Source organism: Streptomyces sp. R41, assembly GCF_041053055.1.
GTDB lineage: Bacteria > Actinomycetota > Actinomycetes > Streptomycetales > Streptomycetaceae > Streptomyces.
Map to the genome: position 1 here is coordinate 3,862,838 of NZ_CP163443.1, position 115,343 is coordinate 3,978,180.

At 70.2% G+C, this 115,343-nt stretch carries 95 protein-coding genes, 1 tRNA gene, 2 pseudogenes and 1 riboswitch (2 of these 99 running past the window's edge); of the genes and pseudogenes, 54 read left to right on the forward strand and 44 right to left on the reverse strand.

Features of this window, described 5'->3' with window-relative positions; genetic code table 11:
- The 17 genes from AB5J53_RS17840 to AB5J53_RS17920 form a co-directional block, all read left to right on the forward strand.
- Positions 1–389 carry the end of a hypothetical protein gene (locus tag AB5J53_RS17840; protein ID WP_369246644.1) on the forward strand. It extends 445 nt beyond the left edge of the window, so the window shows 389 of its 834 coding nt (coding positions 446–834); the start codon falls outside the window, past its left edge; it ends in the stop codon at positions 387–389.
- Between the two features lie 200 nt (positions 390–589).
- Positions 590–1,801 carry an ROK family transcriptional regulator gene (locus AB5J53_RS17845; RefSeq protein ID WP_369246645.1) on the forward strand — a complete coding sequence of 404 codons (1,212 nt, stop codon included), beginning with the start codon at positions 590–592 and terminating at the stop codon, positions 1,799–1,801.
- 60 nt (positions 1,802–1,861) lie between these two features.
- Positions 1,862–3,199: an ABC transporter substrate-binding protein gene (locus AB5J53_RS17850; RefSeq protein WP_369246646.1), complete on the forward strand. Its 1,338-nt coding sequence runs from the start codon at positions 1,862–1,864 to the stop codon at positions 3,197–3,199.
- Between the two features lie 6 nt (positions 3,200–3,205).
- The gene (locus AB5J53_RS17855) at positions 3,206–4,150 is read left to right on the forward strand and encodes a carbohydrate ABC transporter permease (RefSeq protein ID WP_369246647.1); all 945 of its coding nucleotides are present in this window, start codon (positions 3,206–3,208) and stop codon (positions 4,148–4,150) included.
- A gap of 5 nt (positions 4,151–4,155) precedes the next feature.
- The gene (locus AB5J53_RS17860) at positions 4,156–5,049 is read left to right on the forward strand and encodes a carbohydrate ABC transporter permease (RefSeq protein WP_369246648.1); all 894 of its coding nucleotides are present in this window, start codon (positions 4,156–4,158) and stop codon (positions 5,047–5,049) included.
- Between the two features lie 6 nt (positions 5,050–5,055).
- On the forward strand, positions 5,056–6,321 hold the full coding sequence (locus tag AB5J53_RS17865) for a 6-phospho-beta-glucosidase (protein WP_369246649.1): 1,266 nt from the start codon (positions 5,056–5,058) through the stop codon (positions 6,319–6,321).
- Entirely contained in the window at positions 6,318–7,331 is a 1,014-nt protein-coding gene (locus tag AB5J53_RS17870; protein WP_369246650.1) for an N-acetylglucosamine kinase, read from the forward strand. Before AB5J53_RS17865 ends, AB5J53_RS17870 begins: the two co-directional genes overlap by 4 nt.
- 106 nt (positions 7,332–7,437) lie before the next feature.
- On the forward strand, positions 7,438–7,911 hold the full coding sequence (locus tag AB5J53_RS17875) for a DUF3995 domain-containing protein (RefSeq protein WP_369246651.1): 474 nt from the start codon (positions 7,438–7,440) through the stop codon (positions 7,909–7,911).
- Positions 7,892–8,401, forward strand: a complete 510-nt coding sequence (locus tag AB5J53_RS17880; RefSeq protein WP_369246652.1) for an RNA polymerase sigma factor — start codon at positions 7,892–7,894, stop codon at positions 8,399–8,401. The genes AB5J53_RS17875 and AB5J53_RS17880 overlap by 20 nt, the downstream gene beginning before the upstream one ends.
- A complete protein-coding gene (locus tag AB5J53_RS17885) occupies positions 8,398–8,865 on the forward strand; it encodes a hypothetical protein (RefSeq protein ID WP_369246653.1) in 468 nt (155 codons plus the stop codon). Before AB5J53_RS17880 ends, AB5J53_RS17885 begins: the two co-directional genes overlap by 4 nt.
- A 246-nt stretch (positions 8,866–9,111) precedes the next feature.
- Positions 9,112–10,569, forward strand: a complete 1,458-nt coding sequence (locus AB5J53_RS17890) for a hypothetical protein (protein ID WP_369246654.1) — start codon at positions 9,112–9,114, stop codon at positions 10,567–10,569.
- 14 nt (positions 10,570–10,583) lie between these two features.
- Positions 10,584–11,600, forward strand: a complete 1,017-nt coding sequence (locus AB5J53_RS17895; protein ID WP_369246655.1) for a glutamate ABC transporter substrate-binding protein — start codon at positions 10,584–10,586, stop codon at positions 11,598–11,600.
- A gap of 78 nt (positions 11,601–11,678) precedes the next feature.
- Positions 11,679–13,010, forward strand: a complete 1,332-nt coding sequence (locus tag AB5J53_RS17900) for a hypothetical protein (RefSeq protein ID WP_369246656.1) — start codon at positions 11,679–11,681, stop codon at positions 13,008–13,010.
- Positions 13,007–15,649 (forward strand): tetratricopeptide repeat protein, encoded by a 2,643-nt coding sequence (locus AB5J53_RS17905; RefSeq protein ID WP_369246657.1) that lies wholly within the window; start codon positions 13,007–13,009, stop codon positions 15,647–15,649. The genes AB5J53_RS17900 and AB5J53_RS17905 overlap by 4 nt, the downstream gene beginning before the upstream one ends.
- 3 nt (positions 15,650–15,652) lie before the next feature.
- On the forward strand, positions 15,653–17,155 hold the full coding sequence (locus tag AB5J53_RS17910) for a PP2C family serine/threonine-protein phosphatase (RefSeq protein ID WP_369246658.1): 1,503 nt from the start codon (positions 15,653–15,655) through the stop codon (positions 17,153–17,155).
- 102 nt (positions 17,156–17,257) lie between these two features.
- Positions 17,258–18,604, forward strand: a complete 1,347-nt coding sequence (locus AB5J53_RS17915; protein ID WP_369246659.1) for a VWA domain-containing protein — start codon at positions 17,258–17,260, stop codon at positions 18,602–18,604.
- A gap of 72 nt (positions 18,605–18,676) precedes the next feature.
- The gene (locus AB5J53_RS17920; protein ID WP_369246660.1) at positions 18,677–20,008 is read left to right on the forward strand and encodes an FHA domain-containing protein; all 1,332 of its coding nucleotides are present in this window, start codon (positions 18,677–18,679) and stop codon (positions 20,006–20,008) included.
- A gap of 29 nt (positions 20,009–20,037) precedes the next feature.
- Here the strand turns inward: AB5J53_RS17920 and AB5J53_RS17925 are convergent, their stop codons facing one another.
- Complete coding sequence (locus AB5J53_RS17925; protein WP_369246661.1) at positions 20,038–21,021, reverse strand: methyltransferase domain-containing protein; 984 nt, start codon at positions 21,019–21,021, stop codon at positions 20,038–20,040.
- Positions 21,022–21,168: 147 nt separating this feature from the next.
- Here AB5J53_RS17925 and AB5J53_RS17930 point away from each other — a divergent pair, with 147 nt between their 5' ends.
- The 6 genes from AB5J53_RS17930 (at position 21,169) to AB5J53_RS17955 (ending at position 30,703) form a co-directional block, all read left to right on the forward strand.
- On the forward strand, positions 21,169–21,582 hold the full coding sequence (locus AB5J53_RS17930; protein ID WP_369246662.1) for a globin: 414 nt from the start codon (positions 21,169–21,171) through the stop codon (positions 21,580–21,582).
- A 278-nt stretch (positions 21,583–21,860) separates the two neighbouring features.
- Positions 21,861–25,130, forward strand: coding sequence for an FtsX-like permease family protein (locus tag AB5J53_RS17935; RefSeq protein ID WP_369246663.1), 3,270 nt, complete (start codon positions 21,861–21,863; stop codon positions 25,128–25,130).
- Between the two features lie 13 nt (positions 25,131–25,143).
- Positions 25,144–27,876 carry an FtsX-like permease family protein gene (locus AB5J53_RS17940; RefSeq protein WP_369246664.1) on the forward strand — a complete coding sequence of 911 codons (2,733 nt, stop codon included), beginning with the start codon at positions 25,144–25,146 and terminating at the stop codon, positions 27,874–27,876.
- A gap of 223 nt (positions 27,877–28,099) precedes the next feature.
- A complete protein-coding gene (locus tag AB5J53_RS17945) occupies positions 28,100–29,101 on the forward strand; it encodes an ABC transporter ATP-binding protein (protein ID WP_369246665.1) in 1,002 nt (333 codons plus the stop codon).
- A 227-nt stretch (positions 29,102–29,328) separates the two neighbouring features.
- Positions 29,329–30,030, forward strand: a complete 702-nt coding sequence (locus AB5J53_RS17950) for a FadR/GntR family transcriptional regulator (RefSeq protein ID WP_369246666.1) — start codon at positions 29,329–29,331, stop codon at positions 30,028–30,030.
- A 52-nt stretch (positions 30,031–30,082) separates the two neighbouring features.
- On the forward strand, positions 30,083–30,703 hold the full coding sequence (locus AB5J53_RS17955) for a TRAP transporter large permease subunit (protein WP_369252302.1): 621 nt from the start codon (positions 30,083–30,085) through the stop codon (positions 30,701–30,703).
- On the opposite strand, the gene AB5J53_RS17960 is transcribed toward AB5J53_RS17955, so the two are convergent.
- Genes AB5J53_RS17960 through ettA form a run of 3 tightly spaced genes read right to left on the reverse strand, consistent with a single transcriptional unit; the run spans position 30,704 to position 33,483 of the window.
- Positions 30,704–31,402 (reverse strand): hypothetical protein, encoded by a 699-nt coding sequence (locus AB5J53_RS17960; RefSeq protein ID WP_369246667.1) that lies wholly within the window; start codon positions 31,400–31,402, stop codon positions 30,704–30,706.
- A complete protein-coding gene (locus AB5J53_RS17965) occupies positions 31,399–31,812 on the reverse strand; it encodes an acyl-CoA thioesterase (RefSeq protein ID WP_369246668.1) in 414 nt (137 codons plus the stop codon). Before AB5J53_RS17965 ends, AB5J53_RS17960 begins: the two co-directional genes overlap by 4 nt.
- Before the next feature lie 6 nt (positions 31,813–31,818).
- Positions 31,819–33,483 (reverse strand): energy-dependent translational throttle protein EttA, encoded by a 1,665-nt coding sequence (gene ettA / locus AB5J53_RS17970; protein ID WP_369246669.1) that lies wholly within the window; start codon positions 33,481–33,483, stop codon positions 31,819–31,821.
- Between the two features lie 304 nt (positions 33,484–33,787).
- On the opposite strand from ettA, the gene AB5J53_RS17975 reads away from it, so the two are divergent.
- Complete coding sequence (locus tag AB5J53_RS17975; RefSeq protein ID WP_369246670.1) at positions 33,788–34,156, forward strand: hypothetical protein; 369 nt, start codon at positions 33,788–33,790, stop codon at positions 34,154–34,156.
- Positions 34,157–34,341: 185 nt separating this feature from the next.
- Here AB5J53_RS17975 and AB5J53_RS17980 read toward each other — a convergent pair whose 3' ends face one another.
- Positions 34,342–34,659 (reverse strand): winged helix-turn-helix domain-containing protein, encoded by a 318-nt coding sequence (locus AB5J53_RS17980; protein ID WP_369246671.1) that lies wholly within the window; start codon positions 34,657–34,659, stop codon positions 34,342–34,344.
- Positions 34,660–35,047: 388 nt separating this feature from the next.
- On the opposite strand from AB5J53_RS17980, the gene AB5J53_RS17985 reads away from it, so the two are divergent.
- On the forward strand, positions 35,048–35,332 hold the full coding sequence (locus tag AB5J53_RS17985; protein WP_369246672.1) for a DUF1876 domain-containing protein: 285 nt from the start codon (positions 35,048–35,050) through the stop codon (positions 35,330–35,332).
- 334 nt (positions 35,333–35,666) lie between these two features.
- Here the strand turns inward: AB5J53_RS17985 and AB5J53_RS17990 are convergent, their stop codons facing one another.
- Positions 35,667–37,742 (reverse strand): hypothetical protein, encoded by a 2,076-nt coding sequence (locus AB5J53_RS17990; RefSeq protein WP_369246673.1) that lies wholly within the window; start codon positions 37,740–37,742, stop codon positions 35,667–35,669.
- Between the two features lie 424 nt (positions 37,743–38,166).
- Here AB5J53_RS17990 and AB5J53_RS17995 point away from each other — a divergent pair, with 424 nt between their 5' ends.
- Positions 38,167–38,484, forward strand: coding sequence for a hypothetical protein (locus tag AB5J53_RS17995; RefSeq protein ID WP_369246674.1), 318 nt, complete (start codon positions 38,167–38,169; stop codon positions 38,482–38,484).
- A 205-nt stretch (positions 38,485–38,689) separates the two neighbouring features.
- Here AB5J53_RS17995 and AB5J53_RS18000 read toward each other — a convergent pair.
- Positions 38,690–38,765, reverse strand: a tRNA-Arg gene (locus AB5J53_RS18000).
- 310 nt (positions 38,766–39,075) lie between these two features.
- On the opposite strand from AB5J53_RS18000, the gene AB5J53_RS18005 reads away from it, so the two are divergent.
- From AB5J53_RS18005 to AB5J53_RS18020, 4 genes are all read left to right on the forward strand, one after another.
- Positions 39,076–40,683 (forward strand): dynamin family protein, encoded by a 1,608-nt coding sequence (locus AB5J53_RS18005; RefSeq protein ID WP_369246675.1) that lies wholly within the window; start codon positions 39,076–39,078, stop codon positions 40,681–40,683.
- A gap of 5 nt (positions 40,684–40,688) precedes the next feature.
- On the forward strand, positions 40,689–42,701 hold the full coding sequence (locus AB5J53_RS18010) for a GTPase (RefSeq protein WP_369246676.1): 2,013 nt from the start codon (positions 40,689–40,691) through the stop codon (positions 42,699–42,701).
- Positions 42,702–42,835: 134 nt separating this feature from the next.
- Positions 42,836–43,306 (forward strand): single-stranded DNA-binding protein, encoded by a 471-nt coding sequence (locus AB5J53_RS18015; RefSeq protein WP_369246677.1) that lies wholly within the window; start codon positions 42,836–42,838, stop codon positions 43,304–43,306.
- Positions 43,307–43,565: 259 nt separating this feature from the next.
- On the forward strand, positions 43,566–44,975 hold the full coding sequence (locus AB5J53_RS18020; protein ID WP_369246678.1) for an LAETG motif-containing sortase-dependent surface protein: 1,410 nt from the start codon (positions 43,566–43,568) through the stop codon (positions 44,973–44,975).
- A gap of 129 nt (positions 44,976–45,104) precedes the next feature.
- Here AB5J53_RS18020 and AB5J53_RS18025 read toward each other — a convergent pair whose 3' ends face one another.
- Positions 45,105–45,464 carry a winged helix-turn-helix domain-containing protein gene (locus AB5J53_RS18025; protein WP_369246679.1) on the reverse strand — a complete coding sequence of 120 codons (360 nt, stop codon included), beginning with the start codon at positions 45,462–45,464 and terminating at the stop codon, positions 45,105–45,107.
- Between the two features lie 80 nt (positions 45,465–45,544).
- Positions 45,545–45,748: riboswitch (cobalamin riboswitch) on the forward strand.
- Positions 45,749–45,775: 27 nt separating this feature from the next.
- Between AB5J53_RS18025 and AB5J53_RS18030 the strand changes: the two genes are divergently transcribed.
- Positions 45,776–46,876 carry a HoxN/HupN/NixA family nickel/cobalt transporter gene (locus AB5J53_RS18030; protein WP_369246680.1) on the forward strand — a complete coding sequence of 367 codons (1,101 nt, stop codon included), beginning with the start codon at positions 45,776–45,778 and terminating at the stop codon, positions 46,874–46,876.
- A gap of 40 nt (positions 46,877–46,916) precedes the next feature.
- Here the strand turns inward: AB5J53_RS18030 and AB5J53_RS18035 are convergent, their stop codons facing one another.
- Positions 46,917–47,657: a YcnI family protein gene (locus AB5J53_RS18035; RefSeq protein WP_369246681.1), complete on the reverse strand. Its 741-nt coding sequence runs from the start codon at positions 47,655–47,657 to the stop codon at positions 46,917–46,919.
- Positions 47,658–47,687: 30 nt separating this feature from the next.
- Positions 47,688–48,275, reverse strand: a complete 588-nt coding sequence (locus AB5J53_RS18040; RefSeq protein WP_369246682.1) for a hypothetical protein — start codon at positions 48,273–48,275, stop codon at positions 47,688–47,690.
- Between the two features lie 127 nt (positions 48,276–48,402).
- Here AB5J53_RS18040 and AB5J53_RS18045 point away from each other — a divergent pair, with 127 nt between their 5' ends.
- Positions 48,403–49,362 (forward strand): D-2-hydroxyacid dehydrogenase family protein, encoded by a 960-nt coding sequence (locus AB5J53_RS18045; protein WP_369246683.1) that lies wholly within the window; start codon positions 48,403–48,405, stop codon positions 49,360–49,362.
- Positions 49,363–49,527: 165 nt separating this feature from the next.
- On the opposite strand, the gene AB5J53_RS18050 is transcribed toward AB5J53_RS18045, so the two are convergent.
- The 6 genes from AB5J53_RS18050 to AB5J53_RS18075 form a co-directional block, all read right to left on the reverse strand.
- The gene (locus AB5J53_RS18050) at positions 49,528–50,079 is read right to left on the reverse strand and encodes a DUF2087 domain-containing protein (RefSeq protein ID WP_369246684.1); all 552 of its coding nucleotides are present in this window, start codon (positions 50,077–50,079) and stop codon (positions 49,528–49,530) included.
- Positions 50,080–50,299: 220 nt separating this feature from the next.
- Positions 50,300–51,166: a tyrosinase family protein gene (locus tag AB5J53_RS18055; protein ID WP_369246685.1), complete on the reverse strand. Its 867-nt coding sequence runs from the start codon at positions 51,164–51,166 to the stop codon at positions 50,300–50,302.
- The gene (locus tag AB5J53_RS18060; protein WP_369246686.1) at positions 51,150–51,662 is read right to left on the reverse strand and encodes a tyrosinase family oxidase copper chaperone; all 513 of its coding nucleotides are present in this window, start codon (positions 51,660–51,662) and stop codon (positions 51,150–51,152) included. The genes AB5J53_RS18055 and AB5J53_RS18060 overlap by 17 nt, the downstream gene beginning before the upstream one ends.
- A 275-nt stretch (positions 51,663–51,937) precedes the next feature.
- Positions 51,938–52,519 (reverse strand): vitamin K epoxide reductase family protein, encoded by a 582-nt coding sequence (locus AB5J53_RS18065; protein ID WP_369246687.1) that lies wholly within the window; start codon positions 52,517–52,519, stop codon positions 51,938–51,940.
- Entirely contained in the window at positions 52,519–52,665 is a 147-nt protein-coding gene (locus AB5J53_RS18070) for a DUF5949 family protein (protein WP_369246688.1), read from the reverse strand. Before AB5J53_RS18070 ends, AB5J53_RS18065 begins: the two co-directional genes overlap by 1 nt.
- Positions 52,666–52,976: 311 nt before the next feature.
- Complete coding sequence (locus tag AB5J53_RS18075; protein ID WP_369246689.1) at positions 52,977–53,732, reverse strand: hypothetical protein; 756 nt, start codon at positions 53,730–53,732, stop codon at positions 52,977–52,979.
- 685 nt (positions 53,733–54,417) lie between these two features.
- Here AB5J53_RS18075 and AB5J53_RS18080 point away from each other — a divergent pair.
- The 4 genes from AB5J53_RS18080 (at position 54,418) to AB5J53_RS18095 (ending at position 56,493) form a co-directional block, all read left to right on the forward strand.
- A complete protein-coding gene (locus AB5J53_RS18080; RefSeq protein ID WP_369246690.1) occupies positions 54,418–54,804 on the forward strand; it encodes a hypothetical protein in 387 nt (128 codons plus the stop codon).
- A 616-nt stretch (positions 54,805–55,420) separates the two neighbouring features.
- Positions 55,421–55,738, forward strand: coding sequence for a hypothetical protein (locus tag AB5J53_RS18085; RefSeq protein ID WP_369246691.1), 318 nt, complete (start codon positions 55,421–55,423; stop codon positions 55,736–55,738).
- A 63-nt stretch (positions 55,739–55,801) separates the two neighbouring features.
- Positions 55,802–56,116 carry a hypothetical protein gene (locus AB5J53_RS18090; protein WP_369246692.1) on the forward strand — a complete coding sequence of 105 codons (315 nt, stop codon included), beginning with the start codon at positions 55,802–55,804 and terminating at the stop codon, positions 56,114–56,116.
- A 59-nt stretch (positions 56,117–56,175) separates the two neighbouring features.
- On the forward strand, positions 56,176–56,493 hold the full coding sequence (locus AB5J53_RS18095; protein WP_369246693.1) for a hypothetical protein: 318 nt from the start codon (positions 56,176–56,178) through the stop codon (positions 56,491–56,493).
- A gap of 594 nt (positions 56,494–57,087) precedes the next feature.
- On the opposite strand, the gene AB5J53_RS18100 is transcribed toward AB5J53_RS18095, so the two are convergent.
- The gene (locus AB5J53_RS18100; protein ID WP_369246694.1) at positions 57,088–57,408 is read right to left on the reverse strand and encodes a hypothetical protein; all 321 of its coding nucleotides are present in this window, start codon (positions 57,406–57,408) and stop codon (positions 57,088–57,090) included.
- A gap of 521 nt (positions 57,409–57,929) precedes the next feature.
- Here AB5J53_RS18100 and AB5J53_RS18105 point away from each other — a divergent pair.
- Complete coding sequence (locus tag AB5J53_RS18105) at positions 57,930–59,111, forward strand: glycosyltransferase (RefSeq protein ID WP_369246695.1); 1,182 nt, start codon at positions 57,930–57,932, stop codon at positions 59,109–59,111.
- Between the two features lie 146 nt (positions 59,112–59,257).
- Here the strand turns inward: AB5J53_RS18105 and AB5J53_RS18110 are convergent, their stop codons facing one another.
- Entirely contained in the window at positions 59,258–59,776 is a 519-nt protein-coding gene (locus tag AB5J53_RS18110; protein ID WP_369246696.1) for an adenylyltransferase/cytidyltransferase family protein, read from the reverse strand.
- Positions 59,773–61,308 (reverse strand): delta-60 repeat domain-containing protein, encoded by a 1,536-nt coding sequence (locus AB5J53_RS18115; RefSeq protein WP_369246697.1) that lies wholly within the window; start codon positions 61,306–61,308, stop codon positions 59,773–59,775. Before AB5J53_RS18115 ends, AB5J53_RS18110 begins: the two co-directional genes overlap by 4 nt.
- 958 nt (positions 61,309–62,266) lie before the next feature.
- Here AB5J53_RS18115 and AB5J53_RS18120 point away from each other — a divergent pair.
- Positions 62,267–62,563, forward strand: coding sequence for a hypothetical protein (locus AB5J53_RS18120; RefSeq protein WP_369246698.1), 297 nt, complete (start codon positions 62,267–62,269; stop codon positions 62,561–62,563).
- Positions 62,564–62,852: 289 nt separating this feature from the next.
- Here the strand turns inward: AB5J53_RS18120 and AB5J53_RS18125 are convergent, their stop codons facing one another.
- The gene (locus AB5J53_RS18125; protein ID WP_369246699.1) at positions 62,853–64,073 is read right to left on the reverse strand and encodes a glycosyl hydrolase family 28-related protein; all 1,221 of its coding nucleotides are present in this window, start codon (positions 64,071–64,073) and stop codon (positions 62,853–62,855) included.
- Positions 64,074–64,397: 324 nt separating this feature from the next.
- Entirely contained in the window at positions 64,398–65,270 is an 873-nt protein-coding gene (locus AB5J53_RS18130; RefSeq protein ID WP_369246700.1) for a beta-1,6-N-acetylglucosaminyltransferase, read from the reverse strand.
- Positions 65,271–65,696: 426 nt separating this feature from the next.
- On the opposite strand from AB5J53_RS18130, the gene AB5J53_RS18135 reads away from it, so the two are divergent.
- Entirely contained in the window at positions 65,697–66,398 is a 702-nt protein-coding gene (locus AB5J53_RS18135; RefSeq protein WP_369246701.1) for a CDP-alcohol phosphatidyltransferase family protein, read from the forward strand.
- Between the two features lie 97 nt (positions 66,399–66,495).
- On the opposite strand, the gene AB5J53_RS18140 is transcribed toward AB5J53_RS18135, so the two are convergent.
- The gene (locus tag AB5J53_RS18140) at positions 66,496–68,037 is read right to left on the reverse strand and encodes a lipopolysaccharide biosynthesis protein (RefSeq protein WP_369246702.1); all 1,542 of its coding nucleotides are present in this window, start codon (positions 68,035–68,037) and stop codon (positions 66,496–66,498) included.
- On the reverse strand, positions 68,034–69,617 hold the full coding sequence (locus tag AB5J53_RS18145) for a hypothetical protein (protein ID WP_369246703.1): 1,584 nt from the start codon (positions 69,615–69,617) through the stop codon (positions 68,034–68,036). Before AB5J53_RS18145 ends, AB5J53_RS18140 begins: the two co-directional genes overlap by 4 nt.
- Positions 69,618–69,781: 164 nt before the next feature.
- Here AB5J53_RS18145 and AB5J53_RS18150 point away from each other — a divergent pair.
- Positions 69,782–70,090, forward strand: a pseudogene (locus AB5J53_RS18150) (IS200/IS605 family accessory protein TnpB-related protein); the annotation flags it as partial.
- Positions 70,091–70,282: 192 nt separating this feature from the next.
- Here the strand turns inward: AB5J53_RS18150 and AB5J53_RS18155 are convergent.
- Positions 70,283–71,692 carry a hypothetical protein gene (locus AB5J53_RS18155; RefSeq protein ID WP_369246704.1) on the reverse strand — a complete coding sequence of 470 codons (1,410 nt, stop codon included), beginning with the start codon at positions 71,690–71,692 and terminating at the stop codon, positions 70,283–70,285.
- A 408-nt stretch (positions 71,693–72,100) separates the two neighbouring features.
- Here AB5J53_RS18155 and AB5J53_RS18160 point away from each other — a divergent pair, with 408 nt between their 5' ends.
- Positions 72,101–73,339: a glycosyltransferase gene (locus AB5J53_RS18160; RefSeq protein ID WP_369246705.1), complete on the forward strand. Its 1,239-nt coding sequence runs from the start codon at positions 72,101–72,103 to the stop codon at positions 73,337–73,339.
- Here the strand turns inward: AB5J53_RS18160 and gmd are convergent.
- Genes gmd through AB5J53_RS18175 form a run of 3 tightly spaced genes read right to left on the reverse strand, consistent with a single transcriptional unit; the run spans position 73,305 to position 76,060 of the window.
- Complete coding sequence (gene gmd / locus AB5J53_RS18165; RefSeq protein WP_369246706.1) at positions 73,305–74,384, reverse strand: GDP-mannose 4,6-dehydratase; 1,080 nt, start codon at positions 74,382–74,384, stop codon at positions 73,305–73,307. The two genes, AB5J53_RS18160 and gmd, sit on opposite strands and share 35 nt — an antisense overlap.
- Before the next feature lie 42 nt (positions 74,385–74,426).
- Positions 74,427–75,542 carry a glycosyltransferase gene (locus tag AB5J53_RS18170; RefSeq protein ID WP_369246707.1) on the reverse strand — a complete coding sequence of 372 codons (1,116 nt, stop codon included), beginning with the start codon at positions 75,540–75,542 and terminating at the stop codon, positions 74,427–74,429.
- Positions 75,539–76,060 carry a putative colanic acid biosynthesis acetyltransferase gene (locus tag AB5J53_RS18175; protein WP_369246708.1) on the reverse strand — a complete coding sequence of 174 codons (522 nt, stop codon included), beginning with the start codon at positions 76,058–76,060 and terminating at the stop codon, positions 75,539–75,541. The genes AB5J53_RS18170 and AB5J53_RS18175 overlap by 4 nt, the downstream gene beginning before the upstream one ends.
- A gap of 108 nt (positions 76,061–76,168) precedes the next feature.
- On the opposite strand from AB5J53_RS18175, the gene AB5J53_RS18180 reads away from it, so the two are divergent.
- Entirely contained in the window at positions 76,169–77,140 is a 972-nt protein-coding gene (locus AB5J53_RS18180) for a GDP-L-fucose synthase family protein (RefSeq protein ID WP_369246709.1), read from the forward strand.
- Between the two features lie 3 nt (positions 77,141–77,143).
- Here AB5J53_RS18180 and AB5J53_RS18185 read toward each other — a convergent pair whose 3' ends face one another.
- From AB5J53_RS18185 to AB5J53_RS18210, 6 genes are all read right to left on the reverse strand, one after another.
- A complete protein-coding gene (locus AB5J53_RS18185) occupies positions 77,144–78,613 on the reverse strand; it encodes a sugar transferase (protein ID WP_369246710.1) in 1,470 nt (489 codons plus the stop codon).
- Positions 78,614–78,839: 226 nt separating this feature from the next.
- The gene (locus AB5J53_RS18190) at positions 78,840–78,950 is read right to left on the reverse strand and encodes an LPXTG cell wall anchor domain-containing protein (protein ID WP_369246711.1); all 111 of its coding nucleotides are present in this window, start codon (positions 78,948–78,950) and stop codon (positions 78,840–78,842) included.
- Between the two features lie 752 nt (positions 78,951–79,702).
- Entirely contained in the window at positions 79,703–81,622 is a 1,920-nt protein-coding gene (locus AB5J53_RS18195; protein WP_369246712.1) for a long-chain fatty acid--CoA ligase, read from the reverse strand.
- An 83-nt stretch (positions 81,623–81,705) separates the two neighbouring features.
- Positions 81,706–83,307 (reverse strand): von Willebrand factor type A domain-containing protein, encoded by a 1,602-nt coding sequence (locus tag AB5J53_RS18200; protein ID WP_369246713.1) that lies wholly within the window; start codon positions 83,305–83,307, stop codon positions 81,706–81,708.
- Between the two features lie 159 nt (positions 83,308–83,466).
- Positions 83,467–84,330 carry an ABC transporter permease gene (locus AB5J53_RS18205; RefSeq protein ID WP_369246714.1) on the reverse strand — a complete coding sequence of 288 codons (864 nt, stop codon included), beginning with the start codon at positions 84,328–84,330 and terminating at the stop codon, positions 83,467–83,469.
- Positions 84,327–86,972, reverse strand: a complete 2,646-nt coding sequence (locus tag AB5J53_RS18210) for an alpha/beta fold hydrolase (protein ID WP_369246715.1) — start codon at positions 86,970–86,972, stop codon at positions 84,327–84,329. Before AB5J53_RS18210 ends, AB5J53_RS18205 begins: the two co-directional genes overlap by 4 nt.
- A gap of 116 nt (positions 86,973–87,088) precedes the next feature.
- Between AB5J53_RS18210 and AB5J53_RS18215 the strand changes: the two genes are divergently transcribed.
- Positions 87,089–87,499 carry a GNAT family N-acetyltransferase gene (locus AB5J53_RS18215; RefSeq protein WP_369246716.1) on the forward strand — a complete coding sequence of 137 codons (411 nt, stop codon included), beginning with the start codon at positions 87,089–87,091 and terminating at the stop codon, positions 87,497–87,499.
- A gap of 3 nt (positions 87,500–87,502) precedes the next feature.
- Here AB5J53_RS18215 and AB5J53_RS18220 read toward each other — a convergent pair whose 3' ends face one another.
- The 6 genes from AB5J53_RS18220 to iolC form a co-directional block, all read right to left on the reverse strand.
- Positions 87,503–88,912, reverse strand: a complete 1,410-nt coding sequence (locus AB5J53_RS18220; RefSeq protein ID WP_369246717.1) for an APC family permease — start codon at positions 88,910–88,912, stop codon at positions 87,503–87,505.
- Between the two features lie 451 nt (positions 88,913–89,363).
- Complete coding sequence (gene mmsA / locus AB5J53_RS18225) at positions 89,364–90,866, reverse strand: CoA-acylating methylmalonate-semialdehyde dehydrogenase (RefSeq protein ID WP_369246718.1); 1,503 nt, start codon at positions 90,864–90,866, stop codon at positions 89,364–89,366.
- A 14-nt stretch (positions 90,867–90,880) separates the two neighbouring features.
- Positions 90,881–92,764 (reverse strand): 3D-(3,5/4)-trihydroxycyclohexane-1,2-dione acylhydrolase (decyclizing), encoded by a 1,884-nt coding sequence (iolD, locus tag AB5J53_RS18230; protein ID WP_369246719.1) that lies wholly within the window; start codon positions 92,762–92,764, stop codon positions 90,881–90,883.
- A complete protein-coding gene (gene iolB, locus AB5J53_RS18235; protein ID WP_369246720.1) occupies positions 92,761–93,609 on the reverse strand; it encodes a 5-deoxy-glucuronate isomerase in 849 nt (282 codons plus the stop codon). Before iolB ends, iolD begins: the two co-directional genes overlap by 4 nt.
- Before the next feature lie 7 nt (positions 93,610–93,616).
- On the reverse strand, positions 93,617–94,594 hold the full coding sequence (locus AB5J53_RS18240) for a deoxyribose-phosphate aldolase (RefSeq protein ID WP_369246721.1): 978 nt from the start codon (positions 94,592–94,594) through the stop codon (positions 93,617–93,619).
- Positions 94,591–95,541: a 5-dehydro-2-deoxygluconokinase gene (iolC, locus tag AB5J53_RS18245; protein WP_369246722.1), complete on the reverse strand. Its 951-nt coding sequence runs from the start codon at positions 95,539–95,541 to the stop codon at positions 94,591–94,593. The genes AB5J53_RS18240 and iolC overlap by 4 nt, the downstream gene beginning before the upstream one ends.
- Positions 95,542–95,663: 122 nt before the next feature.
- Between iolC and AB5J53_RS18250 the strand changes: the two genes are divergently transcribed.
- The 4 genes from AB5J53_RS18250 to AB5J53_RS18265 all read left to right on the forward strand — a co-directional run bounded on the left by AB5J53_RS18250 (position 95,664) and on the right by AB5J53_RS18265 (position 99,223).
- Positions 95,664–96,623, forward strand: a complete 960-nt coding sequence (locus tag AB5J53_RS18250) for a sugar phosphate isomerase/epimerase family protein (RefSeq protein ID WP_369246723.1) — start codon at positions 95,664–95,666, stop codon at positions 96,621–96,623.
- 199 nt (positions 96,624–96,822) lie between these two features.
- On the forward strand, positions 96,823–97,830 hold the full coding sequence (locus tag AB5J53_RS18255) for a helix-turn-helix domain-containing protein (protein ID WP_369246724.1): 1,008 nt from the start codon (positions 96,823–96,825) through the stop codon (positions 97,828–97,830).
- Positions 97,831–98,326: 496 nt separating this feature from the next.
- Positions 98,327–98,527 carry a helix-turn-helix transcriptional regulator gene (locus AB5J53_RS18260; RefSeq protein WP_369246725.1) on the forward strand — a complete coding sequence of 67 codons (201 nt, stop codon included), beginning with the start codon at positions 98,327–98,329 and terminating at the stop codon, positions 98,525–98,527.
- A gap of 99 nt (positions 98,528–98,626) precedes the next feature.
- Positions 98,627–99,223 (forward strand): GNAT family N-acetyltransferase, encoded by a 597-nt coding sequence (locus tag AB5J53_RS18265; protein WP_369246726.1) that lies wholly within the window; start codon positions 98,627–98,629, stop codon positions 99,221–99,223.
- Here the strand turns inward: AB5J53_RS18265 and AB5J53_RS18270 are convergent.
- Positions 99,204–100,247 (reverse strand): zinc-dependent alcohol dehydrogenase family protein, encoded by a 1,044-nt coding sequence (locus AB5J53_RS18270; protein ID WP_369246727.1) that lies wholly within the window; start codon positions 100,245–100,247, stop codon positions 99,204–99,206. The two genes, AB5J53_RS18265 and AB5J53_RS18270, sit on opposite strands and share 20 nt — an antisense overlap.
- Before the next feature lie 41 nt (positions 100,248–100,288).
- Positions 100,289–102,694, reverse strand: coding sequence for an MMPL family transporter (locus AB5J53_RS18275; protein WP_369246728.1), 2,406 nt, complete (start codon positions 102,692–102,694; stop codon positions 100,289–100,291).
- Between the two features lie 175 nt (positions 102,695–102,869).
- Between AB5J53_RS18275 and AB5J53_RS18280 the strand changes: the two genes are divergently transcribed.
- Positions 102,870–103,511 (forward strand): TetR family transcriptional regulator, encoded by a 642-nt coding sequence (locus AB5J53_RS18280; RefSeq protein WP_369252304.1) that lies wholly within the window; start codon positions 102,870–102,872, stop codon positions 103,509–103,511.
- A 160-nt stretch (positions 103,512–103,671) separates the two neighbouring features.
- Here the strand turns inward: AB5J53_RS18280 and AB5J53_RS18285 are convergent, their stop codons facing one another.
- A complete protein-coding gene (locus AB5J53_RS18285; RefSeq protein WP_369246729.1) occupies positions 103,672–103,866 on the reverse strand; it encodes a hypothetical protein in 195 nt (64 codons plus the stop codon).
- 248 nt (positions 103,867–104,114) lie between these two features.
- Between AB5J53_RS18285 and AB5J53_RS18290 the strand changes: the two are divergent.
- From AB5J53_RS18290 to AB5J53_RS18300, 3 genes and pseudogenes are all read left to right on the forward strand, one after another.
- Positions 104,115–104,297, forward strand: a pseudogene (locus AB5J53_RS18290) (PrsW family intramembrane metalloprotease); the annotation flags it as partial.
- A gap of 400 nt (positions 104,298–104,697) precedes the next feature.
- Positions 104,698–104,937, forward strand: a complete 240-nt coding sequence (locus AB5J53_RS18295; RefSeq protein WP_369246730.1) for a heavy-metal-associated domain-containing protein — start codon at positions 104,698–104,700, stop codon at positions 104,935–104,937.
- A gap of 93 nt (positions 104,938–105,030) precedes the next feature.
- Entirely contained in the window at positions 105,031–107,307 is a 2,277-nt protein-coding gene (locus AB5J53_RS18300; RefSeq protein WP_369246731.1) for a heavy metal translocating P-type ATPase, read from the forward strand.
- A 587-nt stretch (positions 107,308–107,894) separates the two neighbouring features.
- Here the strand turns inward: AB5J53_RS18300 and AB5J53_RS18305 are convergent.
- Entirely contained in the window at positions 107,895–109,184 is a 1,290-nt protein-coding gene (locus AB5J53_RS18305; protein WP_369246732.1) for a citrate synthase, read from the reverse strand.
- A 278-nt stretch (positions 109,185–109,462) separates the two neighbouring features.
- A complete protein-coding gene (locus tag AB5J53_RS18310) occupies positions 109,463–111,721 on the reverse strand; it encodes an ATP-dependent RecD-like DNA helicase (protein ID WP_369246733.1) in 2,259 nt (752 codons plus the stop codon).
- A gap of 142 nt (positions 111,722–111,863) precedes the next feature.
- On the opposite strand from AB5J53_RS18310, the gene AB5J53_RS18315 reads away from it, so the two are divergent.
- The 3 genes in view from AB5J53_RS18315 to AB5J53_RS18325 are tightly spaced (each overlapping or abutting the next) and all read left to right on the forward strand, a layout consistent with a single transcriptional unit that may run on beyond the window.
- Positions 111,864–112,880 carry a LacI family DNA-binding transcriptional regulator gene (locus AB5J53_RS18315; RefSeq protein WP_369246734.1) on the forward strand — a complete coding sequence of 339 codons (1,017 nt, stop codon included), beginning with the start codon at positions 111,864–111,866 and terminating at the stop codon, positions 112,878–112,880.
- The gene (locus AB5J53_RS18320; RefSeq protein WP_369246735.1) at positions 112,877–114,394 is read left to right on the forward strand and encodes a sugar ABC transporter ATP-binding protein; all 1,518 of its coding nucleotides are present in this window, start codon (positions 112,877–112,879) and stop codon (positions 114,392–114,394) included. Before AB5J53_RS18315 ends, AB5J53_RS18320 begins: the two co-directional genes overlap by 4 nt.
- Positions 114,384–115,343, forward strand: the 5' end (the start) of a protein-coding gene (locus tag AB5J53_RS18325; protein ID WP_369246736.1) for a substrate-binding domain-containing protein. 993 nt of this gene lie beyond the right edge of the window; only the first 960 of its 1,953 coding nucleotides appear in the window; it begins with the start codon at positions 114,384–114,386; its stop codon lies beyond the right edge, outside the window. Before AB5J53_RS18320 ends, AB5J53_RS18325 begins: the two co-directional genes overlap by 11 nt.

Here is a 115,343-nt window from a genome sequence, read left to right on the forward strand (position 1 = left end):
GCTCCGACGGCCACATCAGCTTCGAGTACGGCTACGACATGTGGGGCGGCCTCGGTTCCGCCCAGATCAAGCGCGCCGCCAAGCTCACCGCCAACGCCACCCCGGAACCGGTGACGAAGGGCAAGACCCTCACGGTCACCGGCACCCTGACCCGCGCCAACTGGTCCACCAGCAAGTACGCCGGGTACACGGGCCGGCCGGTCGCGCTCCAGTTCCGGGCCAAGGGCTCGGACACCTACACCACGGTCAAGACCGTGACGTCGGGCACCGCCGGGGCCCTCAAGACCACGGTCAAGGCCTCCGCCGACGGCTACTACCGCTACAAGTTCGCCGGGACGGCCTCGACCGGGGCCAAGACGGCCGCCGGGGACTTCGTCGACGTGAAGTAGTCGCCCGCCACACAGAGCAAGCGCACCGCCCCCGCAGGTAACGAGTCTGTTGCCTCGGGGGCGGTTTCTATTGACGCCTCCTTCGCCCCGGGCTTACGTTCCTTCCACCCAATAGGAAACTTTCCTAACAGTGATCATCGGATGGACTTTCCTCCCAGGTCACTGGGAAGGTGGGCAGTTGAAAGGCAGGTGTCGACCACATGGCAGGATCCGCCGGTACGCCGGGCACACCGCGCGTCCTGCGCGCCATGAACGACCGCGCCGCCCTCGATCTGCTTCTCGCGCACGGACCGCTGTCACGGACCAGGATCGGGAAGCTCACCGGGCTGTCCAAGCCCACCGCCTCGCAGCTCCTCGCCCGTCTGGAGGCGGCAGGGCTCGTAGTCGCCACCGGCACCAGCGAGGGCCGCCCGGGCCCCAACGCCCAGTTGTACGTGGTCAATCCGGGCGCCGGCTACGCGGCAGGCCTGGACGTCACCCCCGAACGCATCCTCGCCGCCGTCGCGGACGTCACAGGGCGGACGGTCGGCGAGTACGAGCTGCCCACTCCCGGCCGGCGCCCCGCGCAGCCCGTCGTACGCCAGGTCACCGACGCCCTCGACGGCGCGGTGAAGGCGGCCGGGCTCGCCAGGGACGACGTCCGGCGCCTCGTCATCGGCACCCCCGGCGCCTTCGACCCGAACACCGGCCGACTGCGCTACGCCTCACACCTGCCCGGCTGGCACTCCCCCAGCCTCCTCGACGAGCTCGCGGCCGCGCTGCCGATGCCCGTCGAGTACGAGAACGACGTCAACCTCGTCGCCATCGCGGAGCAGCGGCTCGGCGCCGCCCAGGGCCACGAGGACTTCGTACTCCTGTGGAACGAGGGCGGTCTCGGCGCCGCGCTCGTCCTCGGCGGACGGCTGCACCGCGGCTGGACCGGCGGCGCCGGCGAGGTCGGCTTCCTGCCGGTGCCGGGCGCGCCCCTGGTACGGCAGGTCACCAAGGCCAACAGCGGTGGCTACCAGGAGCTGGCCGGTTCGCAGGCCCTTCCCAAGCTGGCCCGCGAGCTCGGCATCAAGGACGTACCGACGGGCCCGTACGCCGAGGTCGCCGCGGCCCTCGTCGAGCGGGCCGCCGCCATCAACGAGGGCCCGCACCAGCGACTCCTGGAGACGTACGCGACAGGTCTCGCCACCGGTCTCGCCTCGCTGGTCTCCGTGCTCGACCCCGAGCTCGTCGTGCTCAGCGGCGCGTCGCTCACCGCGGGCGGCGAACCACTGCGCGCCCTGGTCCAGGCCGAGTTGGAGGAGCTGGCCGCGTCCCGGCCGCGCCTCGTGGTCGGCGACGTACACGAACACCCCGTGCTGCGCGGCGCGTTGGAAAGCGCCCTGGCAGCCACCCGCGACGAGGTCTTCGACACCTCCCGCTAGTCCGTTCCCCGCACGCTCACCACCTTCACCGCCCCCGCCCTGCCCTAGGGAGACCCCGTCATGCCCGGAATGTCCCGGAAAGCGGTCACCGCGCTCGCCGCTTCCGCCTCGATAGCCCTCCTCGCCACCGCCTGTACCGGCCAGTCCTCCTCCGGCGCGGACGACGACGCGTCCAAGGACCAGACGATCAACTTCTGGCACGCCTGGAGCGCGCCCAGCGAGGTCAAGGCGGTGAAGTCCCTGGTCGCGGGCTTCGAGAAGGCGCACCCCAACATCCACGTGAACATCGTCGGCAACATGACGGACGACAAGATCAACCAGGCGCTGCGCGCGGGCGGCGACAAGGCCCCCGACGTGGTCTCCTCCTTCACCACCAACAACGTGGGCAAGTTCTGCTCCTCCGGCGCCTTCGTCGATCTGAACCCCTTCTTCAAGAAGGCGGGCATCGACCCGGAGACGACCTTCCCGAAGGCGATGAACGAGTACACCCAGTTCGACGGCAACCGCTGCACGGTGCCGCTGCTCGGTGACGCGTACGGGCTCTACTACAACAAGACCGCCTTCAAGAAGGCCGGAATCACGAGCCCCCCGAAGACCTGGTCGGAATTCGAGAAGGACGCCAAGAAACTCACCATCACCAAGGGCGACTCCTACTCGCAGCTCGGCTTCATGCCGAACTACCACGGCTGGGAGTCGACCACCGAGCACTACTTCGGTCAGTTCTCGCCGACGTATTTCGACAGCAGCGGCAAGTCGAACATCGCCAAGGACCCCGCTTTCACGGCCGGTTTCACCCTCCAGAAGAAGCTCGTCGACGAACTCGGCGGTTACAAGAAGCTGGAGACGTACCGCTCCAAGCTCGGCGACGAATGGGGCCCCAAGCACCCCTTCCACACCGGTCAGGTCGCCATGCAGCTGGATGGTGAGTGGCGGCTCGGCATGGCCGAGGAGGCCAAGCCGGACTTCGAGATCGGCGTCGCCCCGCTGCCCGTACCCGACGACCAGGTCGACCAGTACGGCAAGGGCTACATCACCGGCACCATCGCGGGCATCGCCTCCACCAGCAAGAAGCAGAACGCGGCCTGGGAACTGGTCAAATACATGACCACGGACACGGACGCGGTGGTCGGCTTCGCCAACGACATCCACAATGTCCCGTCGACGCTCGCGGCACTGAAGTCGCCGAAGCTGAAGTACGACCCGCGCTTCAAGACGTTCCTGGACATCGCGTCGAACCCGAACTCGACGACGACGCCCGCGTCCATCAACGGCGGCACCTACCTCGTGACGATCCAGCAGTTCGGATACGACTACGAGAGCGGCAAGGCCAAGGATCTGAAGGCGGGTCTGGAAAGCACCGCCAAGCAGATCGACACGGACATCGCGCAGGCGAAGTAGTACGCGATGAGCGCCACATACACACTGCGCGCGAAGCGCCGGCGGTCGGCACTGAAGACGCTCGCCTTCATGTCGCCCTGGCTGATCGGCTTCGCGGTCTTCTTCGCGTACCCGCTGATCTCGACCGTCTATTTCTCCTTCATGCACTACGACGGCTTCAAACCGCCGACGTGGAGCGGGACGAAGAACTGGACGTACGTCTTCGAGAACTACCCGCTGTTCTGGCCCGCTTTGCGCAACACCCTGTGGCTGGTCGTCGTCATGGTCACGCTGCGGGTCGTCTTCGGGCTCGGCGTCGGACTGCTGATCACGAAGATCAAGACGGGTACGGGCGTCTTCCGCACCCTCTTCTATCTCCCCTACCTCGCCCCGCCGGTGGCGGCCACGATGGCCTTCGCCTTCCTCCTCAACCCCGGTACGGGACCGGTCAATTCGATCCTGGAGAAGGTCGGCATCCCGGCGCCCGGCTGGTTCAACGACCCCACCTGGTCGAAGCCGGCCCTGACCCTGCTGGCCCTGTGGGGCATCGGCGACCTGATGGTCATCTTCATGGCCGCGCTGCTCGACGTACCGAGCGAGCAGTACGAGGCCGCGGAGCTGGACGGCGCCTCGGCGTGGCAGCGGTTCCGGTATGTGACGCTGCCGAACATCTCGCCGATCGTGATGTTCGCCGTGGTCACCGGCGTGATCCAGACCATGCAGTACTACACGCAGCCACTGATCGCCGGGAAGGTCGCCTCGGGCGTCATCCAGGGCGCCGGTACGCAGTTCGAGCCCGGCTATCCCGACAAGTCGACGCTCACCCTGCCGCAGCTCGTCTACAACCTCGGCTTCCAGCGCTTCGACTACGGCTCCGCCTGTGTGGTCGCGCTCGTGCTGTTCGCCCTGTCCATGGTGTTCACCGCGTTCCTGATGCGGCGCCGGGGCGGTCTCATCCAGGCAGGTGACTGACACCCATGACTCAAGTACTCGACAAGCCGGTGGAGTTGCGGGCCCCGGTCTCACCCGCCGAGCGCACCGCACGCCGCAAGGCGCTCCTGGAGTGGGTCGCGATCCACGCGCTGGGCGTCGCGGCCGCGCTCTTCTTCGTCCTGCCCTTCGTGTTCGTGTTCCTGACCTCGCTGATGAGCGACACCCAGGCGCTCAGCCGCGATCTGATCCCGCACACGTGGGAGTGGGGCAACTACAAGAAGGTCTTCGACACCCCGGGCTTCCTGACCTGGTGGAAGAACACCCTGCTGTACGCCGGTGCCGGCACCGTCCTGACGGTCGTGTCGTCGATCCCGGTGGCCTACGCGCTCGCCAAGTTCCGCTTCCGCGGCCGCAATCTGTCGCTGATGCTGGTCATCTCGATGATGATGCTGCCGCCGCAGGTGGTCATCATCCCGATGTACCTCTTCTGGGCGAAGCAGCTGGACCTGTCGGGAACACTCTGGCCGCTGATCATCCCGATGGCGTTCGGGGACGCCTTCTCCATCTTCCTGCTGCGCCAGTTCCTGATGACCATCCCGAACGAGTACGTGGACGCGGCGAAGGTCGACGGCTGCGGCGACCTCAGGACGCTCCTGAAGGTCGTGCTCCCGATGGCGAAGCCCGGCATCGCCGCCGTCGCGCTCTTCCAGTTCTTCTACGCCTGGAACGACTACTTCGGGCCCCAGATCTACGCCTCGGAGAACCCGGGCGCCTGGACCCTCTCCTACGGCCTGGAGTCGTTCAAGGGCGCGCACCACACCGACTGGAATCTCACCATGGCCGCGACCGTGCTGGTCATGGCCCCCGTGATCCTCGTGTTCTTCTTCGCCCAGAAGGCGTTCGTCGAGGGCGTCACGCTCACCGGAGTGAAGGGTTAACCACGTATGAAACTCACCGTGGTCGGCGGAGGATCGACCTACACCCCCGAACTCATCGACGGTTTCGCGCGGCTCAGGGACACCCTGCCGATCGAGGAGCTGGTGCTCGTCGACCCGGCATCCGAACGTCTGGAGCTGGTGGGCGGCCTCGCCCGACGGATCTTCGCGCGGCAGGGGCACTCCGGCCGGATCGTCACCACCTCCGACCTGGACGCGGGAGTCGAGGGCGCCGACGCCGTCCTGCTCCAGCTCCGCGTCGGCGGCCAGGCGGCCCGCCAACAGGACGAGACCTGGCCGCTGGAGTGCGGCTGCATCGGGCAGGAGACGACGGGCGCGGGCGGCCTGGCGAAGGCGCTGCGTACGGTGCCGGTGGTGCTGGACATCGCGGAGCGCGTACGCCGTACGAACCCGGACGCCTGGATCATCGACTTCACCAACCCGGTCGGGATCGTGACGCGCGCGTTGCTCCAAGCGGGCCACAAGACGGTCGGACTGTGCAATGTGGCGATCGGCTTCCAGCGGAAGTTCGCCGGACTACTGGGCGTCGCATCCGCCGATGTGCACCTCGACCATGTGGGCCTCAACCACCTCACCTGGGAAACAGGTGTGCGCCTCGGCGGCCCCGAGGGCGAGAACGTCCTCCCGAAACTCCTTGCCGAGCACGGCGACACCATCGCCGACGACCTGCGCCTGCCGCGCAGCATCGTCGACCGCCTCGGCGTCGTCCCCTCCTACTACCTGCGCTACTACTACGCGCACGACGAGGTCGTACGAGAGCTGCGTACGAAGCCGTCCCGGGCCGCCGAAGTAGCGGAAATGGAACGGCAGTTGCTGTCGCTGTACGCCGACCCTGCGCTGGACGAGAAGCCGGAGCTGCTGGCCAAGCGGGGCGGCGCGTACTACTCGGAGGCGGCGGTGGACCTCGCGGCGTCGCTGCTGGGAGGAGGCGGAAGCCCGTACCAGGTGGTGAACACCTACAACAGGGGGACCTTGCCCTTCCTGCCGGACGACGCCGTGATCGAGGTGCAGGCCGCGATCGGTTCCAAGGGGCCGACGCCGCTGTCGGTGCCGGCCGTGGACCCGCTCTACGCGGGCCTGATGGCCAACGTGACGGCGTACGAGGACCTGGCCCTGGAGGCCGCCCTGCGCGGCGGCCGGGACCGGGTCTTCCGGGCCCTCCTCTCCCACCCCCTGGTCGGCCAGTACGCGTACGCCGACGCCCTCACCGACCAGCTGATCGCGCACAACCGGGAGCACCTCGCGTGGGCATGACGTCATCGGGATCCGGCGCCGGGACGGCCGCCGGGTCCAGCCCCGCGGGCCTGGTCCTGGCCATCGACGCGGGGAACAGCAAGACCGACGTCGCGGTGATCGCCGCCGATGGCGCGGTCGTCGCCGCCGCGCGGGGCGGCGGTTTCCGCCCGCCGGCCGTGGGGGTCGAGGCGGCCGTGGACGTGGTCGCCGAGGCGGTGGGCCGGGCCTTCGCCGAGGCCGGTGTCGCTTGCGTCACCCATGTCTCCGCGTGCCTGGCCAACGCGGATCTCCCCGTCGAGGAGGAGCAGTTGGCGGCCGCGCTGCACGCGCGCGCGTGGGGCGCGAGTGTGGAGGTGCGCAATGACACCTTCGCGATCCTGCGGGCCGGTGTGGCCGAGCCGCGCGGAGTCGCCGTCGTCTGCGGGGCCGGCATCAACTGCGTCGGCATGCGGCCCGACGGCCGCACCGCCCGCTTCCCGGCGATCGGACGTATCTCCGGGGACTGGGGCGGTGGTTGGGGCCTGGCGGAGGAGGCCCTGTGGCACGCGGCGCGGGCGGAGGACGGCCGGGGCGGCCCCACGGCCCTGGCGCGCACGCTGCCCGCACACTTCGGTCTGACCTCGATGTACGCGCTGATCGAGGCGTTGCACCTCGAACACATCGGCAACGCCCGACGCCATGAGCTGACGCCCGTCCTGTTCGCCACGGCGGTGGACGGCGACCCGGTGGCCCGCGCGGTCGTCGACCGGCTCGCGGACGAGGTGGTCGCGATGGCCACGGTCGCCCTGACCCGGCTCGACCTCCTCACCGAGGAGACCCCGGTCCTCCTCGGCGGCAGCATCCTCGCCGCCCGCCACCCCCAACTCGACGACCGCGTCCACGAACTCCTCGCGGTCCGCGCCCCGAAGGCGGTCCCCCAGGTGGTCACAGCGAGCCCCGTCCTCGGCGCCGCCCTCCTGGGCCTGGACCACGTAGGGGCCCGGGAGGAGGTGCACGCACGCGTGCGGGCGTTCTACGAGCGGGCCTGAGGAGCGGGGGTTCGGGTGTCCGCGCCGGAAATTCCCGCACATCCGGGGGAACGAATGGCCCGGACGCCTCCTCTGGTGGGTGTCGATTCCCATCTCAGGAGGGCCCATGTCCGACCGCACGGCCACGCGAGCCGCCCATCTCCTCGCCTCGGTGCTCACCGCGGACGCGCTGTTCCACCTTTACTGGGCGACCGGTTCCACCTGGCCCGCCGCCGACGAGAAGAGCCTGTCGTACGCGGTCCTGGGCACGGAGGTCCCGTTCACCCCACCCGTCGTCCTGCCCCTCGCCGCACTCCTGCTGACGGCGAGCGGCATCGTCGTCGCCCAGTCCCGGCGCCCGCAGCGCCTGTTCCGCCTCGGCACCCTCGCCGTGGCGGCCGGGCTGTCCCTGCGCACACTGGCGGGCGTCTACTGGCTCTTCGCACAGGACACCGGGACCGCCTTCTACTGGCTCAACCTCGGCCTCTACACCCCGTTGTGCGCGCTGCTGTGCACGGCCGCGCTCAAGGTCGCCCGCCAACAGGGCACCGCTGCCCAAGAGGGCACCGCCCGTTGGGAAGATGCCGTACGTGTCCGATGAGGAAACGGTCCGCCGGGTGCGCGCCGCGCAGCGCGGCGACACCCTCGCCATGGCCGAACTGCTGGACGAACTGGCCCCCTACGTAGGCCGTATCTGCGGTCCCATCGCCCTGGACCAGGGGCCGGACGCCGCACAGGAGGCGCTGGTCGCGGTGTTCCGTTCGCTGCGCTCTCTCAAGGACCCGGCCGCACTGCGCGGCTGGGTCCGTGCCATCGCGGTGCGCGAGGCGGTCCGCCTGGCCCGGCGCGCCGCCCGCGCGGTGCCCGCCGATCTGAGCACCCTGCCCTCGCGCGGCGATCCCCAACTCGGCGCCGACATCAGGGACGTACTGGACCGGCTGTCCCCCGAGCACCGGGCCGTGCTCGTCCTGCGTGACGTGGAGGGCCTGGACGAGCGGGCCGCGGCCGAGGTGCTCGGCCTCCGCGTCGGCACCGTCAAGTCCCGGCTGCACCGGGCACGGGACACCTTCCGGAAGGCGTGGACCTCATGACCGGACGTGACACGACCAGCGAGTGGCCCGTCGCCGGCCTCGACCCGGTGCGCCGGCTGCACGTGCTCGCCGCCGGCATCCGCGGCGCTCATGTCACCGAGGGCGTCGTGGCCGCCCCGTACGAGCGCGTATGGACCCTGTTGGGCGACCTGGAGGGCGAGTTCGCACGCGTCACGCCCGACATGCGGGGGCTGCGGGTCCTGCGGCGGGACGGTGCGCGCGTCGAGGCGCTGGCCCGCAGCAAGTACGGGATGCGGGCCTTGCTGCGCGGGGAGCAGCGGCCGGGCTGGTGCTGGCTGCAGAGCCGGTTCCTGTTGCTCGGTGTCGCAGCCGCACCGGAGGGCGACGGCACCCGGGTGGCGTTCACAGGGGGCGTGCGCGTGCCGGGACGCGCCGCGCTGGTGCCGCTGGGTGTGCGGCGCGAAGGGGAGCGCAGTCTGCGGCGGCTGACCGGCCTGCTGTGAACGCGGCGGCGACGGGACGGGAACCGAACAGATCCGAACGGCGTATTCATGGGAAGGGGGGTGGTGCGGGAGCCTTGCGCTGCGCCGGAATTCGACAAGTGCGCTGCGATCCGAACAAGATCGAGTCAAGGCCTGTGCGGATGTCAGTCCCGGCGGCGATACTTGCGGCCGTACGCCTCCGTCCGCTGTCCGTGCTTCCCGCGCACGGGACGGAGGTGAGCTACGGATGACCATGGGGGAGGTCAAGTGACATACCCGCCGAAGGGCAGTGCGGCGCCACCGGCACCGGCCGGCGCGCCGACGATGCCGGCCGTGCCGCCGCAGGCAGGGCCCGCGGCACCGCGGGGCGGCCCGGCGACGCCGGACGAGGCGCTCACGCGCCGTACGGCATGGGCGGAGGGCGTCGACCGCCTGCGCGCCGCGGCGACGACGGAGCCGGGCCGGCTGCGCATCATCGGCGCCGTCCTCGCCCTCCTGGTCGTCGCGTTCGGCGCGGTCACCGCCTGGCAGATGACGGAGCGTTCGGCCGCCGCGGACGACGTGCTGCACAGCAGCCAGCCGCTGAGCGCGAGCGCCGCCGACATCTACCGCTCTCTCGCCGACGCCAACACGGCGGCCTCCAGCGGCTTCCTCGCCGGCGGCCAGGAGACGAAGGCCTCCCGCGACCGGTACGAGCTGGACATCAAGACCGCCGCCGCGAAGCTGATCACCGCCGCCAACAGCTCGGAGCCGGGCTCCCCCTCGGCGGAGACCATCTCCGAACTGAACAAGCTGCTGCCCGAGTACAAGGGCCTCATCGAGCGCGCCCGCGCCAACAACCGGCAGGGCTACCCGCTCGGCGGCGCCTATCTGCGGTATGCGAACGAGAAGATGCAGCAGCAGATGCTCCCGAAGGCCAAGCACCTCTACGAGCGGGAGAACCAGCGGCTGAGCGCCGACTACGCCGACGCGAAGCCCTACCCGTGGGCCGCCATCGGCCTCGGCGTGCTCGCCCTCGGCGGCCTCGTCTGGGCCCAGCGCCGCAACTACCGGCGTACGAACCGGGTGTTGAACCAGGGCATGGTCGCCGCCACCGCCGCCTCCACGGTGGTGCTGCTGTGGCTCGTCGTCGGGCACAGCGTCGCGCGCGCCGGACTCGACGAGTCGTACGACCACGGGGTCCGCTCACTGAACGTGCTGCACGAGGCCCGGATCGCTTCCCTGAACGCGCGGGGCAACGAGAACCTGACGCTGGTCAGCCGCGGCGCCGAGACCAAGACCCTGGCCGACGGCAAAACGACCGTGGACGTCTTCGACTACGACTTCCAGCAGGACATGAAGACGCTCACCAAGGGCCTGGCCCTGGCGGCGGACCTCGCCGACGACAAGGCGGGCGAGGAGCCCGTGCAGAGCGCCACCGGCAACATGAAGGTGTGGAAGTCCCGCCACAAGGAAGCCCGCGCGGCCGACGACGCGGGCGACTACCAGGGCGCTCTGAACAAGGTGATCGGCTCCAAGAGCGACAAGCCGACGGGCGAGTGCTTCGACGGCGTCGACACGAATCTGGCGCTCGCCCTGAAGCACGAGGAGAGCGAGTTCAAGCAGGCGGCGGGCGACGGCCGGGGCGCGATGACCGGCCTCCCCGTGGGCGCGGCCGTTCTCGCGGTGCTCGCCGCGGCGGGCGCGCTGCTCGGCGTCGGGCGCAGGCTTTCGGAGTACCGGTGAGAGGGGGAGCGGCAATGACGGCACGACGCCTGAGGGCGAGCCTGAAGGGCTGGGGCGGCGTGGGCGCGATGGCCGTCGCCTGCGCCCTCGCCGTGGTCTTCGCGCTGCTGCTGCCGCTGAGCAACGCGCGCGGGGACGGCAGCACGGACATCGGCGGTCAGGGGGTGGCCCAGGGCACCCAGGTGAAGGACGACACCTGCACGGATCCGCAGGACCAGAGCCTCTCCCCGTCCAGTGACGAGAGCGGCACGACGATCACGGCCATCAAGAAGCGCGGCTATCTATCGGTCGGCGTCGACCAGAACAGCTACCGCTGGGGCTACCGCGATCCGAACAGCACGAAGAAGAGCAGCGACCTGGAGGGCTTCGACATCGATCTCGCGCACGAGATCGCGAAGGAGATCCTCGGCGACCCGAACGCCGTCCGGTTCCACGCCATCCCCACCATCCAGCGCATCCCGGCGATCAAGAGTGGCCAGGTCGACATGGTGGTCCGCACCATGACGATCAACTGCGACCGCCTCAAGGACGTCGCCTTCTCCGCCCCCTACTTCCTCACCGGCCAGCAGGTCCTGGCCCCGAAGGCCTCGGACATCAAGGGGTACGACAAGTCCCTGGCGAACAAGCGGATCTGCTCGGCGGACGGGTCCACCGCGTACGACAAACTGAAGGCGGACCAGGACCACGGCAAGCTAGCCTCCACCGCCGACATCAAGGACACCGTCCCCAACCAGCTCGACTGCCTGGTGCGGCTGCAGCTCGGCGAGACGGACGCCGTCGTGACCGACGGCGCGCTCGCCGCGAGCCAGGCCGCGCAGGACCCGACAGTGGAGCTCAAGGGCGACCGCTTCACGACCGAGTACTACGGCGTGGCAATGAAGAAGGACGCCCTCGATCTGGTACGCCGGGTCAACCAGGTCCTCGTGGACTACCGCAAGAGCGGCTGGCGCACCTCGTACGACAAGTGGCTGTCGCCGTCCCTGGGCGCGGACTCCGAGTCGGCGAACCCGCCCGCGGCGAAGTACAAGTAACCGACCTGATACGACTGGAGAGTTACCCGCGCGCACCGGACAGGCGCACAGGGAACGACGGAGAGCGAGAGGTGATCGATGGGCGTCACGGGACCCCCCGGGCCGGTGATGGACCGGGACGAGGTGGACCGTGCGCTGGCGCGGCTCGGCGCGGAGCACGAGGCCATCGAGACCTCGCTCCTCGCCCTGCAGGACCACGCGGGCCGCAGACTCCTGGAAGGCGCCGCGCTCACGGGCACGACCAAGGAGCGCTGGACGTCCGCGGAGGCGTCGATCACCTTGCTGTGGGCGTACTTCGACGCGTACACGGACGCGCTGCGCTCCGCCCGCGACATCCGCTCCCGCAGACGCTGGTCCAGCCGTGACGACCTGGTCGAGCTGACCGAGCTGCTGCGCGGCGAGAGCGTCACGGTCGCGGGCAGCGCCACCGCCACGGCGAACGCGCCGACACTGGCCGGCAGCAGCAAGCTCAGCGAGCAGTTCTCGCTGGCCGCGCTGGTGGAGCGGATGAACGAGCTGTACGCGTCCTCGCTCGACATGGTCGTCGCCGCGGACGCCGTATGGTCCGCGCTGCCCGCCCGGATCGATTTACTGGCCGCGGAGCTCGGGCGCACCCGCCAGCTCGCGCACTCCGTGGGCGTACGCCCCGGCGAGCACCCGGCGGGCGACGACCTGGAGCGGATCACCCGGACGCTCACCACGCTGCGTGAGCGTGTCGTCTCCGATCCGCTGGCCTTCTGGGTGCCCGCTCAAGGGAGTTCGGCTCCCGGCGGCGGACGCCCGGACACGACGACGTACGACCGCGAGGCGCGCGCCCTGGAGGAGGTGCGCCGGGAGATCGACGCGGTGCTCACCGTCCGGCAGGACGCGGAGGCGCGGCTGGTGAAGCTGCGGGACGTCCTCAGCCGCGCGGACCGCACACTCGCCGAGGCGCGCAGCGCCCGCGGTGAGGTGCTGGCGAAGATCGCCGCGTCGGAGGTGCCAGCCGTGAGCGGTCCGCCGACCGCGCTGCAGGAGCAGCTGGCGACGGCCGCCGACTACCGCAGACACGCGCAGTGGCACCGCCTCTCCCCGCTCCTGGAGTCGTTGGAGGAGAAGGCGGAGGACGAACTCCTGCGCGCCCGCGAGTCGTTGACCGCGGTCACCGCGCCGCTGGCGGTCCGCGCGGAGCTGCGCGGGCGCCTCGACGCGTACAAGGCGAAGGTCGCCCGGCACGGCCTGGCGGAGGACCCGTTCCTCGTCGAGCGCTACGACGCGGCGCGGCGCATGCTGTGGAGCGCGCCCTGCGATCTGCGCGTCGCGGAGGAGGCGGTGCTGCGCTACCAGCGGGCGGCCGCCGACCTGTTGAGCCCGCGGGTGCCCGAGCAGGGCGGGCCGAATGACCGGGTGGACCGGAGGGGGGAATCGTGAGTCAGCAGGCTGTGGGTGGACAGCAGAAGTGCCAGCGGCCCGGTTGCTCGGGGTCGTACGAGGACGTGGGCGGCGGCGAGCTGTACTGCGACACGTGCGGTCTGGCCCCGGTGGTCTCGGCGAACGGCATGGTGGGCTCGCCCCCGACCGGGATCACGGCGGGCGGGAAGAGTTCCCGTGGCTCCAACAGCAGTAGCGCGCGCAGCAGTTCGCGGGCGAGTTCGCGCAGTTCGTCGCGCTCCTCGCAGTCGCGGCGCTCGGTCTCCGGGCGGCTGTCGCGCTCGCTGTCGGGCAGCTCGACGGGCCGCTCGGTGTCGGTCCGAAGCTCCGGTTCGACCGCCGGTTCCTCCGGGCGCGGCCGGCTCGGTGCCGGCCTGGTCGAGGTCCCGGACGTGCCGCGGCCCGACCCGCGCGAAATGGTCCTGGAGAACCCTGAGGTCCCCGAGCGGAAGCGATTCTGCTCACGCTCCGACTGCGGGGCTCCGGTGGGCCGTTCGCGCGGCGAGCGGGCCGGGCGCACCGAGGGGTTCTGCACCAAGTGCGGCCACCCGTACTCGTTCGTGCCGAAGCTGCACACGGGCGACATCGTGCACGGCCAGTACGAGGTCGTGGGCTGTCTCGCGCACGGCGGGCTCGGCTGGGTCTATCTCGCCGTCGACCGCGCGGTCTCCGACCGCTGGGTGGTCCTCAAGGGCCTCCTCGACACCGGCGACCAGGACGCGATGGCGGCGGCGATCTCCGAAAGGCGCTTCCTCGCCGAGATCGAGCACTCCAACATCGTGCGGATCTACAACTTCGTCGAGCACCTCGACCAGCGGACGGGTTCGCTGGACGGGTACATCGTCATGGAGTACGTCGGCGGCAAGTCGCTGAAGGAGATCGCCAACGGCCGCCGCACGGCGGACGGCAAGCGGGACCCGCTGCCCGTGGAGCAGGCCTGCGCGTACGGCATCGAGGCCCTGGAGGCCCTCGGCCATCTGCACAGCCGCAACCTGCTGTACTGCGACTTCAAGGTCGACAACGCGATCCAGACCGAGGACCAGCTCAAGCTGATCGACATGGGCGCGGTGCGCCGGATGGACGACGACGAGTCGGCCATCTACGGCACGGTGGGCTACCAGGCGCCGGAGGTGGCCGAGGTCGGCCCGTCGGTCGCCTCCGACCTGTACACGGTCGCCCGCACCCTCGCCGTCCTCACCTTCGACTTCCAGGGCTACACGAACGTGTTCGTGGACTCCCTGCCCGACCCGGACAACATCGAGGTCTTCCGCCAGTACGAGTCCTACTACCGGCTCCTGGTCCGCGCCACCGACCCCGACCCGGCCCGCCGCTTCGCCTCCGCGCAGGAGATGTCCGAGCAGCTGACCGGTGTGCTGAGGGAGGTCGTGTCCCTCCAGACGGGGCGGGCCCGCCCGGCGCTGTCCACCCTGTTCGGGCCCGAGCTCAAGGTCACGGACACGGAGTTGTTCGGGAAGCTGGACAGCGACGTGTCGCGGCTGGGGGCTCGGGTGGTGCCGACGGGGCGCCGCCGCGGGGCGCTTGCCGCGGGCAACGGCTCGGTTTCTTCCGGCGCAGCTGGCGTCGTGCTGCCGGGCGGCGGAGCCGCGAGTGCGGTGGGCGGCGGAGCCGCTGGTTTCCTGCCCGGCGGGGCCGGGAGTGCGGGCAGCGGAGCCGCCGGTGTCCACGGGGGCCTGGTCAAGCCCGTGCCGGCCGCCGCCTCCGCGCTGGCGCTGCCCATCCCCCGGGTGGACCCGAGCGACCCCAACGCGGGCTTCCTCGCGGGGCTCATGGCGTCCGCGCCCGGGGAGCTGATCACGGCGCTGCACGCGGCGCCCACCGGCTCACTGGAGCTGCGGCTGCGTGAGCTGCGGGCCCGCCTGGAGATGGGGGAGCTGAACAGCGCGGCCAGGGCGATCGAGGCGCTGGAGGCGGACCACCCCGACGACTGGCGGGTGGTCTGGTACCGGGGCGTCGCGGCGCTGGCGACCGGGGAGTACGAGATCGCGGCGCTGTCCTTCGACGCGATCTACGACGCCTTCCCCGGCGAGCCCGCGCCCAAGCTGGCCCTCGGCCTGTGCGCGGAGGTGCTCGGGCAGCTGGACAACGCCGCCGAGTACTACCGCCTGGTGTGGACGACCGACCCCAGCTATGTGAGTTCGGCGTTCGGCCTGGCCCGCGTGCAGCTCGCCTCGGGCGACCGCCGCGGCGCCGTACGCACGCTGGAATCGGTACCGGAGTCGTCGATCCACTACACGGCGGCGCGGGTCGCGGCCGTACGGGCGCGGCTGCGGCAGCGGATGGCCGAGGAGGCGGCTGCCGCGCCGTTCCTGGACGATCTGACAGCGGCGGCCGGACAGGTCGAAGCCCTCGACGGATACGGTCTCGACGCGGTGCGACGCGAGCAGTTGTCCACAGAAGTCCTTGGTTGCGCGCTGGACTGGGTACTCTCCGGTAGCCAGGGTTCCGCTCCGGCTTCCGGAGGCGGACATGTGCTGCTCGGCAGCAAGCTGGACGAGCGCGGCCTCCGCTTCGGACTCGAGCGTTCGTACCGGACGCTGGCCCGGCTCGCGCAGGGCGGCGAGGAGAGGATCGACCTGGTGGAACGTGCGAATCGTTACCGCCCCCGGACGTGGGTGTGATTGATGTCCCAGATGCCCCAGCCGACGGCCCTTTCGCGGTGCCCCAGTTGCGAGGAGCCACTGGAGGCGGGCGACCGTTTCTGCGGCGCGTGCGGGTACGACCTGTCGGCGGTGCCCGCACCGCCGGCTGACAACCCCACGATCACCATGAACGGCACCTCACCGCTGCCCCCTTCGGCCGTCGCGTCCCTGGACTGGCCCCTCGCGCCGGAGGTGGACAGCTCCGACACGCCGGCGCCGGCGCACCGGGCCACGGACATCCGGGGCACGGATTCGGGCGGCTCCGAACTCCCGCACGCCACGGGTGAGCACCCGCACACTGCGGGTGACCTCCCGCATGCCACGGGCGAGCTCCCGCAAGCTGCCGGTGACCTCCCACAAGCCACGGGTGACCTCCCCCATGGCACCGGTGACCTTCCGCACGCGGTCGCCGCGCACGCCGCCGGTCCGCCCGAGCCTCCTTCGGGCGTACGGTTCGACCGGCCCTCGGAGCCCGACGAGTACCCGCTGGCTCCCCCGGCCGCCGGAGCCCCGGCCCCCGAGGCTCCCGCCGACCCCCGCACCGCCGACCTCGCGACGCCTCCCGCGGGCACCAAGATGTGCGTCGCCTGCCGTGCGGGCAGCGTCGACAGCGACGGCTACTGCGAGAACTGCGGGCACGCGCAGCCGCGCGAACGCGACCACATGGAGCAGGAGTTGGGCGCGGTCGCCGCGGTCAGTGACCGTGGCCTGCGCCACCATCGCAACGAGGACGCGTTCGCGATCTCGTCCACCGCGCTGCCCGACGGCCAGCCCGCGGTGGTCGCGATCGTCTGCGACGGCGTCTCCTCGGCGACCCGCCCGGACGAGGCCTCGCTCGCCGCGTCCCGCGCGGCCAACGAAGCACTGCTGGAGGCCCTGCCGCTCGGCACGCACCCGCAGCAGGCGATGCACGACGCGATCGTCGCCGCCGCGGAGGCCGTCAACTCGCTGGCCGACGCCTCCACCTCGCAGGGCGAGCACGCGCCCCATGTGAACGCGCCCGCCTGCACCCTCGTCGGCGCCGTCGTCACCCCCACCCTGCTGATCGTCGGCTGGGTCGGCGACAGCCGTGCCTACTGGGTGCCCGTCGACCGGAGTTCGCTTCCGGCCCGGCTCACCGAGGACGACTCGTGGGCCGCGCAGATGGTCGCCGCGGGCCTGATGAACGAGGCGGAGGCGTACGCCGACGAGCGCGCCCACGCCATCACGGGCTGGCTCGGCGCGGACGCGTACGAACTGGAGCCGCACACCGCTTCCTTCAAGCCGGACCGGCCAGGTGTAGTGGTGGTGTGCACCGACGGGCTGTGGAACTACGCGGAGGCGGCCGAGGACATGGCCGAGGTCGTGCCCCTCGACGCCGCCGAAAGGCCCCTTCACAGCGCCCAGGTCCTTGTCGGCCACGCCTTGGACGGCGGGGGCCACGACAACGTAACAGTGGCCGTCCTGCCGTTCCCTGCCCCGTCGCAGGGGGCAGGATCGGCCTGAGGCCGCGAACGAACGGGGACGGCCTGGGACCGGAGGGGACCGGTCCGCATACAGTCATCACCTCCGTCAACTACCGGAGGCTTTGAGGGGGACAGAGAAGGCATGGCCAATTTCTCGAAGTCGAACGTGCCGCAGTTCTCGGTCGACGTGTACCAGAACGAGTACCTGCCCGAAGGCGGCCGTGAGGTCAACGCGATCGTCACGGTGAGCGCGACCGGCGGCGGCACCATCGGAAGCGCGGTCGGAGCGCCGCACCTGTACACGGCGGGCCAGGGCCCCGACGCGGCCGTGGCGATCACGGTCGACTGTTCGGGCTCGATGGACTACCCGCCGACCAAGATGCGCAACGCCCGCGACGCGACGGCCGCGGCGATCGACACCCTGCGCGACGGTGTGCACTTCGCGGTGATCGGCGGCACGCACATCGCCAAGGAGGTCTACCCGGGGGGTGGACGGCTCGCGGTCGCCGACGACCGGACCCGCGACCAGGCCAAGCAGGCGCTGCGCAAACTGAGCGCGGGCGGCGGTACGGCGATCGGCACCTGGCTGCGCCTCGCCGACCGACTGCTGTCCTCGGCGGACGTCTCGATCCGGCACGGCATCCTGCTCACCGACGGCCGCAATGAACACGAGTCACCGGAGGACCTCAAGGCCGCCCTCGACTCCTGTGCCGGGCGGTTCACGTGTGACGCGCGTGGAGTGGGCACCGACTGGGAGGTCAAGGAGGTCACCGGGATCGCCTCGGCGCTGCTCGGCACCGCCGACATCGTCGCCGATCCGGCCGCCCTGTCCGCCGACTTCACACAGATGATGGAGACGGCCATGGGCAAGGAGGTCGCGGACGTCTCCCTGCGGCTGTGGACGCCCGTGGGCACCGCGATCAAGTTCGTCAAGCAAGTCGCGCCCACTGTCGAGGAGTTGACCGACCGTCGCTCCGAGGCGGGCCCGCGCGCCGGCGACTACCCCACCGGCTCCTGGGGCGACGAGTCCCGCGACTACCACGTGTGCGTCGAGGTCCCCTCGGCCGAGGTCGGCCGGGAGATGCTGGCCGCCCGGGTCTCGCTGGTGATCCCGCAGGGTGACGGCAGCGTGCAGAACCTCGGCGCACAGGGTCTCGTACGGGCCGTGTGGACCGACGACATGGTGGCCTCGACCTCGATCAACCCGCAGGTCGCGCACTACACGGGTCAGGCGGAACTTGCACAAGTCATCCAACAGGGACTGGATCTGCGTAAATCGGGAGATGTCGATGGGGCAACGGCCAAGCTGGGACGTGCCGTTCAGCTCGCCAGCGCCTCCGGCAACGCCGATACTGCGAAACTGCTTGCGAAGGTGGTGGACGTGGTCGACGCCGCGGCAGGTACTGTGCGATTGAAGGCGAGGGTCGAAGAAGCCGATGAGATGACCCTCGAAACACGGTCCACAAAGACTGTTCGTGTAAAGAAGTAGCGAGCCCGGTTCCCGCGGGGAGCCGGAGAAACCCGGTCATAACGGCCGGAAAGGAAAGGGGGAAGCGCCGACATGCCGACCTGCCCGAACGGACACCAGTCGGGTTCCGACGACTGGTGCGAGGTCTGCGGTCACCGCATGGCCGGTGCCGTGCCCCCGCCACCTCCCCCGCCGCCGCCCGCCGCCGGTTACGGCTATCCGCCGCCGGGCTCGCCACCGCCGCCGCCCGGCGCCGGTGGACCCGGTGGCCCCGGTGGCCCCGGTGGGCGCCCGCACCTCTCCGCCGTGCCCGATCCCGAGCCCGAGCTCTGCCCGCAGTGCCGTACGCCCCGCGAGGGCGCCGCGCCGTTCTGCGAGGAGTGCCGGTGGAACTTCCTGACCAACACCGCGACCTCGTACACCCCGGCCGCGCCACGTCCGCCGGCGCCCGCACCCGGGACGCACGGGAACCCCGGTGGCCCTGGTGGCCCCGGGGGTCCTGGTGGTCCGAATCCGGCGCTGCGGTTCCAGCAGCAGGGGCCGGGACAGCCCACCGGTCCCGGAGCCGGGCCCGGTCATGACCCGTTCGAGTACCAGAGCTCGCGGCCCTCGCAGATGAACCGGCCCGCCGAGCCGATTCCGCCGGGTCCGCCCGCCCCGCCGTTCGGTACCGGCGGCCCGTCGGGCTTCGGTGGCGATCCCTCGGGCTTCGGTGGCGATCCCTCGCGCCCGGTTCCGCCGCCGCCCGGGCCGACGCCCGGAGGCCCCGGCGCCCCACAGGCCTTCACCCAGCAGCCCGCCTCGCCGGCGTTCCCGCCGCAGGCACCCGCGCGCGGCGGCCCGTCCTACGGCGGCGGTGACGACGACTGGGTGATCTCCCCGCCGTCGGCCGGTTCGCCCGGCGGCGGTCCCGGTGGTCCGAACGGTCCCGGCGGGGGCCAGGGCGGCGGTTACGGCTACCCGCAGTCCGGCTCGACGCAGGCCCCGCCCGGTCCCCGGCCCCCCTACCAGCAGCAGCCGCTGTCCTGGACGGCGACGATCGGGCCCGACCGCGAGTACTTCATGGCGATGATGCAGCGCTCCGGCCCCGAGGCCGCGGGCCTGAACCTGCCCGCGTACTCGCCGGAGCAGCAGCGCCCGCTCACCGGCAACCAGATCACGATCGGCCGCCGTCGGCACTCCACCGGCGACACCCCGGACATCGATCTGTCGGTGCCCCCGGAGGACCCGGGCGTCTCGCACCAGCACGCGGTCCTGGTCCAGCAGCCGGACGGCAGCTGGGCGGTCGTCGACCAGAACTCCACGAACGGGACCACGGTCAACGGCGGCGAGGAGCCCATCCAGCCCTTCGTACCGGTTCCGCTCCAGGACGGCGACCGGGTGCACGTCGGCGCCTGGACGACGATCACCATCCGGCGCGGCTGACCCTCCGGCACGGCCGACCACCGCAGGGGTTACGGCAGCGGCCAGGCGTACGGCCCTTCGGGGTCGTCCAGCCACGCCCAGGCGCGCTCGCCGCTGACCGTGATCCCGTACCGCTCGCGCACCGGCTGGTTCTCGCGCTCCCACAGCGTGTAGGCCTCGTAGGGGTCGAGACGCCCCGCCGTCAGGGTCAGCAGGAACCGGAACAGCTCGTGGCCCCTGGCCCGGCGCGGCAGCCCGCCCAGGTGCTGCGGCTCCGGCTGCTCGGGCCGGATCCCGCCGCGGAGGGGCACGAAATACGCGGGCGTGTGCAGGAAGCGCCCCTCGGCGTGCCCGGCGTCCCGGACGCGCAGCGCGATCAGGCCCGTCGCGAACGGCGCGAGGATACGGGCGCCCGGGTTGCACTGGGGAAGCCAGGCGTGCGGGATCGAGGTCAGCGTGCAGGTGGCGATGATCCGGTCGAAGGGGGCGCGCTCGGGGACGCCGCGGGCGCCGTCGCCGGTGACGACGGTGGGGTGGTACCCGGCGGTGTCCAGGTGCCGCCGTGCCGATTCGGTGATCTCCGCGTCGAGGTCGATCGTGGTCACCAGGTCCTCGCCCAGGCGGTGGGCGAGCAGGGCCGCGTTGTAGCCGGTGCCGGCGCCGATCTCCAGGACGGCGTCCCCGTCCCGTACCTCCAGTTCGGTGAGCATCTTCGCCATCAGCGACGGCTGGCTGCTGGAGGACACCAGTTCGCCGTCGCGCACCCGGGTGGCCAGCGGGGCGTCCGCGTAGGCGCCGCGGATCCAGCGCTCCCGGGCCCGCATGTCGGGGTCCTCGCCCCACACGCGCTCGAAGCCGCCCACGACGCCGACGTAGTAGTACGGCACGAAGAGGTGGCGCGGGACCGCCTCGAACGCCTCCCGCCAGACCGGGTCGGCGTCCCAGGCGCCGCTCCTGTCGATCTCGCGCACGAGGGCGGCCCGCGCCAGGGTGGCGAGGTCGTCCAGGTCGTGGTCGAGAGCGTGCGCGCTCATATCTCCACTGTGCTGCGGGACGGGCCACGAGGCGAGCGCCGGACTCGGCCGATCCGGACTGGGCCGTTCGGGTCGGACCGCGTCGGAATCGGCCCCTGTCGGGGAGTGGTCCTAAGCCTTGAGTCCTCCGCCGCCCCGTCTGAGACCATGGTTGATGTGAAAGAGATTCGGCGCGGCACGCTTCAGGAGCAGACCTTCTACGAGCAGGTCGGCGGCGAGGAGACCTTCCGGCGCCTCGTGCACCGTTTCTACGAGGGAGTCGCCGAGGACCCGCTGCTGAAGCCCATGTATCCCGAGGAGGACCTGGGCCCGGCCGAAGAGCGCCTCACGCTGTTCCTGATCCAGTACTGGGGCGGCCCGACGACCTACAGCGAGAACCGCGGCCACCCCCGGCTGCGGATGCGCCATGCCCCCTTCACGGTCAACCAGGCCGCGCACGACGCCTGGCTCAAGCACATGCGCGTCGCCGTCGAGGAGCTCGGCCTCTCCGAGGAGCACGAGCACACGCTGTGGAACTACCTGACGTACGCGGCGGCTTCGATGGTGAACACGGCGGGCTGAACACGGCCGCACCCGCGTACGGCTGTTGACGTCCGTCTACCGCCGGCGCCCATCGGCTCGCACCACTGCCGACATCCATCGACCGCCGGCGTCCATCGGCTCGTACCACTGCCGACCTCCATCGGCTCCTGACGGCTGACGCGCGCATTCCGGTCGTCCGGCGCCGGATTCCGGTCACAATCCGGTCAAGCCCGCGCCACAAACGCTTACCCGGGGCCCGCCCCCTCTGACAGCATCGCGCGAAGGTCCGGAGATCCGGGACTACGGCGGGGGGCCGGGTGACGGGGTTCGTCTTACTGCGTGCGCGGGCGCACCGCCTGCTGCTGGCCGCCGCGCTGCTCACCGTCCTGCTGACGACGGCGGTGCTCTCGACCCTCACGGCGTACTCCGGCGCGATCGGCGACGCCTCCCTGCGGCACGCGCTCCAGGACCCCGGCAACGCCGTCGACACCGCGCTGATCGTCCGGGCCGGCGTTCCCGCGGAGCAGCGCGAGGCCGCCGACAGCGCCGTACGCAAGGGCGCCCGGCAGACCTTCGACGGGTTTCCGGTGACCCTGCGCACGCTGGTGCGCTCCGGCCCGTACGCGCTGCCTCGCTCCTTGCAGGCGCCCGCCGAACGGTCGGGCGACCCGGATCTCACCCACTTCGCCGCCCTCGACCGTACGCAGGTGCGGGTAACGGCCGGGCGGCTGCCTGGCGCGTCCGGCGGCGGTCCGGTCATCGACGTGGCGCTGCCCGAGAGCGCCGCGGGCCGCCTCGGGATGAAGCCCGGCGCGCGCCTCACCCTCGTCGACCGGCTCGGCGGCCCGAAGGTGCGCGTCCGGCTCACCGGTCTGTACCGACCCGCCCGGCCCACGGCGCCCTACTGGCAGTTGGACGAGCTGGGCGGCCGCGGGATCAACAAGGTCGACTTCACGACGTACGGGCCACTGCTGGCCGATCCAGCCGTCCTCGCCGGTGGCCGGGTGAGCGCCGGGGAGTCCGCGTGGCTGGCGTCCGCCGACTTCTCGACGCTGACGCCCGACCGGATCGGCGCCCTGCGGGACGCTGCCCGCGCGGGGCAGCGGGGGCTGCGCAAGGACGCGGCCCTGAGCGGGACGACGGCGGTGGCGACCTCGCTGCCCGAGGTGCTGGACAGTGTCGAGCGCTCGCTGCTCGTGTCGCGCTCGACGCTGCTGATCGTCGCGTTGCAGCTCGCGCTGCTCGCCGGGTACGCGCTGCTCCTGGTCGCCCGGCTGCTGAGTGCCGAACGGACGGGCGAGACACGGGTACTCCGGGCGCGCGGGGCTTCGCGCGCCCGGGTCGGGGGGCTCGCCGCGCTGGAGGCGCTGCTGCTCGCCGTGCCCGCGGCGCTCTGCGCGCCGCTGCTGGCAGGGCCGTTGACCCGACTGCTCGCCGGGCAGGGCGCGTTGGCGAGGATCGGGCTGCGCCTGGACACCTCGGACGGGCGCGGCGGGGTGTGGCTGGTCGCGGCGGGAGTGGCGCTGGGGTGCGCGCTCGCGGTGACGGTTCCGGCGCTCACTTCCCGGGACGAGGCCGAGGGGCGGGCACGCTCGCTGCCCGCTCCGGTGCGCGCGGGCGCGGACGTCGGCCTGCTGGTGATCGCGGGTGTCGCGTACTGGCAGCTGGACCGGCAGACCTCCGGTGCCGTCGGCCACACCGGTTCGGGCGCGCTCGGCATCGATCCGCTCCTGGTCTCGGCTCCCGCCCTCGCCCTGCTCGCCGGGACCGTGCTCACCCTGCGGCTGCTGCCGCCGGTGGCCCGGCTCGCCGAACGCCGTGCCACGAGCGGACGCGGGCTGCCCGCCGCCCTCGCGGGCTGGCAGCTCAGCCGCCGCCCGATGCGCGGCGCTGGCCCGGTCCTGCTCCTCGTCCTCGCCGTCGCCATGGGGATGCTCGCGATCGGCCAGGGCGCCTCCTGGGACCGCTCGCAGGACGACCAGGCAGACTTCCAGGCCGGTACCTCCGTCCGCGTACTCGCCGCTGACGACGGCGAGTTGGGCCAGGCCGGGACGTACGCGGCACTCCCGCACGTCCGCGCGGCCGCACCCGCCGTCCGTACGACCCTGCCGCTGTCCGGCAGCCGTACGGCGACGGTGCTGGCGCTGGACACGGCACACGCGGCGGACGGTGTGCTGCTGCGGAGCGATCAGGCCGACCGCCCGGTGCGGCCGCTGGTGGCGGGGCTCGGCCCGAAGGGTGCGACCGCGGGCACACCGCTCCCGAAGGGCGCGACTCGGCTCGGCATGACGGCGCGGGTGGACAGCAACGGCGGCGGGGAGGGGACGAGCGTGGACGTGTCGGTCACGCTGGAGGACCGCTACGGGACGCCGTACGCGATACGGCTCGGCGGGCTCCCCGCAGACGGAGGGGTGCACGCGCTCGCGCTGGACCTGGCGCCGACCGCCGGCCCCTTGACGCTCACCGGACTGCAACTGGACATGACCCAGCCCACCGACACGGCACAGCAACACCTGTTCTCCGTCGAGGAGTTGAACGCGGTCGGCGCCGACGGCAAGGAGCGGCGGCTGTCGCTGCCCACGGCCTGGAAGGCGGCGTCGCGGACCAACAGCACGACGGGCTCGCCCAACGCGTCCACCCGCCCGACGCCCCCGCGGGTGGAGAAGTCCTCGGACAAGGCCCTGTCCGTCCGCTACGGCACCGGCTACGTCCCGCACGATTTCGCCTGGCAGATCACGTCGTTGACGGTTCGTCTGCAAGTGGTCCAGCCCGAAGTGCCGGAGGTCACCGCGGTCGCGACCGACCGCTTCCTGAAGTCGGCGGGCGCCCGGACCGGGCAGCAGGTGGACGTGCCGCTCGGCGGCGAGACGGTGCCGGTGCGGATCGTGGAGAGCGTAAGGGCGCTGCCGACGACCGGGGCCGGGTCGGGCACCGAAGGGGAGCCGGACGGCGGGGCGCTGCTGATCGATCTCCGGTCCGTGAACCGGGTGTTGGAGGACGGCTACGGGCAGAGCGTCGCGCCCACCGAGTGGTGGCTGCGGACCGCGCCCGGCCAGGCGGCGAGCGTCGCGGCGGCCGTTCGGGAGCGGCCCGACATCGAGCCCACGCAGGTCGTCGTGCGCGACGAGATCGCGGACCGGCTGCGCGACGACCCCTTCGGCGCGGGCCCCGAGGCCGCGTTCGCCGCGGCGGCCGTGGTGGCGGCGGCCCTGGCTGCGGTCGGTTTCGGGGTCAGCACCGCCGGGTCGCTGCGGGAGCGCGGGGCCGAGTTCGCGGTCCTGCGGGCGCTGGGCGCCCCGCGCCGTCAGCTGGCCCGGCTGATCGCCGCCGAGCAGGGGGTCCTGGTGACCCTGGCGGTGGTGGTGGGCGTCGCCCTGGGCGCGGTGCTGACGCGGGCGGTCGTCCCGCTGATCGTGCTGACCTCCGACGCCACCCGGCCGATCCCCGGGGTCCTGGTAGAACTCCCCCTCGCGCACGTCGCCGTACTGCTGGCCGCCGTGGCCGTCACACCGCTGGCCATCACGGCGTTCCTGGCACTGCACCGCCCGGACCCGGCGAGTTCACTGCGCCGGCAGGGGGGTGAGTGACATGGCCGGGACCATGACGACCGCAGTGGCTCCTTGGGTGCGTACGCGACTGCGGGCCGCACCCGGGGCGGCGCTCGCCCTGGCCCTGCTCGTCGCGCTGACCGCGTGTCTGGCCGCCGCCTTCCCGCGGGCCGTCGACCGGTACGAGGACGCGGGCCTGCGTCGGATCCTCGGCGACGCGACGGCCCGGAAGACCATCGTCCAGGTGTACGCCCCGCAGCCCGGCGTCGAACTCCCGCAGCCGGAAAGGGAACAGGCCCTGCGCGGGGCCGCCCTGCGCACGGCGTACGCGAAGGTGCTGGACGCCGTCGAACGCCCCCTCGTCGCCGACCCGGCCCAGTCCTCGTACGGGGTCCGCACCGCCAACCCCACGGCCGCACTGGACGGTTGGCTGCCCCAGCCGACCGGCCTCCCCGCGCGCATGTCGCTCACCGCGCAGAACGGCCTCGCCGACCACGCCCGGCTGCGCTCGGGGCGCCTGCCGCGTGTGACGGGCCCGGTGACCGCGGCGACGGCCGAGGTGGAGGCCGCCGTCACCGCCGAGACGGCGAAGACCCTGCGGATCAAGGTGGGCTCGGTGATCCACCTCCCCGGCGTCGAGCGCGCCCCCTTGTCCGTACGGGTCACCGGCATCGTCGTCCCGCGCGAACCCGGCGGCGCGTACTGGACGGCCATGCCCGTCCTGCGCAAGCCCTCCCTGATGCAACTGCCCACCCCGGGCGGCCCGCCGGACAAGTACTGGCTCGGCGGACTGCTGCTGCCGCCGGACGCGGCGCCCGCGATGCTCGGCACGCCCGGAAAACCGGAACGCTACTGGCAGTTGGCGCCCGACACCTCCATCCTCACCGCACACGAGGTGCCCCGCCTGACCTCCGCGATCGCCGCGCTGGAGACGGGCCCGGGCCTGGGACGGATACGGGGGCGCATCGATCCACTCGCGGACGCGACCACCGACCTGGACGACGTGGTGAAGTCGTTCAGCCAACTGCGCTCGGGAATCGGCCCGTTGGTGGCGGTGGCCGCCTTCGGCACGGGCACGGTCGCCGCGGTCGTCCTGCTGATGGCGGGCGGCCTCGCCGTCGACCGTCGCCAGGCGGAACTGGCCCTGCTGCGCGCCCGCGGCGGTTCGCTGCGTGGCGTGTCGGGAAGGCTGCTGGCCGAGACGGCGGTGGTCGCGGTGCCCGCGGGCGCGCTGGGGCTCGGCGCCGCGCTGCTCGCGGTCCCGGAGGGCCGCCGCTCGTACGCGGCGGCGGCCGCCGTCACGGTGACGCTCCTGGCCTGCGCCACCCTGCCTGTGCGGGCCGCCCTCGCCCACCGTGCCGTACGCGTCCACGGGGCCCGCCAGGACCTGACTGCGGTACGTCCCTCACGGCGCCGTACGGTCGCGGAACTGACTCTGCTGGTGCTGGCGTCGGCGGCGGTGGTGGCGCTGCGACGCCGGGGCGCCTCGGAGGACCAACTGGTCGCCCTGGCGCCGGTGTTGGTGGGCGTCATCGCCGCGCTGGTCCTGGTGCGGCTCTACCCCCTGCCGCTGCGGCGCCTGTCCCGGCCGGCCGGACGGCTGCGCGGCGCGGTCACCCACCTCTCACTGGCGCGCGCCGGCCGCACCTCCGCCTCCACGGTCCTGGCCCTCCTCACCGCCCTCACCACCGCGGCCTTCGGCGGTTCGGTCCTCGCCGGCGTCCACGCCGCCCGTGACCACGCCGCCCTCCTCACCACCGGCGCGGACGCCCGCATCGAGGCGACCCACCCCCTGCCGTCCGCCCTGCCCGAACAGCTCCGCCGCACCCCGGGCGTACGCGACGTCACCCCGGTGAGCATCGCCTACCAGGCCCGGACGGGAGAGGGCTCGGGGACGGAGCAGGAGACGGTGGCGATGGTGGGGGTGGAGCCGGGGGCGTATGCGCGGCTGGCTCGGGGTGTGGGGTTCGGGGGGTTCTCGGGGACGGAGTTGAGGTCTCCTGGCTCGTCCGGCAGCTCCGGCGAGACGCCGCTGCCCGCCCTCGCCTCCCCCGCCGTAGCCGACCGCTACGGTACGCGGCCGTTCCAGGTGCGGCTGGAGGACGGCAGTCACGTCACCGTGCGGATCTCCGTCGTGCGGGAGCGGACCCCGGCCGTCTTCGACATGGACTTCCTGGTCGTGGACCGCGCGGGTCTCGGCGCCCGGCCCGCGCGCCCGACCGCGCTGCTCGTGACCGGCGACCACCTCGACGGAGGTGCGCTGCGCAAGGCCGCGGGCACCGGGGTGGACGTACGGCTACGGGCGGAGGAGGAGGCGCGGTACGTGGACTCGCCGTTGCAGACCGGCGCCGAGCGGATCTACACGGCGGCGGTCGCGGCGGGCGCCGGGTACGCCGTACTGGCCCTGCTGCTTTCCCTCGTACGCGCCGCCCCCGAGCGCGCCGCGCTCCTCGCCCGCCTGCGCACCATGGGGCTCACGCGCGCCCAGGGCCGCCGCCTCCTCGTCCTGGAAGCCCTGCCGCAGGCTCTCCTCGCGGCAGCGGGCGGCGCGCTCACGGGCTGGGCGACCATCCGTCTGCTCTCCCCCGGCATCGACCTGACGGCCATCGCGCTCGCCACCCACAGCTCCCCGTCGGCAGACGCCCCACTCCGCACGGACCCGGCCTCCTTGCTCCTCCCGTCCCTGACCGTCCTCGCCCTCGCGACGGGCATCGCGGCGGCACAGGCGTGGTGGACGGGGAGACGGGGTTCGGTACGAGAACTGAGAGCGGGGGACGGCCGATGAGGTCCGACACCACGGCTGGCGCAGCCGCGGGTACGCGCCCCACACGGGGCGACAGCCCACCCTCGGCGGCCGTAGCCGTGGGCCTGGGTGCCAGTAGGGGCTTCGGCCGTCCCAGGGAGAGCGGCGCCCTGCAAGCGTCGGCCGGCGCACCCACCCCGAGCCCAGCCCCAGCGCCGGGCACCCCCTCGACAAGCGTCCCCATGAGCCCCGCCGGAGGCAGGCGATGACCACCACCGATCCCACCTTCGCCGACCTCGCCCAGCGCGCCGCCGCCCACCGGGACCGCCCCGCCTACGGCCATGACGCCTTGATCACCTGTGACCGTCTGGTCCGGATCTTCTCCACGGACGGTGTGGAGGTCCAGGCGCTCCAGGGCCTCGACCTCCTGGTCCGCGAGGGCGAGTTGATGGCTCTGGTGGGCGCGTCGGGCAGCGGCAAGTCGACGCTGATGAACATCCTGGCCGGCCTGGACACGCCCACCGCGGGCGCGGCGAAGGTCGCGGGCCGCGACCTGCTCACGATGGGCGCGAAGGACCGCCTGCGCTACCGCCGGGAGGTCGTCGGCTTCGTCTGGCAGCAGACGTCCCGCAACCTCCTCCCCTACCTGACGGCAGCCCAGAACGTCGCCCTACCGATGCAGCTCTCGGGCTCCGGCTCGGGTTCCGGCTCCGGCTCCGGCTCCGGCAAAGGCCGCCGCAGTCACCGCCGCGCGCAGTCCGAACGAGCCCTGGAACTCCTGGAGTTGCTGGACATCGCCGACTGCCGCAACCGCCGCCCGCATCAGATGTCCGGCGGCCAGCAACAGCGTGTCGCCATCGCCGTGGCTCTCGCCAACGCCCCCGCGGTCCTCCTCGCCGACGAACCCACCGGCGAACTCGACTCCCACACCGCGGAGCAGGTCTTCGCCGCCTTCCGCACCGCGAACGAACACCTCGGCACCACCATCGTGATCGTCACCCATGACCAGGCGGTGGCCGGCGAGGTCCGCCGCACGGTCGCCATCCGCGACGGCCGCACCTCCACGGAGGTGCTGCGCCGCACCGAGGTCGACGCGGCCACCGGCCAGGAAGCGGTGGTGGCCCGCGAGTACGCGATGCTCGACCGCGCCGGCCGCCTCCAGCTCCCCGCCGAGTACACCGAGGCCCTGGGCATGCGCGACCGCGTGGCGCTGGAACTGGAGTCGGACCACATCGGCGTATGGCCGGACGACAGCGAGCACGAGTGATCCACTGCCGTAACCGAACAGCCATCACACCGAGGTATTGACGCACCCCGACCCCGGTGTCATGGTTACCCGCATCGAGACATCAGATGTCTGACGTCAGAGCTCCAGATCAACAGAGATGGCTCTCGTCCAGGGTCGTCCTCACCCGGGAAAAATCCCTGCCGGCAGTCCCTGATGACAGACTTCTGAATCGCCACTGCCCGTACCCGCCCGCCGGAGGCCCAACGATGTCGCTCTCCGAAGATCTCGCCGAGCGCCTGCTCAGCGCGATCATCGACGGCACCTACCCGCCGGACGCCGCCCTCCCCCCGGAGGCCGAGCTCGCCGAGCAGTCGATGGTGAGCCGTCTGACCGTCCGTGAGGCGGTGAAGCAGCTGCGCGCGCAGAACGTCGTACGGGTGGTGCGCGGCCGCGGCACATACGTGAACCCGCCGGACCGCTGGACCGCACTGGAGCCCGTGATCCGCGCAGCGTCCCGCTCCTCCCACACCTCGCTCTCCGAGCGGCTCATCGAGGCCCGCCGCCTCATCGAGAACGGCGCGACCGAGCTCGCTGCGGTCCGGCGCAGCGATACCGACCTCGCCGAGCTGCGCGAGCACCTCGCCGCGATGCGGGACGCCGCCGACGCAGGCGACACGGAGCAGTTCGTGCAGGCCGACATCGACTTCCACGACACGGTGATGCGGGCGACCGGCAACCTCTTCGTCCCGCTCCTCTTCGAGCCCTTCGGCCCCCTCCTCGCCGAGGGCCGCCGCGAGACCTCCGCGGTCCCGCAGATCCGCGTCAACGCCATCGCCCACCACGAGGCGGTCCTCGCCGCCCTGGAGTCCGGTGACCCGGACAAGGCCCGCGAGGCGATGAACGCCCACATGAACCAGACGGCGAACGACTACCGCACACACGTACTGAAAACGACAGACCCGTCGTAGCTGTGGGCGATCGTGCCCGGCGGCCGCACCGCTCGCCCCAAGGCTCCTCAGCCTGGCCGGCACCCTCGGCCAGAACCTCCTCGCCGAGGGGTCCATCCTCCGCGCCGTCCTCAGGGTCCTCGGCGCCCCCATGGTGGCCCTGCTCCTCGACGTCGCCCTGTGCGCCTACTTCCTGGGCGCCCGCCGCGGCTGGGACCGCACCCGCATCGCGAACGTCATGACCTCGGCTCTCCCGCCGGTGGCCATGGTGATCCTGGTGGCGGGCGCGGGCGGCGTCTTCGGCAAGGTGCTGGTGGCGAGCGGCATCGGCGACGCGATCGCCGACGTACTGGACCGGACGGGTCTGCCCGCTCTCTTCCTGGCCTTCCTGATGGCGCTCGCCCTGAGCGCAGCCCAGGGTTCGACGACAGTGGCCCTGATCACCACGGCGGGCATCCTCACTCCGCTGCTGCGGCGCGCCGACCTGTCCACCGGCCAACTCTCCCTGGTCGCCCTGGCGATGGGCGCGGGCGGCCTCTCCGTCTCGCACATCAACGACGCGGGCTACTGGATGTTCACCAAGCCGGCCGGCCTGGACGTGACGACGGGCCTGCGCACGCACGGTCCTGACGACCACGATGGGCGTGATGGGCTTCGGCCTCACCGCGGCCCTGTGGCCCCTCGTCTGAGGTGATCAGCGGACGCTGACGTCCAACGCCCCAAGTCCCGCCCTGCGTACGGCGATCGACCCGTACGGCGTACGCAGCCGGAGCCACGCGCCCGACGAGTACAGCCCCAACTGGACCTCGTCGGGTGCGGCTTGGCGCCCGGGGTCCCGGGACCGCAGGAATCCCAGCGACTGCGCCGCGTGCGCGGCCCGAACCGGAAGTCCGGTGTCGCCGATCGGCCGGGACCAGATCTCCCGCCCGATACGGTCGAGTTCGGCGCGGGTACGCAGCTCGGGCGCCAACTCCTGTGTACGGGACCGGAATTCGGCGACCGCGGCGGCGACCATCGCGCGTACGGCGTCCGGGACGGGCAGTCCCGGCTCCTGCCGCCAGCCGCCACGGGGCGGCAGCACCCCGGCCCACGGCGGCCCGGTGACGGCCTGCGGTACCGCGGCCGTGGCCGCCGACTCGTCGATGGACTCAAGGAGTTCACCGGCCGAGACGGTCACGTCGAGGGTGACGTCCAGCCCGTTCTCGTACGGCTTGGCGAGGCGCGCCGTACGGATGGCGAGGACCTCGAAGGACGGCGGGCGCCCGAAGACCGCGAGGGCGGTCCCGGCGGCCTGCAGCCGTACCGCCGCCGCCCGGTCGTAATGGATCAGCCGGGCGAGGAACGCGGCGAGGTCCGCCGCCTCCCCCGCGTCGGTGAGGTGCAGGACGGTCATGCCGCGACGGCCTCGTCGGCCTTGTCGTCCCGGTACTCCTCCAGGAACTCCCGCTCCTCGGCGGTGATGCGGCGCGGGCGCTGGGTCTCGAAGTCGAACGGCACGATCACGGTCGAGGCCCGGACGTACACCTGGTCCGGATCCTTGACCTCGTACGTGATCGTGAACGCCGCCGCCCGGATCTCGGTGATCCACAGCTCGATGTCCACCGGGGTATGCCGGTGGATCAGCTGCCTCTTGTAGTCGATCTCATGGCGCGCCACCACGGACCCCTGCTTGAAGTCCTTCTCCGGGCGGAACAGGAAGTCGATGCGCGCTTCCTCCAGGTAGCGGAGGAAGACCACGTTGTTGATGTGGCCGTACGCGTCCATGTCCGCCCAGCGCAGCGGGCAGCGGTAGAGATGCCGCAAGATCGATCAGCCCCGGGTCAGCTTCTTGTAGGTGGCACGGTGCGGGCGCGCCGCGTCCGGGCCGAGCCGCTCGACCTTGTTCTTCTCGTACGACTCGAAGTTGCCCTCGAACCAGAACCACTTGGAGTCGCCCTCGTACGCGAGGATGTGCGTCGCGACCCGGTCCAGGAACCACCGGTCGTGGGAGACGACCACGGCCGCGCCCGGGAACTCCAGCAGCGCGTTCTCCAGGGAGGACAGCGTCTCGACGTCGAGGTCGTTGGTCGGCTCGTCGAGGAGCAGCAGGTTGCCGCCCTGCTTGAGGGTCAGCGCGAGGTTGAGGCGGTTGCGCTCACCACCTGAGAGGACACCGGCCGGCTTCTGCTGGTCCGGGCCCTTGAAGCCGAAGGCGGAGACGTAAGCCCGCGAGGGCATCTCGACCTGTCCGACATTGATGTAGTCGAGCTCGTCCGAGACGACGGCCCACAGCGACTTCTTCGGGTCGATGTTCTCGCGGCTCTGGTCGACGTAGGAGATCTTGACGGTGTCGCCGACCTTGATCTCGCCGGAGTCCGGCGTCTCCAGCCCCTGGATCATCTTGAAGAGGGTGGTCTTACCGGCACCGTTCGGGCCGATGACGCCGACGATCCCGTTACGCGGCAGCGTGAAGGAGAGGTCGTCGATCAGAACCTTTTCCCCGAAGGCCTTGGAGAGGTTGTTGACCTCGACCACGATGGAGCCCAGGCGGGGGCCCGGCGGGATCTGGATCTCCTCGAAGTCCAGCTTCCGCATCTTGTCCGCCTCGGCGGCCATCTCCTCGTAGCGGGACAGCCGCGCCTTGGACTTGGCCTGCCGGCCCTTGGCGTTGGACCGCACCCACTCCAGCTCTTCCTTGAGCCGCTTGGCGCGCTTGGCGTCCTTCTGGCCCTCGACCTTGAGGCGGGAGGCCTTCTTGTCGAGGTACGTGGAGTAGTTGCCCTCGTAGGGGTGCGCACGGCCGCGGTCCAGTTCGAGGATCCACTCGGCGACGTTGTCGAGGAAGTACCGGTCGTGGGTGACGGCGACAACGGTGCCGGCGTACTTCGCGAGGTGCTGCTCCAGCCACTGCACGGACTCGGCGTCCAGGTGGTTGGTGGGCTCGTCGAGGAGCAGCAGGTCGGGCGCCTCGATCAGCAGCTTGCACAGGGCGACACGGCGGCGCTCACCACCGGAGAGGTTGGTGACCGGCCAGTCGCCGGGCGGGCAGCCCAGGGCGTCCATGGCCTGCTCCAGCTGGGCGTCGAGGTCCCACGCGTTGGCGTGGTCCAGGTCGTCCTGGAGCTTGCCCATCTCCTCCATGAGCGCGTCCGAGTAGTCGGTCGCCATCAGCTCGGCGACCTCGTTGAAGCGCTTGAGCTTGCCCATGATCTCGGCGGCGCCGTCCTGGACGTTCTCCAGCACGGTCTTGGACTCGTCGAGCGGCGGCTCCTGCAGCAGCATGCCGACGCTGTACCCGGGCGACAGGAACGCGTCACCGTTCGAGGGCTGCTCGAGACCAGCCATGATCTTCAGAACAGTGGACTTACCGGCGCCGTTCGGGCCGACCACACCGATCTTCGCACCCGGCAGGAAGCTCAAGGTGACGTCGTCGAGAATCACCTTGTCGCCGTGCGCCTTGCGCGTCTTGCGCATGGTGTAAATGAACTCAGCCAAGAGAAACCGTCCGGACGCTTGAAATCGGCAGTGGGCAGATACACCCCATCTTGCCTGACGGCTACCCCTCGAAGGAAACCCGTATCATCCGGGGGCCGTGACCTGGACGTACGCCGAACCCGTCCGTAGACGACCTGTCACTGGCCGTCGCCCCCGGTGGCTGCCGAGCGACTTCGCACGGCCCAGGGACGGCCTCGCGCGAGCTGCGTTCACGCTCTCTGGAACAGGTACCTACCGACGATCTTCCCCTTGACCGCTACACGCTGCCCGGATGAGAACCACTTGTTGCGCGACTCGGCTTCTCGTGACCCTGGGCCTGCTTCCGCTCTGTTTTCGTCTGCCGGCCCGGCTACGCCGCACGTACGAGCGTGCCGCGTGGACGGAGCGCGTCGGCGAGCTGCTGGAGGGGCAGGATGGGGCGCGGCGGCTTTCGCTGCGGCGCGTGCAGGGATTCGTGGGTTCCATGGCCTGCTGGCTGCTGCTCATCGGCCTGGCGACCCATCAGGTGATGCCGCCGGTCATGCTGGTCCCGCCGGCCGTGGTCCAGTGGGCGCGGTCCCGGGCGACCGCGAACTGGGAGCGCGTAAACGCGGCAGCGCTGTGGCAGGCCGTTCCAGGGATGTTCGGCACCCGAGGCCCGGTGTTCCGCGTGCCGGCAGACGGCGGGATCTGAACTCACGACCTCTTCGTCCCGAAGCAACGTGGCTGGGCTCCCGACCTGGAGCCTTCGCGACTCTCACCTGCTGCGACGGTCCGCGGGCGTCCGCAGTTGTGCGCCGCAGTACGTCGGCGTAGTCACGCGGTCGGACACTCGTCCCACCGCTGGGTAGGCCCATCGCTCAGCCCGCAGACTCGGTCTCAGGTGGATCGTCCCTGACCGGAAACAAGAGCACGCTGAGCCGCCCACCCCGCCTCGGTGAGGGCCCACGGATCTCCGCGCTTTTGGTACGGCTTGAGCAGCCCTGCCTTCACCATCCGGTTCCGCTGCCAGGCCGTCCGGTTCTCCCACTTCACCTCCCCGTTCGAGGGTTGGGGCAGATGGTCGGTCCGAGTGAGCTGCGAGCCGTACCGCTCGTGAATCCTCCGGAGCACGGCCTGCTTTGAACCCGCGCCGCCCATCTCGCCAAGGGTTGTGAGAAGCCAACGGCCGAGTACCTCGTGGGGTGTCAGCTGCATGCCGGCGATGGTAGATCTCCGGTCTCGCCTGCTGCTACGCCCTTGGCGTAGAAGCTCGCTTGTTCTATGGCGAGTTGGTGTGAGAGATGACCGGTTGCCGAATGTCGCCACCGGTCGCCACCGAGCGGCCTCGCACGGCCCGGAGACGGCCGGCGAGCGATCACTCGGTCCGGCAGGCTCACCGAGCGACGGGCAACGAAGCCTCTCTTGCCTCAGCCGGCGAGAACCTCTCTCGGACTCCCCTATGCGGCCGTCACCCATGTTGCCGTCGCTCACCTCCGTAGCCACACCGTCACCCCCTGTCGACATCCGTCGCCACCTCGTGCGGAGTCGGCCGAAGGAGCACACTCTGGTATTAGGGGCTGGGCCCGCCCCGGAGGTGATCGTGATGACAGAGACACAGACACGGACCACTGTCGGATGGCACATCGAGCTGGAATTCGAGGAGGACGACCACCGCACCCGTGCGGCCGCCCTCGTACGACTGCCGGATGGGAGCGAAGTGCGCGCCCACGGCTATGCCAGCCGCCACCCCTCCGACACGAATCAGCCGAGAGTCGGCGAAGAGGTCGCGGGCGCGAGGGCGCTGAACGAGTTGGCGATGAAACTGCTCACCAAGGCGCACGACGAGATCGACGAGGCGTCGGGCAGGACGTCGCACCCGCTGACCTGACCCGATCCGACCTCGTCCGACACGACCCGAACAAGACCCGATCCGACCCGAGCGGCCCGACAGGGGGCCGACCTGGGGGCGTCGACCGCCACCGGGGCACTGTCCCGGCGACGGGAGGCGCCCCTGCCCGCGCGCTTGACTTCATACAGAGGCCCAGGCGTACGTACCCGCCGAATCACCCGGCCGGCCACGCCAGTTGCTCAATGTTTACGACCATCAGGTCCGCCGTCCGCGCGCACCGCGGAGCCGGATGTCCCACAGAACACGCGGCCGCCGCAATCATCGGTGCGGATGCCGGCTGCTCTGGGGACACCGGCGTACACGCCCTGCGGACTCAGCCCCTGACGTGCTCGTTGTCCAGCGTTGCCCCGGCGTCTCGCTGGCTCGGGATTGCCGTGAGCGCTCGCACCGCCATACCCGCGCGGTGTTCATCGGCCTCCGCGCACAGCGCACGGGCCGCCTCGTTGAAGCGGACGACGGACGGCGGGTCGGAGGGGCCCAGCAGGTGCAGCTTGAGCTCGGTGCGGGCCTCGGCGTAGGTGTCCTTCTCGGGGTGGCGCACGGACTCCAGCAGGGCCGGTATGCCGGAGGCGTCCGGAGCGAGGACGGCACCTGCCCGGACAGTGGGGAAGGTGCTGCGGAAGTCCTGCTCGGGAATGCCGCTGGTGTTGGCGACAGCGTAGGGCTTCTCGCTCGCCAGATAGTCGGAGATGACGCTGGAGACATCGCTGACCAGCAGGTCGGCCACGTTGAAGCAGGCGTAGACGGTCGGCCGCGCCCCGACGACGATCCGGTGCTCCCACGCGGGGAACGAGGCCCAGTACGCGGCCTCCCAGGCGGCGGTCGCGGCGGCCACGGCTGCGGCCCGACCGGATTCCGGGACCGACTGGATCAGCATCCGCTCCGCGTCATCCGCGCTCGCCCGGAACGAGGACGTGGTCAGTCGGTCGAGTTCGGCGGTCCGGTGGGCCAGTTCCGCCGCAGAGGAGGGCGCGGGTCGCTCATCGGGGTGTTCCGCGGCACGGAGTGCGTTCGCGGCACGGATCATCTCCTGGATCCGGGCGTTCGCGGTTGCCGCCCGGGGATCGACCGAGCCGGTCAGCGGGTGCGGCTTGTACAGGAGCCGGACTCCCGGATCGGCCAGGAGGGCGCGGACTATGTTCTCGCCGGCCTCGATGATCGAGGTGTTGCCCGGGTTGCCGTCCCACCCCTCCCACGTGGGGGCGTAGAGAACCGTGGTGTACGCGGCCGAGGGAGCACCGGCATACGGCTCGATCGCGTGCAGCTGCGGGCGTCCGATCTCCACGACGTCCCTGTCGTCGATACCCACGTTCGCCAGGGCGTACCGCTCGCGCGCCGCGGGACCGGCCACCCACACCTCGTCGTACGCCTTCGCGTAGGGATTGCAGCTGGACAGTTTGTCGCTCTCGCCGTGGTTGACGAACGCGTGCTTGATGGTGGGGATCCGCAGCACCTGCGAGGTCTTCCCCGAGTTCGACGGGTGGATCAGCATCTTCAGCGTGGAGTGCTCCAGCCTCATCAGGTCGGCGACCTTCGGCAGACACACGATCGGGATGTCGGTGGACGCGATGTGCCTCACCATGAAGCGCTCACGCAGCACGATCAGCGGACGGCCCTCCAGCTGGGCCAGCGGCTCCAGCCACATGTTCGCCTGATAGGCCGAGCTCGTGCCGCCGGAGAAGTACATGCCCACCGTCGGCTGGTACTCCGCGAGCCAGGCCTCGAACCACTCCAGCGCCTTCTCGCTCGTCACCGGCCGGCGTGCCGGCAGCAGCCGCAGCACCAGCATGCCGATGGCCACCAGCGCCAGGGCAGCGGACAGGGCGATTCCCGCGGCGGCCCACCGGGCCGAGCCGGTCGCCGCGGTGATCAGCAGGCCGGCCGTCGAGGGCAGACCGAACGTCAGGAGCCGCTGCCCGGCGCGCTGCGTCAGCAGCGCCGGGAGAGCGGGGCTCAGCCGCAGTGACGAGGCGTCGATGTTCCGGGTCACCACGGGCAGGGTGCGGGTGCGGCGTACGAGGATCGCGAGCGCCTGGCATGCGAAATGCAGGGCATAGAAGAGCAGCAGGCCGCAGACGAGAGCCAGGTACCTCGTCTCATAGTCCTGTTCCTCGATGCGGATCAGGCCGGTCACCAGCAGAAGGTCCCGGACCACCTGGCGCACGAACACGGTCGCGTGCAGCTTCCCGAGGGCAGTGGTCATGCTCCGCTGCCACCGGTGCAGGGCGATGTCCGCCGCCAGCCCGACAGCGGTGGCGGCCATGAGCAGGAGGACGCTGGGGAGAAGGGCGCCTACCGCCTGAACGGCGAACGACAGGGCGAGCACCGTGGGGAGGAGGAGGCGTGCCGCTGCGGTGCGCAACCGAGCGGGCAGGGGCGATGCTGACACTTCGCGGGCTCCAGGCAACTCAACATCCTTGAGCACGGGCTTGCTGACTTGCGCGATCAGATGGCCGCGGGCCGGAAGCCGATGCGTACGGATGTTCTCTCATGAAGAAGGTGGTCGGACTTTACCTGCCGGGTGACCGGAATTTGTCTGCCGGGCGTCTGGAATTTACCTGGAACCTACGCACACGGCTCCGCAGAGGATGCGAGGCCTGCGTTTCGGCGAGTGTCCAGCGATTCTTGCGTGGCAGGTCCGACAGCAACCCGAGCACCAGCACCCTTGCCCGGCGCCGCGGTTCGACCGGGGCGAACCGTCCCGCCATGCGGTCCATCAGGGTCTCGAACATGTCCGGCCACCGGGTGGGATCTACGCTGTGAACTGCGCCACGATGTGGGCCGGAGTACCAGTTCTGGAGTTGAGTCGGCCGATGGACATGTCCTCCCGAGAGATCCGGCTGCCCCTCGATGAGGCCGTCGCGGTCCTGCTGGACCTGAACGAGTTCGTGGTTTCCCTCGACCGGCTCGGATCCCGCCAGGGATGCGGAGCCGCCGACGAGTACACCGTCGGCAAGTTCATCGCCGATTGGGATGTTGCGCGGCGACTGGCCCGCGCCCGAGGCGTCATCAGCGTCGCGCTGGATCAGGAACTCAGCGTGGAAGAGAGACTTGAGATCGACGACCTGGGCGAGCAGGGCCGCTTCTACACGGACAACGTCGGCTACCCCTCCCCCGACGAGTCCAGCTGATACGCCGAGCGCGCCGGGCCGGACCCATCGAGACGGGCCGGCGCACGAGCTTCGCCACGTATGTGCCGCAGCCACCCGCGGAAACCCGGTGACAGCCGGACTTCGCCGGATCCTCCCCGCGATCACCGGGTAACCCGGCGCTCTTCCGCGTGTGACCGCACCCGCCCTGAACAGCAAAAACGCCCTCCCGGGGGAGGGCGGAGACTGGCGCCCCCGGCAGGACTCGAACCTGCGGCCAAGCGCTTAGAAGGCGCCTGCTCTATCCACTGAGCTACGGGGGCCGGGTGTGGTGGCCGGTGTCCTGGTGCCCGGGTGTGGGCTGATCCGTGACCTTGCCGGGGACAAGGATAGGGCTCCCGCATCCCTGTCCCTCGCGCTTCGCCTCCGTGGCTCGATGTGGAGGTTCGGTGAAGCGGTCCTGATAATCGCAGGCGGGTACGAATCGTGCACCGCTTTTGGCGTCTCACGCATCGGGTGTTGTGCACTCGTTATGCCTGCGCCCCAGTCATCCCTTCCGCCCCGTGTGTCCTGTCGGCGCGCAGACATACCCATATGCTTCAGAAAGCCTCCAAAATTGGGCATTCTTCGCATGTGGTGACCTTGGACGTACGGCCTCAGCTGCTCGACGCACTCTCCGCCCTGCGCGACCGTGTCGCCGCCGCACGCTTCCCGCTGCCCCTGGCGGGGGCTCCACGCGCGCGCGCCAACCGCGACGAACTGCTCGCACAGCTCGACGACTATTTGGTGCCCCGGTTGAGAGAACCCGAAGCACCCCTCCTCGTCGTCATCGGAGGGTCCACCGGCGCGGGCAAGTCGACCCTCGTCAACTCGCTTGTGGGGCGCCGGGTCAGCGAGGCGGGTGTGCTGCGGCCGACGACCCGTACACCGGTGCTGGTGTGCCATCCGGAGGACCATCACTGGTTCAGCGGAATGCGGGTGCTGCCCGACCTCACGCGCGTGTGGGTGCCCCATCAGGAGCCCGGCGACGACCTCCCCCCGCTCGCCGAACGCGGGGAGCGGGTGCTGCGTATCGAGACCGCCGACACACTCCCCCGCGGCCTCACCCTCCTCGACGCCCCCGACATCGACTCCCTGGTCGCCGACAACAGGGTCCTCGCCGCCGAACTGATCTGCGCGGCCGACATCTGGGTCATGGTCACCACGGCCGCCCGGTACGCCGACGCCGTGCCGTGGCATCTGCTGCGTACGGCCAAGGAGCACAAGGCGACCCTGGTCACCGTGCTCGACCGGGTGCCGCACCAGGTGGTGTCCGAGGTCTCACGGCAGTACGGCGCCCTGCTCACCAAGGCCGGACTCGGCCACGTGCCCCGCTTCACCGTGCCCGAGCTGCCCGAGTCCGCGTGGGGCGGCGGCCTGCTGCCCGCGACCGCCGTCGCACCGCTGCGTACGTGGCTCGTGCACCAGGCACAGGACCCGGGAGCCCGGCAGGAGGCGATGGCTCGTACGGCCTACGGGGTTCTCGATTCGCTGAAGGCGCGGATGCCCGAGCTGGCCAGCGCGGCCGCCGCACAGTACGCGGCCGCCCTGCGGCTCACGGCCGCCGTCGACGGGGCGTACGACAGCGAGCACACGCGCGTGAAGGGGCGTTTGCAGGCCGGCGCCGTGCTCTCCGGCGACGCGCTCAAGCGCTGGCGCGCCTATCCCCTCGACTGCAGCGCCGGCGAGCTGCTCGACGCGCTCGTCGAGAGCCTGAGCGCCCTGCTGCTGTGCGCGGTCACGGCGGCCGACGAGCGCGTGCACGAGGCATGGCGGCGCGAACCGGCCGCGGGCGCTCCAGGGCTGACGGACCGTGATCCGACGCTGGAGAGCGCCGAGCACCGCATCGGGATGGCCGTACGACGCTGGCGGCGCGTCCTGGAGGAGTACGCCGAGGAGGAGGTGCGCGGCCTCGACAAGAGCATCGCGCCCGATCCCGAAGTGGTGGCCGCGCTGGTCGCCACCGCGCTCCTGGGCGGCCGCCGGGCGCGGACGGCGGGCGAGGGGCTGGCCGAGCGGATCGGGGCGCACGGTGCGCTGCGGCTGCGCGACCGGGGCGGCCGACTGCTGACGGGCTACCTCGACAAAGCCCTGCACACCGAGCGCGAACGCCTTCTCGCGCCGCTGGACGCACTCGACGTCCATCCCGAACCCCAGGCCGAACTCATCGCCGCGCTGTCCGTACTGCAGAAGGAGAGGTGACCGCGGTGACTGCCGTCACAGATCGCACGGATCACGCCGACCGTCCCGGAGACGACCACCCTGAGGACGGCCTCTCCAAGGACGCCTCCGACGCCTCCGACGCCTGCTCCGAAGGGGGCACTTGCGAAGTGAACACCTCCGAAGAGGGCACTTCCGAAAATGGCCTCCCCGGGGAGGCGACTTCCGAGGACCAGCCCCAGGAGGGCACCGGGGACAGCGAGCCCTGCGAAGAGGGCCCCCCTGAGAGCGCCGCCTCCGGCGACAGACACGCGCGCGTGGAGGACGATGACACGGCCGCGCGTGCGGAGGGCGGAACCGTCTGGGACGACGGTCTCATCGCGCGGCGCGTCTCCGAGACGGCAGGCGGGCAGGAGGCGCCCGTGATGGAGATCAAGCCTCTAGTACAAGGCCCGCCGGCCCCCCTCGCGTACGACGGACCGCTGCGCTCACGACTGGACGCGCTCCGCGAACTGGTGGGCCTGTCGCGCACCCGGCTCGACAGCAGGACACTCGCCGAGGCGGGCCGGGTGCTCGACGAGGCGGCGGCGCGCCGCAAGCACTCGGGGCAGCACACCGTCGTCGCCATCGCCGGAGCCACCGGAAGCGGCAAGTCGCAGCTCTTCAACGCGCTCGCCGGCGTGGCCATTTCGGAGACCGGTGTCCGCAGGCCGACCACCGCCGCGCCCATCGCGTGCAGTTGGAGCGACGGCGCAGCGACACTCATCGACCGGCTCGGCATCCCCGGTCGGCTGCGCAGGCGTCCGCTGCAGAGCCCGGAGGCGGAGGCGCAACTGCGCGGCCTCGTCCTGATCGACCTGCCCGACCACGACTCCGCGGCCGTCCAGCACCGCGAACAGGTGGACCGCGTCCTGGCGCTCGTCGACGCGGTCATCTGGGTCGTGGATCCGGAGAAGTACGCCGACGCCGTCCTCCACGAGCGCTATCTGCGGCCCCTGGCCGGGCACGCGGAGGTCATGTTCATCGTGCTCAATCAGGTGGACCGACTGCCCGGGGAGGCCGCTCACCAGGTCCTCGACGATCTGCGGCGACTGCTCGACGAGGACGGGATCGCGCTCGGCGAGTACGGCGAACCGGGCGCGACCGTGCTCGCACTGTCCGCGCTCACCGGGGACGGCGTCGGCGAACTGCGCGAGTCCCTCGGCCAGTTCGTGGCCGAGCGAGGTGCCGCCGCACGTCGAATTTCGGCCGATCTCGACGCGGCCGCGGCGCGGCTGCGGCCCATCTACGCGACCGGGCGGCGCGTCGGGCTCAGTGAGGAGGCGCGCGACGATTTCGCGGACCGGCTCGCGGACGCGGTGGGTGCCGTCGCGGCCGGCGAGGCGGCCGAGCGCGCGTGGCTCCGCAACGCCAACCGCGCCTGCGGGACTCCCTGGCTGCGGCTGTGGCGCTGGTGCCAGGACCGGCGTGAACCCCCGACCGGCCGCCTGCCCGTACGGGCCCCCGCGGACGAGGAGGCCACGGCACGCCAGCGCGTCGAACAGGCCGTACGCACGGTCGCGGACCGGGCGGTGTACGGGCTCCCCGCACCCTGGGCGCAGGCGGTGCGCGAGGCGGCCGTACGCGGGTCGCAGGGGCTGCCCGAGGCGCTGGACGAGATGACGGCACGCGCCGTGACCCCGGCGGGGCGTCCACCGCGGCCCGGCTGGTGGCCGGTCGCCGTACTGGCGCAGGCCTCGATGACGATCCTCCAAGTGATCGGCGGGCTCTGGCTGCTGGGCCAGATCATCGGGATCACGTCACCGAATCTCGGGGTGCCGGTGCTGCTGATGGTGGCGGGCATCATCGGCGGTCCGGCCGTCGAGTGGAGCAGCAGGATGGCGGCGCGCGGACCCGCACGACGCTACGGGCTCGAAGCGGAACGACGGTTGCGCGAGGCCGCCGCCGGGTGCGGGAGGGCGCGCGTACTGGATCCCGTGGCCTCGGAGCTGCTGCGCTACCGGGAGGTGCGAGAGCAGTACGGGCGGGTCACGGGGGCGGCGTCGGCGCCCGTCGGGTGACGCGGTTATCCACAACCGGCCGGTAGCCCACAGCGCTCAGCGGGCTCGGCCCGGCGAAGGCAGTCTGAACTCGCGGCGATCGCAGCGCATGCGGTCGCCGCGACAGACGCATTCGTACGGGAGAGGGGTTCGGGATGAACGAGACGATGGTGTGCGTGGTGGGGAACGTCGCGACGCAGCCGGTGTACCGGGAGCTGTCGACGGGAGCGTCGACGAGGTTTCGGCTGGCCGTGACGTCGCGCTACTGGGATCGCGAGAAGAGCGAGTGGACCGACGGACACACCAACTTCTTCACGGTCTGGGCCAGGAGGGCTCTCGCGACGAATGCGGGGGCGTCGCTGTCGGTGGGCGATCCGGTTGTCGTGCACGGCCGGCTGAAGGTGCGCACGGAAACGCGCGACGGCCAGAGCTGGACCTCGGCGGACGTCGACGCGGCGGCGATCGGACACGATCTCTCGCGAGGCACGTCCGCCTTCCGACGAGCGTCCAAGGGGGACATCGGATCGGCTCCGACACCTCAGCCGGAGCCCAGTTGGGAAACGGAGCCACAGGCTGATCCCGATACTGCCTCCCAACAGCGGCCCGAGCCCGCCGGAGTGACGTGATGTCAGGGACGTCCACGTCCTGACCGAACTGCGGCTTATCGACAAATGCGTTGTGAACGGTCCCCATGGATTTGTCGATAAGCCCAGCTCACAGCTGTGTGAGCGATAACGATTCCGAGTCGGATCGGTTATCGGATGACATGTCTGGGGAGCGTGGTGCGCCGCGTCTTTAGGATGCCGGGCATAGCTCTCGGGGCTTCTGATTCTGCTGGCGGGACCGTCCCCCCATGTCAACGGGTCCTGCACGAAGGGGAATTCTGTGTTTTCTGCGTTCTCTGCGTTGTCCGCGCGCAGGCGAGGTGCCGCCCGCCTCGCCGCCGCGACGTTGGTGTCGGGGCTCGTCGCAGCGGGGGCGATCGCCGCCGCCGGTACGGCCGTTGCCGACGAGACCCCGCAGAGCCTGGGCGGTGCGACCGCCACCATAGGTGACCTGAAGACGTACGGGTCCGCGGTCATCCATGACAACGGCGAGGACTCGTGGGTGTCCGCCGGACTCTTCGAGATGTCCGTCGACAACGGCGGCATGCTGCAGACCTACTGCATCGACATCCACAACCCGACGCAGCGGGACGCCAAGTACCAGGAGACCTCCTGGAGCGGTACGTCGCTGAGCGGCAACAAGGACGCGGGCAAGATCCGCTGGATGCTGCAGAACTCCTACCCGCAGGTGAACGACCTCGCGGCGCTCGCCGAGAAGGCCGGCGCCGCCGGCCTCACCGAGAAGGACGCGGCGGCCGGCACTCAGGTGGCCATCTGGCGGTACTCGGACGGCGCCGACGTGGACGCGGTGGACCCGCAGGCGGAGAAGCTGGCGGACTATCTGCAGAAGAGCGCGCGGAATCTGGCGGAGCCCAAGGCCTCGTTGGCCCTCGACCCGGCCGCGGTCTCCGGTCACGCCGGCGAGAAGCTCGGCCCGGTCACGGTGCACACCAACGCGGACAGTGTGACGGTGACGCCGCCCTCGGACGCCACCGCCGGCGGGGTGAAGATCGTCGACAAGGACGGCAAGGCGATCACCTCCGCGGCCGACGGCAGCCGGCTCTACTTCGACGTGCCGAAGGACACCGCGGACGGTTCGGCATCGCTGACCGTGCAGGCGTCCACCACCGTGCCGGTCGGCCGCGCCTTCACCTCGGAGACCCGCAGCCAGACACAGATCCTCGCGGGCTCCAGCGAGTCGACGGTCTCCGCGTCGGCGACCGCGAACTGGGCCGAGAAGGGCGCGATACCGGCCCTGTCCGCCGAGAAGAACTGCGCCAAGGGCGGCGTGGACATCACGGCGGCCAACAAGGGCGACGAGGCGTTCACCTTCGAGCTGATGGGGATCGAGCACACCATCGAGGCGGGCGCGTCCCAGACGGTGACCATCCCGCTGCAGGAGGACCAGGCCTACGACTTCACGATCAACGGTCCGAACGGCTTCTCCAAGCGGTTCAAGGGCGTGCTCGACTGCAAGACCCAAGGCAGTACGAGCGACATCTCGACCCAGACGGTCAGTGAGCCGAGCCCGGCGACGGTGGGCGGCACCTCCACCGGAGACACCGACCTCGCTGAGACCGGCGGCTCCAGCACGACCCCGATCATCGCGGGCATAGCCATCGCCCTCGTGGTGATCGGCGGCGCGGCAGTGCTCTTCGTCCGCAAGAAGCAGGCACGGGTCCAGGACTGAACAACACAGCACCTTGGCAACTCAACAGTGAGTGACCGCACCACGGTGACTCCATGAGCCCGCGGCCCCGGCAAGCCCCCCAGGCGTCCGGGGCCGCACCCATTCCGGCCACCGTCCGCCTGGGGCGGCTCAGCCCTTGTCGGACGCGCAGTGCTCGAGGAGTTCGGCGGTCGGGCCGTCGGTCACCCGGTAGCGCACGACCCGCCCGTCCTTGTCGCCCTCGACCACCCCGGCGGTACGGAGCAGACGCAGGGCCTGGGACACGGCGGGGTCATTCATACCGGTCGCGATGGCGAGGTCGGAGACGGCGAGGGGGCCGGCCCGGTGCAGGGCCAGCAGAAGGGCGAGACGACGCGGGTCGGCGAGGAGCGAGAAGCGGTCGGCCCAGGTGCGTACGTGCCCGGGCTCACCGATGGCGGCGACGGCGTCGCAGACCCGATGGCCGTCGATGGTCCGGCGGTCGGCGCGCTCGGCGGGGACGAGGTGCATGGGGTCATCTTCGCAGGCGACCCCATGTGATCTTCAATACCTGCGCAGCTGTGCAACTTTGCAGGAGACCCCGGCCGCCCCTACGGTGGGTGGGCCGTGGTGTTCGGGAAGACCGGTGACGGCCCCTCAGGGGCCCAGACCGGAGCGGCCCTCGCCACTGTGATCGGGGGGAGTTCCCGTCCCGTGCCGCCCGCGGGCGGCGCCACTGGCCGCAAGGCCGGGAAGGCAGGGGCGGGCACGTGTACCCGTAAGCCAGGAGACCGGCCACGGCATCTCACGAAGTGATCCACGAGGTGCTGGAGCGTGACCGTATGACCCTGCCCACGCAGTCGTCCCCCGCCACCGGGTTCCGGTGGCGCCGCGAGGACACCGTCCGAACCGCTGTACTCCTGGCCGTGATCGCGGCTTTGCACGTCGTCGCGTTCGGCATCCTGTTCCTGCTCGTCGTGCCGGAGCACTACGAGGTCGGGTCCAAGGCGTTCGGCATCGGCCTGGGCGTGACCGCCTACACCCTGGGCATGCGGCATGCCTTCGACGCGGACCACATCGCCGCGATCGACAACACCACGCGCAAACTGATGGCCGACGGCAAGCGGCCCGTGTCGGTGGGCTTCTGGTTCGCGCTGGGGCACTCCAGCGTGGTGGTCGTGCTCGCCGCGCTCATCGCCGGAGGCACCCAGCTGGCCGGGCGCATCATGAACGAGGGCTCCAGCACCCACCAGGTGCTCGGCGTCATGGGCACCACGGTCTCCGGGTCCTTCCTCTACCTGATCGCCGCCCTCAACCTCGTCGCGCTGATGGGCATTCTGCGGGTCTTCCGGGCGATGCGGGCGGGTACATACAACGAGGAAGAGCTCGAACAGCACCTGGATTCCCGTGGGTTCATGAACCGGATCCTCGGTCGCTTCACGAAGTCCATCACGCGGCCGGGGCAGATGTTCCCGCTCGGCTTTCTCTTCGGGCTCGGCTTCGACACCGCCACCGAGGTCACGCTGATGGTGATGGCGGGCAGCGGCGCGGCGGCCGGGCTGCCCTGGTACGCGATCCTGTGCCTGCCGCTGCTGTTCGCGGCGGGGATGAGCCTGTTCGACACGCTGGACGGCACGTTCATGAACTTCGCCTACCAGTGGGCCTTCTCCAACCCGGTGCGCAAGGTCTTCTACAACCTCACCATCACCGGCCTGTCCATCGCCGTGGCCTTCTTCATCGGCACCATCGAGCTGGTGGGCGTGCTGCACGACAAGCTCGCCCTGCGCGACGACGTTACCGACTGGATCGCGGGGCTCGACCTGGACAACGTCGGGTACATCATCGTCGGCCTGTTCGTGGTCGTCTGGGCCGCGGCCGTGGCGTACTGGCGGCTGGCCAAGGTCGAGCAGCGGTGGGCGGTCCGCCCCGCCGACGGGAGTTGAGACCGGCGGGGCGGCAGCCGCATACGGCTGGGCACATCGGCTAGGGGCGGGCGCTCCGGCCGCGTGCGAGGGCGAATCCGGCCGCGGCCAGGCCGAGGACGCCGACGATCAGACCCGCGATGCCCAGGCCGCGAGCGGTCGAGTCACTGCTCTTGCCGCTCGCGGTCGAGGTCTTGGCGTCCGAGGCCGGTGACGAGGCCGCGCCGGAGGGTTCCACGGAGGAGTCCTCCCCCGTGGCCTTGGCGGTGAGCTTGAGCACCGGCGCCGGGTTCTCCGGCTCCTCGCCGCCCTTGGGTGTCTCCTCGATCCACCGGACGACATTGCCGTCCGAGTAGGTCTGCAGCGTCTTGAACTCCAACTGATCGGCATCATCGGGAAGTTGACCGAAGGCGACGTTGAAGTCCTGGAACTCGCCGTGGCGGATCCTGCCGCCCGTCCAGGTGATCTCGGAGACGGCGTCGGTGATCGTGCCGTCGTCGGTCTTGATGGGCTTCTTGAGCTTGGTGGTCGTCACCTTCGCGGTCCAGCCGGACTGCGGAGTGACCAGGACACCCAGGACCGGGTGGTCGGTGGGCAGGAAGACCTGCACCTTCGTGGTGCTCGCGGTGTCCTCCTCGTTGGGGACGCGGAAGGTCAGCACGCCGTCCGTGGCGCCCTTGGCGTAGCTCTCGGGGTGGACCGTCACATGCGCGAAGGCCGCGCCCGCGGCGGTCAGGACTCCGGCCGTGGTGAGCGCGGCGACGAGGCCGGCTCGGCGCAGGGTGGTGCGTATCGGGGACATCAGGGGAACTCCGTACTGGTGTGGATGCGGTCAGGGCTTATACGCGAGCCCGGCCGGCGGTCCCCGACGGGAGACGGCGTGCCGCAGCAGCACCTGCCGCAGCGGCCACGTCTCAAAGGCGTTCCGGCAAACGACGTCCCGTTGGGCCCGTGCGGGAGACGGTCCCGTCCGCACCCGCCACCATGCCGCGAGCCCGGGCACGAACGCCACGGCCCACCGCAGTAGGGACCACAGGGCGGCCTCGCCGCGCCGCAGCCACCAGGTCGCGAGCAGGGCGGCGGCCACATGCGCTGCCGTGGCGTGGGGCGTCATGGCGTGTGCGTGCGCGGGCATCATGTGCGCCCCGTGCATCGTCATCGCCATGCGCGGGCGGGCGGCCTCGAACCCGAGGTGAAGTCCGGCCTGCGCGGCCAGCATTCCGAGGCCGATCCCGAGCAGGGACCGCTCCCGGCCGCCCAGCAGACAGCCGGCCGCGAAGACGGTGAGGAACCCCGCACCGTCCGCCCACAGCGGCGGCGCCTCCCCGGTCGCCAGACCGTGCCCCCCGGCGGCCAGCAGCACGCACAGCACGGCGAACACCGCCGCGCGCAAGCTCCGTACCGCCAAGGACGCACTCATGGAGCCCAGATACTGCCACGGTGAGCGAGCGGCCGTCGCCGCTTCCCCCGGAGCCGCCTCCTCCCGGGCGGCCGAGTGCGCTTTCCTGGCTCGGGTAGGGTCCGGCTGAGCGTGGGAGGGACCTGACATGCAACTTCGCTGTGCCGTGCTGGACGACTTTCAGGGCGTCGCGACCAAGATCGCGGACTGGGCGCCGATCGCGGACGAGGTGGAGGTCGTCAGCTTCCGCGAGCACTTCGCGGACGAGGACGCGCTGGGGGCCGCCCTCGCGGACTTCGACATCGTCGTCACCCTGCGCGAGCGGGTGCCCTTCCCGGCGTCGCTGCTGGCCCGGCTGCCGCGGCTGAAGCTGCTGATCGCCTCCGGGATGCGCAATTCGGTGATCGACCACGCGGCCGCCGAGGCGCACGGCGTGACCGTGTGCGGGACCCCGAGCTCCTCGACGCCTCCGGTCGAAATGACCTGGGCGCTGCTGCTCGGCCTGGCGCGGGGCATCGTCACGGAGAACAACGCGCTGCGGGCAGACGGCCCCTGGCAGAGCACCGTCGGCGCCGATCTGCACGGCCGCCGGCTCGGTCTGCTCGGGCTCGGGAAGATCGGCGGCCGGGTGGCCCAGGTGGGCCTCGCCTTCGGTATGCGGGTCAGCGCGTGGAGCCAGCACCTCACCAAGGAGCGCGCCGCCGAGGTGGGGGTTGAACTGGCCGCCTCCAAGGAGGAGTTGCTCGCGAGCAGCGACTTCGTCTCCGTCCACCTCGCGCTCGGCGACCGCACCCGGGGCCTGATCGGCGCCGCCGAGCTGGCCCTCCTCAAGCCGACCGCCTACCTCGTCAACACCTCACGGGCGGCGATCGTCGACCAGGACGCGCTGCTCGCCGCGCTGCACGGGGGCAGGATCGCCGGAGCGGGCGTCGACGTGTTCGACATCGAGCCGCTCCCCGCCGACCATCCGATGCGCTCGGCGCCCCGCCTGCTGGCCACCCCGCACCTCGGCTATGTGTCGCGGGCCAACTACGAGACGTACTACAGCGCGGCGGTCGAGAACATCCAGGCGTTCCTGTCGGGCACACCGGTACGCCGCCTCGGCTGAGCCGGGCACACCACAGGCACGCCATCTCGGCTGGGGCGCACCCCCTACCGCCACCCCGGCTGACGGGCACCCCCGTACGCCGCCTCGGCCGAACGGCCGCCATGCCTCTCGGGCTACCGCGCCACACCTGGCCACCTCAGGCGGCTTCAGGCGGTTTCAGGCCATTCAGGCCGCCGAGGGCCGCCAGTAGAAGCCGTACTGCCGCGTCAGATGATGCAGGTCCACCAGATAGCGCCGCAGCGTCACATGGTCGACCGGTGCGTCCTCGCACCAGGCACGCAGCTTCTCGTTGACTGTCCGCTCCGGATACTCGACGCCCGGCTCGAAGGTCCGTTCGGCGATGTGCCGGAGCACGACCAGCTTGCGCTGCCACTGGGCGGGCAGCCGGATCAGCCGCCCCTCGCGTACGAAGGTTCGCAGGACCGCCTCGGTCCGCTCGTCCCCGGTGCCGTAGCTCTCGACCGAAGCCGAAGCCCGCGCCGAGCCCTCACGGGCAAGCTGCCTGAAGTGCCCGTAGGCGACGCTCAGTCCCCTGTCGTCCGTCGCCGTGATCACCTCCTGCTCCTGGAGGCGCCGCAGGGCCGACGCGGCGTCCTTCGGGGACAGCCCGGCCGTCTCCATGACCTTCGCGGGCGTGTCGGCGCCGAGGGCTACGGCGGCGAAGGCGCGTACCCGGCTCTCCTCGGCGAACAGACGGATCAGTTGGTCGGTTGCCATGCCCGGAGGCTAGTTGACGGCCCACGCGACGCCGAAACGAATTTCGGGCGGGCTGCGGGCCGCTCGCCGCGGGATCGCCGGATCCGCCCAATGGCCTGTTCGGAAAGGGTGATCCCCCGATGAACGCCCTGCCCGGCCGTGGGCGCATACGGCCCCGACCGTACGCGCACAAGAGCCCCGGCGCCTCGAGCGCCGGGGCTCTTGCCGTGCACGCAGCCGGTCAGGCGTACCGATAGATCCGGCTCACGTCCTCCATCTCGTACGGCGTCACGTCCCACGGCGGCATCTTCTCGTGCCGGGCGACAATCCGCCCGTGCTGCTCACTGCCGGGGCCGGGCGGATTGGCCGGCAGGTAGCGGGCGCCTTGGTGCTGTCGCTGCCAGCGGGTCCACTGCAGATCGATGAAGGCGTGGTGCACCCAGAAGACAGGGTCGTTGACGGAGGCGGCGCCGAGCATGACACCGCCGACCCAGCGGTGGACGCGGTTGTGGTTGCGCCAGGCGACGCGGTCCCGCCCGGTCCGCCACCCCTCCAGCTTGTTGCGGAGACCGTTGGTGCACGTGGAGTCCCAGGGCGAGGTGTCGTAGACCGGGTCGGCTAGCGCGGACTCCAGCTCGGTCCTCGTCGGCAGCGCGATCGGGGCGCGGGCGCGCCCGAGGTCCCGGGTGAGGAACTCCCTGTTGGTGATGCCCTCCCTGATGGTCCAGTGGCCCTGCGCGTAGGCGAACGGCCCGGTGATGACCTGATGGTCCGACCTGCGGCCATTGCCACCGAGGAGGTCCTCGGTCCAGGGCGCGGACGTCGTCGTACGGTCTCGCGTCCAGTCCCAGTACGGCACCGTCACCGACGCGTCGACCCGGCGAAGCGCACCCTCCAGGTCCAGCAGGAAGCGGCGGTGCCAGGGCAGGAAGGAGGGCGCCATGTGGGCCGTACGCAGGCCGTACTCGCCGTCGGAGGTGTAGTACGCGATGTGCATCCGCACGAACTCGTCGTACTCGCCCCGCCGTTTGACCTCGAGCAGCGCGTTGACGAACCGCCGCCGCTCGCTGCGCGTCAGCGTGCTCACGTCTCTACGCACGTACGCCATGCTGTTCCCCCATGTGCAGATACCTCCCGCCGATCGGGCCCGAAGCCAGGTCTCGCAGCCGCTGCCCGGGGCCGAGTTCGTCGACGGCCGCTCGGGTAGCCTCCAGCGAGGTCCGGTACGAGCTGTAGTGGTCGACCATCGTCAGCCAGGTGCCGTCGGCGCGGCGCATCAGGTGCAGCGGGTGGCCGTCCACGGTGACCTGCCACTCGCAGCCGTCGGCGCCGCATCCGGCGACGCGGAGCAGGGTGCCCTGGATGTGACGGCCGTGGTAGATCTCGTCGAAGGCCGCGTCCGCTGCGTCCGCTGGTCCCTCGGGGCCGTCCGCGGGCCGCGAGGCGCGCGAGGCGGCGACAACGGGGGCGAGCGCCAAGGCGGCGACGAAGGCAAGCAGCCCGCGCCCTATCTCCCGCCGCGTCCGCCGCTTCGGCCCGCTTCTCTCCGGGCTCCTGGTCCCCTTTTCCGCACCCATCGGTACTCCACCGGCACCGACGACCATGGCTCGCTCCCTCGTACGGGTTCGGATGTCCGCCGTGGTAACCGCCAGGCGGGCCGTACGGTCACCACCGGTACGGCCATACGGTGCTGTCCGCACCCGGAACGCCGGCGGACCCGGTGCGCTCCCCGGCGCCCGGGCCGGTCCGTGTATCTCCTCGTACCGGCTGCCGCCCGGCGCTCCGGGCTGAACCGCCCCTCTACGTACCGCGGCCCCGCGGGCATGCCCGGCATCGGCACCGACAGCTCTCCACCGACCTCGGGCAGCTCCGCAGCTGGTCAGCTCGTCCAGAAGTCCCACCAACGGGTCAGGATCAGCATTCCGACGACGCCGATGTGCAGCAGCGGCAGTACCCAGGCGAATTCCGCGAAGAAGGCCTTCAGCGGGCCTGGCGCGGGCAGGAATCCGTTGCGCACGATGAAGGACGTCACGTACCAGAACAGCAGGATCATCGCGAGCCAGGCCAGACAGCACCACAGGCACAGCGCGCCGATCCGGTACAGCGACTCGAACTGCAGCCAGGACACGAACCCGATCCCGAACAGGCAGCCCGCCTCGAAGGTCAGCCAGTACCAGCCGGGGAACGCCGCGCCGGCCAGCAGGCTCATTCCGACGCAGATCACGATGCCGTAGGCCACCAGGCCCAGCATCGGGTTGGGGAATCCGAAGGCCGAGGCCTGGTCGCTCTTCATCACGCTGCCGCAGGACACCACCGGGTTCAGGCTGCACCCCGGGACAAAGTCGGGGTCCTCCAGCAGCTTGAACTTGTCGAGGGTGATAACCCAGGAGGCCAGCAGCCCGGCCGCGCCCGTGAGCACCACCAGCAGGGCGAACGCGGTGCCGCCCGCGGCCCGCCGCATCAGCCGTGCAGGCTGAGGGCCGGCAGGACCACATGTGCCGCGGCCTTCAGGGTCCGCTCGGGGGCCTCGTCGCTCCAGGGCAGCGCGACGAGCGTGCTGAGCTCGGCGATGCGGAAGGGGCGCGTTTCGCTTGGGGTTGAGGTCACCGCGCGACCCTATCGACGGGCTGGAGAACGGCCCGGCGCCTTCTCACCCGACCGGCCGATGTCACCGGGGCCGTCCACACGGACGAGGGACACCACTCGGCGTCCCTCGGGCGGCGACGGGAACGTCGTTCACGGTGAGCGGAAGCTGGGTGAGCGTGTTCGGCGCCGTTGAGTCTCGGCAGCTCAAGTCGCCTCCAGGAATTCTGACGCTGAAACACCTCCGCCGTTGGACCGGCCACGACGGCCGACCAACGGCGGAGAACACGGTCCGCTTCAGATCATCACAAGGTCACCAGAGGCTCACTCGAAGATCACCTGACCGGCAAAGGCACCGGCAACGGCAAAGGCACCGGCAGGCTCGGCAGGCTCGGCAGGGCGGGGAGGCCGGCCAGGCTGGGTGCGGGCAGTCCGCCGCCGAGCAGCGTCGCGGCGAGGAAGCCGACCAGGCCCGTCACCACGCCGGTGACCGCCGGGACGACCTTGCTGACGTCGCCGGAAGTGACGGCCGCGAGCAGGGTGTCGACCGCCTTCTGCAGGGCGGCGAGCGCGTCACCCTGGAGGTCCTTGGCCGACGGCGCCTTGCTGCCGTCACTGTGCTTCGTGAGCGAGGCCGGCGAAGACAGCGAGGACACCGTGGACGCCGAGGACGCAGTCGGCGTCGCGGCGGTCGTCGGCGTGGCCGGAGTCGTCGGGATGGCCGCGGTGGTGGGTGCAGCCGCGGTGGTGGGTGTAGCCGTGGGGGTCTTGGAGGCCGCCGCGGTGATCTTGGCGATGGCGTCCTTCACAGCGCTGACGAGCTTCTGCGCCTCGTCCGCGGACAGTTGGCCGTTGTCCGCCTTGAGTACTTCGTTGAGCAGGTTGGTGACCGGAGTGAGCACGCCGCCGAGATCGCCGAGGCTCTTGACCTGGGCGATCAGCGCGTCCGCGCCGGGGACGGGTGCACGGGACGCCGCGTGGGTGCGCTCCCGGGCCGAGTCGGCCGCGACAGCGGCCGGACCGGCGATGCCGACCAGGAGGGTGGCGCAGACAGCGGTGGACGCGATACGCAGTGCGGGCAGACCACGCATGGGTGTTCCTTTCGATGTGCGTCGGATCTTGAGCCCACCGTGAAATCGCCTGTCGCCGTCTGCAACCGCTCACACCCGCTCCGTCACCATCTGTTGCCCATGGCGGCGGCATTGTGCCTGGTGAGGCCGCCTGTCAAGGGCGCCCCGCCGGGGTGCGGCGGTCACCCCCCGTTAGGGGGAACACCCACCGGCCGTCCTCCCATGGGGCAACCACGGGAGGACGTTGCTGGTCAGGACGGTCACCACCAACACGGGGACTCCGCGCACAGAGAGATGCCGCATCCCATGTGGCCGGGACGGGCCTAGCCGTACGCCCAACCGTCGCTCAGCACGAGCGTGTTGATGCCTTTCCTTATGCCTTGCCTCGGTCATCCCGTTGCCTGGGTTGTTGGAGCCAATGCCGAGCGCATTGAATAGGCCGGGGTGCCAAGCGAGTTCCCGCTCCGGAAGGCCGACGTCGACACGAAGGTCGCGTGGTGATGACCCGCGTGGTCGATGCCGGACGCACCATACGATCAATCGATTCACCTATCAGATGCGAATCCCTCCGACGACACCGCACGCAAGGCATTTTTCACTCTTCTGACCTTCATGCGTATGGAGTAACGCGTCGCTTTTGCAGAGGGCGTGGACTGCTATGTTCTCCAGCCGTCGGATCAGAGGTAACTTTCAAACGAGGTGAATCATGAAGAAGGCAGTTTTCACCACTGCGGCGTTGGCCATCGGCGTGGGTCTCGTGGGTGGCTCCGCCGTCGCGGCGTCGGCCGCCCCGGCACCGACCCCCTCGGCCGGTCCGCTCGGTCTCATGTCCCCGACCAAGGTGACTCCGGCGGCCCTGCCCGCGGTCGACACCGTGGCGCGACTGGCCCGCAACGGCAAACTCGCCAACGGTAGCGCGTTCGACGAGAAGAGGCCGGAGGGAGTCTCTGGCCTGTACCTGGACGGTATGGACCCGCACGCCGCCAAGAAGCCCACGATTCCGGTGAAGAACCCGGCCGGAAAGGGCTCGGTTCAGGTCCACCCGCTGCAGGCGCCGACCGCTATCGGGCTCGGCACCTTGCTCGGCAAGTGACCACACGAAAACCGTAAGAGTCGGCCGTACCGGCGAAAGTCCTCACTTCTTGACGATGCTTTCGCTGCCAAGTAGTCCCGTCTGTTCGCGGGGCGCCGGCGGGCCCGGAATTCTGAAGCTCTGATCCGGTTCTCGTCAACCGCAGACCGACACCGCAGCTTTCGCGGGCGGGTCGGCCCGCTGTCGGTCCTGGTTTCACACACGTCCGTCATCTCGGAGACGCAGGCCCGGACGCTGGATCCGCACCGGCAGCTGCACAACCTGACTCGGCGGACCCGAACACCGCCGGGACGCGCAAACCATCTGTCCGGCTCACCGGCCCTCTCCCTTCCGGTGGGCCGGACACACGTCGGCGCTCGTTCCGTACGCCCCGGTGCAGCCCGACGGACGGGGCATTTCTCCTAGCGGCCGTCGGCCGCGGCCTTTCGGATTGTCGTTCACCCTGATAAGCCGCACGGATTCCACCTCCATTCCCCTTCGGCCTGCCGGGACACGCGGCATTGCGCCATCCGATGGAATCAGCCCTGTTTGGACGCTCGTTCCGTGACTTATGTGCGCATATCAAGGTTTCCTGCTATGCAAGCGTGCGAAACCGTGAATTCAGGAAGGAACCGAGTTGCCCAGGAAGTTCGCGGTCATCACTGCCCTCACCCTCGGCGCTGTCGTCAGCAGCGTCGGCGTTGCCTCGGCCAGCGACAACAACACCCAAGTCCAGGGTGGTGGCGGCTTTTCGTCGTCCGAGGTCGTCGTGAACGCCCCTCAGCAGGGGGTTCTCATCGTCAACGGCACGCTCGTTGACGGTCGCTGCATCGCACCGTGGTCCGACGGCGCCGTCCTCGCCGGCGTCCTCGCGCCGAGCTCGCACTACGCCGCGTGCGACACGGCGCCGATCGACCAGTCACAGAAGGCCCCTTACAAGGGCGGCATCCTCTGACCCCTGTCCCGAGCAATTCGGAGCAGGTGAATCCCCCAAACGCAGCCAGGAAAGGCGCATCTCATGCGTAACAAGGTTACGGCCATTTCTGCCCTCGCCGCAGGCATCGTCCTCGCCGCGGCCGGCACCGCCGCGGCCGACAACTGCACCACCGTCACCGGCGGTGACGGCTTCTCGTCGTCCCCGGTCGTCGTGAACGCCCCCCAGCAGGGCGTTGCGGTCGTCAACGGCTCGGTCGCGGACCTCCGTTGCGTCGCGCCGTGGTCCAACGGCGCCGTCCTCGGCGGCGTCTTCGCACCGAACTCGCACTACGCCGCATGCGACACGGCGCCGATCGACCAGTCGCAGAAGGCCGGGTACAACTCCGGCCTCCTCTGACCTGCTCCGAGCAATTCGGAGCACGGAAATCCCAATCGCCCCACCGAAAGGCGCATCTCATGCGTAATAAGGTTACGGCCATTTCCGCCCTCGCCGCGGGCATCGTCCTCGCGACCGGCGGCGCCGCCGCGGCCGACGACAACAGCACCACCGTCAGCGGCGGTGGCGGTTTCTCGTCGTCCCCGGTCGTGGTGAACGCCCCCCAGCAGGGCCTTGCCGTCGTCAACGGCACGGTCGTCGACGGTCGCTGCATCGCACCGTGGTCCAACGGCGCCGTCCTTGGCGTCATCCTCGCGCCGAACTCGCACTACGCCGCATGCAACACGGCGGGTATCGACCAGTCGCAGAAGGCCGAGTACAGCGCCGGCCTCATCTGAGCAGTGCTTCACCCGATGGCGGCCCGCCGGAACTCCAGCGGGCCGCCATCGGCTTTTCCGTGCCCTTTGTTCCAGCGATGGAGCGTTGATTTCTGCTGAGTTCCACAGAAGCCCGCGGGGCCTGTCTGCGTCAGACGCAGACAGGCCCCGCGGTCAGGAGGCGGCCGACGAAGGCCGACAGGCACGTCGCCGGTCGAGGAGGGCGCGCCAACAAGGAGGAAAGAGCGCCCTTCCGCCTACGGCATTCCTGCCGACGCACCGCAAAGCGGCCGACGCCGACGGATGCGCCACCTCAAGAGGTGGCCAACTCCGCAGCGGAAGACCCCGATGCACGAAACGAGGCCATTCCAATGGGACCAACGACGCTCTGCCGCTCAAGGCATCCTGAATCCTTCGTTTGGCCTAGCGCAGAGCGATCGCAGTTCCCTCTATATGCGGTTGCACTCCCCCGCATATACCGAAGGGTCGGCTCCCAGGAATGCGGAGCCGACCCGAATCGTCGAACCCATGGGCGACGAAGTCATCGCTGAGGTGGCATCGGTCTTCTGTGCAGGCGTGGCTGGCGTGGGCTTCCCGGCATTGCCTTGTGGTTGCCTACTTGCCGACCGGAAGCCCACCGAGCAGTCGGCCGTCGCCGAGGCCCGGCAGAGCGGGCTTCGGCAGGGTGCCGCCGACGACAGGAGTCTTCACGACTCCCGACTGCTTCACAGTGTCCTTCACATCCTGCGCCACCTGCTGGACGTTGTTGCCCATGTAGCCCGTCGACACCTTGGCTGCCGTGGGGGCGCTGCTCGCGACCATCATTCCGCTGTCCACGAGGCCCTGCGCCGGCATGTCCGCCGCGACGGCGGGCACGGTGACGCCGGCGATGGCAAGCGAGCCGGCAACAACAGCGGCAGCCTTCAGAGTCTTCATCGTGTGCCTTTCTTTCGTAACTCGTCTTCCGTAACCCGCGGTCGCCAGAGAGTGCTTCTTTCTTCAGACGTCGCGAGAGACTCGGTCTCACTACGCCTGGCCTAACGAGAGTGGAGCTTTCTGGAAACCCTGTTGCCGACAGTTCCAGGAACGGTGCACGCATGAGTGTTCCCCGCGAGCGAATTTCAGATCATGTGACCACTCTCGAACCGGCATGCCGCGCCCGCAGCCGATCACGCTGATGAGAGGCACTTCCGTAGCCGGCCGCCCCGAAACGGAGCACGGCTCCGCCGATCGGGCGGCCGCCCGGGATCACACCTCACCACGACTCCAAGCGGGTGATCCCGCGCTAGAAATAGCCGCAGGGGAAGGGCGGCATTCCGAAACAGTTGACGGGTTCGCAGATAAGTACGGATAAGCGGTTACTGTTGCCTCCCGAATCCGGCGCATTTTATATCGGACGTGCGACCGCACATCTTGTGCTGGGTTCGGAATCTTTCTTCGGAAGGGAAGCCTCGGTCATGCGCATTCCCCTGGGACCCGTCCCGCACCATGCGACGCCGTGCGCTGCACGTGGGCCGCACGTCCTGCACGTCACTCAGCCGGTCGAGGGCGGTGTCGCCCGGCTTCTCACGGACCTGGCGGCGGCACAGCTCGCCGCAGGGCTGCGCGTCACCGTGGCCTGCCCGCGAGGCGGCACGCTGACGGACGCACTGCGCGCGGTGGGCTGCAGGGTGCTGCCCTGGGACGCGACCCGCGCACCGGGCCTTCGGCTCCCGGGCGAGGTACGGCGGCTGGCGCGGATCCTCCGCGACGTGCGGCCTGACGTGGTGCACGCGCACAGTGCCAAGGCGGGGCTCGCGGCGCGGCTCGCGGTGCGCGGCCGACTCCCTACCGTCTTTCAGCCGCACGCGTGGTCGTTCGATGCCGTGGACAGAAATCTGGCCCACGCGGCTCTGCGGTGGGAGCGGTTCGGGGCGCGGTGGGCGGCGCGTGTCCTGTGCGTCAGCGAGGCGGAACGGCGTGCCGGGGAGCAGGGTGGCATCACCGCCCAGTGGCAGGTGGTCCCCAACGGCGTCGACACGTGCAGGTTCCGGCCGGAGGGGAACCGTGCTCGGTCCGGAGCGGGTCCGCTCGTCGTATGCGTGGGACGGCTGTGCCGCCAGAAGGGCCAGGATGTGCTCCTGGAGGCCTGGCCTGCCGTCGTGCGGCAGCTGCCCGCCGCCCGGCTGGTGCTGGTCGGCGACGGTCCGGACGCGGAGCGACTGCACTCCGGTGCGCCCGCTTCGGTGGAATTCGCCGGCGCGGCACTCGACGCCGCCCCCTGGTACCGGGCCGCCGACATCGTGGTCCTGCCGTCCCGCCGGGAGGGCATGGCGCTCGTCCCCCTGGAGGCCATGGCGTGCGCCCGGCCGGTGCTCGTCACGGACGTGGACGGAGTGCGCGAGAGCCTGCCACCCGGCCATCTGCCGCACTGCCTGGTGCCGCCGGAGGACCCCGACGCGCTGGCGCGGGCGCTGACGGCGCTGCTGCGCCGCGCGCCGCTGCGCGCGGCGCTGGGCGCACAGGGCCGCGCCCACGTGCTCGCCGCCCACGACGTACAGCACGCCGCGGACGCGGTGATCGACGTGTACCGAGAACTGCTCGGCGTTCTCACGCCGGTCGTCGTACCCAACCAGAGCAGGGTGTCCATCACCACATGACTGCGGAGAGCACCGTTCCCTCTCCTGACCGGCAGCAATGTATGCGGTGAATCCGGCTATGAAGGCCGACCGGCCGGCTCCAGAGCACGCCATGGCGCACTCAGGTCCGCTGGGCCTGTCGGAAGGGCAAGCGGCTGCAGCGATATCTACGGCATTCTACTGATGGCTGATTTCCCGTCACGGCCGCCGGTCTCGTGAAGTGGCGACGTGGGATTTCCTGATGGCGCCTCGGCGGGATTCCGCTGGGCGAGGAGACCGAGTGCAGAACGCAGCAGCGTGCTTGAGGTATGCGCCGTGTAGGGGAAAAATACGACCTTCACGCCGAACTTCGAGAATTCTGTTTCGAGGGTGTTCCAGCGCTCCGTACCGAGCCAGTCGTCACCTTTGAAAATGACGTCGAAACCTACCTCCTTCCAGATTTCGAGCTTGTCGTCCACGGTGGCGACAAAGGTCTCGTCCACGTAGCGGACGCTGCGGACGATCTCCAGTCGTTCGGAGAGCGGCACGACAGGCGGCCTGCCCTTCAGGCACACCACCAGGTCGTCGGTGCAGACACCGGCGATGAGCCGGTCGCAGTGTTCCCGGGCCCGGCGCAGGATGTTCAGGTGTCCCACGTGGAAGAGGTCGAAAACCCCTGGCGCGTACCCGAGGCGTTCTCCCATCACCGCTCTCCCGTCGGTCGCTTTTTGGTGACTGCGGTCACTTCGAGCGGCTCCGATCGGGGCGTTGTGTGCTTTCCGTCGGTGACGGCGATCGTGTAGCGATGACGAGAGCCGGGAGGGACGGAATCCGTGTACTTCATGTCCGGACGCTGCCACTCGACCGACTGCTGCTTCGGCGCGGCCACGAGAACACCGTCTCGGTAGATCAGATATGTCAGCTCCGCGTCGTCCCTGTCCCATGCGGCACGCCAGGTGAGCGTGACGTTTCCTGTGCGAGAGCTCTCGCCCATGAGTCGGGGAGCCGCTTCTGGGGCTTTGTTCTCAGGGCCGACCCCGAAGCGCGTCAAGCCCTGCTGGGGTTTGCCGTTGACCGTGGTGAACTCGCCACCTGCCCAGAGGATTTCGCCGACCATCACGAGCGCTCGGGGGCCAATTCCCTCACCGAGTCCGTCGTCGGTGTCGGGGAACCAGTGCAGGATGCGGCTGTCGCGGACCGATTGAGCCAGGAAATGCCGACGGGGTCCATCGGGGAATCCCCCCGGTGTAAGGCCGCAGTAGTGGGCGTGGGTTGCGCTGTAAAGGACGCCCTCGTGCACGACAACAGCCTGAGTGGCGCCCAAGCAGGTGTCCTTCCAGGCCATCGTGCCGTCGGACAGACGGCCGGCGATGCGGCCGTCGAAGATACCCGTCCCCGCGCCCTCGGCTCCCAGATAGAAGCGGTCGCCGTCGCGTGCCAGTGAAGTCACCGCCGACCTTTCCGGAAGCCAGTCCGGGAAGGAAGTCACGATCGAACCGTTCGTGGCATTCAAGGCGACCAGGGCCTGCTCCGGCTCGCCGTTGACGTTGTGGAAGTCGCCGCCGACGATCACCTTTCCCTGGTCGGGTACGGCCAGGATGGAGCGGACCGGCTCGTCGATGTCCGCCCTGAACGGCAACAGTGAGCCGCTCCGGCTGAACGACGCGATGCGCTTCCTGGTCTGGCCGTCGACGTCCGTGAATTCGCCGCCCAGGTACACCGTCGTGTCGGTGGTCTCGATGGCCCGCACCGGCCCCGCCATGGCGGGGCGGAAATCCTTGCGCAGCGAGCAGTCGGCCGTGTTGAGGGCGACCGCACTGGCCACCGCGGCGTGGTCGACCTTGCCGAACGATCCGCCGACATACAGCACCTTGCCGTCGCGCGACGCCTTCAGTGCCCGTACGGTCCCAGCGCCCTTCGTGAAGGAAGGGGCACACGGCAGCAGCTTGCCGGTAGTAGCGTCGAACGCCGCGAAGTTCTTCCGGGCGACCTCCTTCTCACCGGGCTCCGCACTCGGCGGGCGGACGCTGTCGAAGGTGCCGCCGACGTACACGACACCGCGTGCGTACTCGACGGACCAGACGATGCCGTCCGTCTGCCATGTCGCCAAGGAGGCGGCAGTCAGAGTCTTTTCGTCGCGCGCCTGCGCGCCGAAAGCGGTGGTGAGCGAAGCGGCCGCGGCTAGAACCACCGCGGAAGCCGTAATGGCGGTCCTGGCCGTGCTTCTTCTCAGGCGCATGGAACATCCCGGGTAGAAGGATAGGGGTGACGAGAAGGGGAGTGGGTGGGGCCGTTTGGATTCTGAGACGGCCTCATGTAGCGCGTCTGCGCAGCACGACGGAGGTCACTTTCCGAAAGTAGACGCCGGGGCCCCACGTCACCTGATTCGACAAGCGGGCTTGCCGCGAGATCCATCCGATTGGCACCCATCTCTGTCGTCGCCGTCTGAGTCCCGGGCGCCCCTTCCAAAACCGTGCGGCCGGTGCGGGCCATCATCACGTCCCAGGTCCAGGACCAGTTGGTCACGTACCGCGGATCGAATCCGACGGTCACGTTTTCCAGCTCAAGTCGGACCGTCCGCTCACCTGCCCAAGCCCTATGAGCCCGGGCTCGACCCTTCGACCGGGTTCAGGTCCCGTGCGTGACCGGGCAGTTGGTGGATGCGTCCGGGCGAAGCCCCTCCGATCGCCCACGCGGAAGAGTCAGTAGCCGTTGTTGCTGAAGCTCGAATGGCCTAGGAAAAGGAGTCGCAAAGCACGATGGCAGTCCCCTCATGCGAATGTTGAGACGCCCGGCAGCGGACGATTGGTCACATCTCGAACTGCCAAAGGAATTGGCGTGGGAGTCCGCACGGGCGAGATCAGGTACCCGAGGTCTGGTACCCAAGCAACCGAGGAGGAGTGCTCGTTATGCGAGTTGCTGCCCGAGCAAAGACGCAGTCGCGACAGTTGAGATGGGGAGCACGGCTCGTCGGCGCCGGCCTGACCACGGCCGTGGCATTCGGCATGGCCGCCAGCCCCGCGTTGGCACAGGCGGTCCCCCGAGCGACGCAGGCGTGCAAGTCGTCGTGCCAGACGAACAACACGTCCTGCAAGCCGTGCCAGACAACCCACACGTCCTGCAAGCCGTGCCAGACGCCTCCCCCGCCTCCCCCGACCTGCCCCGCGGGCGCGACCGCGATCAGGGTGGACAATCCTGTGACCGGACCCGTCACGATCCCCGGCGACGGAACCTTCCAGCTCACCGTCAGCAACACCGCCCAGGGAGAGGTATTCAGCTTCAGCATTCCCGCGACTGATCACCGCGCCGCTGTCAAGGTCACCGCCACGGGCGTGACCGGCGCCGTCAACGTCTACACGTACGACAGTACGACGGGCCACCCCGACGGCATTGCGGCCGACGGACCGCTCCACGCACCGGTCAACCCGAAGACGGGCCTGTACGCGGACCTCAGCCGCATCGATTTCTGCGTCAAGCCCACCAAGTACGTCTGACCCAGCGGCGACAGCATCGCCTGACGGCGCCGCACGACAGTGCCGACGGCAGGCGTGGGCACGTTCACGAACCGCCCGCCGCACACAGATGTGGGGGCCCGGGACATCCCGGGCCCCCACACGCGGGAGTCGGCGCCACTTGTGCGCTCGGCGGGCCGAACGTCAACGACCGCGGGCTTGCTGCGGCTGGGATTCCCGCCGCGGGCCGCGGTTGGGGTCTGAGCCTCGCACTGTCGGCTCCTTCGCCTGACGGGTGTCTTCGGGCCACTGTGCCGGCCCTGGTGCCGGGTCACGGATCCAGCGTTGTCGGGGTAGTCGCCGGCGTCGGTGTCGCCGGGGTGGCCGGTGTCGGTGCGGGGGAAGTGGATGCGGCCGAATCGTCAATACAGTCGACGAAGGTGACGAAACGCGTCCGGTCCGGGTCCTGCTCCACCAAGAAGTCGCTCTCCTTGTGGCTGCGCAGGAGGCACATGTCGTAACGCACTGCCTTGGGGATGTTCTCAATCGGCCCGGACGGCCGGTACTCGTGACAGCCGACCAACTGGCAGGACTCGTAGCGGATGAGCGGTCCGCGCGGACCAATGGCGTAGCGGTGGGGGCGCACCTCGGAGGAGAAGTCCTTGAAGGCGAGGGCGGTGTCGTCGCAGTCGTCAAAACGGACGGTTCCTCCCTTCCACGCGCAGTCGATGACCATCACGTCCGGGTCGCGCACCTCGAAACGGATGTCCTGCGCGTGGAAACGCTGCACGGAATCGTGATGCTGTCCGAGGGGGAAGCGGAAGAACGTGCTGGTCCTGCCGTACTCCGCGCTGTCCGTCGGGCGTCTGCCCGTGATGATGTACGAGCCGCCTTGGCAGGTGATCGACCCGCCATAGGCGAATTCCAGGAAGTTGCCCCACTCGTATTCGACCTTCATGTCGTTGAACCAGTAGTTGAGAAACTGGTCCTGGCTCTTCGGCTCCCGGCTTCGCTGCGAGAGGCCGGAGTAGAGAAACGCCCGGCGGTAGGAGCCACCGACATGGCACGCCTCCCAGCGCATCTCGGAGTTGGTGTCGGTGCCGTCCAGGGCCAGTCCGTACTCCCACTCACCCATCCACTCGCATTCCTGGAAGCGGTAGTCCTGCGCCTGTCCGGTCGAGTACGAGTAGAAGAAGGACGCTCCCGGAGTGGCCGACCGGAACTGCACGTTCTCGAAAGAGACGTTGGCCCACACATCCTCGTTGCGGCACAGATAGGAGCCGGGGCCGGCCTCCGGCTGAAAGACGATCGTGGTGATGCCCTTGCCGGCGCCGCGGAAGCGCAGACCGTTCACCGGACGTTCGGGAGCGGTGCCGTTCATCAGCGCATTCGGGGATTTCACGAGGAAATTGCCCGGCGGGATGTCGATCACCGTACGGCCGACACCTCGGTCGGTCCGGGAGACCGCGTACCGGTACGCCATCTCGAACGCTCCCCCGTCGTCGGTCCGCCCGTCGCCCGTCGCCCCGAAATCAGTGACGACGTTCACCACGGACCGCAACGGGAAGGGGTTGCGAGCGGTACCGGGCCGGTCAGGGCCCGCGAACAGGGCTGTGCCGGCCAGCGTCGAGGCCCCGCGGCGCAGAAGGTGTCTACGGCTGAAGCCAGCTGATTCATCATCAAAGTCCGCCATAATTCATCCAATACCCATTTCTGTCCCTACAGAGACCCCCAAGTAGGGCGAACTGGATGAGTTCGCAGACGTACTCGGACTGCTGTCGACAGCTGGCCGGCGCTGGGCGTTACCTCCGCCCCTCTTCTGCCTGCGGCTACGCCGGATGTTTGCAGTCCCTTCAAAGACCCCGTCTCCGGCACGTCACGAACGCGTGTCGAGGGCGTCGAGCAACCCTGCCGACTGCAGCGACCCGACCTTGCGGACGAAGAACATTCGGGAGCCTTCGATCGCGGGTAGTTCGGCAAGGGTCCGGGTGCCCTTGAGCAGTCGGTCCACGTAGTGGAAGTTGGTGAAGTCGGCGGTGACACGCCCGGCCCTCGGCCGGGGTACCGGGTCCTCCACCTCGTTGCGCCAGCCGGTGTTCCAGAGAAGCGTATGGAAGAACATCTCGTCGGGCGCAAGCGTCGTACGGAACAGGTTCTCCCAGCGGCGGTCCTCGGCCTTGCCGAGAAGGTCCGCGACGCAGTCGGCGGTCAAAGCCGTCCACTGGCTTCCCGCCATCGGCTCGATGTCTCCGAACACAGAAGGCGTGCGCCGAGGGGCCATCTCCGAGATCCCTCTCCGCAACAGGGCGCGGGGGAGGTGGGTCAGCCCCGGTCCGGTCGGAACGGCGTCGAAGTACCACCGCTTGAGGACTCGGCCCGCAGCAGCCGTGTCGTCGAGCACAGTGGCCGCTCGGCAGTGCTGCCGAAACGGAGCCGAAGCAAGATGCGCGGCGAATTCCTCCACCGGCCGCGCGGGGTAGCACTGCCCGGACAACAGAACGATGTGATCGGACGGTTGCGTGAACCGCAGTGCGGTGCGGTACAGAGCAAGCGTTGCCCGGACGACCGAGAAACCTCCCCACCGAACGGCAACCCGCTCTCGGATGTACGTGGTCCGCGGCAACCCCGCGAAGTCGTCACCTGGTGACCGGGCGTCCACGTGGACGACAACCGGGTACGGCGCCAGTCGCTCGACCAGCCGAGGCAGCAGCTCGGGCTCAGTGTGGGCGAGCACGGCGAATACCGGCATCGTTCTTTCCTCCCTCGCTCGTACTGGCATTTTCGCCCACGGTGGACGCAAGTCCCTTGGCCGCGTCATGGGCTCGCTGGCGCCGAGAGGAGATGTCCCACGAATGGCGCCCTGGGAGAAACCCGGGGAAATGAGCCCGTCGTGCGCTGGATCTGTTTGGCCGGGCACTGTCCTGCATGCAGGAGCGTCTCCGATCAGCCAAGCGATCCGACGTGACCGGCCGGGCCGCAACCCCGCGCGCCGGTCGATGAGCGCTACGTTGATCGCGGATGGCCGGCCCGGGGGACGCGCTGTTGGCGGCAGGGCGGCGCGACCAGCAACGATGTTCCGCCGCGCAGAATCCACCGACGGTTGAAGGCCATCTCGCCACCCAGTTCTGTCATAGTTACCCTCCATTCTAAAGTAGTTATGTAAGTAAGGATGGATATGACCGAGTTTGTGGAGACGCTGAGGCAACTGTCGACGGCGCAGAAGCCGGCGAAGGGGGTGTCGGTCTATAGTCGGTTCGTCAATCGCCCGGCCGGCCGCGTCATGGCCGCGCTGGCCTCGCGGATCGGTGCGACCCCCAATCAGCTGACGCTGCTCGGCGCCTTGTTCACCTTTCCGGCCTTGGCGGCTGTGGCCCTGCTGCGACCCGGGCCGGTGATGTCGGTCTGCGTCTGCGTGGCCCTTGCCCTGGGCTTCGCCCTGGACGCGGCAGACGGTCAGCTCGCGCGCAGTCAGTGCTCCGCGAGTCCGTCGGGTGAGTGGCTCGACCATGTCCTGGACTGCTTCAAGATCGTCACGTTGCACCTGGTGGTGCTGGTGACGTTTTACCGATTTTTCGTCCTTCCCAGTCCGGTCTTTCTGCTGGCCCCCATGGTTTTCCAGCTCGCGGCAGTGGTGATCTTCTTCGCCGGCATCCTCACGGAGAAACTCAAGCAGCGGACCGCTGCGGAAACAGGCAGCGGCATTTCGCCGGCGCTGGCGTCCCTGCTGCTCCTGCCGGTCGATTACGGCACAACCTGCATCAGCTTTCTATTTCTGGGCAGCCAGGACATCTTCCTTGCCGTGTACTGCACCCTGCTGATGGCTCATGTCCTGTTCCTGGCCGCCTTCTTGGTGAAGTGGTTCCGCGAGCTGCGCTGAGAGCGGCTGCAAGGCAGGGGCCACCTCGAAGGAAGTGGGGCGGGCAGGCTGAGGGCAACGGCGCGGGTGTGAGCCCGGGCCGTGAGACGTGACGGGCTCATACAGTGCGACGGCGCAGCACTTGGACCAACTCGCTCACTCCCAGAGGCGTGCGATATCGCCACAGGAAAGTCCCGAATACGGACATCCCGAAGACCAGGCCGAGGGCGAGTCCTGACGGGGTATCACCCGACAGGGTGCGCACGGCCGCCAGCACCACCGAGACGGCCAGGCCGATGCCGAGAGCACTTGTGTATCCGGCGGCCACGGTCGTGAAGCCGAGGCTCAGCCGGATGAGCAGGGCAGCCGAGAGGTTTTCCACGATGATTGCCGCAGCCCAGGAAACGGCTGCGCCGAGGATGCCCCACTTCGGCACGGCGAGCACGCCGACGGTGAGCTGCACCGCGAACGCCGCGGCGGTACAGGCCAGGTGCCAGGAGCTCTTGCCGGCCATGAGAAGCACGGTCTGCGCGTTGCCGACCGCAATATTGACCATGGAGGCAGCACACAGCATGACCAGGGCGGGCGCCCCCTTGGTGAACTCCGGCCCGAAGACGGCAAGGACGGTGCGGGGAAAACCGGCGACGAGAACGAACAACGGCCAGGAGAAGAGGACGACCCAGCAGGTCGAGATGCGGTGCAAGTGGTGAGCTTCGGCGACCTCGTTGACAGCGAGGAGGCGGCTGAGCTGGGGTGCGACGGCCAGGCGGACGGCGAGTTGGAGAAGGGTGAGTGCGGTGACGATGCGGCCGATGGCGGTGTAGATACCCGCCTCGGCGTCAGTGGCCAGCGCCGACAGCAGGATCACCCCGACCCAGACTGCGCTGATGTCGAAGATGGAGGAGACTGCGCGGGGTGCGGCGAAGGCCCAGAAGACCCGCCAGGAAACGGACTCTCTGCCCGCGGGGACTGCCGTGGTGCGGCGGACGCGGCAGCGGTGCAGGCCCAGCCATGCGGCCGCGAGGCCGGCCAGCGCAGGCAGCAGCCACGCCGCGGCCAGGGACAGCATCCCAGGAGCCCAGTACGCCACAGGCACGGCGATCAGCACCCGCAGCACGGGCTTGCCGATCTGCTCCACGCAGACGAACGGCACCACGTTGCCGTATCCCTGGGTGGCGCCGAGCAGGACCAGGCTGACGGTGGCAGCGGGCAGGACCAGGCCGAAGAGCCGGATCAGGGCGACCCCGTCGGCGTGCGGCACGTGGGGCAGGAGCGTAGTGGCCACCGCGGGGCACAGCAGCAGGGCCGTGGCAGCCGCGGTAGCTGCCGCCGCCGCCGGCAGCACCGCCGTGCGCAGCAGCGACCCCACCGAGCGGCCGCCGTTGACGGCAAGATCCCCAGGGATGAAGCGGACGAGCCCGGTGTCGGCGCCGAGCTTGCAGACATTGCTGCCAATGGTGAACAAAGCAACGCCCGTGAAGATCGCTCCGGCCCCACTGGCTCCGACCGCTCGGGTGATCAGACCGACCAGGAGGAAGGCGAGCACGGCGTTCGTGGCGGAACCCACCGCCCCCCACAACCCGCCCCGTGCGGCGGCGGCGACTCCGCTGCGGGCGGTGGCCCCGGCAGTGGCGGTGGCGGCCGCCCCGGGCGCCGTCATCCCCTGGAGACCGTGAGCGTGTCGTGTCGCCCCGCAGGCTCCGTGGCCGGCATGACGCTCTCGGCCTGGGAACGGGGCTTCACGCGGCGGAGCACAGCAGAGCTCACACGTCCTCGCGCGCGCCCGGCGTCGACCACGGCCCCCAGCAGGCGTCCGCCGGAGCAGCTGATGAGCTCGCTCACCTGCCTGAGGTCCTCCCGCCGGGTGTGGAGTCCGGTCACCACCAGAACGCCGCCGAAGTGCCGGGCGGCCATCAGCACGTCGGCGTGCTCCAGCAAGGGATGGGCGGCGACGACCGCGGTGGGCGAGCCGGTGCCGGACGCCATCTGGCCCATCGCCTGGGATACTTCAGCCTGAATGGGACGGCCGCTCCTGCCACTGGAACAGGCGGCGAACCACCCCGCAGGGCCGGCGTCGACAAGGACGCCCCCGCCCGGCAGGGACGTCGCCTTCCCGGTGCGGGCTCCCGCCGGCACCAGCGGCAGGCGTGCCGCAAGGCTGGGCGTGTCGGGATCGGCGTCGACAAGCACCACCTTCTTTCCCAACTCCGCGAAGGCCGCGGCCAGATTCGCGGCGACCGCCCCGGCGGCCTCCCAGCGCCGCGGCGCCACCACGAGGAGGCGGTCGCCACTCTCCGAAAACCCGGTCTGCTCCAGGCGGTAGGCCAGGGACCGATAAGCCTCTGTACGGGCGCCGTCCGTGCGGCCGACCGTCAGCAGGGAGTCGCCCGCGGGGCCGTCGTGGGGCAGGACGCCCAGCACGGGCGCGCGCAGGGCGGCCTGGACCTCGCGGGCCGACCGTACCCGGCCGTCGAGGGCCGAGCACAGCCAGGCCAGCAAAATGCCCAGCACAGCACCGCAGGCCAGACCGAGGGCGAGCAGGGTCCGCCACCCGGGGCCCGAAGGCAGGGTGGGCGCCGCGCCCCTGCGGACGATGTCGCCGCCGTTGGTATCGCGAGAGCTGATCTCGGACACGCGTTTTTGCAGGCTGCCGATCTCGCTCTTTACGGCGGAGGTGGCGGTGCCGTTTTCCGAATCCTTCTTCTTCTGTCGGGTGAGCGCGGCAATCTGCTGTTTCATGCCGCCGACGGCCCGCTGCACTGCTGCGTCGTTACGGCTCTTGCGGTCGGCGAGATAAGCCTCGGCGAAGGCGTTGGCGCCGCGCGCTGCGTGCTGAGGTGCGTCGGAGGCGAACTCGAATCGGAGCACCTGGGACTTTGTCGGATTGGTGACCCGCAGACGGTCCTGCAGCGCGGCGGCCCGACTGTCGGGCTGTCCCAGGGTGTGCGCCGCACGGAGGGCGACGGCCGCGCTGGCGGCGATCTGCTGCTCGGTGCTCATGCTGACCTGATTGTCGGCGGGCACGATGACCGTGCCGAAGGGGTCGGCGCTGGCGCGGACAAGAACTTCACTGGTGGAGCTGTAGGTGTCGGCGCCGTACAACGCCAAGGCCAGCCCGCCGAGCAGTCCCAGGACGGCTCCCAGTGCCATCACGACGCGGTAGCGAAGGAGCAGACGCAGTTGCTCGCGGAGCTGGTCCGGTTCGTCGAACCGGTCATCGAAGGGGATGGGACCGGTCACGGGTGCCCTCCTGTTCCAGGAAGTGATGCGTGGCGGGGTGGGAAGTGCTGCCCAATTGACGGTGCTTGGGCGCGTTGGGGAGTGGACGGGTGAGCGCCATGGCTACGGCACGTGCGGCTTCGAGGGAACGAGAGTTCGCGATCAGTGGAAGGCCGTACGCGTGGGTGCCCCGTGGCGGCAAACGGCTGCTGAACACCCGGCAGAACGTGGAGAAGGCGCAGCTCACGGAGGGCGTTCGTCGCCTCCGCCGGGAGGCCGAGCGCCGATTCCTCCAGGCCGACGCGGAGTCGGGCAAGCGGTTGGGGAACGAGACGATCCTCGCCCCGGACGACGAGGTGAGCATCGAACTGCCGGCTTCGCCGGTGCACTTGGCGAACGCCCCCCCTGGCCGGTACGTGCTCGCGGCCCGCAGCACCTTCCGCCACCGCGGCCGGGAGAGCACCGACCGGGTCGCCGCAACCCGGGCCCAGGCACGTGTCAGGGGGCTGCCGCCGTGGCGATCGGAAGGCGCGCCCTGGGGCGTGAGGAAACCCGACCCCGTATGACTGGACCACGCACCGGATGCCTGGGCACTGGATACGGCGAGATGGCGAGGGACCAGTCTGGCCAAGGCCGTTCGGGGCACGTGGCTGAGCATGGGTTCTGGCAAGACCATTCACTCCCGTTCAGTTGTTGGGAACGGTCGGAGCAGACGGTTTTGCCCAAAAAGCGAGTCGGGATGCCGGGCTGGTTGGGGTGGTGATGAGCAGCGGCACGGTCATCGTCAGGAGCATCGGGCCCGTGACGCCGAGCAGGCTGCCACGCAGAAAGATCAACTGGTAGAAGGCGAAGGCCGGTACCAGGAGAACCGCCAAGGTGCCTGTCCGGTCGCGTAGGCGCTCCCGCACCTGGTCCACGCGGCGTCCTGCTGCGCCCAGCAGACAGAACACGAGGGCCACGGCGGCTGGGCCGGCCCACAGGTAACTCTCGATCCACAGGGGCGCCGAGAGATTGAGGAAGTCGTAGCCCGCATACTGTGCCAGTGCGATGCCGGTGTCCTCGGGTTTGTCCGGCCACATCGAGCGCGGCACCATGAACAGTGGTGGGCCCAGCGCGGACTGGGGGGAGAACCCCTCGTCCCGCGCGTAGTCGAGGCCGGTCTGCACCTGCTGGAAGGCGTCGTAGTCGCCCTTGGTGGTGAACTGCTGAGCCAGCGAGACGACGGAGACTGCCCCCCGGGCGTCATAGCGGAAGTAATCGCTGTAGGGAAAGACAACAAGCACCGTGGCAAGAATGGCGCCCGCGAGGGCGCGGAAGGCACGGGGCCGGCACAGCCGGGGCACGGTGAACAGCAGCGTCAGCAGCACCGTGCCGGCCCAGAACCTCGGCTTGCTGATGGGGTTGTTGACGACGATGTTCAGTGCGGCGAGCAGGGGCAGCAGCAGCCAGCGGATGCCGCGCAGCAGGCGGTCACCGTCAGGCAGAGGCGGCAGGCGCAACAGGCCCAGCAGCGCCCAGAAGGCAGGCACGGACACCGACCAGCTGCGCAGCGGCTGCAGGAAGGCATCCGTCGAATCGTCCAGGGCGCCGGTTTCGTGAACGGCCTCACGGCTGGTGAAATACGCGCCGACTCCGCCTGGCTGGCCGGGAATCAGCAGCACCGCGAGTGCCAGCGCGAGCCCGCACAGCACCAACACACGCCAGGGCGCAAGGCGGCGGGCGAGCAGCCGTTCCACCACGCCCGGCCGGGTGGCGGCACGTGTGTGTTCGCGTCGGGCGGCGAAGGCGGTTCCGGCGCTGTAGGCAAGCAGCCCGAGCTCGATGACCGCCACGGCCGCAAAGGCGGTTGCCTCGCTGGCACGGTAGGTCCAGGGGTAGGTGTCGGAGGTAAGCATCGCCAGGGGTGCCAGGCCGAACCAGATGTAGGAGAACATCCAGAAGCCGAGACCGACGAGCCGGACCTTGGGTGCGGTGAGCACTCGGGTGAGGGCACCACCGGTGTGTGCCACGACGACACCCTGCAGCAGAAGGGCCATGGGCATACGCCCGCCATGCGGCTGGAGGACCAGTCCTGGCAGCAGGACGATCAGCACCACGGCCCAGATACAGACCGCAGCGACACTGCGGACGCGACTGTCCCGCATCCGGACCCCTCTGGTGAACGAGTGTTTCGGCAAGCCTCACTGACGGATATACAGCCTCACTGTCTGGTAAGCCTGCTCGGGCGCGCACAAGACGTATGGTTCCTGTCCCTCTTGACTCCGAACGGCAGCAGGGGGTGACGCGCACGAGGCAAGGGCCCACCCGTCGGGGAAATCTGATGAATGGCCGGCCGGCCCGCACCGGGCTCTTTTTCCCCGGCGCGTACTGCGCCCTGGCCCAGAGCGATATCCGGCGGTGGCAAGCATGGCGAGCGGTTATAGCCGATATCGATGCTTGATTCGGCGGAATGAGGAGGGTGTTTCGCAGGAGGATTCAAAGAATATACGGATTATTATGTGCAAATGTCCGAACTCCTTGCGGGTCGCCGCGTCCTCCTGGTGTCGATCAACTACGCGCCCGAACACACGGGAATCGCGCCGTACTCGACCAGGATCGCGGAGCATCTGAGGATGTGCGGTGCCGACGTCGATGTCCTCGCGGGTATGCCGCACTATCCGGGCTGGCGCGTTCACGACGACTACCGGGGACGCTGGCGCATGGTGGAAGACCGGGGCGGTGTCCGCGTCCATCGCCGCCGCGGTTACGTTCCCTCTCGGCAGACCGCGCTGCGCAGGGCGGCCTACGAGGTCAGCTTCCTCGCGCACGGCTCGCTGCGACCGCCGGCCGGACGGCCGGACCTCGTACTGAGTCAGATGCCGGCCCTCGCCGGAGGCGTCATCGGCGGCCGGTCCGCCCGGCACCACGGAGTGCCGCACGTAGTCGTGGTGCAGGACCTCATGGGGGCCGCGGCCGCGCAGAGCGGGATCAGAGGCGGCGGCCGCGTGGCATCCCTCGCGGCCGGCGTGGAGGCGAGGATCCTGAACTCGGCCACCCTGGTCGGTGTGGTGCACGAGTCGTTCGTGGACCACGTCACCGCGGCGGGCGTGCCGGGATCACGCGTGCGGGTCGTGCCCAACTGGACACATGCGACGCCCCCGTCCGGCGACCGCCGGGCGGTGCGGGCACGACTCGGCTGGCGGGAGGAGGAGCGCGTCGTGCTGCACTCCGGGAACATGGGGCTCAAGCAGGGGCTGGAGGTGCTGCTCGACACCGCGCGGCTCTCGGGCCGCGACACCCCACGCATCCGGGTCGTGCTCATGGGAGACGGCAACCGACGGGCACACCTGGCGCGCCTTGCCGAGGAGCTGCCGAACGTCGACCTGCTGCCGCCCGCCACCGACGCGGAGTTCTCCGACGTGCTGGCCGCCGCGGACGTCCTCGCGGTCACCCAGCGGTCGTCCGTGCTGGACATGAGCCTGCCTTCCAAGCTGACGTCCTACTTCACGAGCGGCCGCCCGGTCGTGGCCTCGGTGGCCACGGCCGGAGGCACGGCCGAGGAGGTGCGGCGCTCCGGAGCGGGCATCGTGGTGAGCCCGGAAGACCCCGAGGCGCTGTACGGCGCCATCAGAGCGCTGAGCCGGGATCCCGCCCGCTCAGCCGCGCTCGGCGCGCGTGGCCCTGCCTACGTCCGGGAACGGCTGAGCCCGCAGGCAGGGCTGGGGCGTATCAGCGCGATGCTGTCCGAGGCGCTGCACGGCTAGCGGTCATCGCACGGCCGGGGGCAGGGACATCGACCGGGGCGGCCTCTCCTCCGGGCCTGATGACGTGCCCGAGGGCGCCGAGTTCCGCGTCGACCATGAGACGGGCCAGTTCCGGGGTCCGCACACGCGCGCGCCAGCCCAGGACCTGCTCGGCCTTGGCGGCGTCACCGACGAGGTCGTCGACCTCGGTCGGGCGCAGATAGCGCTCGTCGAAGCGCACGTGGTCGCGCCAGTCCAGGCCCACGTGGGCGAAGCACTGTTCGACGAAGTCACGCACGCTGTAGGTGGTGCCCGTGGCGACCACGTAGTCGTCCGGCTCGTCCTGCTGCAGCATCAGCCACATCGCCTCCACGTACTCGGCGGCGTAGCCCCAGTCCCGGCGGGCGTCGAGGTTGCCGAGGTGGACGACGTCCTGCAGGCCGGCCTTGATCCGGGCAGCGGCCATGGCCACCTTCCGGGTCACGAACGTGGGGCCGCGGCGGGGGGACTCGTGGTTGAACAGGATGCCGTTGACGGCGTAGAGCCCGTATGCCTCACGGTAGTTACGGGTGACCCAGTACGCGTACACCTTCGCCGCCCCGTACGGCGAGCGCGGGTGGAAAGGGGTGTGCTCGTGCTGGGGCGGCGGTTCCGCGCCGAACATCTCCGAGCTGGACGCTTGATAGAAGCGGCAGGGAAGTCCCGTTCTCCTGATGGCCTCCAGCAGCCGCGTGGTGCCGAGTCCCGTGGTGTCCCCGGTGAACTCGGGTTCGTCGAACGACACCCGCACATGCGACTGGGCTGCCAGGTGGTAGACCTCGTCCGGCTGCACCTGTTCCAGCAGCCCCGCGATCCGGGTCCCGTCGGTGAGGTCGCCGTAGTGCAGGAACAGACGCGTTCCGGGGTCGTGCGGATCACGGTAGAGGTGCTCGATGCGCTGGGTGTTGAAGGTGGAAGCGCGACGCACGACGCCGTGCACCCGGTAGCCCTTCTCCAGCAGCAACTCCGCCAGGTACGAACCGTCCTGGCCCGTGATACCGGTGATGAGGGCTGTTTTCACAGTCACCGCTCTCCTTAGCTTGGAACAGATCCTCCGACGGCCGGCGCGTCAGAGGTGCCGATAGAACCCTTCGAGCCGGTCCGCGACAGCGTGGATGGAAAAGGCCTCTTCGACCGCGCGGTGCCCCTCGTTCGCCAGGGCACGGCGCTTGTCCTCGTCGGCAAGCACCTCGCACACGGCGTCGGCCAGGGCCCGCGGACTGCCATCGGTGACCATCGCCGCCCCGCGGCGCGCGAGTTCGTCCGCCATGCCGCAGGTGTCGGTGCACACCACGGGGGTGCCGGCGGAGAGGGCTTCGATCACGGTCATGGGAAAGGGCTCGTCGACGCTCGGCAGCACGTACACGGCCGCCCTCGCGTAGGTGCGCACCGCCTCGGTGTACTCCAGCGCCCCGCCGTAGGTGACGACGTCCTCCAGTCCCCGGGCGGCGATGAGCCGCCGTACCGCGGGCAGCGAACCCTCGTCCGCCCCGTACAGGGTGAACCGTGCTTCCGGGACCCTCAGGTGCACCAGAGCGGCCATCTCGACGAACGCCTCGGGTCGCTTGCGCGGGTGGAGACGGGCAAGGAAGAGCACCTCCGGATCACGCCGGAGCTGGCCACTCGCAGCGCCACGGCGCTGCGGGCGCACCCCGTTGGGCAGGACGAGCAGCGGCGGACCGCCCGGTCCGACGACCTCGGCCACGGCCCTGCGCTCCCGCTCGGTGAGCACCAGGCAACCGCGTGCCCGGCGCAACAGAGGTACGTACGCACGGTCGAAGAGCCGAACGACGGCCGTCCGCCGGGGCTCGACCATGCCGTGTGTCTGGGTCAGAAATCTCTTGCGCCGCAGCGCGGCCACGGCGAGCGCGGTGAGGGAGACGAGGTCGCGCCCGGCGTGGATGTGCACAATGTCGGCCCTGCCGGTGGCGCGCCAGAGGTCCGCGACGAGCAGCGGGTGCATGAGCCCGGTGAAACGCCCCGGAAGCAGACGGCGAGCCGGACGTGTCTGGAACGGCACCGAACCGATGCGTCCCGGTGCCCGCGATCCGCCCCGCCACAGGGACACCAACGAGACGTCGTGGCCCCGTGCCGCGCATTCCTCCAGCTGTCCGGTGGCCACGCTCGCCGGGCCGCCGTACGCTCCGTCGTCACTGACGAGCGTCACCACGTGGACGACCCTCATGCCGCGACTCCCGCCGTGAGGACCGCGCCGGGGTCGACGTCGTGGTGGGCGACGGCCGAGGCGCCCACCACCGCGCCCCGGCCGACGGTGACGCCGCGCAGCACGACGGCCCGCGCCGCGACCCAGGCTCCGGGCTCCAGCCGGATGGGCCCGTTGTCGAACTCGAAGGTAGGGCTGCGGCGTTGGTGGCTCCCCGTGCACAACAGCGCGCCCTGGGAGACGCACACATCGTTTCCGATCGTGATCTGCTCCAGGTTCAACAGCCAGGCGCCCTCACCGATCCACGCGTCGTCGCCGACCTCGAGGCGCCAGGGCCAGTGCACCCGGACTCGCTGACGGATCAGCACCCGCCGTCCGATCCGGGCGCCGAAGGCCCGCAGCAGGGCCGGCCGCCAGCGGGCAGGGAACCACCATTTGACGAAGACAAGATGGAGAACGGCGAACCAGACCGCCTGGACGATCAGCGGGCGCCCCTTGTCGTAGCCGGCTCCGGAAAACCCCCGCAGGGAACGCTCCATGGCGGTGGCTGCCCTTCCTGACGTCGCTCATATATACCTTTTGTTAGTTTCCAGGAATAAAGAGAACGATTACGCACATAAAGGCGTGTTGCTGGCAGAATCGGCCATATGGAAGAACTGCTTGCCACGCCCGCCCGGGTGTACGTCGCCGGCCACCGGGGACTCGTCGGCTCCGCGGTCACTCGCCGCCTGAGGGCCGACGGACATGAGGTCCTCGCCCGGACCCGGTCCGAACTCGATCTGCGCGACCCGACCGCCACGGCGGCCTATCTGCGCGACGCCCGACCGGACGCGGTCGTCCTGGGCGCAGCCAAGGTGGGCGGCATCATGGCCAACAGCACGTACCCGGTGCAGTTCATCGAGGACAACCTGCGCATCCAGCTGAACGTGATCTCCGCGGCCCATGCCGTCGGCGTACGCCGCCTGCTGTTTCTGGGGTCGTCATGCATCTACCCCCGGCTCGCACCGCAGCCGATCCGGGAAGAGGCCCTGCTCTCCGGCCCCTTGGAGGCGACCAACCAGCCGTATGCGCTGGCCAAGATCGCGGGCATCGTCCAGGTCCAGTCCTACCGGCAGCAGTACGGTGCCTCGTACATCTCCGCGATGCCGACGAATCTCTACGGGCCCGGCGACAACTTCGACCTGGAGTCCTCGCACGTCCTGCCGGCCCTCGTCCGCCGCTTCCACGAAGCGAAGCGGGACCGGCTCGACGAGGTCGTGCTGTGGGGAAGCGGCACCCCGCGCCGCGAGTTCCTGCACGTCGACGATCTCGCCGACGCGTGTGTGACGTTGCTGCGCCGGTACGACGGCGACGAGCCGGTCAACGTCGGCCGCGGCGAGGACCTGACGATCCGTGAACTGGCCGAGATCGTCCGGGAGGTCGTCGGTTTCGAGGGGCGGATCGGTTTCGACCCGACCAAGCCCGACGGCACACCGCGCAAACTGCTGGACGTCTCCCGCATGACCGCTCTCGGCTGGCGGCCGCGGATCGGCCTGCGCGACGGCATCGCGGCCACCTACGCCTCATGGCTGAGCTCTGCGGAGCCGGAGACCCTGCCCGGGCCAGCGGCCCGCGTCTGAGGCTCAGTACGCCCCGCGGCCGTCCAGCACGGCGCGGACCGTGCGGGCCATGACACTCACGTCCCACGACCACGACCAGTTGTCCACGTACCGCAGGTCCAGCGAGACGGTCTCGTGCCAGGACAGGTCGGACCGTCCGCTGACCTGCCACAACCCGGTGAGGCCCGGCTTGACGTCCAGTCGGCGCATCTCCACCTCGTCGTAGCGTGCCACCTCCTCCGGGAGCGGCGGGCGCGGACCGACCAGCGACATGTGACCGAGCAGGACATTGACCAACTGCGGGAGTTCGTCGAGGGAGTAGCGGCGCAGGAAGCGGCCCACGGAGGTGACGCGCGGATCCCGGCGCATCTTGAACATGTGCCCGTCGTTCTCGTTTGCCGCCTCCAGATCGCTCTGCAGCCGGTCCGCGTCCACCACCATCGTCCGGAACTTCCACATGGGGAACTGCACGCCGTTCCTTCCCACCCGCGTCTGGCGGTAGAAGACCGGACCGGGTGAGCCCAGGCGGACGGCAAGGGCGAGGACGGCGAACAACGGACCGAGCGCGCCGATGAGAAGGAGTGTGCCCAACCGGTCCATGGCGGCCTTCACGAACGTCTGCGCACCGTCGCGAGTGGGCGGTGCGATGTGCAGCAGGGTGAGTCCGGCCACCGAAGTGAGCCGGACCCGGCGACGGGCCACCTCGATGATGCCGGGCAGCACCATGAGCGGACACCCCCGGTCGTGCAGCGCCCAGGACAGCCGACGCAGCCGGTCCCCGGACAGGTGCCGGCCCGGGGCCACGAAGACCAGGTCGGCGCCGAGTTCCTCGGCCGCCTCCGCCACGGCGGAGTCATCTGCGGGGCCGTCGGGCTCGTCGGCCGCGAGCCTGAGACAGACCGGTACGCCGGACGGCACCTCGCCCTCTCCCACCGCGCAGGCCCCGACGACCACGTATTCGTGGTCGGTGCGCTGGGCGAGTTGCCCGATGACACTCTCCACCGTCTCGGCCTCCCCGACGACGAGGACATGGCGCAGACCGCGGGCGTCCCGGCACGCGGACCGCAGGTGACGGAGGATCAGCCGGCGGGCGACGACGGCAACGACGAGCGCGGGCAGGAGCGCACCGACGGCCGCCGTGGGCACATTGCCGAGACCGCACATGGTGCGCACCACCGCCAGAATGCCGAGCAGCACCAGCCAGTCCCGGAACACCGGCCCGATCGGACGGCCCTCGCCCAAGGCCCAGTGGGCGTAACGCTTGCCGGACCACCCCACGAGCAGCCAGGTGATGGTCACGACCGCCGTCTGGTCCACGACGTGGGCTTCCTCCAGTGCGCAGAGGGTGGCCGCCACCGGCAGCGCCGTCGCGACGACATCGGCGCAGACCGCGACGCGTCCGCACCACCGGGTCTTCGGGTCCGTACGTAGGCCCGGCCGGCGCGACGGGGCGGTGGCCGCCCGTCGTGATGCCGCGGTTCTGAACCGTTGCATGGCTCTCCCTGGTGCCGGGACGGAGATGGACCGGGGCGGCCGTGACGTCCAGCGGGTGAGCGAGGGCGCCCCTGTTCGATATCTCCACCTATGTACCACTACTTATAGTTCATTTACCTCATATCTCTTGGCGCCACATCCACAGACCATCACTCCGCGCGAAACGCAGTGCGCACCTTGCCCGGAGTGGCGGGTGCCGGGCGCGAGGCGTCCGGCACCCGGTGCACTACCGACGGGACGTGGCCCGGCCTCGCCGGTACAGGACGGTCCCGGCGGCCAGCAGCGCCCCGCTGACGGCCGTGGCCGCGAGGACGCTCTCGGCGCCGGTTTCGGCCATCTTCGGAGGCGCGGGCGGAGGGGTCCACGTCACGGGCGGTGTCTTCACGGTAGGCGTGGGCGCCGGGGTGCTCTTCTTGGGAGGCGGTGGCGTCTTCGTCTTGCTGGGTGTGGGCGTGGGCGTGACTTCGTGGTGGGAGCACTCGCAGGAGGGCTTGCCACTCGGCTCGTCGGAACCGTATGCGGAAGTGTCGTCTCCGTAATCTGACGTGTCGTCTCCGTACGCGGACTTGTCGTCTTCGTACCCGGACGTGCCATCTCCGTCTCCGGACCCGCCATGGCCGTACCTGAACCTGCCATGGCCGTACGGGGACCTGACATGTCCGTAGGCGGACCTGCCATGTCCGTATGCGGTCTCCGAGGCAACCGGCTCACCCGGGGCGTCCCGCTGAACCGTGTTGCCCGACAGCACAGCGGGTGACTCGGCCGCGGTCCCAAGCATGAGGGGGGCCGCGGATGCCCATGTGCCGTACAGAGACAGGGCGCTTGTCGCGGCGGCGGCCACGACCAATCCCTTGCTCAGGGTCTGTCGCACTCTCGTTGTCTTCCTCTCAGGCGGGAATGGGAAGCCGGCGTCGGTCGTTGACGCGATCTCGTCGAGCCGGTTCCGCAGGGTCGTCGCAGGGACCGTGATGCCGCACGTTCACACTTGCCACGACCTGCAGACTGTGAACGAGATATGGAGGCCCGAAGAAACCGGTACGCGTCAAATGCCCGGTAAATCACCCGAACGCCCGCCTGCGCCCGAAGGGCTCACTCGCCGTACAACGCCTCGATCTGCTCCCTGTACGCGGTCATCACCGCATGCCGCTTGACCTTCAGGGACGGGGTGAGCAGCCCGTTCTCCTCGCTGAACTCGCCCTCGACCAGCGCGAAGGCGCGGATCGACTCGGCACGTGAGACGGCCTCGTTGGCGTAGTCCACGGCCCTCTGCACGTCGGCGCGCATCCGCGGGTCGCGGACCACCTTCGACATCGGCGTGTCCGGGGGCAGTTTGCGGACCGACAGCCAGTGGGCGACCGCCTCGGGGTCGAGGGTGATCAGGGCGGCGACGAAGGGGCGGTTGTCGCCGACGACGAGGCACTGGCCGATGGGCGGGCGGCTGCGCAGGCGGTCCTCCAGGACGGCCGGGGAGACGTTCTTGCCGCCGGAGGTGACGAGGATGTCCTTCTTGCGGCCGGTGATGGTGAGGTAGCCGTCGCCGTCGAGGGAGCCGAGGTCGCCTGTGGCGAACCAGCCGTCGGTAAGGACCGCGTCGGTGGCCGCCGGGTTGTTCCAGTACGCCCCGAAGACCACCCCGCCCTTGATGAGGACCTCCCCGTCGTCGGCGATGCGGACCGCGGTGCCGGGGACCGGGAGGCCGACCGTGCCTGGACGCGGCTTCAGCGGCGGGACGATGGTGGCGGCGGCGGTGGTCTCGGTCAGGCCGTAGCCCTCGTAGACGATGATTCCGGCCGCGTAGAAGAAGAGGTTGAGGTTGCGGTCGAGCGGGGAGCCGCCGCTGATGGCGTAGTGCGCCCGGCCGCCGAGTTCCTTGCGGATACGGCGGTAGACCAGCAGGTCGTACAGCGCCCAGGCGGCGTACAGGCCGGGTCCCGGACCCTTGCCCACGCCGAGGAATTTGTTCAGGTACGCCTCTGCGAAGCGGACGCCGATGCGGTCGGCGCGGTCGAAGGAGGCGCCCCTGCCGATCTTCTCGGCGGTGGCGCGCCCGGTGTCGTGGATCTTCTCGAAGAGGTACGGGACGCCGACCAGGAAGGTCGGGCGGAACTCCTTGAGCGCCGGGCGGAGTTCGTCGGGCTTGATGCTCGGGCAGTGGCCGATCTCGATGCGGGCCATCAGACAGGCGATCTGGAGGCAGCGGCCCAGGATGTGGGCGAGCGGGAGGAAGAGAAGGGTCGACGCGGTCTGGCCGGTGACCTCCTTGAAGATGGGGTGCAGCAGCTCGACCGTGTTGGCGGCCTCGGCGTGGAGGTTGGCGTGCGTGAGGACGCAGCCCTTGGGTTTGCCCGTGGTTCCGGAGGTGTAGCAGACCGTCGCGATCGTGTCGGGGGTGAGGGCGGCGCGGCGCTTGGCGACCTCCTCGTCCGGGATGTCCCGCCCCAGAGCGGCGAGTTCACCGATCGCGTCCGCGTCCAGTTGCCACACGCGCGGGGATTCGGGATGCCGGGCCGTGCCGGTCGCCACGGTGTCGGCGTTCTCGGCGGTCTCGACGATCACGAAGCGCGCGCCCGAGTCCCGTACGATCCACTCCACCTGCTCGGCGGACGAGGTCGCGTAGATGGGGACGGACTGGCCGCCGGCCGCCCAGATCGCGAAGTCGAGGACCGTCCACTCGTAGCGCGTACGGGACATCACCGCGACCCGGGCCCCCGGTTCGAGCCCCGCCGCGATCAACCCCTTTGCGGCAGCGGTGACTTCGCGGGCGAAGGCCGCTGCGGTCACCGGGTGCCAGGCGCCGTGCTCCCTGCGGCGCAGGACGACCGTGTCGGGCGCCTCGGCCGCGTTGGTGAAGGGCAGGTCGGCGGTGCTGCCGGCGGTGGGGCTCGGTGCCAGCCGGGCGGTGCGCGCCTCACGCACCACTCCGGCCGCGTCCCTGATCAGCTCCACCTTGCTGCGACCGGCCAGGTCGGTGCGCTGCCTGGCCCGTTTCAGATCCTTGCGTACGCCCATGGTGGCTCCCGGTCGCAGGGTTCTTACTCGCAGGTCAACTTACTCGGGCGTAATGGAAATTCAATGGGTTGGACACAGGTCGGCTACCCGGAACAGCCCAGCTCGCAGTTGCTCGCTCGGCGCGCCTGCTCGATCGCGGTCGCCAGGCCGCCTGTCGCCGTGTCCTGCGAGGTGTTCGCCAGTTTGCGCGCGCGGGTGGCGAGTTCGCCGAGGGGCAGGGCGCCGGGCAGGGAGCTGCTCCAGCGGGCGTCGTCGGCGCGCAGGGCGTCGGCGAAGTAGGCGGCCACGGCGGCGACTTGGAAGGAGGTGGGTGAGGTCCACAGGTCGTCGTGGAGGGCGGTCGTCTCCAGCTGGCCGGAGGCCTCGTGCGGGGCGCGGGTGTCCGGGTCGAGCCAGCGGACGCTCGCGGTCGCGAGGTGGCCGGAGGCGCCGGGCCTGGTGCGGACGGCGTAGAGGGCGGTCACGGTGTGGCCGGGGCCCACCTCGCCGCCGTCCACCCGGTCGTTGCGGAAGTCCTCGTCGGCGACCTTGCGGTTGTCGTAGCCGATCAGCCGGAACTTCTCGACCGTCTGCGGGTCGAAGGCGACCTGCGCCTTGGCGTCGCGGGCCGTGAGGTCGATGTTCTGCGGAAGCTGCTCGCAGAAGACTTTGCGGGCGTCGTCCTTGTTCGAGACGTAGGTGGTGTGGCCGTCGCCCTTGTCGGCGAGGCGTTCCATCAGGGCGTCGCCGTAGTCGCTGCCCACGCCGACGCCGAAGAGGGTGATGCCGTGCTCGCGGCGGGCGCCGGAGATCCGCTCCAGGATGCTGTCCGCGTCCGTGTCGCCGGTGTTGGCGAGTGCGTCGGAGATCAGCACGACCCGGTTGGTGGCGCCCTCGCGCAGTCCCTCGACCGCCGCGTCGTACCCGGTGTCCACGCCCGCGCCGAGATTGGTCGACTCCTGCGGCTCCAGGCCGTCGATCGCGTCGTGCACGCGGCCGCGGTGGTCGCCGAGGCGGGTCATCGGCAGGACGGTCTCGGCGTCGTCGCTGAAGGTGACCAGGGCGACCGAGTCGTCGTCGCGCAGCCGGTCGGTCATCACGTCGAGGGAGTCCTTGGCCAGGTCGAGGCGGCCCGGTTCCTCCATCGAGCCGGAGACGTCGATGACGAACGTGAGGGCGGCGGGCGGTCGTTCGCGGTCGTCCTCGGCGGCGCGGGTGGCGAGGCCGACCCTGACCAGCGACCAGCGGTCGTCGTCCGTGCGGGCTCCGTCGACGGTGACCGAGAAGCCGTTGCCGTCGGGGCGCTCGTAGTTCTGGCGGAAGCTGTTGACGAACTCCTCGGGGCGGATGGTGGAGGGGTCGGGGATCCGCCCGTTCGCGAGGGTGCGGCGCGCGTAGCCGTACGAGGCGGTGTCGACGTCGAGGGCGAAGGTGGAGAGGTAGTCGGGGGACGGCGCGACCTCGCGGTCGGGGGCGCCGGTCTGCTCGCCCTCCTGCTGTCCCTGCGCCGTGCCCGATGACGGCTGGGCGGGGGCGGGCAGGGGGAGGTTGCGCCCGCCGGATTTTTCGGCACCGTCCGACGTGTTCGAGTTGCCGCTGCCGCTCGCGCTGCATCCCGTCAGCAGCACGGCGCCCGCCGCCGTCAGCGCGAGCAGGGTGCCGCGGAGCCTACGGCTTCCTGTGGCCTGCGTCCGTATGTGGTCCATCCCCATCTGAGCCCCCTCGGTGAGCGGCCTGTGTGTGGGCCGACGTCTGTGACTGTGACGTCCGAGGGGGCCGGGATGTGCGCTCCGGTGCATTGCGGATGGATCTCGAAGCGGCCACGGCGGGCGGCCGTCGAGACCGGTAGGTGATCCTCCGGAGACCTAGGACACGATGTCCTTGCGCCGGAAACCGCGGAAGGCCAGGGCGAACAGCACGAGCGCATACGTTATGGAAATCGCCGTGCCCTGGATCATGCCGCTCCACTCCGGGTTCGGCTGAACGGCGTCGGCCCAGGCGAACTGCCAGTGCGCGGGCAGGAAGTCGCGCCAGTCGCCGAGAGCGGTGACCGCGTCCAGTACGTTCCCCACGATCGTCAGGCCGACCGCGCCCCCGACCGCGCCCAGCGGGGCGTCCGTCTTGGTCGACAGCCAGAACGCGAGCCCCGCGGTGACCAGTTGGGACACGAAGATGTACGCGATCACCACGAGAAGCCGCTGGGTCGCGGTGCCCGCGGAGAGCGCGCCGCCGGTGGGGATCTCCAGGGGGCCCCAGCCATAGGCCGCAGTGCCCACCGCGATCGCGACGACCGGCAGCAGCGCCATCGCGGCGAGGCTGAGGCCGAGGGCGACGGTGAGCTTCGACCACAGCAGGCGGGCCCGGGGCACGGGAGCCGCCAGCAGATACCGCAGTGACGACCAGCTCGCCTCGGAGGCGATCGTGTCCCCGCAGAACAGCGCGACCGGGATCACCAGCAGAAAGCCCGCCGACACGAACAGGTTCACCGCGGCGAAGTTCGCGCCCGACGCGGTGGCCGTGTCCATCAGGGTGACCTGGCCGTTGCGCGAGCCGGGATCGCCGCCGATCGCGAACGCCACGACGAGGACGAAGGGCAGCGCCGCAAGGATCGCGCCCATGACGAGGGTGCGGCGCCGCTTCAACTGCCGGATCAGCTCCACGCGCAACGGAAGCGTGCGGCGCGCCCGGTACCCGTCGGCCGTCTCGGTGCGCTCCACGAGCGTGCTCATGCTGAGCCTCCGATCAGGGTGAGGAACGCGTCTTCCAGACGGCGATGGGGGCCCACCGACGCCACGGGCACTTCGAGCCGTACGAGCTCCACGACCAGCCGCTCCGCGCTCCCGTCGGGGTCGAGGCGGACCAGCAGCCCGCCGTCGGCGGCGGCGGCCGAGGCCACGCCCGGCAGAGCGCCGACCTTCTCGACGACCGGCTCCTCCACGGGGAAACCGGTGCCGACGAGAAGGGTGTCGCCGGAGCCGACGATCTCGCTCACCGGGCCCGCCTGGATCAGCCGGCCGCGGTCCATGACCACCAGGTGCGTGCAGGACTGCTCGACCTCGGCCAGAAGATGGCTGGAGACGATGACCGTGCGCCCCGCGGCGGCGTAACGGATCATGACCTCGCGCATCTCACGGATCTGCGGCGGGTCGAGGCCGTTGGTCGGTTCGTCGAGGATGAGGAGGTCCGGGAGGCCGAGCATCGCCTGGGCGATGGCGAGGCGTTGGCGCATGCCCTGGGAGTAGGTGCGGACCGCGCGGGCCAGCGCGTCGCCGAGGCCCGCGATCTCCAGCGCCTCCTCCAGGTGCGCGTCCTCGGGCGGACGGCCCGTCGCCTGCCAGTACAGCTCCAGGTTCTCGCGGCCCGAGAGGTGCGGCAGGAAGCCCGCGCCCTCGACGAACGCCCCGACCCGGGAGAGCACCGGTGCGCCCGGCCTGATCTGGTGCCCGAAGACCCGGATCTCGCCGCCGTCGGGCTTGATCAGGCCCATCAGCATGCGCAGGGTGGTCGTCTTGCCCGCGCCGTTCGGCCCGAGCAGGCCGAGGACCTGGCCCTTCTCCACGCGGAAGGACAGGTCCCGTACCGCGTACCGGTCCGCCGACTTCGCGTACCGCTTGCTCAAGTCGGTGATCTGGAGCGGGACTTCGGCGAGCTGTGGATCGGGTGCCCCCGGCGTCGTACGACGGCGGCCCGTCAGCAGCAGCGCCAGCGCGACCAGCGCTCCGGCCAGCGGCAGCCACCACACCCAGGCGGGCAGCGGCGCGGCGGCGGTCCTCACGCCGGGTGCCGTCGGGACCTGAAGGTCGCTCTTCAGGGACACGGTGTACGTCGCCGGGGCCGCCGGTGAGGCATAGCCGAGGTCGGTCGACGCGAGGACCAGCTTCAGCCGGTGGCCCTTCTGCACCTCGTGGTCGATGGCGGGAAGGGTGACCGTGACGTCCTTGCCGGACTTCGCGCCCTCCACCCGCAGCGGCGTGACCAGCTGCGAGGGCAGCACCTGCTGGGCGCCGCCCGGCCCGACGTCGTACACCTTCCCGAACAGGACCGCGTCGTCGCTGCTCGACGTGACGTGCACCGTCACCGTCGGCGAGCCGGTGATCCGCAGATCGCTGCCGAAGGCCCGGGACTCGAACTGTGCGGACTGGCCCGGGAAGTCGAGGGAGATCCCGACGCCGAGGGACGAGAGCTGCGCGAGGCCGCCCGAGCCGCCGAGGCCCGGGAGGGCCGAGATGGCGGGCGGATTCGATCCCGCCGGGTTGTCGAAGCTCTGCTCGCGGCCGCTCAGCGCGATGGCGTGCTGTCCGCTCTCCAGTCCGGGATAGCTGTCCCCGCTCGCACCCCTGAGCAGAGCGGCGCCGTCGGTGGAGTCGATGCCTCCGGTGCGGGTGACGCGGAAGGCGGGGCCCGTGTCGGCGCTCTTGTCGTCCTTCAGATAGCGGTCGAACCACGAGTCGACGCGGGACTCGACGCGGCTCGTCTCCATGTCGCCGCCGTCGTGGCCGCCGGAGATCCAGTCGACGTCGACGGGCGCGCCGTTTGCCCTGATCGCCTTGGCCATCGCGTCGGCGTGGCCGAGCGGGAAGAGGGAGTCGGACTGGCCCTGCACGATGAGCGTGGGCACCTTGATGCGGTCGCCGACGGCGGAAGGGCTGCGCTCCTCGAGGAGCTTCGAGGCCGCCGCGTCCGGCTTTCCGGCCTCCGCGACCCGGTTGTACATCGAGCACAGCTGGGCCTGGAACCGGTCGCAGCCGCCGCCGGAGTTGATGAAGATGCCGGCCCAGAGCTTCTTGAAGACCCCGTTCGGGAAGAGGGCGTCCGACAGGTTCCAGTACGTGATCGCCGGGGCGACCGCGTCGACCCGCTGGTCGTAGGCCGCGGCCAGCAGGGAGATCGCCCCGCCGTACGAGGCGCCGGTGACGCCCACGCGCGGGTCGCCGCTTTTGTCGAGCTGGACCTCCGGGCGCTCGGCCAGCCAGTCGATGAGCTTCGAGACGTCGGCGACCTCGGCCTTGGGGTCGTTCAGCCCGATCTTGCCGGTGGACTTCCCGAAGCCGCGCGCCGACCAGGTCAGCACCGCGTACCCGTCATGGGCGAGCTTCTCCGCCTCGTCCCGTACGTCCCGCTTGCTGCCGCCGAAGCCGTGCGCCAGGAGGACGGCGGGGCGGCGGTCCGAGGACGAGCCCGCGGTGAAGTACGAGGTGTCGATGCGCACCCCGCCGCCCATCGCCATGACGCGGTCGGCGCGGTGCACGGGCGGGGTGTCGCCCGAGGCGACAGCCGTCCACGTGCCCGCGCCGGCGAGCACGACGACGGCGGCGGCCGCGGCCGCGATCCACCGCCGGGGCCCGCGCAGTCGGGGCAGTCGAAGATCCATGCGTCAACGGTACGGGCCGCCACCGACAACCGATGCAACCGCCGGGCTGAACCCTCGCCCCTCCCAGGGGAGTACGGCCCCGGTCCCGCATACCGCGTCCGTGGTACGAACGGCCCATGGAGATGCGCCGCGCCGGCACCGTCGGCGAACTGACCGCCGCCGAGTACCTCTTCGACCACCCCGTGCGCCCCGAGTGGGCCCAGCGTTTCCTGGACACCCAGGGCCACCACATCTTCCTCGCGTACGAGGACGGCAGTCCCGTCGGCTTCATCAGCGGCGTCGAGACGGTCCACCCCGACAAGGGCACCGAGATGTTCCTTTACGAGCTGGCGGTCGGCGAGCCGTTCCGGCGGCGCGGCACCGGACGTGCGCTGATCCGGGAGCTCGCCGCCCTCGCCCGCGAACGCGGCTGCTACGGGATGTGGGTCGGTGTCGACACCGGAAACGACGTCGCCCTTGCCACCTACCGCAGCGCGGGTGGCAAGGACGACGGGTCGTGCACGGTGGTTGCGTGGGACTTCGCGTGACCGTCAGGCCTGCGCGTCCTCCGGGATCGACACCAGCCAGCGGGTCTCGCGGCGCGGCCGCAGGTAGAAGGCCCAGTACAGGGTGGCGACGGCCGTGATGCCGCCGGTCCAGAGCAGGTAGCTCGTCTCCTGCTGGCTCAGGATGTACGCGAGGACCGCGATCAGCAGGACCGGCATCGCGGGCCACAGCGGCATGCGCCAGGCGGGCGTGTCGGCGTGCTTGCCGCGGCGGGCGAGCAGTGCGGCGACCGCGACCAGCAGATACATGCCCGTCACCGACACGCCGGTCACCCCGTACAGGGTGTCCAGGTTGACGAAGCACAGGGCCGCGCCGGGGACGCCCACGAGGAGGGTGGCGACCCAGGGGGAGCCGAAGCGGCCGAGCCGGGAGAGGCCCTTGTTGACCGGCTCGGGCCACGCCTTGTCGCGGGCCGAGGCGAACAGCACCCGGGAGTTCTGGATGACCATGACGATGCCCGCGTTGATGATGGCGAGGGCCACGCAGAGGCTGACGAAGGTGCCGACGGCGGAGTTCGACCAGGCCGTGACCATGCTGCTGATGTCGCCGCCGGTCAGGGTCGACAGGTCGGAGGCGCCCATGGTGATCGCGACGACCGGGACCAGGATGATGACCGTGGAGATGGCCAGAGTGGCGAGGACCGTACGGGCGACGTTGCGGCGCGGATTCTCCAGTTCCTCGGAGAGGTAGACCGCGGTCGAGAAGCCCTGGGTGACGAAGAGGGCGATCGCGAGCCCGGAGACGACCAGCATGGCCGTCACGGTGTCGGTGTGACCTCCGGAGCCCGCCACCTGCATCGAGACCAGGCTGCCGGCGCCGCGCTCGCTGTGCGCGAAGCCCAGGACCGCCACGACGGCCGCCGCGATGACTTCGAGGACCAGGAAGACGCCGGTGATCCAGGCGTTGGCCCGCAGGTCGAGCAGGCCCGCAAGGGTGGCCAGGATCATCACTCCGGCGCCCGCCATCGACGGGTTCAGGTGCACGATGGGCGCCAGGTAGTCCGCCGTGCCCATCGCGATCACCGGTGGCACGATCATGACGACGAGGAGCGAGAGCACGAAGACCAGCCAGCCCGCGAGGCGTCCGGCCATCGTGGAGACCATGGCGTACTCGCCGCCCGCGCTGGGGATGAGGGTGCCCAGCTCCGAGTAGCAGAACGCCACGGCGATACAGAGCAGCGAACCGATCGCGATGGTCAGCGCGGTCGCCGTGCCGAGGGACGAGAACAGGTCGGGCACGACCACGAACAGTGTGGAGGCGGGCGTCACGCAGGAGAGCGTCAGCAGGGTGCCGCCGACGATGCCGATGGATCGCTTGAGCTTTTGGGGGTTCCCGGAGGCCGTGGGGGCGGCGTCCGGGACGGCGGTCTCGACAGGGCGGAGCGTGTCGGTCATGAAGCGGTTCCGATCGACTCGTGCGTCAGGTGATTCGGGCGGGAGCGTTATCGCCTCCGGCGGCTCGCGTCGTACATCTCTTCGTCCGCTCCCGGCGTTGATGGAACCTTGACGGAAACCGTTGCGTCAATGGCGGTTTACCTACGGAATCCGCAGTAGCGGAGCGACGCACGTCACATCACTTTCCCAGGCGTCGACACCCCTGTATGGCAATCATCAAGACTCAGCAGAATGTGACCTTGCTTTCAAAGGTCATATCGGTCTGCAGCCTGCGTCACCCGTTTCATCACCTCATGACGAGAACCGCAGTCGAGGCGCCAAAATTCGCCAGGATTGGTCCGCACTCCGGACGTCTGCCAGCCGGGAGAACGCCGAGGCGCAGCGGAGCCGAGCGCGGCGGTGCCCCGCGCCTCGGATGAGGGGCGGGGCACCGGGAGCAGCCTGGGCGGCCTCAGTGGTTGCGCGGGAAACCGAGGTCGACGCCGGTCGGGGCCTCGGACGGGTCCGGCCAGCGGGTGGTGACGACCTTGCCGCGGGTGTAGAAGTGCGTGCCGTCGTTGCCGTAGATGTGGTGGTCGCCGAAGAGGGAGTCCTTCCAGCCACCGAAGGAGTGGTAGCCGACGGGCACCGGGATCGGCACGTTCACGCCGACCATGCCCGCCTCGATCTCCAGCTGGAAGCGGCGGGCGGCGCCGCCGTCCCGGGTGAAGATCGCGGTGCCGTTGCCGAAGGGGGACGCGTTGATCAGCGCCACACCCTCCTCGTACGTGTCGACGCGCAGCACGCACAGGACGGGGCCGAAGATCTCGTCCTTGTACGCGTCCGCCGTCACCGGCACGCGGTCCAGCAGCGAGAGGCCGATCCAGTGGCCGTCCTCGAAGCCCTCGACCGTGTAACCCGTGCCGTCGAGGACGACCTCGGAACCCTGGTCCGCGGCGCCCTTCACATACGACGCCACCTTGTCGCGGTGCGCGGCCGTGATCAGCGGGCCCATCTCGGAGGTCGGGTCGTTGCCGGGGCCGATCTTGATCTTCTCGGCGCGCTCGCGGATCTTCTCCACCAGCTCGTCGCCGATCGAGCCGACCGCGACCACGGCCGAGATGGCCATGCAGCGCTCGCCCGCCGAGCCGTACGCCGCCGACACCGCCGCGTCCGCCGCCGCGTCCAGGTCGGCGTCCGGGAGGACCAGCATGTGGTTCTTCGCGCCGCCGAGGGCCTGTACGCGCTTGCCGTTCGCGGCGGCCGTCGTGTGGATGTAGCGGGCGATCGGCGTCGAACCGACGAAGGACACCGCCTTCACGTCCGGGTGCTCCAGGAGGCGGTCGACGGCCACCTTGTCACCGTGCACGACGTTGAAGACACCGTCCGGCAGACCGGCCTCCGCCAGCAGCTCGGCGATCTTCAGCGACGCCGACGGGTCCTTCTCCGACGGCTTCAGGACGAAGGTGTTGCCGCACGCGATGGCCAGCGGGAACATCCACATCGGCACCATGGCCGGGAAATTGAACGGCGTGATGCCGGCGACGACGCCGAGCGGCTGCCGGATCGAGGACACGTCGACCCGGGAGGCCACCTCGGTCGAGAGCTCACCCTTCAGCTGCACGGTGATCCCGCACGCCAGGTCGACGATCTCGAGGCCGCGCGCGACCTCACCGAGCGCGTCGGAGTGGACCTTGCCGTGCTCGGCGGTGATCAGCTCGGCGATCTCGTCGCGGTGGGCGTCGAGCAGCGCGCGGAACTTGAAGAGGATCGTGGTCCGCTTGGCCAGCGAGGACTGGCCCCAGGTCGCGTACGCGTCCTTCGCGGCGGCGACCGCGGCGTCGACCTCGTCGACGCTCGCGAAGGCGACCCGCGTGGTCACGGCGCCGGTCGCCGGGTCGGTGACCGGCCCGTACGTACCCGACGCACCTTCGACAGTCTTGCCACCGATCCAGTGGTTGACGGTCTTCGTCATGGCCAAAAACTCCTTCACAGATGGCGGCGTCGGGCGGCGACGTGCCGGTCGTACTCCTCGCGCGCCTTGACCGCCGACGATCGGGTCGCGGTCTCGGCCACGGGTACATCCCACCAGGCTTGGGCCGGAGGCGCGCCCGACACTGTGTCTGCCGTTTCGGTCTCCACGTAGACACATGTGGGAGTGTCCGCGGCCCGGGCCTCGGAGAGCGCGGCCCGCAGGTCGCGGACGGTCTTCGCGCGTAGGACCCGCATGCCCAGGCTGGCCGCGTTGGCGGCGAGGTCGACGGGCAGCGGCGCCCCTGTGTACGAACCGTCCTCGGACCGGTAGCGGTACGCGGTGCCGTACCGCTCGCCGCCCACGGACTCGGAGAGACCGCCGATGGAGGCGTACCCGTGGTTCTGCAGAATGAGGACCTTGATCGCGATGCCCTCCTGAACGGCGGTGACGATCTCCGTCGGCATCATCAGATACGTGCCGTCGCCGACCAGCGCCCAGACGGGACGGTCGGGGGCCGCCATCCGCACCCCGATCGCGGCCGGGATCTCGTAGCCCATGCACGAGTAGCCGTACTCGACGTGGTACTGGTCGCGCGAGCGCGCCCGCCACAGTTTGTGCAGATCACCGGGGAGCGAACCGGCCGCGTTGATCAGGATGTCGTCCTCGGTGACCAGCTCGTCGAGTATGCCGAGGACCTGCGGCTGCGTCGGCCGGATGTCGACGTCCTCCGCCTCGTACGCCGCGTCGACCCGGTACTCCCAGCGCTCCTTGTCGTCCGTGTACTCGGTGACGTACGCGGGCTCGGCGCGGTGCTTGTGCAGCAGCAGCGCCTCGGTGAGCTCTTCGAGTCCCACGCGCGCGTCCGCGATCAGCGTCTGCCCGGAGAGCTTGTGGCCGTCGTAGGGCGCGATGTTGAGGTTCAGGAAGCGGACGTCCGAGGCGTTGAAGAGGGTGCCTGAGGCGGTGGTGAAGTCGGTGTAGCGGGTGCCGACGCCGATCACCAGGTCGGCGGTGCGGGCGAGTTCGTCGGCGGTCGCGGTGCCGGTGTGGCCGATGCCGCCGACGTCCTGCGGGTGGTCCCAGCGCAGGGAACCCTTGCCGGCCTGGGTGGAGGCGACGGGGATGCGGGTGGCGGCGGCGAGTTCGGCGAGCGCCTCCTCGGCGCGGCTGTGGCGGACCCCGCCGCCCGCGACGATCAGGGGGCGGCGGGCATCGCGGATCGCCCGTACGGCGGCGGCCAGTTCACTCCCGTCCGGCGCCGGACGGCGTACGGTCCAGATCCGCTCGGCGAAGAACTCCTTGGGCCAGTCGTACGCCTCCGCCTGCACGTCCTGCGGCAGCGCGAGCGTGACCGCGCCGGTCTCGACGGGGTCGGTGAGCACCCGCATGGCCTGCAGGGCGGCCGGGATCAGCGCCTCGGGACGGGTGATGCGGTCGAAGTACTTCGACACCGGGCGCAGACAGTCGTTGACCGACACATCGCCCGCGTACGGGACCTCGAGCTGCTGGAGCACCGGGTCGGTGGGGCGGGTCGCGAAGACGTCGCCGGGCAGGAGCAGGACCGGGAGGTGGTTGATCGTCGCGAGGGCGGCGCCGGTGACGAGGTTCGTGGCGCCGGGGCCGATGGAGGTGGTCACGGCGTGCGTGGACAGACGGTTGGACTGGCGCGCGTACCCGACGGCCGCGTGCACCATCGCCTGTTCGTTACGGCCCTGGTGGTACGGCATGACATCGCCGTACTCGATGAGTGCCTGGCCGATCCCGGCGACGTTGCCGTGGCCGAAGATGCCCCAGGTGGCGCCGATCAGCCGCTGCCGCTCGTCGTCCCGTTCCGTGTACTGGGCGGCCAGGAACCGCACCAGCGCCTGTGCGACCGTCAGCCTCGTCGTTGAGGTCATCGGTATCCCTCTGTGCTTCCTGTGTTGTCTACGTGTTCCGGGTGGAAGCAGATCCGCCACTCCCGCTCCTCGCCCGGTCCGGCCATCACGTTCAGGTAGTACATCGTGTGGCCGGGCTGGGCGATGGACGGGCCGTGCCATCCGTCGGGGACGAGGACGGCATCGCCGGTGCGGACCTCGGCGAGGACGTCGGATCCGCCCTCGTGCGAAGGGAATACGCGCTGATAGCCGAATCCGTTCGGACCGTCGATCTCGAAGTAGTAGATCTCCTCGAGCCGCGATTCGATACCGGGCCGGTGCTCGTCGTGCTTGTGCGGCGGGTACGAGGACCAGTTGCCGCCGGGGGTGATGACCTCGACGGCGATGAGCCTGTCGCAGTCGAAGGCGTCGGCGGAGGCGAAATTGCGCACCTTGCGGGCGCAGTTGCCGCTGCCTCGGTCTTCGACGGGAACCTCCGGCGCGGGGCCGTAGCGGGCGGGGAGTCGGCGCTCGCACTTCGCTCCTGCCAGGGCGAAGCGGCCTCCCGCGCCGGAGGCGATCTGGGCCCGGGCGTCACGGGGCACGTACGCGAAGTCGGAGACTTTGGCGAACACGCTCTGCCTGCCCAGGAGTTGGAACTCTTCGTCGTCCTCCACCTGCACGGCGCAACCGCCGTTCAGGGGGAGCACGATCCACTCGCTGTCACCGGTGGTGAAGGTGTGCGTACCACCGGGTCCCAGCTCCACGATCCGCAGGCTGCTGTGGGTCCAGCCGGCGCGCTTGGGGTCGATGTCGAGCGCGTAGTTCGCGTCGGCGGTGGTGCCCTTGGGGACGTACAGCTCGTTGGTCTGCTGCTCGTTGCTCATGCGGCCCTCACAGGAGTCCTACGGCGGTGTCCACGGCCGCGGCCACATCGCCGTCCGCCGGGTAGAGCAGCGAACGGCCGACCACCAGGCCCTGGACGGTGGGGAGTTGCAGCGCGCCGCGCCACTTCTCATAGGCGCGTTCCTGGTCCTCTCCGACGTCGCCGCCGAGGAGGACGGAGGGCAGGGTGGAGGTCTCCATGACGCGGGCCATGTCGTCGGGGTTGTCGGTGACGGGGACCTTAAGCCAGGTGTACGCCGAACTGCCGCCCAGGCCACTGGCGATGGCGATGGACTTGGTGACGGCCTCGGCGCTCAGGTCGTTGCGCAGCGTTCCGTCGTCACGGCGGCGGCACAGGAACGGCTCGACAAAGACCGGGAGCCGGCGCTCCGCCATCTCGTCGATGACCCTGGCGGTGGCTTCCAGGGTGCGCAGTGAGCCCGGGTCGTCGTAGTCGATGCGCAGCAGCAGCTTGCCCGCGTCGAAGCCGAGCCGCTCGATGTCCCGCGGGCGGTGCCCGGTGAACCGGTCGTCCAGCTCGAAGGAGGCGCCCGCGAGTCCGCCCCGGTTCATCGACCCGATGACCACCTTGCCGTCGAGGGCGCCGAGCAGCAGCAGGTCGTCGAGGATGTCGGCGGTGGCGAGCACGCCGTCGACCCCGGGGCGGGACAGGGCGAGGCAGAGTCGATCGAGGAGATCGGCGCGGCCGGCCATGGCGAACTTGCGGTCACCGACGGCCAGGGCGCCGCGGGCCGGATGGTCCGCGGCAATGATCATCAGCCGGCCGGAGTCGTCGACGAGGGGGCGGCGGGCCCGGCGGGCGGCGGCCTCGGCGATCGCCTCGGGGTGATGGGTGCGGGTGCGGACGAGGTCGGCGACGTCGACGCGCCGGTGCGGGGATCGGAGCCGCTCGTACGCGACGGGGGCACCCGTGGGCGCGTCTCCCCCTTCTTCGTGCCGCGCTCCCCCGACATGCCCCGCCCTCATAGCACCGCTCCAGCCGTGAGGGCGTCCTCGACCTCTTCGGGTGTCGGCATCGCGGAGGAGCACTCCAGGCGCGACGCGACGATGGCGCCGGCGGCGTTCGCGTGCCGCATGACGCTCTCCAGATCCCAGTTGGCGAGCAGACCGTGGCACAGGGAACCGCCGAAGGCGTCGCCGGCCCCGAGGCCGTTGAGGACCGTCACCGGGAGGGGCGGGACCTCGGCGGAGGTGCCGTCGCGGTGGACGGCGAGGACGCCCTTGGGACCCTGTTTGACGACGGCGAGTTCCACGCCGGCTTCCAGCAGGGCGCGGGCGGCCGCGTGCGGTTCCCGCTCCCCTGTGGCGATCTCGACCTCGTCGACATTGCCTACGGCGACGGTGGTGTGGCGCAGGGCCTCGGCGTAGAAGGGCCTGGCGGACTCGGGGTCCTTCCAGAACATGGGCCGCCAGTCGAGGTCGAAGACCGTCGCGGCGGACTTGGCGCGGTGGGCCAGCGCCGCGAGGGTCGCCGTGCGGCTGGGCTCCTCGCTCAGGCCCGTGCCCGTCACCCAGAAGACGCGGGCCTCGCGGATGGCGTCCAGGTCGAGGTCGTGCGCGTCGATCTCCAGATCGGGGGCCTTGGGCCGCCGGTAGAAGTACAGCGGGAAGTCGTCCGGCGGGAAGATCTCGCAGAAGGTGACGGGGGTCGGCAGGCCGGGGACCGGCGTGACCCAGCGGTCGTCGACGCCGAAGTCGCGCAGCGCCTCGTGGAGGTAGGTGCCGAAGGGGTCCTCACCCGTCCGAGTGATCACCGCCGTGCGCCGTCCGAGCCGGGCGGCGGCCACCGCGACGTTCGTCGCCGAGCCGCCGAGGAACTTCCCGAAGGACGTCACCTGGGCCAGCGGGACCCCCGTCTGCAACGGGTAGAGGTCCACGCCGATCCGCCCCATGGTGATCAGGTCGTACGCCATCGAGTTCCCTTCACGTCGGCTGCCCCCAGGTGTATTCCCGCGCGGGGAGCCCTGTCAATGTTTTGTCCGGACATCCGGACCAGGCCTTGACACCTCCCGGGGGCCGCCGGAAGCTGACGCCCATGACGTCGTTGTCACCGCAGTCATCGCCTCAGTCGTCACAGTCACCGCAGTCGTCGTCTCCGTCCTCACTCTCGCGCATCCGGATCGGTTCGGCTCCCGACTCCTGGGGCGTCTGGTTCCCCGACGACCCCCAGCAGGTTCCCTGGCAGCGCTTCCTCGACGAGGTCTCCGCGTCTGGGTACGAGTGGATCGAGCTGGGCCCGTACGGCTATCTGCCCGCCGATCCGGCCGTCCTCAAGGAGGAGACCGCGCGGCGCGGGCTCACCGTCTCGGCCGGCACGGTCTTCACCGGATTGCACCGTGGCCCCGAGGTGTGGGAGTCCACCTGGGCGCACGTCTCGGACATCGCGGCGCTCACCCAGGCGATGGGCGCCGAGCACCTCGTCGTCATCCCGGCCTTCTGGCGGGACGACAAGACCGGCGAGGTGCTGGAGGACAGCACGCTGACGCCGACGCAGTGGCGCAATCTGACCGCCCAGACCGAGCGGCTCGCCCACGAGGTGCGCGAGCGCTACGGGCTGCGGATCGTCGTCCACCCGCACGCCGACACACACATCGACAGCGAGGAGAACGTCACGCGTTTCCTCGACGCGACCGACTCGTCGCTGGTGTCGCTGTGTCTCGACACGGGCCACTACGCGTACTGCGGCGGTGACAGCGTCAAGCTCATCGAGACGTACGGCGAGCGCATCGGCTACCTCCACCTCAAGCAGGTGGACCCGCTGATCCTGGCCGAGGTCCGCGCGAACGAGGTGCCGTTCGGGCCCGCCGTGGCCCGCGGTGTGATGTGCGAACCGCCGTCCGGCGTACCGGCGCTGGAGCCCGTCCTCGCCGCCGCGCAGCAGCTCGACGTCGACCTCTTCGCGATCGTCGAGCAGGACATGTACCCCTGTCCGCCGGACAAGCCGCTCCCGATCGCGCAACGGACCCGGGCGTTCCTGAGGTCCTGCGGGGCGTAAGGGGCTTCGGGTTCCTGTGGGCGCAAGCCCTTCGAGTTCCTGCGGGACGTAAGCGATTTCGAGGCCCTGCGGGCGTGTACCGCCGTGGTCGTGGGGGCCCGCCGAGAGCCCGGGGCTCGGCGGGCCTTCCGGTCTCCCGTGCCCCGTTGCACCATGGGTTTTCCCCAGGTGCGGGGCGGCGGTGGGAGGGGCGTGACGGATGGCGACGGGGCAGCGGGCACGGGATGAGGTCGTCTCGCGCGGGGGATCCGGACCGGGCGGCGCCTGGGAGACCGTCGTCGCGCTGCCCCATCCGCGGCTGCGGCCCGGGGTGATCAGCTACCGCGGGATCCGGCTCGCCCTCGACGGGCCGCGACGCAGGCTGGAGGCACCGATCGGCGCCGCGACGCTGCTGCTGGGCTTCGAACAGCCGCTGCGTATCTCCCGCGCGGGGCGGCCTCCCGCCACCCTCGTGTCGGTGTTCTCCGGACCGGCCACCACCGCGGCCGTCGGCGAGCACGGCGGACGGCTCGCGGGCATCGAGGTGCTGCTCGCACCGTGGGCCGCGTTCACCCTCTTCGGCACGCCGCAGTACGAACTCGCCGACCGGACGGTCGATCCCGACGAACTGCCGCATCTGCTGGGCGCCCGTTCGAGCCGGAACCGCCGGCGCAGCATCGGTGAACTCTCCGCCGCGCTGGCCGCGTTGCCCGGCTGGGCCGAGCGGTTCGGGCTGCTGGACGACGTGTTCGCGCGCTGGGCCGAGGCGGGAACGCCGAGTTCGGCGCGGGTGGTACGGGCGTGGGAGCACCTCCAGCGGACCTGGGGCACGATACCGGTGCCCCGGCTCGCCGACGAGGTCGGCTGGAGCGTACGGCAGTTGGAGAACCGTTTCCGGGAGCAGATCGGGCTCGGGCCGAAGGCGGCGGCGCGGGTGCTGCGGTTGCAGCGGGCGCGGCGGCTGCTCGCGGCGGGACGGTCGCAGGCGGAGACGGCGGCGGCGTGCGGGTTCTATGACCAGGCCCACCTCAGTGGGGAGTTCAAGACGATGACCGGCTGCACGCCGCGTGAGTTCACGGCGGCGCGGGGGGCTCCGCCGGGGCCGGCGGCCGGGCCTCCGGCGGCTGACCGCATGGCGGGCGAGGCCACCAGCCTGGTGCTCTTGGCCGATCGGCGTGACCAGAGTGACCGGGGTGCGATTTTTTCCAAGACCGGTGGGATCCGTTGACTGCACGCTGGGGTCTTCCGGCCACGGACCCGGGGGGATGCGGGGGGTGCGGGGAGCCGGTGGGCCGGGCCCGGCGCAGCGGGTCCGGCCCATCTTGGCGCGCCCGTACGGGCGGTGCACCTTGACCCTGGTTGAACGGCACCCGGCGCTGCCGGCTGTGCCCACCCTCCCCCAAGCTCTCGGCTTCGCTCGAGCAGGGGGGACCCCCATCGCCCTGCGGGACGATTGCCCACAGCAGTAACAGCCCGGCCGTGCACGCCACGGCGGTAGCGGTGGCCCTTGCCCCCCCAATGCGTCACCCGTGTCACAAAGAACACCCTTCTGTCACGCATGTCGCGTGTACGCGGGTCTTGGGTCACACCCGGTCTACAGGGGCTGCCCTGCGCTCACGCTGTGTCGTTCACGGGGCACAGGCTTTCTGATCGCCAGCGCAGCGCCCGGCTCCCCCGACGGCCGCCCCCGGCCGCCGCCGCGGTGCGCGCAGGGAGGTGCCACCATGACCGACCGCAGGCTCTGGTCGTACAAGGAGATCGCCGCGCACATCAAGGTGCAGCCGGACACCGTGCGGTCCTACCGCAAGCACGGGCTGCTCCCCCCGCCCGACCATGTGGAGGGCGGAAAGCCCTACTGGTACGCGGAGACCGTCCGGGCCTGGGTCGCCTCCCGCCCGGGAAATCGCAGCCGCAGAGACGACTGACGTACGCCAACCCGCCGCGCTCTGTGCCCCGCCCGAGGCGTGCGGGGCACAGTCCTAATTCGTTTGCCCGTACGCCGGTCGGTTGCCGAAGATCCGGAGATGGCCCCCACCGATTTCTCGCTCAAACCCGTGCTCACCGGAGACAGGACTGTCCTGCGGCCCTTCACCGAGGACGACGCCCTCGGTATGGCGGAGATCGTCGAGGACCCGGAGGTCAGCCGCTTCACCGGCGAGCCGTCCGCCGAACTCACCCTGGAACGGCTGCGTTCCTGGTACGGCTCCCGCAGCGCGCAGACCGACCGGCTGGACCTCGCCGTGACCGACCGCGCGAGCGGTGAACTCGTCGGCGAGGTCGTCCTCTACGACTGGAACCCGGCCGGCCGCAGCTGCACCTTCCGCACGCTCATCGGCCCCCGCGGGCGCGGGAAGGGGCTCGGCACCGAAGCCACCCGGCTCATCGTCGGTCACGGATTCGAGCAACTGGGCCTGCACCGGATCGAGTTGGAGCTCTACAGCCACAACCAACGGGCCCGCCGCGTCTACGACAAGGTCGGCTTCGTCGAGGAGGGTGTCCGGCGCCAGACCGAGACGCGGGACGGCGTCTGGGTCGACGAGACGATCATGGCGATCCTCGCCCACGAGTGGGCCGCACACCGCGGGCACCCGAAGACGGGGGTCAGCTCCACGGCTCGATGACCGTCACGCCCGACCCCGGTGCCGTCCCCATCGCCGCCAGCGCCGTCGGCACCGCGTCCAGCGAAATGGTGGAGGTGACCAGGAGGTCGGGCCGGAGCACCCCCGCCCGGACCAGCTCCAGCATCCCCGGGTAGGCGTGCGCCGCCATCCCGTGGCTGCCCAGCAGTTCGAGTTCGAGACCGATCACGCGGGCCATCGGCACCGGGCTGGAACCCGTCGGCGAGGGCAGCAGGCCCACCTGGACATGGCGGCCCCGGCGGCGCAGGCCGTTCACCGAAGCCGCGCAGGTGACGGGGGAGCCGAGGGCGTCCAGCGACACATGCGCGCCGCCACCCGTCAGTTCCCGTACCGCCTCCGCCGTGTCTTCGACGCGGGACGCGTCCACGCACTCCGCCGCCCCGAACTTCCGTGCCAGGTCGAGCGCCCCCGGTGACACGTCGACGGCCACGACCCTCGCCCCCGACGCCGCGGCGATCATCACCGCCGACAGGCCCACGCCTCCGCAGCCGTGCACCGCGACCCACTCCCCCGCGGCCACCCGGCCCTGCGCGACCACCGCGCGAAACGCCGTGGCGAACCGGCAGCCCAGCGAGGCCGCCGTGGCGAAGGACAGCTCGTCGGGCACCGCGACCAGGTTCACATCGGCGTGGTCGAGTGCCACGTACTGCGCGAAGGAGCCCCAGTGCGTGAACCCCGGCTGGGTCTGCCGTTCGCACACCTGATGGTCGCCCGCCGCGCACGAGGGACAGCTTCCGCAGGCGCAGACGAACGGGACGGTGACCCGGTCGCCGGGGTGCCGGCCGGTAACCCGGGCGCCCACCGCCTCGACGACCCCCGCGAGTTCGTGCCCCGGCACATGCGGCAGCGTGATGTCCGGGTCGTGCCCCATCCAGCCGTGCCAGTCGCTGCGGCACAGCCCGGTGGCCTCGACCCGCACCACGACCCCGTGCTCCGCGGGAGTCGGGTCCGCCACCTCGCGTACCTCGGCCGGCTCCCCGTACCGCTCGAACACCACTGCCCGCATCCGCCTCGCCCTCCGCCCGGAGATCACCTTCCGGGTGAACGCTAGCCGCGAGCCTCGGCCTTGTCCCGATCCCGGTCCTGGTCCTTGTCCTGCTTCTTGTCCTTGTCCTTGTCCCGGTCGCCCTCCTCCGGCACCTCCAGGGCCCCGGCCGTCGGCGCCTCCCCCTCACTGAGTCCGAACCGGTCGTGGAATCGCCGCAGCGGCCCCGGCGCCCACCAGGTGGCGCGGCCCGTGAGGCGCATGACCGCCGGGACCAGCAGGCTGCGGACGACCATCGCGTCCATCAGCACGGCGAGCGCGATACCCAGGCCGAGCATCTTGGTGTTGGTCACGCGGGAGGTGCCGATCGCGACCATCACCACCGCGAGGATGACCGCGGCCGCGGTGATCAGCCCGCCAGTGCGCTGCAGTCCGAAGCGGACCGCCTCCCGGTGGTCGCCGGTGTGGTCGTACTCCTCCTTTATTCGGGAGAGGAGGAAGACGCCGTAGTCCATGGAGAGGCCGAACGCGACGCAGAACATGAGCACCGGGAGGGTCGTCTCGATCGAACCCGGGCTGGTGAAGTCCAGCAGGCCGGACAGATGGCCGTCCTGGAAGACCCAGACCACCGCGCCGAACATGGCCGTCAGGCTGAGCGCGTTGAGAAGCACCGCCTGGATCGGGATCAGCACGCTGCCGGTCAGGAGGAACACCAGGAGCAGGGTGACGATCGCGATGAAGGCCGCCGCCCAGGGGAGCCGGTCGGCTATCGCGTGCTTGGAGTCGACCAGGACGGCGGCCGTGCCGGTCACCGACGTGTCGAACGGGGCGTCCGTCGCGCGGAGTTCGCCCACGAGGCGCTGGGCCCCGTCGTCGACGGCCTCACCCTTCGGCAGCACCGTGACGTACGCCGAGTCGCCCTTCACCAGAGGCCCGTCCACCCGCAGTACCTCGGGCAGCGCGGCGATCCGGTCCTTGTACCGCGCGTACTGGGTCTCGGTGGCCCGCCCCTCGGCGAGTACTTCCAGGCTGCCGCCGGGGTTGCCCGGGAAGCCGTCCCGTATGTGCTGCTGGACCACATGCGATTCGGCGCCGGACGGCAGCTGGCGGTCGTCCGCGGTGCCGAACTTCACGCCCAGGAAGGGAAGTCCGAGGACGACCAGGCCGACCGTGGTGGCCACCGCGAAGATCGGCGCCCTGCGCATGACGAGGGAGGCCATGCGACCCCAGGCGGCTCCTCCGCCGGTCGTCGGCGGCTTGCCGCGCCGGAACAGGCGCCGCAGGTCGAGAGCGTTCACCCGGTTTCCGAGCAGCATCAGCGCCGCCGGGAGCAGGATCAGCGCGGCCGCCGCGGCCAGCAGCACCACGGCGATGCCCGCGTACGCGAAGGAGCGCAGGAAGTACTGCGGGAAGAGCAGCATGGCGGCCAGGGACACCGCGACCGTGAGGGACGAGAAGAGAACTGTGCGGCCCGCGGTGCGCAGGGTGGTGCCCACGGCGGTCAACGGTTCGGCGCCCGTGGCGAGCTCCTCGCGGAACCTGCGGACGATGAACAAGGCGTAATCGATCGCGAGGCCGAGCCCGAGGGCCGTGGTGAGGTTCATCGCGAAGACCGAGACGTCGGTGAACTCGGTGAGGCCGCGCAGTACCGCGTTCGTGCCCAGGATCGCGATGATGCCCACCAAGAGGGGCAGCAGGGCCGCGATCGCGCTGCCGAAGACCATCACCAGCAGCACCAGGGTCACCGGCAGGGCGATCACCTCGGCCCGGGTCAGGTCCTCGCGGATGGTGGTCTGCATCTCGTGCTGCACGGCGACCGGTCCGCCGACCTTGACCTCGACCGGGCCGTGCGTCCCCCGGTAGGAGGGTGCCAGGCGGTCCAGGGTCTCGCCGGCGGTCTTCTCGTCTCCCGTCAGCCGCGCGGTGACGAGCGCCTCGTGCCCGTCCTTCGCCTTCAGCGCCGGTGAGCCGGACTGCCAGTACGAACCGACGCCCGTGACGCCCCGCTCGTCGGCGAGCCGCGCCGCGAGCCGATTCGCCTCGGCGGCGATCGAGGGAGCGTCGACCGAGGCGCTACCCGTGTCGACGAGGAGCAGCAGGTTGGGCTGCGAGGCGGGGAACTCCCGCTCCAGCGCCTTGGTCGCATAGGTGGACTCGGCAGTCGGGTCCTGCCAGCCGCCACTGCCCAGCCGGTCGGCGACCCCGCTGCCGGCGACCACGGCGAGCGCGGTGAGCAGCAGCGCGACGAGCAGGGACAGCCGGGGCTGCGCCGTCACGAAACGGGTCCAGCCGCCCACCCGCGCGCCACTCTCCCGTGATCCGCCGCCCGTACCACTGCCGCGGCCATCGCCCGAAGTCGTCCCGCGGCCATCGCCCGTCCCGCTCCCACGACCGCCGGCCGAGCCCTTCCCGCGGTCGTCGCCCTCGCCCTTCTCAGGGCCGTGACCTGCGCTGCTGACATCGGTCATCGTGCGGTGTCCCCTTCACCGTGACCCTGCACCCCACCCATCCGTTCAGGCAGCATGGGTCGCCTCTTGCCATAGACTGGCAAACGCGAGAGATCGCTCGCGTTTCACCAGAATGCGAGCGACCGCTCGCGTTTGTCAATCTCGTTCGGAGAGCTGGGGATAACTCGTGCCCGAGATGCCCGAGAAGCAGCAGGAGGCCGACGAACGGCCCCGCCGTCGGCAGGCCCGCGGCGAGCGCCGTATCGCCCAGCTGCTGGAGGCCGCCGCCTCCGTCTTCTGCACGACCGGCTACACCGCCGCCAGCACGAACGCCATCGCCCGCGAGGCAGGCGTCTCGCCGGGCACGCTGTACCAGTTCTTCCCGAACAAAGAGGCCATCGCGATCGAGCTGGGCGACCGGCTCATGCACGAGATGCGCGCGACGTACGGCGAGGCACTCGCCCCGGTCGACCCCGCGACCCCGCTGGAGGAAGCCGTCGGCGCCGCCGTCGACCGCTTCATCGCCTTCAACTGCGACCACCCCGTGTTCTTCGCGCTGATGCACGGTCCGGACATCCCCGGCCGGATCACCGAGGAGCACGACGCCCTGCACGCGACCCTGGTCTCCCGGATAGAGGCGCTGCTCTCCTCGCTCCTGCCCACCACCCCCACCGCCGAGGTCACGCGCACCGCTCATGTCTGCCTGGGCATGTACAAGGCCGGCCTGGAGCTGGTCCTCGCCCACGAAGGAGCCGAGCGCGAGGCGTACGTCCGGGAGTTGAAGAACATCCTGTTCCGCTACCTCGAGCCGATGTTCGGCGACCGGACGGCCACCTAGGCGAACCGCACCTCACCGCCGACGGGCAGCGCCGTGCCGACCGCGGTGCCGGTGAGGGCCGTACCGATGTAGAGCCGAGCGCCCCCTCGAGACGCCGGTGAGCAGCACGCCCAGCTTCAGCCGGCCGCCGGCGGGATCAGCCACGCCCCGACCGAGCGCTTCAGCGCGTCGCCCGGACCTCGTCGAACTCGATCTCGTATCCGGCGTGGTATTCGATCTCGGATCCGGCGACAAAGACGAGCATCGCGAGGCCGAGGTCGAAGAGCCCGTCGGTGAGCGGCCCCTCACCGGCCCAGCCCAATACGTCAGGGCCGACCGGGATTCCGATCAGGATCTCGAAGATGACCAGCGACACCGGCAGTCAGCGGCTGATTCCGTACGCCGGCAGTGGGGCGAGCACCGCGACGGCCATGATCAGGATGAGCCTCCGGGTCTGCGACATAGGGGCTATTTGCCATAAAGTTCGACCAAATCGACACGTCTGCACCGATTCACCTTCGCCTGCGCCGAATCAACCCGTCCGAGCCCGAGGGATGAGCCGTGACCCAGAATCAGCAGCCCGATGCACCCCGGGCACGCATTCCCGCACCCCAGCGGCCCCCGATGCCGTATCCCCAGATCCGCGCCGGACTCTGGAGGCGCCGGCTGGGAATCGGGCTCGCACTCTGGGCGCTGACCGTGGTGATCACGTACGCGACGAAGAACAACGCGCTCCTGCCGACCCTGATCCTGCTCGGCAGCTTCCTGATACCCGTCACCTTCGCGCTCTGGGCGTACGAGCGGCACAGGCCGAGGCCTCGGAACGTGGCCGCGTTCAACTACTTCTTGGCAGGCGGTGCACTCGGTGTCCCTGACGGGAGCACTACCTGCTCCACCGTTCCTGGACAGCGGGCAGAAACGAGTCCCGACCCGTAGGCACACCCCGAACGGTCTTGGGCGCACCGGTCCACTGCTTCCGCGTTCCGAGCGGCGCCGCACATCGGGTATGCGGTCCGTTCCCGAGCGGGCGGGTCCTCGTCTCGCTCGCGGGGATCGCCCGGACGCGCTGTCGGCACGCCGCGACGCCTCTTGGATTAATACCCCCTAGGGGTATAGTGTGGTGAGCGTCGAGGGGAAACCTGGGACCCCAGGGGCCCCTCCCCCATACGTACGGCACACGCCACACCCCTCATCGAGGAGCAATGACATGACCGCCCAGACCGAAACCCCGGGTTCCGTCACCGCCGTCTACAAGGTCAGCGGGATGAGCTGCGGGCACTGTGAAGGCTCGGTCAGCAGCGAGATCGCCGAGATCGCCGGCGTCAGCTCGGTGAAGGCCGTGGCCTCGACGGGCGAGGTCACCGTCGTCTCCGGGATCCCGCTCGACGAGGCCACGGTCCGCGCCGCGGTGGACGAGGCGGGCTTCGAGCTCGTCGGCACGGCCTGAGCAGACCTCAGGAACCCCTCTCCGCCACACCGGGCCGTACCGACCAGCTGATACTGGCTCCGTACGGCCCGGTTCTTTCACTGGAGCCGGACCATGACCACCGCAGCACCCGCGACACCCATAGCCGGGACATCCGAGACTCCCGCGATCGCCACGATCTCCACGACCTCGGAAGTGGAGCTCTCCATCGGCGGAATGACCTGTGCCTCCTGCGCGGCCCGCGTCGAGAAGAAGCTCAACCGCATGGACGGCGTCACCGCCACGGTCAACTTCGCGACGGAGAAGGCGAAGGTCTCCTACCCGGAGGGCATACAGGTCGCCGATCTGATCGCCACCGTGGTGAAGACGGGATACACGGCCGAGGAGCCCCCACCGCCCGCACCGCCGGAGGAAACAGCCGCGCCCGCAGAGGATCCCGAGCTCGCCTCGCTCCGGGCGCGCCTCGTCGTCTCCGCCCTGCTCGCCCTCCCCGTGGTCCTGCTCTCCATGGTCCCGGCCCTCCAGTTCGACAACTGGCAGTGGTTCTCGCTGACGCTCGCCGCGCCCGTCGTCGTCTGGGGCGGACTGCCCTTCCACAAGGCCGCGTTGACGAACGCGCGGCACGGCGCCGCCACCATGGACACACTGGTCTCGGTCGGCACGCTGGCCGCGTTCGGCTGGTCGCTGTGGGCGCTGTTCTTCGGGGACGCGGGCATGCCGGGCATGCACGACGAGTTCAGCCTCACCATCTCCCGCATGGACGGCGCGTCGACGATCTACCTCGAAGTCGCCGCCGGTGTGGTCGCGTTCATCCTGCTCGGCCGCTACCTGGAGGCCCGCTCCAAGCGGCGCGCGGGCGCGGCGCTGCGCGCGCTGATGGAGCTGGGCGCGAAGGACGTCGCCGTGCTGCGGGACGGACGTGAGGTCCGTGTCCCGGTCGCGCGGCTCACGGTCGGCGACCGTTTCGTCGTACGGCCCGGCGAGAAGATCGCCACCGACGGGACGGTGGTGGAGGGTTCCTCCGCCGTCGACGCCTCCATGCTGACGGGCGAGTCCGTGCCGGTGGACGTGACAGTCGGCGACGCCGTGACCGGCGCGACCGTGAACGCCGGGGGCCGGCTCGTCGTCGAGGCCACCCGGGTCGGCGCGGACACCCGACTCGCGCAGATGGCGCGGCTCGTGGAGGACGCGCAGAACGGCAAGGCAGAGGTGCAGCGCCTCGCCGACCGGATCTCCGGGATCTTCGTGCCGGTGGTGCTGCTGATCGCGCTGACCACGTTCGGGGTGTGGCTCGCGGTCACGGGTGACACCGTCGCGGCCTTCACCGCGGCCGTCGCGGTGCTGATCATCGCGTGCCCGTGCGCGCTGGGCCTGGCCACGCCCACCGCCCTGATGGTCGGCACGGGCCGCGGCGCCCAGCTCGGCATCCTCATCAAGGGCCCCGAGGTCCTGGAGTCCACGCGCCGCGTCGACACCGTCGTCCTGGACAAGACCGGGACGGTGACGACGGGACGGATGAAACTTCAAGAGGTGTACGTCGTCGACGGCGCCGCCGAGAAGGATGTTCTGCGGCTCGCCGGCGCCCTGGAACACGCCTCCGAGCATCCGATTGCCCAGGCGATCGCGGCGGGCGCTCAGGAACGCGCTGGGGACTTTCCGGCGATCGAGCACTTCGCGAACGTGCCCGGGCGTGGCGTACGCGGGCGCGTGGACGGTCACGAGGTCGCCGTGGGCCGGTTCCTGGAGGTACTGCCGGACGAGCTGGCGCGCGCGAAGAGCGCGGCCGAGGCGGAGGGACGTACGGCCGTCGTGGTCGCCCGGGACGGTGTGGCACTCGGTGTCCTGACCGTCGCCGATGCGATCAAGGAGACCAGCGCCGAGGCCGTACGCGCGCTGCGCGGCCTGGGGCTCACACCGGTCCTGCTCACCGGCGACAACCGGGCGGTCGCCCAGGCCGTGGCGCGTGCCGTCGGCATCGACTCCGGGGACGTGATCGCGGAGGTGCTGCCCGAGGACAAGGTCGACGTCGTCAAGCGGCTCCAGAGCGAGGGGCGGACCGTCGCGATGGTCGGTGACGGGGTCAACGACGCGGCGGCGCTGGCCACCGCCGACCTGGGCCTGGCGATGGGCACGGGCACCGACGCGGCGATCGAGGCGAGCGATCTGACGCTGGTGCGCGGGGATCTGCGGGTGGCCGCGGACGCGATCCGGCTGTCGCGGCGGACGCTCGCGACCATCAAGGGAAACCTCGTCTGGGCCTTTGGATACAACGTGGCGGCGCTGCCGCTGGCCGCCGCCGGTCTGCTGAACCCCATGATCGCGGGGGCGGCGATGGCCTTCTCGTCGGTGTTCGTGGTGACGAACAGTCTTCGGCTCAGGACATTCTCATGACGATGGGGTAAGAGTCCCTCTAGAGTCCAACGGCAGGCTCACATAAGCTCTTCACAAGGCTCGCGCATCTTCCTTACGCTTGGGCCCCGATTACCGTATCGGGGCTCTTGCGTATCTTCAGGACATATGCAAGAGACGCAGATCACAGTGATGTGAACGTAACCATCGAAGGGGTTCGTGAGTCTAAGTTGGCGATGTCAGAAGCGTCTTGGGGGGCGTGACTGACATCTGGGGATGTCTTGGGGGACGTTCCCGGAAATTGCGTTGCCGGGGCACGTACACCGGGGAGCTTTGAGCGGCCCTCCCGATCCGTGCGCGTCCCGGCAGATCGCACCGCAGTACCGCGAGTTTTGCTCGTTTGGCTCGCAGACAGTTCGCAGCGATTCAGGCGCTGTCCACAGACGCCCGGCCGGATCCCGTGGGGGGAATCCGTACCGGGACAAGGAAAGCGCCCCGACTGCCGGCCCGTGGGGGGACCGGTAGCGGGGCGCTTTCCGTTTTCGTACGACCAGGCCGCTTCTGTACCGCTACGCAGCGACGTCTCCGTACGACTGCACGCGTACGGAGACGTCAGCGAACTCTCGGGCTCAGCGGGCCTCGACCGGCACGAAGTCGCGCAGGACCTCGCCCGTGTAGATCTGGCGCGGGCGGCCGATGCGGGAGCCGGGCTCCTTGATCATCTCGTGCCACTGGGCGATCCAGCCCGGCAGGCGGCCGAGGGCGAAGAGGACGGTGAACATCTCGGTCGGGAAGCCCATGGCCCGGTAGATGAGGCCGGTGTAGAAGTCGACGTTGGGGTAGAGATTGCGCGAGACGAAGTAGTCGTCGGAGAGCGCGTGCTCCTCCAGCTTGAGCGCGATGTCCAGCAGCTCGTCGGACTTGCCGAGCGCCGAGAGGACGTCGTGCGCGGCAGCCTTGATGATCTTGGCGCGCGGGTCGAAGGACTTGTACACCCGGTGGCCGAAGCCCATCAGGCGGACGCCGTCCTCCTTGTTCTTCACCTTGCGGATGAAGGAGTCGACATCGCCGCCGTTGGCCTGGATGCCCTCGAGCATCTCCAGGACGGACTGGTTGGCGCCACCGTGCAGCGGGCCCCAGAGGGCGGAGATGCCGGCGGAGATCGAGGCGAACATGTTCGCCTGAGAGGAGCCCACCAGGCGCACGGTGGAGGTCGAACAGTTCTGCTCGTGGTCCGCGTGCAGGATCAGCAGCTTGTCGAGCGCGGAGACGACGACCGGGTCCAGCTCGTACTCCTGGGCGGGGACCGAGAAGGTCATGCGCAGGAAGTTCTCGACGTACCCGAGGTCGTTGCGCGGGTAGACGAAGGGGTGACCGATCGACTTCTTGTAGGCGTACGCCGCGATCGTCGGAAGCTTGGCGAGAAGGCGGATCGTGGAGAGGTGACGCTGCTTCTCGTCGAACGGGTTGTGGCTGTCCTGGTAGAACGTCGACAGGGCGCTGACCACCGACGACAGCATCGCCATCGGGTGGGCGTCGCGCGGGAAGCCCTGGAAGAAGCGCTTGACGTCCTCGTGCAGCAGGGTGTGCTGCGTGATCTCGTTCTTGAAGGTGGAGAGCTCGTCGACGGTCGGCAGCTCACCGTTGATCAGCAGGGAGGCCACCTCGAGGAAGGTGGAGCGCTCGGCCAGCTGCTCGATCGGGTAGCCGCGGTACCGGAGGATGCCCTGCTCGCCATCGAGGTAGGTGATAGCGGATTTATAGGCGGCGGTGTTGCCATACCCGCTGTCGAGAGTCACCAGCCCGGTCTGGGCGCGGAGCTTCCCGATGTCGAAGCCCTTGTCGCCGACGGTGCTGTCGATCACCGGGTAGGTGTACTCGCCATCGCCGTACCGCAGTACTACAGAGTTGTCGCTCACGTCATCCCTCACCGACGTTGTGCCTCTTCTTCGAGGTGCCCTGACTGTCTCTACCATCCCCCATTTGGCCCTGGAGAGTGCACTCGGGGTCGACCATTGGGCCTATCGGCGGCACTCAGTGCCGCCAACCTGCTCATCCTGCCCCCCTTCGCCCTGGTTCCGGAAGTGCTCTGTGACCTTTGCGACTCGTTTGATCGATCATTTTTTGTGATGCCTGCCCGAGCGGGCCTCCGAGCCGCCGATTCAAGGCCGTTGTCAGCCCACCGGGAGACCGGGCGTCAGCCCTCCAGAGGGCGGGGTGCGAGCCGGAAGTCCAGGGCCGTGCAGCGTCGTCCGGCCGAGACCGTGCGCACCGCCTGGCCTATCGCCTTGCGGGAGCCCACGAGGACGACCAGCTTCTTGGCGCGAGTGACCGCCGTATAGAGCAGATTGCGCTGGAGCATCATCCACGCACTCGTGGTGACCGGGATCACCACCGCCGGGTACTCGCTGCCCTGGGAGCGGTGGATGGTCACCGCGTACGCGTGGGCCAGCTCGTCGAGTTCGTCGAAGTCGTACGGCACCTCCTCGTCCTCGTCCGTCAGCACCGTCAGGCGCTGTTCGTCCGGGTCGAGCGAGGTGACAACGCCCACGGTGCCGTTGAAGACACCGTTCTTGCCCTTCTCGTAATTGTTGCGAATCTGGGTGACCTTGTCGCCGACCCGGAAGACGCGGCCGCCGAAGCGCTTCTCGGCGAGGTCCGGGCGGCCGGGTGTGATGGCCTGCTGGAGCAGGCCGTTGAGGTTGCCCGCGCCGGCCGGGCCCCGGTGCATGGGGGCCAGGACCTGTACGTCCCGGCGCGGGTCGAGGCCGAACCTGGCCGGAATCCGTCGCGTCGCCACGTCCACCGTGAGCCGGCCCGCCTCCTCGGTGTCGTCCTCGACGAAGAGGAAGAAGTCCTTCATGCCGTCGGTGACCGGGTGCTGCCCGGAGTTGATCCGGTGCGCGTTCGTCACCACCCCGGACTGCTGGGCCTGGCGGAAGATCTGGGTGAGGCGGACGGAGGGGATGGGGCCCCCGTCGGCGAGCAGGTCCCTGAGGACCTCGCCCGCGCCGACGCTGGGGAGTTGGTCGACGTCTCCCACGAACAGCAGATGGGCGCCCGGAGCCACCGCCTTGACCAGCTTGTTGGCGAGCAGGAGGTCGAGCATGGAGGCCTCGTCCACGACCACCAGGTCGGCGTCCAGCGGCCGGTCCTTGTCGTACGCCGCGTCACCGCCCGGCTTGAGCTCCAGGAGCCGGTGCACGGTGGAGGCCTCGGCGCCGGTCAGCTCGGCGAGACGCTTGGCGGCGCGGCCCGTGGGGGCGGCCAGGACGACCTTCGCCCGCTTGGCACGCGCCAGTTCCACGATCGAGCGGACCGTGAACGACTTGCCGCAGCCGGGACCTCCGGTGAGCACGGCGACCTTCTTGGTGAGCGCGAGCCGGACGGCCTCCTCCTGCCCGGGCGCCAACTCCGCGCCCGTACGCCCCTTCAGCCAGGCCAGCGCCTTGTCCCAGGCCACGTCGTGGAAGCCGGGCATCCGGTCCCGGTCGCTGCGCAGGAGGCGCAACAGCTGGGCGGACAGGGAGAGTTCGGCGCGGTGGAAGGGGACCAGGTAGACGGCCGTCACCGGGGCGCCGCCGTCGGGGCCCGGGACCTTCTCCCGTACGACACCGGGGTCCTCGCCCTCCTCGGCCGGCGCCGCCAGCTCGGCCAGGCACTCGATGACCAGGCCCGTGTCGACCTGGAGCAGCTTCACCGCGTCGGCGATCAGCTGCTCCTCGGGGAGATAGCAGTGGCCCTGGTCGGTGGACTGCGAAAGCGCGTACTGAAGACCGGCTTTGACGCGCTCCGGGCTGTCGTGCGGGATGCCGACGGACTGGGCGATCTTGTCGGCGGTGAGGAAGCCGATGCCCCAGACGTCGGCCGCGAGGCGGTAGGGCTGGTTCTTGACGACCGAGATCGACGCGTCGCCGTACTTCTTGTAGATGCGGACCGCGATGGACGTGGACACCTCGACGGTCTGGAGGAAGAGCATGACCTCCTTGATCGCCTTCTGCTCCTCCCAGGCGTCGGCGATCTTCTTGGTGCGCTTGGGGCCGAGGCCCGGCACCTCGATCAGCCGCTTCGGCTCCTCCTCGATGATCTGGAGGGTGTCGAGGCCGAAGTGCTGGGTGATGCGGTCGGCGAAGACCGGGCCGATTCCCTTGACCAGGCCGGAGCCGAGATAGCGGCGGATGCCCTGGACGGTGGCCGGGAGGACCGTCGTGTAGTTCTCCACGGTGAACTGCTTGCCGTACTGCGGGTGGGAGCCCCAGCGACCCTCCATGCGGAGCGACTCCCCCACCTGGGCACCGAGAAGTGAGCCCACGACCGTGAGCAGGTCGGCGGCGCCTCGGCCGGTGTCCACCCGGGCGACCGTGTACCCGTTCTCCTCATTGGCGTACGTGATCCGCTCGAGTACGCCCTCCACAACCGCCAGGTGCACCTGCCGGTTCCCCGCCTGATTGGACATGATCCGACGCTACCGCCCGCCTCCGACATCGCGCCGACGCTGGGGAGGACTTCATCACGATCCGGTCTCGGGGTCTTGTCAACTCTCGTGTAATCGATTCCAATCCCTCGTGTAATCGATTCCACGAGGAGGTGGAGCGGCGATGGCGAGCATCAAGGACGTTGCCGCCGAGGCCGGCGTATCCGTCGCCACGGTCTCGCGGGTCCTGAACGACCATCCGTCGGTCAGCGCGGACGCACGCACCCGGGTGCTGGCCGCCGTACAGACCCTGGGCTACCGCCCGAACGCCGTCGCCCGCTCCCTGCGCACCGACCAGACCCGCACCCTGGGCCTCGTCATCAGCGACGTACTCAACCCGTACTTCACCGAGCTGGCCCGCTCCGTCGAGGAGGAGGCCCGCGCGCTCGGCTACAGCGTCATCATCGGCAACGCCGACGAGCGGCCCGAGCTGCAGGACCACCATGTACGGACCCTGCTGGACCGGCGCATCGACGGCCTCCTTGTCTCCCCCACCGACGGCGGCTCGCCCGGGATGCTGGACGCCGCGCGCGCGGGGACGCCGATGGTCTTCGTGGACCGGTGGATCCCGGGCGTGGACGTGCCCGTCGTACGAGCCGACGGACGGGCCGCCGTACGGGATCTCGTGGCGCATCTGCACGGGCTGGGGCACCGGCGGCTCGCGATCATCGCGGGACCGGCGGCCACCACGACCGGCAGCGAGCGTGTCGAGGCCTTCCGGGAGGCCATGGCCGAGTACGGGATTCCCCTCCCGGACGCCTACATAGGCCAGGGCGACTTCCAGGCCGACAGCGGCCGCCGGGTCACCGAGGGGTTCCTCGACCTGGCCGAGCCGCCCGAGGTCGTCTTCGCCGCCGACAATCTGATGGCGCTCGGCGCGCTGGACGCGATCCGCGCGCGCGGGATGCGTGTTCCGGACGACATCGCACTCGCCGCGTTCGACGACATCCGCTGGTTCGTGCACACCGATCCGCCGATCACGGCGATCGCCCAGCCGACGGGCGAGCTGGGCCGGGCCGCCGTACGCGCCCTGGTCGACCGCATCGAGGGGCGGCCCCCGCAGTCCGTCACCCTCCCCGCCCGTCTCGTCGTACGCCGCTCGTGCGGCGAGTCCCCCGTAACGAACAGGAGCCAGCCGTGAGCAACCTGGACGAGTTGCTGCGCATCGAGGGCATACGCAAAACCTTCCCCGGCGTGGTCGCGCTCGACAGCGTGGACTTCGATCTGCGCCGCGGCGAGGTGCACGTACTGCTCGGCGAGAACGGCGCGGGCAAGAGCACGCTGATCAAGATGCTCTCCGGCGCCTACCACCCCGACGCCGGGCGTGTCCTCGTCGACGGCGAGGAGGTCCGTATCCAGGGTGCGCAGGACTCCGAGCGCCTCGGGATCGCGACCATCTACCAGGAGTTCAACCTCGTCCCCGATCTCACGGTCGCCGAGAACATCTTCCTGGGCCGGCAGCCGCGCCGCTTCGGGATGATCGACCGCAGGACGATGGAGGCCGAAGCCGCCGAGCTGCTGAAGCGGGTCGGGGTGAACGTGTCCCCGCGCGCACGGGTGCGCGAACTCGGAATCGCACGCCTGCAGATGGTCGAAATCGCGAAGGCGCTGAGCCTGAACGCACGCGTCCTGATCATGGACGAGCCGACCGCGGTGCTCACCTCCGAAGAGGTCGAAAAACTCTTCACCATCGTGCGCCAGCTGCGCGAGGAGGGAGTCGGCATCGTCTTCATCACGCACCATCTGGAAGAAATCGCCGCCCTGGGAGACCGGGTCACGGTCATCCGGGACGGCAAGAGCGTCGGCCAGGTCCCCGCGTCCACGCCCGAGGACGAACTCGTACGCCTCATGGTGGGCCGGTCCATCGAACAGCAGTACCCGCGCGAACGGGCGGATGCCGGGACCGCGTTGCTCACCGTCGAGGGGCTCACCAAGGACGGTGTCTTCCACGATGTGAGCTTCGAGGTGCGGGCCGGTGAGGTCGTCGGCATCGCGGGTCTCGTGGGAGCCGGACGCACCGAGGTCGTCCGCGCGGTCTTCGGCGCCGATCCGTACGACAAGGGCGCCGTGAAGGTCGCCGGCTCCGCGCTGCGCCGCCACGACGTGAACGCCGCCATGGAGGCCGGCATCGGGCTCGTCCCCGAGGACCGCAAGGGCCAGGGACTCGTCCTGGACGCCTCCGTCGAGGAGAACCTCGGCCTGGTCACGATGCGCGCCGCCACCCGCGGCGGGCTCGTCGACCTCAAGGGCCAGCGGGAGGCCGCCGCGCGGATCGCCGAGCAGCTCGGCGTCCGGATGGCGGGCCTCGGCCAGCATGTGCGCACCCTCTCCGGTGGCAACCAGCAGAAGGTCGTCATCGGCAAGTGGCTGCTCGCCGACACCAAGGTGCTGATCCTCGACGAGCCGACCCGCGGCATCGACGTCGGCGCCAAGGTCGAGATCTACCAGCTGATCAACGAACTGACGGCCGCCGGTGCCGCCGTCCTGATGATCTCCAGCGATCTGCCCGAGGTGCTCGGCATGAGCGACCGGGTCCTGGTGATGGCCCAGGGCCGGATCGCGGGCGAACTCTCCGCCGACGAGGCGACACAGGACTCCGTGATGGCCCTCGCCGTCAGCACGCACACTGAAAGGGAGGCCCTCGGTGGCCACTGACACGCATCTGCGCACATCGGGCGCGAGTGGCGCCTCGGCGGTCCGCCGCCTCCTGCTCGACAACGGAGCGCTCACCGCGCTCATCGCCCTCGTCATCGCGATGTCGGCACTCTCCGGCGACTTCCTGACGACGGACAACCTGCTCAACATCGGCGTCCAGGCGGCCGTCACCGCCATCCTCGCCTTCGGCGTCACCTTCGTGATCGTCTCGGCGGGCATCGACCTGTCGGTCGGCTCGGTCGCCGCGCTGTCGGCCACCGTCCTTGCCTGGATGGCGACTTCAGAAGGTGTGCCGGTCTGGATCGCGATGATCCTCGCGGTCGCCACCGGCATGGCGTGCGGCCTGGTCAACGGCGTACTGATCGCCTACGGGAAGCTGCCGCCGTTCATCGCGACGCTCGCCATGCTCTCGGTGGGCCGCGGCCTGTCCCTGGTGATCTCGCAGGGCAGCCCGATCGCCTTCCCCGACTCGGTCTCGCACCTCGGTGACACGCTCGGCGGCTGGCTGCCGGTGCCTGTCCTCGTCATGGTCGTCATGGGCCTGATCACGGCCGTGATCCTGGGCCGCACGTACATCGGCCGCTCCATGTACGCGATCGGCGGCAACGAGGAGGCCGCGCGCCTGTCGGGCCTGCGGGTGAAGAAGCAGAAGCTCGCGATCTACGCCCTCTCCGGTCTCTTCGCGGCCGCCGCGGGCATCGTGCTCGCCTCCCGGCTCTCCTCCGCGCAGCCGCAGGCCGCGCAGGGCTACGAGCTCGACGCGATCGCCGCGGTCGTCATCGGCGGCGCCTCGCTCGCGGGCGGTACGGGCAAGGCGTCCGGGACGCTGATCGGCGCGCTGATCCTGGCGGTGCTGCGCAACGGGCTCAACCTCCTGTCCGTGTCCGCCTTCTGGCAGCAGGTCGTCATCGGTGTCGTGATCGCGCTGGCGGTGCTGCTCGACACGGTG

Bases quoted from the DNA above. Each gene is read 5' to 3' on its own strand.
- AB5J53_RS18030 (WP_369246680.1), top strand. From the start codon at position 45,776: ATGACCCTGCCCACGCAGTCGTCCCCCGCCACCGGGTTCCGGTGGCGC.
- AB5J53_RS18095 (WP_369246693.1), top strand. From the start codon at position 56,176: ATGCGTAATAAGGTTACGGCCATTTCCGCCCTCGCCGCGGGCATCGTC.
- AB5J53_RS18220 (WP_369246717.1), bottom strand. From the start codon at position 88,912: ATGACCGACACGCTCCGCCCTGTCGAGACCGCCGTCCCGGACGCCGCC.
- AB5J53_RS17860 (WP_369246648.1), top strand. From the start codon at position 4,156: ATGACTCAAGTACTCGACAAGCCGGTGGAGTTGCGGGCCCCGGTCTCA.
- AB5J53_RS17915 (WP_369246659.1), top strand. From the start codon at position 17,258: ATGGCCAATTTCTCGAAGTCGAACGTGCCGCAGTTCTCGGTCGACGTG.
- AB5J53_RS17865 (WP_369246649.1), top strand. From the start codon at position 5,056: ATGAAACTCACCGTGGTCGGCGGAGGATCGACCTACACCCCCGAACTC.
- AB5J53_RS18015 (WP_369246677.1), top strand. From the start codon at position 42,836: ATGAACGAGACGATGGTGTGCGTGGTGGGGAACGTCGCGACGCAGCCG.
- AB5J53_RS17845 (WP_369246645.1), top strand. From the start codon at position 590: ATGGCAGGATCCGCCGGTACGCCGGGCACACCGCGCGTCCTGCGCGCC.
- AB5J53_RS18035 (WP_369246681.1), bottom strand. From the start codon at position 47,657: ATGTCCCCGATACGCACCACCCTGCGCCGAGCCGGCCTCGTCGCCGCG.
- AB5J53_RS17995 (WP_369246674.1), top strand. From the start codon at position 38,167: ATGGACATGTCCTCCCGAGAGATCCGGCTGCCCCTCGATGAGGCCGTC.
- AB5J53_RS18115 (WP_369246697.1), bottom strand. From the start codon at position 61,308: ATGCGCCTGAGAAGAAGCACGGCCAGGACCGCCATTACGGCTTCCGCG.
- AB5J53_RS17900 (WP_369246656.1), top strand. From the start codon at position 11,679: ATGGGCGTCACGGGACCCCCCGGGCCGGTGATGGACCGGGACGAGGTG.
- AB5J53_RS17985 (WP_369246672.1), top strand. From the start codon at position 35,048: ATGACAGAGACACAGACACGGACCACTGTCGGATGGCACATCGAGCTG.
- AB5J53_RS18255 (WP_369246724.1), top strand. From the start codon at position 96,823: ATGGCGACGGGGCAGCGGGCACGGGATGAGGTCGTCTCGCGCGGGGGA.
- AB5J53_RS18210 (WP_369246715.1), bottom strand. From the start codon at position 86,972: ATGGATCTTCGACTGCCCCGACTGCGCGGGCCCCGGCGGTGGATCGCG.
- AB5J53_RS18090 (WP_369246692.1), top strand. From the start codon at position 55,802: ATGCGTAACAAGGTTACGGCCATTTCTGCCCTCGCCGCAGGCATCGTC.
- AB5J53_RS17940 (WP_369246664.1), top strand. From the start codon at position 25,144: ATGACGACCGCAGTGGCTCCTTGGGTGCGTACGCGACTGCGGGCCGCA.
- AB5J53_RS18100 (WP_369246694.1), bottom strand. From the start codon at position 57,408: ATGAAGACTCTGAAGGCTGCCGCTGTTGTTGCCGGCTCGCTTGCCATC.
- AB5J53_RS17855 (WP_369246647.1), top strand. From the start codon at position 3,206: ATGAGCGCCACATACACACTGCGCGCGAAGCGCCGGCGGTCGGCACTG.
- AB5J53_RS18080 (WP_369246690.1), top strand. From the start codon at position 54,418: ATGAAGAAGGCAGTTTTCACCACTGCGGCGTTGGCCATCGGCGTGGGT.
- AB5J53_RS18130 (WP_369246700.1), bottom strand. From the start codon at position 65,270: ATGCCGGTATTCGCCGTGCTCGCCCACACTGAGCCCGAGCTGCTGCCT.
- AB5J53_RS18175 (WP_369246708.1), bottom strand. From the start codon at position 76,060: ATGGAGCGTTCCCTGCGGGGGTTTTCCGGAGCCGGCTACGACAAGGGG.
- AB5J53_RS18195 (WP_369246712.1), bottom strand. From the start codon at position 81,622: ATGGGCGTACGCAAGGATCTGAAACGGGCCAGGCAGCGCACCGACCTG.
- AB5J53_RS18140 (WP_369246702.1), bottom strand. From the start codon at position 68,037: ATGACGGCGCCCGGGGCGGCCGCCACCGCCACTGCCGGGGCCACCGCC.
- AB5J53_RS18050 (WP_369246684.1), bottom strand. From the start codon at position 50,079: ATGGCAACCGACCAACTGATCCGTCTGTTCGCCGAGGAGAGCCGGGTA.
- AB5J53_RS18025 (WP_369246679.1), bottom strand. From the start codon at position 45,464: ATGCACCTCGTCCCCGCCGAGCGCGCCGACCGCCGGACCATCGACGGC.
- AB5J53_RS17850 (WP_369246646.1), top strand. From the start codon at position 1,862: ATGCCCGGAATGTCCCGGAAAGCGGTCACCGCGCTCGCCGCTTCCGCC.
- AB5J53_RS18240 (WP_369246721.1), bottom strand. From the start codon at position 94,594: ATGAGGGCGGGGCATGTCGGGGGAGCGCGGCACGAAGAAGGGGGAGAC.
- AB5J53_RS18265 (WP_369246726.1), top strand. From the start codon at position 98,627: ATGGCCCCCACCGATTTCTCGCTCAAACCCGTGCTCACCGGAGACAGG.
- AB5J53_RS18185 (WP_369246710.1), bottom strand. From the start codon at position 78,613: ATGCAACGGTTCAGAACCGCGGCATCACGACGGGCGGCCACCGCCCCG.
- AB5J53_RS18215 (WP_369246716.1), top strand. From the start codon at position 87,089: ATGGAGATGCGCCGCGCCGGCACCGTCGGCGAACTGACCGCCGCCGAG.
- AB5J53_RS17930 (WP_369246662.1), top strand. From the start codon at position 21,169: ATGGTTGATGTGAAAGAGATTCGGCGCGGCACGCTTCAGGAGCAGACC.
- AB5J53_RS17960 (WP_369246667.1), bottom strand. From the start codon at position 31,402: ATGACCGTCCTGCACCTCACCGACGCGGGGGAGGCGGCGGACCTCGCC.
- AB5J53_RS18190 (WP_369246711.1), bottom strand. From the start codon at position 78,950: ATGGCCGAAACCGGCGCCGAGAGCGTCCTCGCGGCCACGGCCGTCAGC.
- AB5J53_RS17895 (WP_369246655.1), top strand. From the start codon at position 10,584: ATGACGGCACGACGCCTGAGGGCGAGCCTGAAGGGCTGGGGCGGCGTG.
- AB5J53_RS17920 (WP_369246660.1), top strand. From the start codon at position 18,677: ATGCCGACCTGCCCGAACGGACACCAGTCGGGTTCCGACGACTGGTGC.
- AB5J53_RS18250 (WP_369246723.1), top strand. From the start codon at position 95,664: ATGACGTCGTTGTCACCGCAGTCATCGCCTCAGTCGTCACAGTCACCG.
- AB5J53_RS18275 (WP_369246728.1), bottom strand. From the start codon at position 102,694: ATGACCGATGTCAGCAGCGCAGGTCACGGCCCTGAGAAGGGCGAGGGC.
- AB5J53_RS17950 (WP_369246666.1), top strand. From the start codon at position 29,329: ATGTCGCTCTCCGAAGATCTCGCCGAGCGCCTGCTCAGCGCGATCATC.
- iolB (WP_369246720.1), bottom strand. From the start codon at position 93,609: ATGAGCAACGAGCAGCAGACCAACGAGCTGTACGTCCCCAAGGGCACC.
- AB5J53_RS18170 (WP_369246707.1), bottom strand. From the start codon at position 75,542: ATGAGGGTCGTCCACGTGGTGACGCTCGTCAGTGACGACGGAGCGTAC.
- iolC (WP_369246722.1), bottom strand. From the start codon at position 95,541: ATGGCGTACGACCTGATCACCATGGGGCGGATCGGCGTGGACCTCTAC.
- AB5J53_RS18205 (WP_369246714.1), bottom strand. From the start codon at position 84,330: ATGAGCACGCTCGTGGAGCGCACCGAGACGGCCGACGGGTACCGGGCG.
- AB5J53_RS18295 (WP_369246730.1), top strand. From the start codon at position 104,698: ATGACCGCCCAGACCGAAACCCCGGGTTCCGTCACCGCCGTCTACAAG.
- mmsA (WP_369246718.1), bottom strand. From the start codon at position 90,866: ATGACGAAGACCGTCAACCACTGGATCGGTGGCAAGACTGTCGAAGGT.
- AB5J53_RS18270 (WP_369246727.1), bottom strand. From the start codon at position 100,247: ATGCGGGCAGTGGTGTTCGAGCGGTACGGGGAGCCGGCCGAGGTACGC.
- AB5J53_RS17910 (WP_369246658.1), top strand. From the start codon at position 15,653: ATGTCCCAGATGCCCCAGCCGACGGCCCTTTCGCGGTGCCCCAGTTGC.
- AB5J53_RS17870 (WP_369246650.1), top strand. From the start codon at position 6,318: ATGACGTCATCGGGATCCGGCGCCGGGACGGCCGCCGGGTCCAGCCCC.
- AB5J53_RS17885 (WP_369246653.1), top strand. From the start codon at position 8,398: ATGACCGGACGTGACACGACCAGCGAGTGGCCCGTCGCCGGCCTCGAC.
- AB5J53_RS18160 (WP_369246705.1), top strand. From the start codon at position 72,101: ATGTCCGAACTCCTTGCGGGTCGCCGCGTCCTCCTGGTGTCGATCAAC.
- AB5J53_RS18045 (WP_369246683.1), top strand. From the start codon at position 48,403: ATGCAACTTCGCTGTGCCGTGCTGGACGACTTTCAGGGCGTCGCGACC.
- AB5J53_RS18315 (WP_369246734.1), top strand. From the start codon at position 111,864: ATGGCGAGCATCAAGGACGTTGCCGCCGAGGCCGGCGTATCCGTCGCC.
- AB5J53_RS18135 (WP_369246701.1), top strand. From the start codon at position 65,697: ATGACCGAGTTTGTGGAGACGCTGAGGCAACTGTCGACGGCGCAGAAG.
- AB5J53_RS18060 (WP_369246686.1), bottom strand. From the start codon at position 51,662: ATGGTCGTCGGTGCCGGTGGAGTACCGATGGGTGCGGAAAAGGGGACC.
- AB5J53_RS18180 (WP_369246709.1), top strand. From the start codon at position 76,169: ATGGAAGAACTGCTTGCCACGCCCGCCCGGGTGTACGTCGCCGGCCAC.
- AB5J53_RS17875 (WP_369246651.1), top strand. From the start codon at position 7,438: ATGTCCGACCGCACGGCCACGCGAGCCGCCCATCTCCTCGCCTCGGTG.
- AB5J53_RS17925 (WP_369246661.1), bottom strand. From the start codon at position 21,021: ATGAGCGCGCACGCTCTCGACCACGACCTGGACGACCTCGCCACCCTG.
- iolD (WP_369246719.1), bottom strand. From the start codon at position 92,764: ATGACCTCAACGACGAGGCTGACGGTCGCACAGGCGCTGGTGCGGTTC.
- AB5J53_RS18105 (WP_369246695.1), top strand. From the start codon at position 57,930: ATGCGCATTCCCCTGGGACCCGTCCCGCACCATGCGACGCCGTGCGCT.
- AB5J53_RS17945 (WP_369246665.1), top strand. From the start codon at position 28,100: ATGACCACCACCGATCCCACCTTCGCCGACCTCGCCCAGCGCGCCGCC.
- AB5J53_RS18300 (WP_369246731.1), top strand. From the start codon at position 105,031: ATGACCACCGCAGCACCCGCGACACCCATAGCCGGGACATCCGAGACT.
- AB5J53_RS18075 (WP_369246689.1), bottom strand. From the start codon at position 53,732: ATGCGTGGTCTGCCCGCACTGCGTATCGCGTCCACCGCTGTCTGCGCC.
- AB5J53_RS18280 (WP_369252304.1), top strand. From the start codon at position 102,870: ATGCCCGAGAAGCAGCAGGAGGCCGACGAACGGCCCCGCCGTCGGCAG.
- AB5J53_RS17980 (WP_369246671.1), bottom strand. From the start codon at position 34,659: ATGCAGCTGACACCCCACGAGGTACTCGGCCGTTGGCTTCTCACAACC.
- AB5J53_RS18200 (WP_369246713.1), bottom strand. From the start codon at position 83,307: ATGGACCACATACGGACGCAGGCCACAGGAAGCCGTAGGCTCCGCGGC.
- AB5J53_RS17880 (WP_369246652.1), top strand. From the start codon at position 7,892: ATGCCGTACGTGTCCGATGAGGAAACGGTCCGCCGGGTGCGCGCCGCG.
- AB5J53_RS18040 (WP_369246682.1), bottom strand. From the start codon at position 48,275: ATGAGTGCGTCCTTGGCGGTACGGAGCTTGCGCGCGGCGGTGTTCGCC.
- AB5J53_RS18260 (WP_369246725.1), top strand. From the start codon at position 98,327: ATGACCGACCGCAGGCTCTGGTCGTACAAGGAGATCGCCGCGCACATC.
- AB5J53_RS18055 (WP_369246685.1), bottom strand. From the start codon at position 51,166: ATGGCGTACGTGCGTAGAGACGTGAGCACGCTGACGCGCAGCGAGCGG.
- AB5J53_RS18065 (WP_369246687.1), bottom strand. From the start codon at position 52,519: ATGCGGCGGGCCGCGGGCGGCACCGCGTTCGCCCTGCTGGTGGTGCTC.
- AB5J53_RS18310 (WP_369246733.1), bottom strand. From the start codon at position 111,721: ATGTCCAATCAGGCGGGGAACCGGCAGGTGCACCTGGCGGTTGTGGAG.